This is a genomic window from Aquamicrobium sp. YD-1-mutant5, assembly GCF_059509755.1.
The window spans coordinates 1-113659 of the sequence record NZ_JCAKKP010000008.1; the positions used below are offsets into that span (position 1 = coordinate 1).

Sequence of the window (113659 nt, forward strand, 5' to 3'; positions counted from 1 at the left end):
GAGAACCTGTTCGCCAAGCTCAAGGACTGGCGCCGCATCGCCACACGCTACGACCGATGCGCTCACACCTTCTTCTCAGCGATATGCATCGCCGCAGCCGTCATCTTCTGGATCTGACCAATGAGTCCTGAGCCTAGAGCCATTTTCTCCATTTGAAGTAACCGAACAAAGCGATAGCCACGGCAATCATGAACAGCAATGCCGCCGGATAGCCGTAATAGGCGCGCAGCTCCGGCATGTTCCATGGCGACACGTCCGGATCGAAGTTCATGCCCCACACACCGACGAGAAAGGTCAGGGGAATGAAGATCGTGGACACGATGGTGAGCAGCGAGATGACGTCGTTGGTGCGCGCCTGGCTGAGCGACAGATGCATCTCGATCAGCCCGCTCAGCGTATCACGCTGGCTTTCCACCAGTTCGATAAGGCGCATGGCATGGTCGAGCGTGTCGTTGAGGAAAACCTTGGTCTCGCGCGTCACGAAAGGATCGTCGTTGCGGATCAGGGCCGCAAGCGCATCGCGCAGCGGCCACAATACGCCCTTCAGCACCAGCATCTCCCGGCGCAACGCATGCAATTCCTGCATCTGCCCCTTCTGCGGGCCGCCCAGCATGCTTTCCTCGACCCGCTCGATCTCGTCGCTGATCACCTCCATCGGGGCGAAATAGCTGTCCACGACAGCATCGATCAGCGCATAGGCCAGATAATCGGCCTGCCGGGCGCGCAGGCGGTTTGGGCCTTCGCTGGCGATCCGCCGGCGGACCGGATCGAAGGGATCGCCTTCGCGCTCCTGAAAGGTGATGACGAATTTTTCGCCGAAGAAAACGGAAATCTGCTCATAGCGATGCAGCGCGGCATCATCGACCATCCGCAGCGCGACGAAGGCGTGATCATCGAAGAAATCCACCTTCGGCCGCTGATCGGCATTGACCACATCTTCCATCGACAAAGGATGCAGGCCGAAGGTGCGGCCGATTTCGCCGATGAGGGTGACGTCCGCCAGCCCGACGCAATCGACCCAGATGACGGGCCATTCACCGCGATTGGCGACGATATCGGTAATGCCGGCATTCGCGATGGTGCGGAACTTGTCCGGAGCAATCAGGGTGAGACTGAGCTTCGTGGGGCTTGCGCCGGGGTCGGCAACCAGCGTGCCGGGCGCAGCACCTACCGGGGTGCGCCGCTTGCGTCGACGATGCTTTGTCGCCTTGCCTGCCCTCGACATGGAAGCTCCCGGTTGCCGCTGGAAATGCGGCAACCTTAGAGCATCGAACCGAAAAGTGGAGTCCGGTTTTCGGTGATTCCGATGCTCTATCAATAATTTAGATCGCCCTGCGTCCAAATGGAAGCACGGCGATCTACCCGCTTGCGCGGTCAGTTCAAGAAAGCTTCAGCAGGTGAAGACGCGCTTGGGCTTGAACATGCCCTGCTCGATCGCGCCGATTGCAACCAGCCGGCCGCGCGCGGTGATGCAGGCCTCGTCAGCCTCCACAGGAGCATCCCGGCCGCGCACGACGACCGGATTGCCGAGCCTGATCCGGTTGGCGGCGTCGTCTCCGACCGGCACCTGCGGCAGGCTTTCCAGAGCCGACAACGTATCCACCAGAAGATCATCAAGGGCTGCAAACCGTGCGCCTGCCGGACGCTCCTCGCCCTCCTGCGGCGGTGGCGGAACGGCAGCCTCAAGCTCTTCAAACGTCACGAAATCATCCGCCGTGAAGGGATAGACCTCGGTGCGGCGCAAATCTGCGATATGGCCGAAACAGCCGAGATCGCGGCCCATGTCACGAGCCAGAGAACGCACATAGGTGCCCTTGCCGCACTCGACCTCAAAGATGGTCCTGTCGGCTTCATGGGCCACGATATCGAGGCGCGCAATTTCCACCTCGCGGGGCGGAATTTCCACCGCGGTGCCTTCGCGGGCGATGTCATAGGCCCGTTCGCCGGCAATCTTGATGGCCGAGAACTGCGGCGGAACCTGCAGGATCACGCCAGTGTAATTTGGCAGCAGGGCGCGCACCTCGTCTTCGGCCGGGCGCTTGTCGGAGGTTTTCGTGACCGGCCCTTCCAGATCGTCGGTGGAACGCTCCTCGCCCCAGGCAACGGTAAAGCGATAGATCTTGGCCCCGTCCTGAACATAGGGAACGGTCTTGGTCGCCTCGCCCAGTGCAATCGGCAGCATGCCGGAAGCCAGCGGGTCGAGCGTGCCGGCATGGCCCGCCTTTTCAGCCTGAAACAGCCATTTGATCTTCGAAACCGCCTCGGTCGAGCCCAGGCCCACCGGCTTGTCGAGCACCACCCAGCCGGAAACCGGCCGGCCCTTCTTCTTGCCTCGGCGCGCCACTATTCCTTGTCCTCATCATCATGACCGAGATCGCGCGCCACCTCCGGGGAATGGAGGAGATCGTTGATCTTCTGGAAATTGTCGTAACTGGTATCCAGCCGGAAGCGGAATTCCGGCATGTATTTCATCTGCCTCAGCGCCGGCGACATGCGGCCACGAATGAAGCGGGCATGGCGGTTCAGCGCGGCGATGACAGCGTCATCATCCTTCGCGCCAAGAGGAGCGACATAGGCATTGGCGATTTTCAGATCGGGCGACATGCGTACCTCGGAAACCGAAATCACCGTGGTCTCGATCAGATCGTCACGGATTTCACCGCGCTGGAGCATTTCCGCCAGCGCATGGCGCACCTGTTCGCCGACACGCAGCATGCGCTGCGAAGGGCCTTTTCCTGCATTGGACATATTCTTTTATCCTGAACACGCGAGCGCGGAATTGGACCGCGTCCCGCACGAAACATAAAAAGAATGGCGGCCGGGCGGGCCGCCATTCACTCCGTCGACTGCCGGCGGATTACAGCTTGCGCGCAACCATCTCGACGCGGAAGCACTCGATGACATCGCCGGCTTGGATGTTCTCGTAGTTCTGGAACGCCATACCGCATTCCTGACCAACCGGAACTTCCGAGACCTCGTCCTTGAAGCGCTTGAGCGTCTTCAGCGTGCCTTCGTGGATGACGACGTCGTCGCGGATCAGGCGTACGCCCGCACCACGCTCCACGCGACCCTCGGTCACACGACAGCCGGCGATCTTGCCGACCTTGGTGATGTTGAAGACCTCGAGGATCTCGGCATTGCCGAGGAACGTCTCGCGGCGCTCCGGCGACAGCATGCCGGACATCGCGTCCTTGATGTCGTCGATCAGGCTGTAGATCACGTTGTAGTAACGGATCTCGATGCCGGCAGCCTCAGCCGCAGCACGCGCCTGAACGTTGGCACGGACGTTGAAGCCGATGATCACCGCACCGGACGTCTCGGCCAGCGAAACGTCGGTCTCGGTGATGCCGCCTGCCCCCGAATGAACGATGCGCACGCGCACTTCGTCGGTGCCGAGTTCTTCCAGAGCGACGTTGATCGCCTCGATCGAGCCGGACACGTCGCCCTTGATGACCAGCGGGAACTCCTTGAGATTGCTGGTCTGGAGCTGCGACATCATCTGCTCCAGCGAGCCACGCTGACCGGCATGCTTGGCAGCAGCCTTGTCGCGCGCCTTGCGCTGGCGGTACTCGGTGATTTCGCGGGCGCGCGCTTCGTTGTTCACGACGGCAAAGCGATCACCGGCGCGCGGCGTGCCCTGCATGCCCAGAATTTCGACCGGCATGGACGGGCCGGCCTCTTCCACATGCTCGCCCCGGTCGTTGACCAGCGCGCGAACGCGGCCCCACTCGTTGCCGGCAACCAGAATGTCACCGGGCATGAGCGTGCCGGTCTGCACCAGAACGGTAGCAACCGGACCGCGGCCCTTGTCGAGCTGCGCCTCGATGACCACGCCTTCCGAGGTACGGTCGGGGTTGGACTTCAGGTCGAGGATTTCAGCCTGCAGCAGGATCGCCTCAAGCAGCTTGTCGATGCCGGTTCCCGCCTTGGCCGAAACCTCGACGTCGAGCACCTCACCACCCATGGATTCGACGAACACCTCATGCTGAAGAAGCTGTGTGCGCACCTTCTGCGGATCCGCAGACGGCTTGTCGACCTTGTTGATGGCCACGATGATCGGAACGCCGGCAGCCTTGGCATGGCTGATCGACTCGATGGTCTGCGGCATTACGCTGTCGTCGGCCGCCACCACCAGAATGGCGATGTCGGTCGCCTGCGCGCCACGGGCACGCATGGCGGTGAAAGCCGCGTGGCCGGGAGTGTCGATGAAGGTGATCTTCTGACCATCCTTCTCCACCTGATAGGCACCGATATGCTGGGTAATGCCGCCGGCTTCGCCCGACTGCACCTTGGCATGACGGATGGCGTCGAGCAGCGAGGTCTTGCCGTGGTCGACGTGGCCCATGATGGTGACGACAGGCGGACGCGACACCAGATCGTCGGGATTGTCCGCGATGTTGAACAGGCCTTCCTCGATGTCGGAATCCGCCACGCGCTTGACGGTGTGACCGAATTCGGTCGCCACCAGCTCGGCCGTATCGGCGTCGAGAACGTCGCCGGGCTTCATCATCTGGCCCTGCTTCATGAAGAACTTCACGACATCCACGGCCCGCTCGGACATACGCTGAGCCAGTTCCTGGATGGTGATCGTCTCCGGCAATGTCACTTCGCGCATAACTTTCTCGCGGGGCTCCTGATACATGGCCCGCTTGAATTTCTCCTGACGCCGGCGCATCGCCGAAAGCGAGCGGGCGCGGGCATCGCCATCTTCCGACGAGAGAGCGCTGGTCAGCGTCAGCTTGCCGCGACGGCGATCTTCCTCGCCCTTGGCCTTGGCCGGACGCGCCACTTCAGGCGTCACGATACGGCGGGGCGGCACGCTCGGGCTGCTCGGTGCGCCTGCGCGCTTGACCGGCTTCGCCTCATCCTCATCGTCAGCAGCTGCCTGAGGCGCACGACGACGCGCTTCTTCCTCGGCCCGGCGACGGGCTTCGGCTTCAGCCTGAAGGCGGGCCTCTTCTTCGGCCTGCCGACGAGCGGATTCTTCCCGCTCGCGCTTGCGGCGCTCATCTTCCTCGGCACGGCGGCGGGCGTCTTCGGCCGCACGGGCGCGATCCTCGGCCTCGCGCGACTGGGCTCCCTCAAGCGCACGACGACGCGCTTCCATCTCCTCGCGGGACAGAGCGTTCAGGACCATGCGCTCGGCCGGCGCCGGCGCGCGGGCAGGCTGCTGCGGCCTCGGCGCGACCTTCGGCGCCTGCTGCTGAACGACGGGAGCGGCTTGCTTTTCAACGGGTTCCGGGGCGGGTGCTGCTACCACTTCAGGCGCTGCCGGCGGTACGGGGGCAGGCTGCGGCTTCGGCGCAAACACGGACGGCTCCGGCTTTTCGCCAGGAATGTTGAACTTGCGCTTCTTGGTCTCGACGACGACAGCCTTCGTGCGTCCATGCGAGAAGTTCTGGCGCACGGTTCCCTGCTCCAGGCCCGGCCGCTTCAGCGTCAGGGTCTTCTTCGGCGTAACGCTCAAAGTCTTGTCATCGCCCGATTTCGTATCGCTCATTCCCAATCCTCTGCGGCATCATCTTCGCCAGCGACGGCCGCAAGCATCGCCAGATCGTCCGGGGATCCGCCCCGGTAACGGTCGAGCGCAACCATGCGCTTCTGCACCGCCGTTCCCGCGTCCGACGCGAGAACGGCTGCATGTATCACATTTGTGCCCCCCAATGCCAAACCCAATTCAGCTTCGGGGAAAAGTTTGTAGGCACGGATAGCGGGTCCGCCCAGATGCACGGTGGCACGGCGGGCCTGGCTGATCTTTCTCACGCCGTCCTCAGCGGCTTCTTCGGCATGAAGAACAAGCAGCGCTTCACCGCTGCGCACCGCTGCCTCAACCTTGGTGGCGCCGAATATGACCGCTCCCGCCTTGCGGGCAAGGCCGAGCATGCCAAGGGCAGACCGGGCCAGCAACCCGTCGACCAGAGCGCCGAGTTCAGCAGGCACGTCCACCTTGGTCTTGAAGGCGCGTGAAAACAGGTTTTTCGCCGCCGCCTTGTCTACATGTAGGCGATCGGCACTCACCCAGCAACCACGGCCGGGCAGATTTCGCTTCAGATCGGGGACGACGGCCGAATCCGGGCCGACAACGAAACGGATCAGTTCATCCGTTTCGGCTGTCTTCCTCGTGACGATGCAGGTGCGATCGTTCATATCCGACAAAGGGTGCCCCGGTCTCCATCACGTCACGCGTCGGCGTCAGCTTCGGCCTCTTCGGCCTCAGCTTCGTCGGCGGTGATCCAGCCAGCCTTCAGGCGGGCGGCTACAATCATCTGTTCTGCATCCGTATGCGAAATGCCGTGGCTTGCCAGAACGCCGGGGAAAACCTTGGTTTCCCCATCCTTGCGCTCCTTCCAGCCGGCGAGATCGTCGGCCGCATATCCGGCGAAATCCTCTACGGTCTTCACGCCGTCCTCGCCAAGCGTCACCATCATCGCAGTGGTCACACCGGGGATTTCGCGCAGCTCGTCCTCGACGCCAAGCTCCCGGCGCTTCGCATCATGCTCAGCCTCGATGCGCTCCAGATATTCGCGGGCGCGGGTCTGGATTTCAACGGCGGTGTCGTCATCGAAACCGTCGATGGACGAAATCTCGTCAGCATCGACATAGGCCACTTCCTCGACGCTGGTGAAGCCTTCCGAGGCAAGAACCTGGCCGACCATCTCATCCACGTCGAGCGCATCCATGAACAGGTTGGAGCGTTCCACGAATTCCTTCTGGCGGCGCTCGCTCTCTTCCTGCTCGGTCAGAATGTCGATGTCCCAGCCTGTGAGCTGCGAGGCAAGGCGCACGTTCTGACCGCGGCGGCCGATGGCCAGCGAAAGCTGATCGTCGGGCACCACCACCTCGATGCGCTCGGCATCCTCGTCGAGCACGACCTTGGCGACCTCGGCGGGCTGAAGGGCGTTGACGATGAAGGAAGCGGCCGAAGGCGACCACGGAATGATGTCGATCTTTTCGCCCTGAAGCTCGCCGACAACGGCCTGAACGCGCGAACCGCGCATGCCGACGCAGGCGCCGACGGGATCGATGGAGGAATCGCGGGAGATGACGGCGATCTTGGCGCGCGAACCCGGATCACGGGCAACCGACTTGATCTCGATGATGCCGTCGTAGATTTCCGGCACTTCCATGGTGAACAGCTTCGCCATGAACTGCGGATGGGTGCGCGACAGGAAGATCTGCGGTCCGCGCTGCTCGCGGCGCACGTCGTAGACATAGGCGCGCACGCGGTCGCCGTATTTGTAGATTTCACGCGGAATCAGCTCGTCGCGGCGGATGATGCCTTCGCCACGACCGAGATCGACGATGACATTGCCATATTCCACGCGCTTGACCGTACCGTTGACGATTTCGCCGATGCGATCCTTGTACTCGTCATACTGGCGGTCGCGCTCGGCCTCGCGCACCTTCTGGACTATGACCTGCTTTGCCGACTGGGCGGCGATGCGGCCGAAATCCATCGGCGGAAGCTGCTCTGCGATGAAATCGCCGAGCTGCGCGTCGGGATTGCGCTCACGCGCCGTGACCAGCGCGATCTGCGTGGCGTAATCCTCCACGGTATCGACGACCTCCATCAGCCGCTGGAGCTTCATCTCGCCCGTCTGCGGATTGATGTCGGCGCGAATGTTGGTTTCCAGACCGTAGCGCGAGCGCGCTGCCTTCTGGATGGCGTCGGCCATGGCGTCGATGACGATCTGCTTGTCGATCGACTTCTCGCGCGCGACCGCATCGGCAATCTGCAGCAGTTCAAGCCTGTTTGCGCTTACAACCATGTCTATCTCCCTGAACCGGGCCGCTTCCTCGCGACGGTTCAATTCGCTTCGTGTTCGTTTCCGTCTTCGGCGTCGTCTTCATCAAACGCCTCGTCGGTTTCGTCCTGATTCTTCTTCGCTTCCTTGCGGGCGCGATTGTCCTTCGACAACGCATCGCGGATGAGGTCATCGGTCAGAATCAGGCGCGCTTCGGCGATTGTATCGAAAGGCACCTGCACCGAAGGCTCCTCGCCATAGGCGGGCACATCGCGCAGCACCAGAATGCCTTCGTCGTTCACCTCGGTGATCCGACCCCTGAAGCGCTTGCGCTCGGCAACCAGGGTCGAGGTCTCCATCTTCACCAGATGGCCGAGCCAGGTGGCGAAATCGCCCTTGCGGACCAGCGGCCGGTCGATACCCGGCGACGACACTTCAAGATGATACGCCTTTTCGATGGGATCTTCCACATCGAGCGCCGGCGAGACGGCGCGGCTCAGCTCCTCGCAGTCCTCCACGGTCATGGTGCCGTCTTCACGCTCGGCCATGATCTGAAGGGTGAGGCCATTCTGGCCCGACAGTCGCACGCGTACCAGCCGGAAGCCGATGCCGCGCATCACCGGCAGAATGATCGCCGCAATGCGCGCATCAATGCCGCTCTCACGGATGATGCGATCATCACCGTTGTCGCGGTCGGGGCGGTCGTCGCCGGAAACTTCGCTTGCCGTCATATGATTCCTGATCCGAAGGCCGGCAGGTAACAAAAAAGAGCGGGACCGGATGGACCCACTCTTCGTCATACCGACCAAGAATTTGCACGCTATATAACCGAATTCAGCACCGGGTTCAATAGCGGGCGCCAGCCACCACCAATTTGCACAGACGTGCGGCAGACGCAGGCCACGCATGCGCGACATGCCATGGAAGTGCCCGGATTCGCCTCCTATATGTATGCTGCATCGCACAACAAGATAATGCGATGCAGCAAAGGATGAAGAGATGAACCGTTACAAGCCGTTCAACCGGCTCGGCACCTTCCTCGGCATGATGGGAAGCGCGGTTGCCGCAGCCAGTGCCGTCGAGCGCGGCGTTGCCCCGGAAGCACGTCACCTGCGCAAGCTGGGCATCGACCCGAAGCAGTTCGGTCAGATCCGTCTCAGCTGACGGCTGAACAGCAACTCTGTTCGGGATGGGCCGACAAGACGAAGGGCGCCCCTGCGGACGCCCTTTTTTGCTCTCCGCTTCCTGCTTTGCTCAATCCTCGTCGGTCGCAAACTGGGCAAGCATCTTGCCCTTGCCTTTGGCGCGCAGGTAAAGCGGCAGCGCCACCGCGAGGATCGCCAGAACCCACAGCAATATGGCGATCCATGAGCGGAACAGGATCGCAGGATCGCCCTGGCTTATCTGCAACGCCTGACGCAGGCTCTTCTCCGCCATCGGCCCCAGAATGAGGCCCACCACAACCGGCGCGATCGGGTAGCCGAAGCGGCGCAGCCCGTAGCCAAGAATGCCGAACAGCATCAGAAGCAGAAGGCCGAAGGACACCGGCACCGGCCCGATGAAGAAGGTCGAGCCATCGGCGCCGATGGTGCCGAGCGTGGCGAACACGAGAATCCCCGCATAGAGCCACGGCTTGGGTATGGAAAGCAGCTTCACCCACAGGCCGATCAGCGGCAGGTTGAGCACCAGCAGCATGAAATTGGCCACCAGCAGGCTGGCGATCAGCCCCCAGACCAGAGGGGCGTTTGTGGCGAACAGCAACGGGCCGGGCTGCAAGCCGAACTGCTGGAAGCCGGCCAGCATGATGGCCGCGGTGGCTGTCGTTGGCAGGCCAAGCGTCAGAAGCGGCACAAGCGTGCCGGCGGCCGATGCGTTGTTGGCGGCCTCAGGACCGGCAACCCCCTCGATCGCCCCCTTCCCGAACTCTTCGGGATGCCGGGCGAAATTCTTTTCAGCCGAGTAAGAAAGGAAGCTGGAGACATCCGCACCGCCCGCCGGCATGGCCCCGATCGGGAAGCCGATGGCGGTGCCGCGCAGCCATGGTATCCAGGAGCGGCGCCAGTCCTCGCGGCTCATCCACACCGAGCCCTTGACCGTTTCCACCTTTTCCTCACCCATGTTGCGCTGGGCAACGACCGTGAAGGTCTCGCCGATGGCGAACAGCGCGACCGCCAGCGTGGTGACGGAAATGCCGTCGAACAGGTTGGGCATGCTGAAAGTGAGCCGCGCCTGCCCGGTCAGCTGGTCGATACCGATCAGGCCAAGTGCAAGACCGATGAACAGCGCGGTCAGGCCACGCAGGGTCGATTCGCCAAAAGCGGCCGAAACGGTCATGAAGGCCAGCAGCATCAGCGCGAAATATTCCGCAGGCCCGAAGGAAAGCGCGAATTTCACAACGGAAGGTGCGATGAAGGCGAGGCCCAGCGTGGCGAGAAGCCCGGCCACGAAAGAGCCGATGGCCGCCGTGGCAAGTGCTGGCCCCGCCCTGCCCGACTTGGCCATCTTATTGCCTTCCAGCGCCGTGACGATCGAAGCGCTTTCGCCCGGCGTGTTGAGCAGGATCGAGGTGGTCGACCCGCCATACATGCCGCCATAATAAATACCGGCGAACATGATGAGAGATCCGGCAGGGTCGAGCTTGTAGGTCACCGGAAGCAGCAGCGCCACGGTGAGCGCCGGGCCGATGCCCGGAAGGACGCCGACCGCGGTTCCAAGCGTGACGCCGATCAGCGCATAGAGCAGGTTGGCAGGATCCATGGCCACCATGAGGCCCTGACCCAGCAGGCTGAATGTATCCATGTCGCTCTCCGCTCAGAAAAGGCGTTCGAGAGGACCGGCCGGCAAGGTCAGTTGCAGCCCCTTGGCGAACATCAGCCACACCAGCAGCGCGAAAACCACGCCGACGGGAAAGGTGATCCACATCTGTCCCTTGCCGAAGGCGCGGGCGGTAGCGGCAAACAGAAAGCCGGTGGCGATCGAAAAGCCTATCGTCTTCATGGTCAGCATCTGCGCCACCAGACCGCCGAGAACCCAAAGCATGGGCGGGAAGTTTTGCGGTTCGCGCTCCGGAAAATGCCCCCGCATGGCCTCTATGGCGGTGAACACCGAGAGGATGAACAGGCCGCCTGCGATTATGTAGGGAAAGGTTTTGGGGCCGACCGGCGAGTAACCCGCAACTGCGCTCGACAGCGATGTGCTCCACGCGATCACTATCGCCACGGCGGCAAGGACGGCGGCTATGCCCAGCGCCGCCTTGTCGGGGCGGCGCTGGAGGTTACGCGAACCCATGTCGCTCATTTGACGAGACCGATGTCTTTAAGAATGGCCGTGGTGTCGTCGGTGTCCTTCTTCAACTGCTCGACGAAGGCATCGCCGGCCAGATAGGTGTCGGCCCAGCCCTTGTCCTTCAGGGTCTTCTGCCAGCTCTCGGATTTGGCCATTTTCTCGATGTCGGACTGGATAGCGGATTTCTGCTCGTCGGTGATGCCGGGAGCTGCCGCCACCATGCGCCAGTTCTGGATCGACACGTCGACGCCGCCTTCCCTGAAGGTCGGCGCATCGATGCCCTCGACGCGCTCGTCGCTGGAAATGCCGATGATGCGCAGCGTGCCGGCTTCGATCTGGGAAGCGAACTCGCCATAGCCCGAAATGCCGACGGTGACCTGATTTCCGAGAATGGCGGCAAGCGCCTCGCCACCACCGGCAAAAGCGATGTAGTTGACCTTGGTGGGATCAACGCCCACAGCCTTTGCGATCAGGCCGGCCGTGATGTGATCGGTGCCGCCTGCCGAGCCGCCCGCCCACGAAACGCTGCCCGGATCGGCCTTCAGCTTCTCGGCCAGCCCGGCCATGTCCTTGATCTCGGATGCGGCAGGAACGACGATTGCCTCATATTCTCCCGTCAGCCGCGCGATCGGAGTCACCTGATCGAGCGTGACCGGCGATCCGTTGGTCAGGATCGCGCCGACCATGACATAGCCACCCACGATGAGCTGTGAGGGGTCGCCGGATGACTGGTTGACGAACTGGGCCAGGCCGATGGTGCCACCGGCACCCGGCACGTTCAGCACCTGAACGCTGCCGGAGATTTTCTCGTCCTGAAGCGCAGCCTGCATGGAGCGCGCTGTCTGATCCCAGCCGCCCCCGGGTGCGGCCGGAGCCATGATCTTGTAATCCTCGGCCATCGCCGGCATGGCCATGGCGCCGGCAATGATGGATGCCCACACGAACTGCTTCACTGGATTTCCTCCCTTGGAGCCTGCCTCATGGCAGGCTGACATCTGCCGGCTCCCGTGCCGGCCGGCTCATCGCTGAGCCTCGACCGACAAGTTGGCATCAGATGCAGAAGGGCGCAAGCGCCCTCATCCTAAGGTCCAAGATGCTGGCGGACGGAAAGGATTTCAGGCGCGCAGAAACGTCAGATAGGCGGGCGTTCGGCCCTCACGCAGGGCCTTCGCCTCATAGCGGGTGCCCGGCCAGCCCTCGTAGGGCGTGTGCCAGTCAGCCGCTTCGCTGGCCTTCCACTCAAAAGCGGAATGCGCATGGCAATGCTGCAGCGTCCAGTTCACATAGGTATCGATGTCGGAAGCGAAGCGGAAACGTCCGCCCGGCTTCAGCACCCGTGCGAAGCGATCGAGATTGGCGGCATTGACGAAACGACGCTTCCAGTGTCGCTTCTTCGGCCAGGGATCGGGATAGAAAAGATCTATGCCGTCGAGAGACTCCGCAGGCAGCCAGTCGAGCAGCAGCGTGGCGTCCTCGTTGAACAGCCTGATATTGTCCAGCGGCTGGCGCTCCAGCGCCGCCGTCATCTTGGCCATGCCGTTGACGAACGGCTCCACCCCGATGAAGCCGGCATCGGGGTGGGTCGCCGTCTCATGCAGGAGATGCTCGCCGCCGCCGAAGCCGATTTCAAGCCGCACATGCTCCACCTGCGCGGTGAAAAGCTGGCGCAGGTCCTCAGGCGCGGGGCGGGACAAATCCAGCCCCATCGTTTCGAGGCCGGAGGCGAGCGCATCCGTCTGGCCGGAGCGCAGGGGCTTGCCCTTGCGCCGGCCGAAGAACGCCTCGCTTGTGCGGCTGGGTCTGGTCGCTTCAGCAGACACGGCTTCGACTATCCCTTTCAGGCGGAAACCGCGTCCCGGAGTGCCTTCACCAGATCGGTCTTTTCCCAGGAGAACGACCCGTCGCGGCCGGCCTTACGGCCGAAATGGCCATAGGCCGAGGTCCTGGCGTAGATCGGCTTGTTGAGGTCGAGATGACGACGGATGCCGCTCGGCGACAGGTCCATGACCTTGCGCAGCGCCTCTTCCAGAACCGATTCCTCGACCTTCCCGGTACCGTGCAGGTCGACATAGACCGATAGCGGCTGGGCAACGCCGATGGCGTAGGAAAGCTGGATGGTGCAGCGCTCGGCAAGCTTGGCGGCAACGACGTTCTTGGCAAGGTAGCGCGCGGCATAGGCAGCCGAACGGTCGACCTTGGTTGTGTCCTTGCCGGAGAATGCGCCGCCGCCATGGGGCGCGGCACCACCATAGGTGTCCACGATAATCTTGCGGCCGGTGAGGCCGGCATCGCCGTCAGGCCCGCCAATGACGAACTTGCCGGTCGGGTTGATGTACCAGTTGCAGTCGGCGGCGATCTTCAGGTCGCCCAGCGCCTCGCGGATATAGGGTTCCACGACCTGCCGAACCTTCTTCGAATCCCAGCTTTCGTCGAGATGCTGGGTCGAAAGCACGATCTGGGTGACTTCCGTAGCCTTGCCGTTCTCATAGCGGACGGTCACCTGGCTCTTGGCGTCGGGGCCAAGCTTGCCGACATCGCCCTCGCCCTTGTGGCGGGCGGCGGCCAGCAGTTCGAGGATCTTGTGGCTGTAGTAGATCGGCGCCGGCATCAGGTCCGGCGTCTCACGGCAGGCATAACCGAACATGATGCCCTGATCGCCAGCACCTTCCTCGCCCTGACGGTCGGCGGCATTGTCGACGCCCTGTCCGATATCCGGCGACTGGCCATGCAGCAGCACGTCGATCTTCGCCGTCTTCCAGTGAAAGCCGTCCTGCTCGTAGCCGATCGCCCTGATCGCCTTGCGGGCGGCAGCGCGGATCTTCGAAGGGTTGATCACGGCGTGACCCGAAGCGTCCTCGAGGATCCTGCCGTCCTTGTCCTTCTTCAGCAGCGTTTCAGGCACGCGCACTTCGCCTGCGATCACCACGCGGTTCGTGGTGGCCAGCGTCTCGCACGCCACGCGCACTTTCCAGGGGTCCATGCCGCTTTTCTTCGCCTCGCGATAAACGAGATCGACGATTTCATCGGAAATGCGGTCACAGACTTTGTCGGGATGGCCTTCGGACACGGATTCCGAAGTGAAGAGATAGTTCTGACGGCTCACGGGATGTCCCCTCTGGAAATGCCGAAGCTCCGTGCCCGGCGTTGCGTCGATATGGCGCGCAACGTGTTAGCGGGGTGGCGCGCGAGTCGTCAAGCTATGGGAATGCCCTCGGGGAAGGACTTTCCCTCAGGCCGCGAACGGCAGCACTTATTTGTCGGCATCGTCGGGAGAAAGGGATTTCACCAGTTCCACGATCCTGCGGCGAACCTTGGGATCGTTAATACGGGCGAATGCCCGATTGAGCTGAATACCCTCGGCGCTGGAACAGAAATCCATTACGGATGTCATGGAGGCGTCTTCCGCGAAACCGCCTCCCGATGTCGACTCATCGGTCGGCGCGTTCTCGAAAAAAAACGCCGGCGGCACTTCCATGATCGACGCGATCGCCTGCAGGCGGCTTGCGCCTACACGGTTGGTGCCTTTCTCGTATTTCTGAATCTGCTGAAAGGTAATCCCCAGGCTCTCGCCAAGCTTCTCCTGGCTCATGCCCAGCATGTTACGGCGCATTCGTATGCGGGCGCCTACATGCGCATCGATCGGGTTAGGCTTCTTTTTGCTCTGATCCGCCATTCGTTCCTCGCCGAATTCCTCCGGCATCTCGTTATTTAAACGCCTTACTTTTTCGGCCCGCACATGGCTCGAATGGGTCCGTGAACCTAGCACAAGAAAGCAGTCTCAATAGAATATGAAATTCTAATATATGACGAGTCAATTCGTTCGTAGGCTCTGCCTTACATTCACGACAAAGGCACCGATCACAAGAAGCATCACCAGAATTATGCCATTTATGCGACGCTGGCGCTCAGTTATGGTTTCCGCAAGGTAAATGGGAATGCGAGAATCGATTATTCCCTGAGTGCCGATCGCCAGCCCGTCGATGACGATGCCGCGTTGTCCGACAACTCCGGAAATGCCTGTATTGGCGGCCCGCAACAGCGGCCGTCCGGTCTCGACGGCACGCAGCTGAGCCTGCCGGAAATGCTGATAAGGGCCCGGCGTGTTGCCGAACCACGCGTCGTTGGTGACATTGATCATGATGTCCGCGGAAGCAGAATCGGCGGCCACCAGTCCGGGGAAAATCACCTCGTAGCAGATGAAGGGCGAGGCTTTGACGCCACCCGGCAGGGAAATATCCAGGCGCTGGTTGCCGGCATCAAAGTTCATCGGCCCGGCGACAAGCTGCTCGATGCCGATCGAAGCGAAGAGATCGGCGAAGGGGATGTACTCGCCGAACGGAACCAGATGCACCTTGTCGACCGCATCGACGATTTCGCCCCTGTCGTCGATCGCCACGACAGAATTGTAATAGCGGGTGCGGGTTCCCGGCCCCGACGCCGCTTCTTCGCGCACGATGCCGGCCACCAGCAATTGTCCCTCCTGCAAGACCTCACCCAGCGCTGTCAGAGCGTCGGGACGGTCGGTGAACAGGAAGGGCACGGCCGTCTCAGGCCAGATGATAAGCTGCGGCCGCGCCTGCCCTTGTGCCGGCGGGCGCGCCGACAATTCGATCAGCGACGCGAAGATGCGGTCCCTGACTTCCTTGTCCCATTTTTCAGAAAGGTCGACATTCGGCTGGACGATGCGCACCTGAAGATATTCGGACTCTTCGGCAGCCGGCTTGGTAAGCCGATAATAACCGAACCCCGCATGCGAGATCAGCAGAAGCGCGAACAGCGCCGCCCCCAGGCGCCGGCCTGATTTGTCCACCAGAAGCGCCGGCAGCCCGAAGACGAATACGGCCAGCGCGTTCATGCCGTCCATGCCGATCACCGAAACGCTCTGCATCAGCATCGGCACCGGCATGGCGGCATAGCCGATGGCGTTCCACGGAAAGCCGGTGAAGAGAAAACCGCGAAGCCACTCCGCTATCGCAAAGCCTGCGGCAAGGGCGGCGATGCGGCCGATGCCGCTGCCCCACATGGCACGGGCGATTGCCGCCCCCAGCCCGTAGAAGAAGGCAAGCAGCAACGGAATGCCGATCATGGCGAAGGGAAGCGCCCAGGCAAAGCTCTCAGCTTCGACCAGCAGGGCCGTGCCGATCCACCACAAGCCGCCGAGGAAGTAGCCGAAGCCGAACCACCAGCCCACCGCAAAGGCAGGTTTCAGACGCCCGATGCGACTGACGGTGGCGTCGCCGGTGGTGCCATCAAGCAGCCAGACCAGAATGGGAAAGGAGATGAAGCAGGCTGCCGGAAAATCATAGGGGGCCTGCCCCAGAACGGCAAACATCCCGGCGAGGAAGGCGATCAGCGCCCGCCGCCATCCCCAAAGCAGCACTATCTGGCCGGCAAGGCGTTGCATGAGACCTTCCGATCAACGCGAATCACAGATCAACCTAGCAGGCGCGAGTCCGCAGGCCAAACGCTACAGTTGTACAGAAACCCGCTACAGCCCGCCCGATCAGGCCTGCTCCGCCCGTATTACGCGCTTGCGGCGCTCGCCCTTGGACAGTTGCACGATCCGCACGCGCTTGATGCGGCGCGGATCGGCGTCCAGCACATGGAACTCGAAGCCGGGAACGGCCTGAACCACCTCGCCACGCGCTGGCACCCGGCCAAGCGTGTTGAAGATCATGCCGCCGATCGTATCGACGGATTCGCCATGCTCGCCGGGCGCGAAATCCTCGCCGATCATGGCCTGCACGTCCTCGATCTCGGCCTTGCCGTCGACAATGAAGACGCCGTCGCCCGCCTTGGTGATCAGCGCTTCCTCGTCATCGTGCTCGTCCTCGATGTCGCCGACGACCATCTCGACGATGTCTTCCAGCGAGGCCAGACCGTCGGTGCCGCCATATTCGTCGATGACCAGCGCCATCTGGATGCGCGCTGCCTGCATGCGGCCCATCAGGTCGGAGGCCAGCATGGACGGTGGCACGAACAGCACCGGGCGCATGAGGTTGAGTTCACCGATGGTGCGGGAAAGATCGACCTGAGAGAGGTCGAGCTGAGCACCGGTCGGGGTGGTCTTGCGGGTCGCGCGGCGCTTCTTGCCTCGGGCAAGGCGCGTGATGTGGCCGAGCAGATCGCGGATGTGGACCATGCCGCGCGGATCGTCCAGCGTCTCGCAATAGACAGGCATGCGCGAGTGGCCGGACTGCTCGAACACGGTCATCAGATCCGCCAGCGTGGTGCCAAGCTCGACCGCCTCGATGTCGGCGCGCGGCACCATGACGTCCTCGACGCGGACTTCGCGCAGCCGCAATATGTTGTTGAGCATCGCCCTTTCGCCGGGCGAAAACGCCTCGCCATCGGCACCGGTCTCGGCAAGAGCGTCGACGATCTCTTCGCGCAGGTTGGTGCCGTTGCGCGGCCTGAACAGGGCCTTGAACTTCTGGACAAGCCCGGGTCCGGCAGGCGTGGCCTCATGCGGCTGGCTGCCGGTTACGGTACTCGGACTGGGGTCCTCGTCCGGATTCTCGGGCAGGTCCCGAGCGCTGCCTGCATCATTGTGCCGGGCAGTATTTGGCGTGTCGTTCATCGTCGTCCGGTCAGTTTCTCAAAAACGTAATTACGCATAGGGATCGGGAATGGCAAGCCTTGCCAGAACCCGTCGCTCCAGAGCTTCCATTTCCTCGGCCTCTTCATCGCTCTCGTGATCGTATCCGAGAAGATGCAGAAATCCATGCACAAGAAGATGACTGATATGGTTGGCGAGCGGCTTGTTTTCCAGTTCCGCTTCGCGAAGGACCGTCTCGGCCGCCATCACGATATCGCCAAGCATCGGCGGCTGAATATCTTCTTCCAGCTCAAATGCGGGAAATGACAGCACGTTGGTCGGCTTGTCCTTGCCCCGCCATTGGGCATTGAGCTCCTGAATGCGGGCATCGTCACAGAAGACGACACTGAGTTCGCTCTGCCCAGTCCAGCCCGGCTGCAATTCATCGAGAACAGCGCCGACGGAACGTTCCACGAGCCCCATAAGCTCGCTCTCTGGCGGCCAGTCGCCTGCCTCCAGCAACAGGTCTATATCCACGGGAAGCGGCGCGGACGCCGCCGGATCGCGATCCTGGATGGACATGCGGCGCGTCAGCCTTCCACGCCCAGACCGCGCGAAACCTTGCCGTCTCGGTCATAGGCCCTGACGATTTCGGCCACCAGCGGATGGCGAACCACGTCCACATCGTTGAAGCGCACGGTGACGACACCCGAAACGCCATCCAGCACGCGCAGCGCCTCCACAAGGCCCGATTTCGTATTGGGCGGCAGGTCGATCTGCGTCGGATCGCCGGTGACGATCATGCGCGAATTCTCGCCAAGACGCGTCAGGAACATCTTCATCTGCATGGAGGTGGTGTTCTGCGCCTCATCGAGGATGACGGCTGCATGCGAGAGCGTGCGCCCGCGCATGAAGGCCAGCGGCGCGATCTCGATGACGCCTGCACCAATCGCCCGCTCCACCTTGTCGCCCGGCATCATGTCGTAGAGCGCATCGTAGAGGGGCCGCAGATAGGGATCGACCTTCTCCTTCATGTCGCCCGGCAGGAAGCCAAGCCGCTCGCCCGCCTCCACCGCAGGCCGCGACAGGATGATGCGCTCGACCATGCCGCGCTCGAGCAGCATGGCGGCATGCGCGACGGCCAGATAGGTCTTGCCCGTGCCGGCAGGCCCGACGCCGAAGACCAGCTCCGAGCGCTCCAGCGCGCGCATATAGGCATCCTGATTGAGCGAGCGGGCATAGATGGTCTTCTTGCGGGTGGAAATCTGCGCGGCCGACATCTTGCCCTTGCGCTCCATGGTGGGCAGCACCAGCTGGTCGTCGGCCGCAACGGCCATGCGCACGGCGCCATCGACATCGGACTGGCCGATATCGGCGCCCTTCTGGAGAATCTCGTAGAGGCTGTCGAGCGCCCGGCGCGCCTGCTCGGACGCCACCGCAGAACCACGAATGCTCAGCTGGTTGCCGCGCGAGCGGATATCGACACCGAGCTTCTGCTCCAGCCGCGCCAGATTTTCGTCAAACTGGCCATACAGGGCGCCGGCCAGCTTGTTGTTGTCGAAGGTGAGTACGATGTGGGCCATATCTGAAGCCCCTGACGGGGCGCTGGAAGATGGGCCGTTACCGGACGTGGCATCGGGGCTCGTATTCGTCAGGTCGGTTGCGCTCAACCGTCTCTCCAGATCTGCCGGGGCCGGATCATACGGGTTATCCGCGATCAGACCGGGTCGGCGAACAGGCTGTTGAAGCCAGTCTTCGTGATTCGCACGTCAATAATGTCACCGATTTCGGCGACCTTTTCATCAACAATAACGGGCTGCAGCCAGGGCGAGCGACCCACCTTCTGTCCCGGCTGGCGGCCGGGCTTCTCGATCAGCGTGGACATGGTGCGGCCGATCATCGAAGTGGTGAACGCCTGCTGCTGTTCATTGAGCAGCGCCTGAAGCCGCCGCAAGCGCTCGTCCTTGACCGGCTCGTCGACATGGCCACCCATCTCCGCGCCCGGCGTGCCGGGGCGCGGAGAATATTTGAACGAGAAGGCCGAGGCATAGGAAACCTCGCGCACCATTTTCAGCGTGTCCTCGAAATCGGCTTCCGTCTCGCCGGGGAACCCGACGATGAAATCGCCCGACATGGCGATGTCGGAACGGGCCGAACGAATGCGCTCGATCAGGCGCAGGTAGTCGGCACCCGTATGGCGGCGGTTCATCGCCTTGAGGATGCGGTCCGAACCGGACTGCACCGGCAGGTGCAGATAGGGCATCAGCGCGCCGAGATCGCGGTGGGCCGCGATCAGGTCGTCGTCCATGTCCCGCGGATGGCTGGTTGTGTAGCGAAGGCGCGCAAGGCCCGGAATTTCCGCCAGCCGGAACAGCAGGCGGCCAAGACCCCATTCGGAACCATCCGGCCCTTCGCCATGCCATGCGTTGACGTTCTGCCCGAGCAGCGTCACCTCGCGAACGCCGGCATCGGCCAGCCGCTCGGCTTCCGCCACGATCTGGGAAACCGGGCGCGAGACTTCCGAGCCGCGCGTATAGGGCACCACGCAGAAGGTGCAGAACTTGTCGCAGCCTTCCTGCACGGTGAGGAAGGCGGTAACGCCACGCTTTGCCACTGCCGCGCGCTGCAGCTTCGGCAGATGCGCGAACTTGTCCTCGATCGCGTATTCCGTCTCGACGACCTTCTCGCCGTTGCGAACCTTTGCCAGCACATCAGGCAGGCGATGATAGGTCTGCGGGCCCACCACCAGATCGACGGCCGGCGAGCGGCGCAAAATTTCGCTGCCTTCGGCCTGCGCCACGCAGCCGGTGATGCCGATGACCAGTTCGCCGCCATTGATCTCGCGCTCGGCCTTCATTTCGCGAATGCGGCCGAGTTCGGAATAGACCTTCTCCGCCGCCTTCTCGCGAATATGGCAGGTGTTGAGCAGCACCAGATCGGCGTCCTCGATCACTTCGGTCGCCACATAGCCATCGGCGGCCAGCGCATCGGTCATGCGTTGGGAATCGTAGACATTCATCTGGCAGCCATAGGTCTTGACGAAGACCTTCTTCGGCGTGCCCTTTTCGGTCGGGAGCGTTGTCGTCTGTTCCATCGGCGGGCTTCTACCAGCAAAACCCGGCTGAATCTATGGCTTTGGGCGCGACCCTTCCGGCGCGCGCAGGGCTGCGGCAAACTGCTCGCGCACCCTCTCCTCCACGATGCGCGCCGCCTGCTTGCGGTTGTCGCCGGCGGCGAAGATCACCGGCTCGCCAAAACGCACTTCCACATCCATCGCGCCGCTGGCTATGAGGTCGCGGGCATGCGAGGCGAGATCCTGATCGCCGATCCAGCTTGCCAGAGGCCGGAAGCGGCGGCCGAGCGGCATGCCGTGCAGACGCGTATAGGCAATGGCCACCGGCTGGATGGCGACTTCCTTTGCTGCACCTTCGGCAACCGCCATGGTGGCCGCGCCAAACAATGTGCTCTTGAAGGGCAGCATCATGTTGCCGTCGCTGGTGGTGCCTTCGGCGAACAGAACCATGGCCTCGCCATTGACCAGCCGAAGCGCGATCTCGCCGGCCTGATCTCCGGATTTGCGCCGTCTTTCGCGCTCGATATAGACGGTGCGTTGCAGGCTCGACAGAAAACCGACCAGCGGCCATGTCTGCATATCGGCCTTGGCGATGAAGCGAACATCCGCAATCGCACCCAGAACCGGAATGTCGGTCCATGAAATGTGATTGGCGACGATGAGCAGCGGGCGCTGCGCTGCCGGCTGGCCGGTCACATGCACCCGTATTCCCAGTCCGCGCAGGACGACGCGATGCCACACCCTCAGGATGACGGTTTCCCGCCACAGCCCCGTCTTCATGGCAACCAGTTGCAAGGGCGCCAGAATCAGCGTCGCGATCCCGACAAAGACAAGCGCGAGCGCGATCCTGATCCGTGCGATCATGTGAACGGCACCGGTTTCATCGGCGCAGATCGCGGCGCATGACGAGCGCGCTGGTCGGTGCCTGACCGGGCGTCTGGTAATAGTTTGGCCGCTTGCCGATCTCCACAAAGCCGAGACGGCGATAGAGCCCGACGGCGGCAGGATTGGTCTCGTCTACCTCGAGGAACAGCGCTTCGGCGCGGCGGGCGTGAAGCTCGCGCAGCACGGCGTCCATGAGCTGCCAGCCGAGGCCATAGCGGCGGTGCGCGCGCGCCACCACGATGGTCAGGATCTCGGCCTCGCCTGCGGCAAGCCGGGCCAGCACGAAGCCGACCGGATCGCCCCTGCCCCTTCCCACGGCGCGCGCGGCAAACCCGAACACGGTGTCCTGTCCCAGAAGCGAGATGAATTCCTCATCCGTCCACGGACGGCTGAAACCTTCGCGGTGAAGAGCGGCTGCAGCTCCGCTTTCTTCCGGCGACAGGGGCTGCAACGCATATTCCCGGCGCAGCGATGACAGAAAGGGTATGCGCATGCGAAAGTTTCTCCTCCCGGCCCCCCAGCCGTCATAAACCGTTGCGCGGCAGCACGAAGCCGGCCTGCGGCCTGGCATCGGCGTCGCGCAGATAAAGCGGGCGCGGCTTTTCGCCCGCCCCCTTGTTCGCGGCAAGCCGCGCATAAACAGCAATGTCGGCGGTGCGCTCCGGCACTGCGCTGTCGAAGACCTGATCCGCCGCATCGGAGAGCTGTGCCGCTGCGGCTCCGGCCAGAACGGCGTTGGCCTGTCCGCCAAGACGCGCAGCCGCCTCCGCCGACATCACCGCCGGGCCTGACAGGGGCTGCAACCGGGAATCGTAGAGCGCTGCATGAATTTCGCCGCGACCGCCATCAAGAGCGGCAAGCACTGCCCGCCCGGGAAACTGCCGCGCGGCTTCCGCCGCCAGCGCCTCCAGCGTGGTTACGCCGATTGCAGGAATGCCGAGGGCCAGCGCCAGGCCGCGTGCGGTCGACACGCCGACGCGTATGCCGGTGAAGGAGCCGGGACCGATGGACACGGCAACGGCATCGAGATCAGCAAAAGTTCGGCCGGCCCTTTCGAGCGCGACATCGATCACGGCCATCAGGTGTTCGGCGTGGCCTTTGCCCAGATCACGGACCTCGCGTCCCAGCTCCGTACCCGAACCGGTATCGCAGACGCAGGAGGCGCATAGGCCGGCGGAGCAGTCGATGGCAAGAACGATCATGATGTGCAGGGGCTAGCGCATTTCCGCTTTTCTCCGAAGCGTGGAAATGCGCCAACCCTTTGTTTTGACGCAATTCCCGACGCAAAAAGCGCTTCGCACTTTTACTGCAATTGCTCTAGCGCAAGACGAGCCCCGCCACAAGCCGTGGCTCAGGCGTCATTCCCCAGCTTCGCCTTCAGTTCGAGTCGACGCTTGTGCAGCAGAGGCTCGGTGTAGCCGCTCGGCTGCTCGCGCCCTCTGAAGACCAGATCGCACGCCGCCTTGAAGGCGATGGAGGCTTCGAAGTCCGGTGCCATCGGGAGGTAGAGCGGATCGCCTTCGTTCTGGCGATCGACGATCGCCGCCATGCGCTTCAGCGTTTCCATCACCTGTTCCTCGCTGCACACGCCATGGTGCAGCCAGTTGGCGATGTGCTGCGAGGAAATGCGCAGCGTCGCACGGTCTTCCATCAGGCCGACATCGTTGATGTCCGGCACCTTGGAGCAGCCGACGCCCTGATCGATCCAGCGCACCACATAGCCGAGGATGCCCTGTGCGTTGTTGTCCAGTTCGAGCTGAATGTCTTCCGGCGTCCAGTTCGGACGAACGGCAACCGGAACCGTCAGCAGATCGTCCAGCTTCGCCTTCGGACGGCTGCGGATCGTATCCTGCACGGCATGAACGTCGACCTGATGATAATGGGTGGCGTGCAGCGTGGCGGCGGTCGGCGACGGCACCCATGCTGTGTTGGCGCCCGCCTTCGGGTGGGCGATCTTCTGCTCCAGCATCGCCGCCATCATGTCGGGCATCGCCCACATGCCCTTGCCGATCTGCGCATGGCCGGACAGGCCGCACTGCAGGCCGGTGTCGACGTTCCATGCCTCGTAGGCGCCGATCCACGCCGCCTGCTTCATGTCGCCCTTGCGGATCATCGGGCCGGCTTCCATGGAGGTGTGGATCTCGTCGCCGGTGCGGTCGAGGAAGCCGGTGTTGATGAAGGCCACGCGCGCGGAGGCGGCGCGGATGCACTCCCTGAGGTTCACGGTGGTGCGCCGTTCCTCGTCCATGATGCCCATCTTGATGGTGTTGCGGGCCATGCCCACAAGGTCCTCGACGCGGTCGAAGATCTCGACGGCGAAGGCCACTTCTTCCGGCCCGTGCATCTTGGGCTTGACCACATACATGGAGCCGGTGCGGCTGTTGGCGCGGCGGCCCTTCGGCCCGACATCGTTGAGCGCGATCAGGGCAGTGATCGCCGCATCCATGATGCCTTCCGGAATTTCCGAGCCGTCGCGCAGCAGGATGGCCGGGTTGGTCATCAGATGGCCGACATTGCGAACCAGCATCAGCGACCGGCCCGGCAGTACCAGTTCGCCGCCATCGGGCGCGGTGTAGGTGCGGTCGCCGTTCAGACGGCGGGTGAAGGTGCGGCCATCCTTGACGATTTCCTCGGCGAGGTTGCCGTTCATCAGGCCAAGCCAGTTGCGATAGACGACGACCTTGTCCTCGGCGTCGACGGCGGCGACCGAATCCTCGCAGTCCTGAATGGTGGTGAGCGCGGCTTCGATCACCAGATCGGAAATGCCGGCCTTGTCGTCCTTGCCGATCACGCTGTCGCGGTCGATGACGATTTCGACATGGAGCCCGTTCCTGCGGAGCAGAACCGCCGAAGGCGCGGATGCCTCGCCGCGATAGCCGGCGAACTGGGCCGGATCGGCAAGGGCGGTCTCGCCGACCACCAGCTGGCCGTCCTTCACAGAGAGGGCACCAGCATCAGCCCACGAGCCGGTCTTCAGCGGCGCGCTTACGTTGAGGAAATTGCGGCCCCATGCGATGACCTTCGCACCACGCTTCGGATTGTAGCCCTTGCCCTTTTCCGCGCCATCGGCGTCGGAAATCGCATCGGTGCCGTAAAGCGCATCATAGAGCGAACCCCAGCGCGCATTGGCGGCGTTGAGCGCATAGCGCGCGTTCATGACCGGAACGACGAGCTGCGGGCCGGCCACCTCGGCGATCTCGGGATCGACATTGGCGGTGGTGACTTCGAACGCCGGGCCTTCCGGCACCAGATAACCGATCTCGCTCAGATAAGCTTTGTAGGCCTCCAGATCGTTCGGCGCGCCGTTTTCACGGTACCACTGGTCGAGCTTTGCCTGAAGGTCTTCGCGCTTCTGCAGCAGCTCGCGGTTCTTGGGGGCCAGATAGTGAGCGATCGCCGATACGCCGGTCCAGAATTTCTCAGCATCGATCCCGCTGCCAGCCAGTGCTTCGTCAGCTACGAAGTCGTGCAGTACGCGCGCGATGCGCAGCCCGGCGATCTCGATGCGATCCGACATTCCCAAACCTCCACATAAGGGCCCGTTGCGGCAGTGCAACATAATCGGGCCCGGCTTTGACACGAAAGGGCGCGAAGGGTCAATGACGGGGTTGGCTCAGAAGGGCGATTGATTTGGCTCAGATGCCGGTTTTGCGGGAAAATTGCTGTCAGCGCTCGCTGTCCAGCCAGATCGTCACCGGGCCGTCATTGACCAGCGCGACCTTCATGTCCGCGCCAAAAACGCCATTGGCGACAGGCACGCCATGTGCCGCAACGGCAGCCGAAAAATGCTCGTAGAGCCGTTTGCCGTCGTCGGGGGCAGCAGCGGTTGAGAAGCCCGGCCGGTTGCCTCTGGTCTCGGCCGCCAGCGTAAACTGGCTGACGATGAGCGCACTGCCGCCCACATCCGGAAGCGAGCGGTTCATGCGGTCCTGTTCGTCACGGAAGATGCGCAGATTGACGACCTTGCGCGCCAGCCATTCAGACTGCGCCTCCGTATCGCCCTGCATGGCGCAGACCAGCACCAGCAGGCCCGCACCGATTTCTCCGACCTTTTCGCCATCCACCGTGACGCTGGCTTCACTGACCCGCTGGACGAGTGCGCGCATGACGAAGCGTCAGTCGCCCATCTTGAGCGCCTGGATGAAGGCTTCCTGCGGAATGTCGACCTTGCCGAACTGCCGCATGCGCTTCTTGCCTTCCTTCTGCTTTTCCAGAAGCTTGCGCTTGCGGGTGGCGTCGCCGCCATAACACTTGGCGGTCACGTCCTTGCGCAGGGCCGAAATGGTCTCGCGCGCCACGATCCTGCCGCCTATTGCCGCCTGGATCGGAATCTTGAACATGTGCTGCGGGATCAGTTCCTTCAGCTTCTCGCACATCACGCGGCCGCGCTTTTCCGCTGCCGTACGGTGAACGAGCATGGACAGCGCATCGACCGGTTCGTCATTGACGAGGATCGACATCTTGACCAGATCGCCCTCGCGATAGTCCGTCAGATGGTAGTCGAAAGAAGCATAGCCCTTGGAAATCGACTTCAGGCGATCGTAGAAATCGAACACCACTTCGTTGAGCGGCAATTCGTAGACCAGCATGGCGCGCTTGCCGACATAGGAGAGATCGGCCTGAACGCCGCGGCGGTCCTGACAGAGCTTGAGGATCGAGCCGAGATAATCGTCCGGCGTCAGGATGGTGGCGCGGATCCACGGCTCCTCGATATGCGCGATCTTCACCACGTCCGGCATGTCGGCCGGGTTGTGCAGTTCCTTCACTTCGCCGTTGTTCATCACCATGCGGTAGACGACGCTTGGCGCGGTGGCGATCAGGTCGAGGTCGAACTCGCGTTCCAGCCGCTCCTGAATGATCTCCAGATGAAGCAGGCCGAGGAAGCCGCAGCGGAAGCCGAAGCCCAGCGCGGCAGATGTTTCCATTTCATAGGAGAAGGACGCATCGTTGAGGCGCAGCTTGCCGACGGCGGAACGCAGATCCTCGAAATCGTCGGCATCTACCGGGAACAGGCCGCAGAACACCACCGGCTGCGCCGGCTTGAAGCCCGGCAGCGGAGTCGTCGTCGGGCCACGATCCTCGGTGATGGTGTCACCGACGCGGGTGTCGGCCACTTCCTTGATGGAAGCGGTGATGAACCCGAATTCACCCGGGCCGATCTCGTCGACATTCAGCATCTTCGGCGTGAACACGCCGGTGCGTTCAACCGGATATTTCGCGCCGGTGCCCATCATACGGATAGTCTGGCCCTTTTTCAGCACGCCATCGATGACGCGCACCAGAACGATGACGCCCAGATAGGAATCGTACCATGAATCGACCAGCATCGCCTTGAGCGGCGCGGTGCGATCGCCTTCCCGCGGCGGCGGCAGCTTGTTGACGATGGCTTCCAGAACGTCCTCGATGCCGATGCCGGTCTTGGCCGAGATCATCACCGCCTCGGAAGCGTCGAGACCGATCACGTCCTCGACCTGTTCCTTGATGCGCTCGGGCTCGGCGGCCGGCAGATCGATCTTGTTCAGCACCACGACGATCTCGTGGTTGTTGTCGATGGCCTGATAGACGTTTGCGAGGGTCTGGGCTTCGACGCCCTGCGAAGCATCCACCACCAAAAGCGAGCCTTCGCAGGCCGAAAGGCTGCGCGACACCTCATAGGCGAAGTCGACGTGGCCGGGCGTGTCGATCAGGTTGAGGATGTAGTCCTCACCATTCTTCGCACGATAATTCAGGCGCACGGTCTGCGCCTTGATGGTGATGCCGCGCTCCTTCTCGATGTCCATATTATCGAGAACCTGCTGCTGGCCGGCCATCTCACGCGCGTCCATGCCGCCTGTCATCTGGATCAGGCGGTCAGCTAGCGTGGACTTGCCATGGTCGATATGGGCGACGATGGAGAAGTTGCGAATGTGATCGAGGGGTGTGGTCATAGTCGCGGCCTTTATCAGGCGGACCATCCCTCGGCAAGCAGGAGCGCGCAGCTCCCGCCCGCATCAGGCCGGGATCAGGCGATATCCGGCTTTATTTCGGCTCGCCTGTCACCGGATCGAAGCGGATTTCGACCTTGGCCTTGTCGGTCGTGTAATAGGTCACCTCATAAAGACCCCGCTCCCACTCGATCTCGTCGATGTAGCGGAACCCGTCGCGCTGCTCGACCTTGGCGATGATCTCGGAAAGCTTCAGCGCATTCTGCGGCGGGGCCCTGTCGTTGTCCTGCGCATAGGCGGGGGCGAAGCCTGCTCCGGCCACAAATGCAGCTGCAAGCAGTGTCGGGACGATCTTTCGTGTCATTCGCTCGGACTCCGTTTTCTCTGTGCCGGTCATCAACAAAATGGTCATCAACCAGGTGGGCATCAACTAAGTGTGCATTGGCATGGGAAAGACAACCCCCGCGTTTCGCCACAGCCTCCTGTCGGGAAATGTCAGCAGGCACATTGACTTTGCCGGCAGCGCACCGACATTCGGGCATCCAGAAAAAATTTCCAATCCGAAGCGATCTTCATGCAGCCAGCCATCTCCATATCCGGCGTGTCGAAAACCTATGCCAGCGGCTTCAGCGCCCTGAAGCATATCGATCTCGACATCAGGCACGGCGAAATCTTCGCGCTTCTCGGCCCCAACGGCGCCGGCAAGACGACGCTGATCTCGATCGTGTGCGGCATCGTCAACCGCAGCTCCGGCACTGTGACAGTAGAAGGAGCCGACATAGACCGCGACTATCGCACAGCCCGTTCGCTGATCGGACTGGTGCCGCAGGAGCTGACCGTGGAGTCGTTTGAGACCGTGCGCTCCGCCCTCACCTTCAGCCGCGGGCTGTTCGGCAAGCCGCCGAACCCGGCGCTGATCGAGAATATCCTCAGGGATCTTTCGCTGTGGGACAAGCGCGACGCCAAGATCATCACGCTTTCCGGAGGCATGAAGCGGCGCGTGATGATCGGCAAGGCGCTGGCGCACGAGCCGCGCATCCTGTTTCTCGACGAGCCGACCGCCGGTGTCGATGTGGAGTTGCGGCAGGACATGTGGGCGATGGTGCGCCGTTTGCGCGAAAGCGGTGTCACCATCATCCTGACCACGCATTATATCGAGGAGGCCGAGGAGATGGCCGACCGCGTCGGCGTCATCAACCACGGCGAGATCGTGCTGGTCGAGGACAAGGCGGAGCTGATGCGCAAGCTCGGCCGCAAGCAATTGCGGCTTGAGCTTCGCCAGCCGCTCGATGCTGTGCCCGAGGCGCTGGCCGGCTATGGGCTCGAACTGTCGGCCGATGGCAGTGCGATCACCTACACCTACGACAACCAGAGCGAACGGCCCGGCGTCGCCTCGCTGCTGCGCGACCTCGAAATTGCCGGCATCGCTTTCCGCGATCTCGACACGGTCAACAGCTCGCTTGAAGAAATCTTCGTCAATCTGGTCAGGAAGGCGTCATGAACCATCACGCAATCTGGGCCATCTACCGCGTGGAGATGGCGCGCACCGTGCGCACCCTCATGCAGAGCGTCATTTCTCCGGTCATCTCGACCTCGCTCTATTTCGTCGTCTTCGGCGCGGCTATCGGCTCGCGCATCGACCAGATCGACGGCGTCAGCTACGGCGCCTTCATCGTGCCGGGGCTGATCATGCTGTCGCTGCTCACCCAGTCGATCTCCAACGCATCCTTCGGCATCTATTTCCCGAAATTCGTCGGCACCATCTACGAACTGTTGTCGGCGCCGGTCTCCTATCTGGAAATCGTCATTGCCTATGTCGGGGCGGCGGCGACCAAATCGGCGGCCATCGGCCTGATCATACTGGCGACATCGTCGCTGTTCGTACCGCTGCATATAGAGCATCCGTTCTGGATGCTCGCCTTCCTCATCCTCACGGCCGTGACGTTCTCGCTGTTCGGCTTCATCATCGGCATCTGGGCGGGTACGTTCGAGCAGTTGCAGCTCGTGCCGCTGCTGATCGTCACGCCGCTCACCTTCCTCGGCGGCTCCTTCTATTCGATCGACATGCTGCCCGGCATCTGGCGCACCATCACGCTGTTCAATCCGGTGGTCTATCTGGTGAGCGGCTTCCGCTGGGCCTTTTTCGGCAAGGCCGACGTGTCGCTGGGCTTAAGCCTCGGCATGACGCTGGTGTTCCTGTTCGCCTGCGTGGCCGTTGTCGCATGGATCTTCCGGACAGGCTATCGCCTGAGGACATAGAGCATTTCCGGTGGTTCACCTCCAATGCTCTATCTCTTTGTTTTGACGCAGTTCCGGACGCAAAATCACTTCGCGCTTTTGCTGGAACTGCTCCAGCGGACAATTCTTGTCCCCGACCCTTGACCGCCGGCACCACTTTCGGAAACAAACCGGCAAAGAAAATGCACAGGGAAAAGTCAGGATGAAGCCGATCACCGCCCTCATCGGACGGATCGAACTGCCAATGCTGCTGGCCGGCGTCATCGTCGCGGGTGGCTTGTGGGGTTTCCTGGAACTGATGGAGATCGCCACGGACCGGGCACCGCATGCCCTGGACAGCGAAATCCTGCTGTGGTTCCGCGTCGAGGGGCACCCCGACGTGCCGGTCGGCCCCGCATGGCTGCCCAAGATGGTGCGCGACATCACCGCCCTCGGCAGCGCCGCGGTGCTGACGCTTATCACAGCCGCGACCGCGCTCTACTTCTTCGTGGTGCGCCGGCCGGCGAGCGGACTGTTCGTCATCGCCGCCGTGGCAAGCGGGCAGATCGTGGCCACCCTGCTGAAGACCGGCATCGACCGCCCCCGCCCCGATGTGGTGCCGCATCTGATGCAGGAAAGCTCGCTGTCCTTCCCCAGCGGACATGCGATGATCTCGGCGCTCGTCTATCTGACGCTCGGCGCACTGGCCAGCCAGACCGCACACAATCAGGCGACGCGCATCTACATCCTGTCGCTGGCGGTGTTCGTATCGCTGCTGGTCGGCATTTCGCGCCTCTATCTCGGCGTTCACTGGCCTTCGGATGTGATGGCCGGCTGGTGCGCCGGTTTCGCATGGGCCATGCTGTGGTGGATGGCGGCGCGGCTGATACAGCCGAACGGAGGCTCGGACGCGAATTCCAGCAATAAGGTTTCAAACATTCATAATGATGTTTGACACATCACAATGAAAGTATCATATATTCATATTGCAGATCCAGACGGGAGACTGTGCCGGTGATCACAGCAGCGCAGATGCGCGCCGCGCGAGCACTCGCCGGCATCGACCAGAAGACGCTTGCAGAACGGGCCGGGGTTTCGCTTCCGACCATCCAGCGGATGGAAGCCAGCGATGGCGTGGTCCGGGGCGTGGTGGACACGCTGATGAAGGTGATTCAGGCGCTCGAAGAGGCCGGGGTCGAACTCATCGGCGAGAACCAGCCCAGCGAGCGCGGCGGACGGGGCGTGCGCCTGCGGACCCGCTAGGAGCGTTCAGCGTTTCACGGAACCGCTGAACGGCTTCAGGTCTTGTTCTGGCGCGTTTGCGAACCGGAAAAGTGTTTCCACTTTTCCCGGAAACGCTCTTGCCGCAGCCTTCCTGCGGATCGGCAAACAGGTCGCGACGGCGGCCGGCGATCATTCCGATGCCGACAGTGCCGCCACGCAACGGTGTGAGCGAAGGCCGAGACATGAAACAGCGCCGCAGATCGAGGCAGCGTCCCCAATCCAGCAATCCCTCCTTCCGGGAGCTTTTCACGCCGAAACTGATAACCGTGCTGCGGGAAGGCTATCACTTTCCCCAGTTCAAGGCCGACGCCATCGCGGGCCTGACCGTCGCCATCGTGGCGCTGCCTCTGTCGATGGCGATCGCCATCGCTTCCGGCGTCGGGCCGGAAAAGGGCCTGTTTACGGCCATCGTCGGCGGCTTCCTCGTCTCGCTGCTCGGGGGCAGCCGATTCCAGATCGGCGGCCCGGCCGGCGCCTTCATCGTCCTGGTGGCGTCCACGGTCGATCGCCACGGCGTCGACGGCCTCGTGCTGGCAACGCTGATATCGGGCGTGCTGCTGGCGGCGGCCGGATGGCTCAGGCTCGGCACCTATATCAAGTTCATTCCCTATCCCGTCACCGTCGGCTTCACCGCCGGCATTGCCGTCATCATCTTCGCCAGCCAGCTGACCGACCTGTTCGGGCTCACGCTCACCGAAAAGGAGCCGGGCGACCTGATCCCCAAGCTGATGGCGCTTTTCAATGCCGCGCCGACCGTCAATGCCGGCGCGGTGGCGATCGCGGCGCTGACGATCGCCGTGATCGTCGGCCTGAAACGCTGGCGTCCGTCATGGCCGGGCATGCTGATTGCCGTCGCGCTCGCTTCGTTGGTCGCGGCCGGCCTCGATGTCGAGACCATCGGCACCCGCTTCGGCGGCATCCCTTCGATGCTGCCGAGCCCCACCCTGCCGGCGATGAGCGTGGAAAAGGTGCTGGCCGTGCTGCCCGATGCGGTCGCTTTCACCCTGCTGGGCGCCATCGAATCGCTGCTTTCTGCCGTGGTGGCGGACGGCATGACCGGGCGGCGCCACCGCTCCAACTGCGAGCTTGTGGCGCAGGGCGCCGCCAATATCGGCTCGGCCCTGTTCGGCGGCATCTGCGTGACGGGCACCATCGCCCGCACCGCCACAAATGTGCGCGCCGGCGCGCATGGCCCGGTCTCGGGCATGCTGCACGCGGTGTTCCTGCTGGCCTTCATGCTGCTGGCGGCCCCGCTCGCCAGCTACATTCCGCTGGCGGCATTGGCCGGCGTTCTGGCTGTGGTGGCGTGGAACATGATCGAGCGGCCCGCCTTCCGCGCGCTGATCCGTTCCTCGCGAGGCGATGCGGCGGTGCTGCTCATCACGTTCGGGCTGGTGATCTTCCGCGACCTGACCACCGGTATCGTCGTCGGCTTCTCGCTCGGCGCGCTCATGTTCATCGACCGCATGGCCAAGTCGGTCGAGGTCGAGGCGGAAGCGCCCTTCATGGCGGAAGACCTTGCCGACACCGCCAATGGCGAGCGCGATGCCTATGATGCGGCAGCCGCCAGCGATCCCGATATCGTCGTCTACCGCATCTCGGGCGCATTCTTCTTCGGCGCGGCCTCGACGGTCGGCAGCGTGCTCGACCGGATCGCCGACCAGCCGAAAACCTTCATCCTCGACTGTTCCGGCATTCCGCTGGTGGATTCCACCGGCGCCAACGTGCTGGAAGGCGTCGCGCACAAGGCGGCCAGACAGGGCGTCCTGTTCTACATCGCCGGCGCGTCGCCACAGATGCGCAAGCTGCTCACCGCCCACGGCGTCAAGCCGCCACTGGTGCACTATCGCGCCACCGTCGCCTCGGCGAAGGCGCATGCCCGCGCACAGGTCCGCCAGTCGCAGCCGGAGGCCGAGCCTGCCTGACGAACGGCGGGAAAGCCGCGTTCAGGGTGCCTCGTGCGGAAAACCGTTCAGCGCCAGCGAGGCGTTGGAATAGCGGATCTCACGGGTGATGTCGGGCCCCAGCCAGTCCGGCAATGCGTCATCCTGCACCCTGTCCGGCGTCTCAAGCTCGGCCATGACAAGGCCGTCCAGATCGCCTGAAAAGACGTCAACCTCATAGAGATAGCCGGCGTGGCGCACATGATGGCGGATCTTGGTGATGACCTTACCGAGGGCGAAGGCCTGCATTTCCCGCGCCTCGTCCAGCGGGATATCATACTCGAACTCGTCGCGCACGTTCAGGTCGCTGCCGAATTTGAGCGTCAGCCGGGCCTTGTCCCCGTTCGAGATGCGCACGCGGATCGAGCGCTCGGCGGTGACGGCCAGATAGAACTGGACGATGGCGATGCTGGCCTCGGACCTTGCCAGCCACACCTGGTTCTTCACCAGGAACTTTCGTTCGATTTCCTTGGCCATGCCCATCAGGTAGGCCATCGGGAAGACAAACGCATCTGTTTTTTCCGTCGCTTTCCGGCGCCCTGCGACAGGACGGCACCCGGCAGGCCGTTGACTTCACCAGCCTCGATACTTAATTTAGAATAATTCTAAAGTAGATCGAGATCATCATGCTTTCCCGTGTTTTCGGCTTCGGCCGCCGCTCCTTCGAGTCCCTGTCCGAGCAGGAAATCCTGGCACTTGCCATCTCGTCGGAGGAGGACGACGCGCGCATCTACCGGGCCTATGCCGACGGGCTTGAAGAGGACTTTCCGCATTCGGCAAAGATATTCGAGGCCATTGCCGAGGAGGAAGACCGGCACCGCGCCGCTCTGATCGATCTGCACCGCAAGCGCTTCGGCGAGCGCATACCGCTGATCCGGCGCGAACATGTGAAAGGATACTATGAGCGGAGGCCCGACTGGCTGGTACGGCCGCTGGGCATCGACAAGGTGCGCGCCCGTGCCGAAGACATGGAGCGGCAGGCCTTCGCCTTCTATACCGAAGCCATGAAGCGCACCACCGATGCCTCGACGCGCAAGCTGCTCGGCGACCTTGCCGCGGCGGAACAGAGCCACGAAGCGCTGGCGCAGCGGCTTGAAGAGCAGCATGTTCCGGGCGGCGTCCGCAACGAGGAGGCTGAGACCGAGCGGCGGCGGTTCATCCTCACCTATGTGCAGCCGGGCCTTGCCGGACTGATGGACGGCTCGGTTTCGACGCTCGCCCCGATCTTCGCCGCGGCCTTTGCCACGCATGATACGTGGCAGACGTTCCTCGTCGGCCTCGCAGCCTCGCTGGGCGCCGGCATTTCGATGGGCTTCACCGAAGCGGCCTCGGATGACGGCAGGCTTTCGGGCCGCGGCTCGCCGGTGAAGCGCGGCTTCGCCTCGGGCCTCATGACAGCGCTGGGCGGCCTTGGCCATGCCCTGCCCTATCTGATCCCGGATTTCCGGACGGCAACCACAGTTGCGATCGTCATCGTCTTCTTCGAGCTGTGGGCGATTGCATACATTCAGAAACGCTACATGGAAACACCGTTCCTGCGCGCAGCATTTCAGGTCGTGCTTGGCGGAGGGCTGGTGTTTGCAACCGGCGTTCTCATCGGCAACGCCTGAGCCTTAACCAAGACGGCTTTTCGTCGGGGTCGGGCGAAACCGCCGCAGCGACGGGCTTGCCGCTTGCGGCCGGAAAGCAACAGTCGGCGGAGATCGGCATGAGGGCAAGAAAACACCGCCAAACAGCCGCAATCCGGTCATGAAGCAGCGCGTTTTACGGGAAAAGTTAAGATCGCGTTCACCACCTATTCATGCTCGGTCGGTATGGTGTCCGCACTTCGGAAAAACCGTCCGAAACGGAACAAAGACATGACGCTCGTGAACCTTATGCGCCGCCTTTTCGCAGCCATGCGCGAGATGATCGCGCCTTCATACAAACCCGAACGCCACTATATGCGCGGGCCCGGCCCCGCCACGTCCCGCCGCATGGGAAACAGGACATGACGGCCGGCACCATGACCGACAGAAGGTTTCCCGGCACAGCCGTCCGCAAGGGCGTGGACATGGCAGGGCGCGCAGCCCGCGCCACCACCTATCACGCGCCGCGCGCTGCGGATCTGCGCCGCCGCTGAGTTTCCGCATGTCGAAATGAAGGAACGGCCCGCGCCTTCACGGTACGGGCCGTTTTCGTTCGCTCAGCCGCCAAGGCCCTCAAACAGCACCGTCGACAGATAGCGCTCGGCGAAGGACGGGATGACGACCACAAGGGTCTTGCCTGCATTCTCCGGGCGCGAGCCGACCACGGTTGCCGCCTGAAGGGCAGCACCCGAGGAAATGCCGACCGGAACGCCTTCCAGCCGCGCCACCAGACGGGCGTTGGCGATGGCGTCTTCGTTGGAGACGGTGACGATCTCGTCATATACGGCGGTATCAAGCACCTTCGGGGCAAAACCCGCGCCGATGCCCTGAATCTTGTGCGGACCCGGCGCGCCGCCGGAGAGAACCGGGGAAGCCTCAGGCTCGACGGCAATCACCTGCACGGAAGGCTTGTGCTGCTTGAGAACCTGCCCGACGCCGGTGATGGTGCCGCCGGTGCCGATGCCGGAAACGAAAATGTCGACCTCGCCATGGGTGTCGTTCCAGATTTCCTCGGCGGTGGTATGGCGATGGATTTCGGGGTTGGCGGGGTTCTCGAACTGCTGGGGAATAACCGAATCGGGGATCGTGGCCGCCAGCTCGTCAGCCTTGGCGATGGCGCCCTTCATGCCCTTGGCGCCTTCGGTCAGCACGAGTTCGGCGCCGAGCAGGCTGAGCATCTTGCGGCGCTCGATCGACATGGTTTCCGGCATGGTCAGGATCAGGCGGTAGCCCTTGGCGGCAGCCGTGAAGGCAAGCGCGATGCCCGTGTTGCCGGAAGTCGGCTCGATCAGCGTGGTCTTGTCCGGCGCGATCCTGCCCTCAGCTTCCAGCGCCTCGATCATGGCCACACCGATACGGTCCTTGACGGAAGCGATCGGATTGAAAAACTCCAGCTTGGCGACGAGACGTGCCACGATGCCCTTCTCAGCCGCGAACCGGTCAAGGCGCACCAGCGGCGTGTCGCCGATGGTCTGGGTGATGGAATCATAGATGCGGCCGCGGCCGGGAGCTTTGATGGAGGTTTCTGGCTTGGTCATGGAACTCGCTTTCGCACGGAATTGAGCTTTCTTGGCGGCTACCGCAACAGATAGGGTGCCATGCGCCAATATCCGAGCGGTTTTATTGCTCAGATAATCAAACCAAGGGAAACTTGTTCCGAATTTTAAGTCAAACAGAGTATAAAAATCCAAACCCGCAAGATCGCGACATGCCCTTAGTGTCGGGCGGCGATCGCGGCCGCAGCGCCGACCATGAAGGTCGCGGCGGTGCGGTTGAGCATCTTGAGCGCGCGCGGCGACGACAGGAACCAGCGCGCCCGCGAGGCCAGAACCAAATAGGGCATCAGCGAAATCGTCAGGACGACAGCCGTGATCACCACAAGGATCGCGTAGTCGGATGGTGTAATGCTTTTCAGGTCGATGACCGTCGGCGTGATCGCCAGATAGAACACCATCGTCTTGGGGTTGCCGAGTGTCAGCGTCAGGCCTCCGAGAAAACTCGAAAACAGCCCGCCGCGCGCCTTGCCGGCCTCGACATTTTCCGGCGTGATGCCTTCGCGCCAGAAGCGCCAGCCGAGCCAGGCGAGATAAAGGACGCCGAACCACTTGATCGCCGTAAACACCATGCCGAACTGCTGGGCGACGAAAGCCAGCCCCAGAACGGCCGCCGTCAGATAGAACAGGTCGCCAATGAGCAGGCCGAGCAGCATCGCGAAGGAGGAGCGAAAGCCGGAGCCGAGCGCCCTTGCGACAAGGGCGGTTACACCGGGCCCGGGGATGACCGCAGCAATGCCGAGAGCCGCACTGTAGGCAAGGAAAGCTGCGGGCGTCATGGAAATGTCCGTGAATATCTCAAAAGTGGATGGTCGCTTCTTGCACGTCGCCGCTGCGGGCGAAAATACCTGTACAGGCCTTTAATTGCGCCAGCCAGAGAAAGATTGGCTGCTCAGGCGGTGCGGCAACAGCACCATTGCCCTGAGGCGCTCTTTTCGCTATGTGCGCTTGAGATGATTTAGGAGGGGTATTTCCTATGGCTGAACACTTGCCCGCGGGTCCTGTCGAACTCGGCGCTCAGATGGATTATTCCGAGCACGAAAAAACCTACAGGATGTTCACTGCCCTGACCAAGTACTGCACCCTCGCCTGCGTTGCCATTCTGGTGGCCATGGCGTTCGGCTTCTTTGCAGGCGGCGCCGTCTCAGGTCTCATTGTTTTCATTCTGACCTTTGTGGTCGGCGCCTACCTGCTGCGCTGATTGCCTGTGCGGACCCTCGGAGCGCGATGCACGAGGGTCATCGCCGATGCCGATGAGGGCTGCCTGAGGCCAAAAGGATTTTCACCCTACGCAGGGTGAAAAATGCCCGATCAAGCCTGATTTCGGCGCTATCGCCCGATCCGGTGCGGAACCGGTTTCCATATCGCCGCCAGCGCGTTTGATGAAGCCCTTCGGGATCAGCTATCCCACCCGGCGAGAACAGCATCAACACATTCGCTGCCCCTAAAAAGCGGGGGAGCACCTGATGTCTGGTTTGCAAATTATCCCCGATCAGATTTTAGTGCTGTGATGCGTCCTATGGTGCAGGATCTCAGCTTTTCCGCAGCGGCATGCAATGTAGCGTGGACGCTTCCCGGAACGGTTGGCGACCTGCGTGTTCCGTAGCGCTTTCTTCGCGCCGGCGACTTTCACCGGCACTGTATAGCTTGGCCGGCAATGCCATCACTCTGGTGATCGTGGGCCGCGCATGGCTTGCCGCCATCACCGGGTTCGGCGATTTCCCCGCCATCCAGTCTGTAGTGGTGGGGCTCAGGAAAAAGGATGGACGATGAGACCTCTTGTAAAACTGCTCCTGCCTGTTGTTGCAGCCATTTCCATCCTCAGTTCCGCTGCTTTTTCCACGCCGGCAGAAGCCCGTCCGCTCACCGATGCGGAAAAGGACAAGCTGCACCAGACCGTCGAGACCTTCGACAAGGCCATGCGCGACGAGGATTATGAGCAAGTTGCCAACACCATTCCGCCGCGCGTGATGGAATTCATCGCAAAGCAGGCCGGCCTCGAGGTCGATGCGCTGCGCACCGTGGTCATCCAGCAGATGGAGGCCGCACTTGCCGCCGTCACGCTGGAAGATTTCGGCATGGATATGAAGGCGCTGAAAGAAGCCGAGCTTGCCAATGGCGACCCCTATGCGTTGATTCCGACCGAAACCGTCATGACTTCGGAATCCACCGGAACAATGCGGGTTCAGTCGGAAACGCTGGCGTTGCTGGACGAAGGCCAGTGGTATCTCGTGCGCGTCAACGACCTTCAGCAGGTTGCCATTCTGCGTCAGGTCTATCCGGAGTTTTCGGCGGTCGAGTTCTCCGGCGGCAAGGTGGAAGCCTCGGAGTAGAAGTCCGCCGCCCGGAAACGTTTGCCTGCTGCACCACCGGCATTCCCTTCAGTCCGCATCCGCGGTGGCGGCGCGGATCGTGAATATTTGCGCCAACCTGATCCATCAGGCAAACAGCCCGGAGGCGATACCGGACCGCTTCGCGAAAGTCGTTGGGATCAACCCCAGCGTCCGGCCACCGGCGTCCAGATCACGTCTTCGATGCGGGCGGCTCCTGCCGCAAGCATCACCAGACGGTCGAAGCCCAATGCTATGCCGCTGGCATCCGGCATGATCGCAAGGGCGGCCAGAAATTCCTCGTCGATCGGATAGCGCTCGCCGTAAATGCGCTCCTTCTCGTCCATGTCCGCCTCGAAACGCTTGCGCTGTTCGACCGGATCGGTGAGCTCGCCGAAGCCGTTGGCAAGCTCCACCCCGCAGCAATAAAGCTCGAAACGCTCCGCCACGCGCGGATCGTGCGCAGCGGGACGGGCAAGTGCTGCCTCGACGATCGGATATTCGCACAGCACGGTTGCGCGTCCCTGCCCCAGTTGCGGTTCCACGCACTCCACCATGACGCGGCTGTAGAGGTCGGACCATGTGTCGTCGGGCGCGGTGCGCAGGCCGGCCCTGACCAGTGCCGCATGGAGCCCTTCGCGATCCGTGCCGCCATCCGCCGCTACGGTCGCCAGAAGATCGATCCCGGCATGACGCTGGAAGGCTTCGGCAACGGTGACACGCTCGGGCTCGGCATAAGGGTCGGCCTCGCGGTTTCGGAAGGCAAATTTCCGCACGCCCGCCTGGTCGGCGGCCAGCGCCAGCAGCCGCGCGCAATCGCCCATCAGGCTCTCATAGGCCTCGCTCACCCGATACCATTCGAGCATGGTGAATTCAGGATGATGGAGCGCCGAGCGCTCGCGATTGCGATAGACCGGACCCATGGAAAAAATGCGCTGCTCTCCGGCGGCCAGCAGCTTCTTGCAGGCGAATTCCGGCGAGGTATGCAGATAAAATGGCTGCACGCTACCGTCCGGCCGGATTTCGGCAGTGGCGAAAGCCGAAAGATGCGTTTCGTTGCCGGGCGAGATCTGCAGGGCCGCCGCGTCGACCTCGACGAAGTCCTGCGATGCGAAGAAACCGCGGATCGCTGTGGCAATGCGGTTGCGCAAAAGGAGGCGTGTCCGGCGGTCGGCATGGACATGCGGGGTCCACCAGGGAGAGGCTTCTACTGTCATTTTCGGATCGTCTTTAAGCTGATGGTTTTGAACCGGCTGGCGATTTGCGCACTTATAGTTTAAAGCGCGCACTATGGCTGCCACAGCCGTTTGGCCGCAACACGATTTTCAGGAAGAACACTAGTGAAGGTAATTGCCAGTTCCCTCCGTAAAGGCAACGTCGTCGACAAGGACGGCAAGCTCTACGTGATCCTGTCCGCCGAGAACATCCATCCCGGCAAGGGCACGCCCGTCACCCAGCTCGACATGCGCCGCATTTCCGACGGCGTGAAGGTGTCCGAGCGTTACCGCACCACCGAGCAGGTCGAGCGCGCCCATGTCGAGGACCGCGAGCACACCTTCCTTTATCAGGATGGCGAAGGCTTCCACTTCATGAACCCGGAAAGCTACGACCAGATCGCCGTGTCGGCGGACGTGGTCGGCGACTCCGCCCCCTATCTGCAGGAAGGCATGTCGGTCACGCTTTCCGTGCATGAGGGCGTCGGCATTGCACTGGAACTGCCGCAGCGCGCCGTTTACGAAGTGGTCGAGACCGAGCCGGTCACCAAGGGTCAGACCGCATCTTCCTCCTACAAGCCGGCGATCCTTTCGAACGGCGTGAAGTCGGCCGTGCCGCCGCACATCACCGTCGGCACCCGCATCGTCGTCATGACCGCCGACGGTTCCTACGTGGAACGCGCCAAGGACTGAGCGTTCGCCCCAACCATACGGGACGCAATCATGAAAACCGCGCTTGTCGCCGCAATCGCCCTCCTGCTGGCAGGAGGCGCGGCGCGCGCGGACGACCCTCCGTTGCGGATGGGCGTTGAGGGTGCCTACGCACCCTTCAACGCGGTCGGACCGGACGGCAGGGTGCATGGCTTCGACATCGATTTCGGCGAAGAGCTGTGCAATCGCCTGCACCGGCGCTGCGAATGGGTGGTGGTGCAGTGGGACGGGCTGATCCCGGCCCTTCAGGCGGGCAAATTCGACGTGCTGATGTCATCGGTGACCATGACGCCGGAACGCCACCAGCAGGTACGCTTTTCAAAGCCCTACTATTTCTCCTATGGGCTGATGATAGCCCGCAAGGATCAGCAAGACCTGCAGTTTAGCCGTGAGGGCCTGGACGGACGCGCCATCGGCGTGCAGGCATCGACCACGCATGAGCACTGGCTGCGCGAGCGCTTCGGCACGGCCATCTCCATTCATGCCTATCCTTCCAGCGACGACATGTTTCTCGACTTCCAGAACGGTCGGCTGGATGCGGTGTTTGCCGAGTCTGTCGCCATGTTTCCGTGGATGGAGCGCAATGGCGGGATCGACGCCTATAAGCAGATCGGCCCCGATATCACCGACCCTGCGCTGGGCACGGAAATGGGCATCGCAGTCGCAAATGGCAACGATGCGCTCGGAAGCGAAATCGACAGGCTGATCGATGATATCGTCGCCGACGGAACCTTCCGGAAGATCGAACGCAAATATTTCGAGACGTTGCGCCTCAGACCCTGAAGACGCCGGCTTCGGGCCGTAAACAAAAAAAGCCGTGCCGGAAAAACAATCCGGCGCGGCTTTTTCTATAAAGTTCGGCCCGATCAGATGTCGAGATTGGCGACGCTCAGCGCGTTGTCCTGAATGAACTCGCGGCGCGGCTCCACCTCGTCGCCCATCAGGCGGGCGAACAACTCGTCGGCGCCCGACGCATCGTTGACCTTGACCTGCAGAAGCGAGCGGACATTCGGGTCCAGCGTGGTTTCCCAAAGCTGCTCGGCGTTCATTTCGCCCAGTCCCTTGTAGCGCTGCATGGTAAGTCCGCGACGGCCGATCGCAAAGACGGCGTCGAGAAGCGCCAGCGGCCCGGAGATCGTCTGGCTGCCTTCCTTGCGACGCAGCACCGGCTGCTGGCTGTAAATCTCGCTCAGACGTGGTGCGAAACGGTCGAGCTGGCGCGCGTCGGCAGAATTGATCAGCCCCATGTCGAGATGCACGACCTCGCGCACGCCGCGCACCGTGCGCTCGAACGAATAACCGCCCGGGCCCTCGTTGGAGCGAGAGGTGGTGCCTTTCCAGCCACGTTCCGTATCTTCCGAAATCATGTCGAGCCGCTCGGCGATGGCTTCGGCCATGGCGGTCGCCTGACCGAGATCGTTGAACAGCTCCGGATTAAGCCCGCCGGCGATCGCCGCCTGCTCCACAACCGAGTGGCTGTAGCGGGTGTGCAGACCATTGAGCAGCTGGCGCACGGCCAGAGCATCCTCGACGGCCGCCCGAAGATCCTGTCCGGTGCGCACTTCGCCGGAGCCCAGCGTGAGCGATGCATCCTCAAGACCGGTGCTGATGAGGTAATCCTCGAAAGCCGCCTCGTCCTTCAGATATTGCGAGCTCTTGCCGCGCGTCACCTTATAGAGCGGCGGCTGGGCGATATAGAGGTGGCCGCGCTCGATCAGTTCCGGCATCTGGCGGAAGAAGAAGGTGAGCAGCAGCGTGCGGATATGAGCGCCGTCGACGTCGGCGTCGGTCATGATGATGATCTTGTGATAGCGCAGCTTGTCGGGGTTGAACTCGTCCTTGCCGATGGACGTGCCCAACGCCGTGATCAGAGTGCCGATCATGTCGGACGACAGCATGCGGTCGAAGCGCGCACGCTCGACGTTGAGGATCTTGCCACGCAGCGGCAGGATCGCCTGGTTCTTGCGATCGCGTCCGCCCTTGGCGGAGCCACCTGCCGAGTCACCCTCGACGATGAACAGTTCGGACTTGGCGGGATCGCGCTCCTGACAGTCTGCCAGCTTGCCCGGCAGGGAGGTGATGTCGAGAACGCCCTTGCGGCGGGTCAGCTCGCGCGCCTTGCGGGCGGCTTCACGCGCAGCAGCGGCTTCCACCACCTTGCCGATCAGCACCTTGGCCTCGGCCGGATGTTCTTCCAGCCACGTGCCAAGCGCCTCGTTGACGAGGCTTTCCACCACCGGGCGAACCTCGGAGGAAACCAGCTTGTCCTTGGTCTGCGAGGAGAACTTCGGATCAGGCACTTTCACCGAAAGCACCGCCGTCAGGCCTTCGCGGCAGTCGTCACCGGTCAGCGAGACCTTCTCCTTCTTGGAGATGCCGGAATTATCGGCATAGCCGGTCACCTGACGGGTCAGGGCGCCACGGAAGCCGGCCAGATGGGTGCCGCCATCGCGCTGGGGGATGTTGTTGGTGAAGCACAGCACATTTTCGTGGTAGCTCTCGTTCCACCACATCGCCACCTCGACGGTGATGCCATCGCGCTCCGAACGGATGGCGATCGGCTTGTCGATCAGCGGCTTCTTGGCGCGGTCTAGATATTTGACGAACTCTTCCAGCCCGCCATCATAATGCAGTTCCTGACGCTTCACGTCGGCATGACGGTTGTCGGTCAGGATGATGCGCACGCCGGAATTGAGGAAGGCCAGCTCACGCAGCCGGTGCTCCAGCGTGCCGTAATCGAAATCGATGACCCCCTTGAAGGTGTCCGGCGACGGCAGAAAGCTGACGGCGGTTCCGCTGCGGCCTTCATAGGTGCCGGGCTCGTTGGTGACTTCGTACTCACCCACCACAGCCAGCGGCGCATCCGCCACGCCATGCGAGAAGCTTACCTCATGAATCTTGCCGTTGCGGCGGATGCTGAGTTTCAGCCAGACCGACAGCGCGTTGACCACCGACACGCCGACGCCATGCAGACCACCGGAGACCTTGTAGGAATTCTGGTCGAACTTTCCGCCGGCGTGAAGCTGGGTCATGATGACCTCGGCAGCCGAAACGCCCTCGGTCGGATGCAGATCGGTGGGAATGCCGCGACCATTGTCGGCCACCGTGCAGGAACCATCCGGATTGAGCGTGACCGAAACCAGATCGGCGTGGCCGGCCAGGGCCTCGTCGATGGCGTTGTCGACAGCCTCGTAGACCATGTGGTGCAGGCCCGAGCCGTCGTCGGTGTCGCCGATATACATGCCCGGCCGCTTGCGAACGGCATCCAACCCCTTCAAAACCTTGATGGAATCGGCACCGTACTCAGCCGGCGCGGCGGCCTGATTTTCGGTCGTATCGCTCATGAAATACTTTCGTCTCTCTGTCGCGGAGGCGGGTGCCCGAAAACGTCGCGAATCGAATGCCCGCCGATCCGCCAGATATAGGCGTTCCGGGCCTTTTTTCCAAGTTTTCCAAGGAGTTTGCCACTGAAAAACGACCCCGCCGGAGCATCTCCGGCGGGGTCGTCAGGGTAATGATGGATTCAGACGTGCCTGCGGATCAGGCCGCGGCCGCGGCCTTCACCTGCGAACGAAGCGCCTTGAGCGCGCCCGCCCAGCGGTCGAGCTCGTCCAGCATGGTGGTTGCGCCGTTGGTGATCAGTTCGTTCGGCCTGAATTCACCGTCGGCAAGGAACTGCGGATAGCCCGGAACCGGCACGCCTTCGGGGATCGGCACGACCTTGAGTGCTGCCAGCAGCGGCTTGGCCGATTCCACGGCGCGCAGGCCGCCGGAAACGCCGCCGTAGGAGAGGAAGCCGGCAGGCTTGTAGTTCCATTCGATGGACAGATAGGTGATAGCGTTGAGCAGTGGCGCGGGAATGATCGAATTGTATTCCGGCGTCACGAACACATAGGCGTCGCCTTCGGCGATGGTCTGCGACCAGCGCTTTGTATGGGCGTTTTCGTACTGGCCGAGGCGCGGATGCTTCGGCTCGTCGAACAAGGGCAGATTGAACTCGGCGATGTCGACCAGAACCGGGTCGAACTTACCGTGCTGGCGGGCGAATTCAACGAACCAGTTCGCGAAGAGCGGCCCCACGCGGCCCGGCCGCGTGCTGCCGACGATGATGTTGAGCTTGTGCGTCAATGTAGGAATCCCTGTGATCCGGAGCATTTCCAGTCGAAGCGAGGTCGCTTCGGCGTCGGACAATGCGATAAAAACAAGAAACCCGCACATTTCCGCTAAGTCTCCGGCTCAGCGGAAATGTGCGGGGTCACCAAAAGTGACCAGCGCCAGATGGGCCTTTTATGCGCCTGCGGCAAGAGATGATTTTTCCCGAACCGTTGATTTTCGAGGGTGACGGTGCGTTCACGATTCATGCACGATGGAGAATTGCAGTGGACGCAAGCGGGCGGCGAACCTAGATATCGGGCATGGCCACCTTGACGGAAGCAGTCCCTTTCCCCTTTGTGCCCCCGGCTCCGAAGCCGCGCACCAGCCCGCCTTCGACGCTGGAAATGATGCGGATCGTCTACCGCAATCCGCTCGAATTGTGGGGCGAGCCTTCCTACAACGAGCCGTGGATTTCGATCAGCGGCATTGGCGGGCCGCTGGTCATCGCCAACGATCCCGGTCTTATCCGCCACGTGCTGGTCGACAATGCGAAGAACTACAGGATGGCCACCGTGCGCCAGATGGTTCTGCGGCCGATCCTGCGCGACGGGCTGCTGACCGCCGAGGGCGCGGTGTGGAAGCGGTCACGCAAGGCGATGGCGCCGGTGTTTACGCCGCGCCACATATTCGGCTTTGCAGCTCCCATGCTTGCCTGCACCAACACCTTCGTGGAGCGCTACGAGCAGGGCGGCACGTTCGACATCGCCCACGACATGACGATGCTGACCTACGAGATCCTGGCCGAGACGCTGTTTTCCGGCGAGATCGCCGGCGAACCGGGCAGCTTCGCCCGGCAGATCGACCGCCTGTTCGAGACCATGGGCCGGGTCGATCCGCTCGACCTCTTGCGTGCGCCGGACTGGCTGCCGCGCATCACCCGCATCCGCGGCCGCCGCACCATGGCCTATTTCCGCCAGATCGTGGCTGACACCATGGCCTTGCGGCGCGCGCGCATGGAGCGCGATGGGGACAGGGTTCCCAACGATTTCCTCACCCTTCTGCTGCGCGCCGAAGGGCCGGACGGGCTGACCCGCGCCGAGATCGAGGACAACATCATCACCTTCATCGGTGCCGGCCACGAGACCACGGCGCGGGCGCTGGGCTGGACGCTCTACTGCCTTGCCGAAGCGCCATGGGAGCGCGAGCGGATCGAGCAGGAGATCGACACGGTTCTGGCGCGCGAGCCCGATCCGGTAAAATGGCTGGACGCCATGCCGCTGACGCGCGCCGCCTTCGAGGAGGCGCTGCGGCTCTATCCTCCCGCGCCGTCCATCAACCGCGAGCCGATCGAGACCGACCACTACAAGGACCTCGAACTGCGCAAGGGCGCGCAGGTTCTGGTGATGCCGTGGACCGTGCACCGCCACCGCAAGCTCTGGGAAGCGCCGGATGCCTTCATGCCCGAGCGCTTCCACCCTGAAAACCGCGACCGCATCGACCGCTACCAGTATCTGCCGTTCGGAGCCGGGCCGCGCGTGTGCATCGGGGCGAGCTTCGCCATGCAGGAGGCGATCATCGCGCTGGCGGTCATGCTGTCGCGTTTTCGGTTCGAGACGGTTCCCGAAACGCGCCCATGGCCGGTGCAGAAGCTGACCACCCAGCCGCAGGGGGGCCTGCCGATGCGGGTGAGCCGGCGGTGAGCGCCCGCACGGTGACGGTGCGTGTCCGGGGCCGCGTGCAGGGCGTCGGCTTCCGCTACTGGACGCAGGAAGAGGCCGAACGGCTCGGCCTTGTCGGCTGGGTTCGCAATGAAGCGGACGGCTCCGTCAAGGCGCTGTTCAGCGGGGCGGACGAGGCCGTTGCCGAAATGCTGGAGCGACTGCGCCAGGGTCCTCGCGGTGCCGTGGTCAGCGATGTGGAGATTCTGCCGCCGGGTGTGCAGGATGTGCCGGCCGATTTTCGCATCCTGCGCTGACGACCCCAATCCGACCGCTTCGCGCCCCTTCTCCCGCAAGGGAAGAAGTTGGCCCGCATCAGCTGTACCGCCAACCACACCCCCGGCTATTTGCACAGACGACCATGCAGCACTTTCCTTCTCCCCTTGCGGGAGAAGATGGAGTGGCACGGACTGCCGGAACGGATGAGGGGTATTCAGGCAGGCACTGCCTTCGGCTACCGCCCGTAAAACACATTCTCCACATGCACCGGCCAGCGCCATGGCAGGACGGCGACCATGTCGAAGCGCAGGGAAAAGCCGCCATAGTCCGGCTGGCGCGAGAGCCAGATGTCGGCGGCGGCTTCGATGCGGCGTTCGGACTGGCGCGCGATCGCCTCCATTGCATCGACCAGCGAGCGCCGCGCCTTGACCTCGACGATGAGCACCAGATCTCCGCGCCGCGCGATCAGGTCGATTTCGCCAAGCCGCGTACGGTAACGGCGTTCCAGAATGCGATAACCCTTCACCATCAGCGCCAGCGCAGCCAGCCATTCGCTGTAGTGACCGCGCCGATAGGCGGCCTTGCGGCGATTGTCCTTGTGTCGGTTGTCGTTGGGTGGGGGGGCAGGAGCCTCAGCCACCGCTGCCCTCCTTAAGGACCAGCAGGCGACGATAAAGCTCCTGCTTGGGCTGGCCGGTCATGCGAGCCGCTTCAGCGGCTGCCTTCGAAGCCGGCATTTCAGCCGCAAGGCCGATGAGAAGCGCATCCACATCGGCGGGCGCCGCATCCTCATCCGCAGCGGGACCGACGCAAATGACGACCTCCCCCTTCGGCGTGTCGGCGGCGGCATAATGAGCCGCGAGTTCGCCAAGGGTTCCGTGGCGGGCTTCCTCGAAAGTCTTGGTCAGTTCCCGGCATACCGCTGCCCGTCGTTCCGCCCCCAGCACCTGCGCCATCGCATCGAGCGTATCCGCCACGCGGCGCGGCGATTCGAAGAAGATCAGCGTCGCCGGCACCGCCTGCCACTGCTCCAGCCGCGTGCGCTTCTGGCCTGCCTTGACCGGCAAAAAACCCGCGAAAAGGAAGGCATCCGAAGGCAGGCCGGAGACTGTGAGGGCCGCGAGCGCCGCCGACGGTCCCGGTATGGGCACGACGCGCAGGCCGCGCTCCAATGCCTCGCCGACCAGCCGGTAGCCCGGATCGGAGACCAGCGGCGTGCCGGCATCGGAAATCAGCGCGACACTTTTGCCTTCCTCCAGCGCCGCCATCAGCCGGGGGCCGGCATCAGCCGCGTTGTGCTCGTGATAGGCTGTCGTGCGGCGGCGGATGCCGTAGCGCTCCAGCAAAACGCGCGACACGCGCGTGTCCTCGCAGGCAAGCACATCGGCAGCCGCCAGCGTTTCCAGCGCGCGGATGGTGATGTCGCTCAAATTGCCGATCGGCGTCGCCACCAGATAGAGCGCCGGCTCCAGCGGCCGGGCCGGAAATTCGGCCTGCCCGATCAGAAAGGAGCGTCTCGAAGTCCCGGAATTCATGCCATGTCCTTTTTCAGAAGGACGGTTTGGCATGGCTTGCGCGCCTTGCAAAGCCCGTGCCACAAGCCGCCACAACCAAAGCCCGCGGAAAGACCTTCATGACAGCCTCGCTCCCCGCGATTTCCAATCTGCGCGATCAGCCGGAGTTTGCCGAAACCATCGGCGATCGCGTCTGGCAGGCATGGTGGCGCGAACAGGGCGTCGCCCTCTCCGAGATCGAGGCCATGGTGCACGAATGCATGGATGGACAGGACATCCCGCTTTCACTGGTTGCCCATGATGGGACGGATTTCTACGGCTGCGCGCATCTCATCGCCAGCGATCTCGATGAGCGCCCACACTACACGCCATGGGTTGCCGCCGTCTGGGTTGAGCCAAAGGCGCGCAAGACCGGGCTCGGCACGAGGCTCGTGCTCGCAGCCGTCGAGGAGGGATTTTCGCGAGGTTTCGACACGGTCTATCTCTGTGCCGAACCGCATCTGGCGCCCTTCTACGAAAAGATGGGGTGGCGCTGCATCGAGGAAGGTGTCGCCGGCCTCAGCGTTTTCTCGATCTCGCGCTGAGCGGCTTTTTCCTAACGATAGGCGACCAGAACGGCACCGGCAGCGATGAGCATGACACCGAGCCAGTTGGCGAGCGACAGGCGCTCGCCCAGAAAGATCACGCCGAACACGGCCACCAGAACGACGCTCAGCTTGTCGATGGGCGCGACCTGCGCCGCCTGCCCGAGCTTCAGGGCACGGAAATAGCACAGCCACGAGGCGCCCGTCGCCAGACCCGACAGCGCGAGAAATATGTAGGTTCTGCCCGAAATGGAGCCGAGCGGCTGCGCCTGCCCGGTCGCCATGACGATCGCGGCGATGACCAGCAGGATGACCGCCGTGCGGATCAGCGTGGCAAAGTCGGAATTGACGTTTTCCACGCCGACTTTGGCGAAGATGGCGGTGAGGGCCGCGAAACCGGCCGAAAGCAGCGCCCAGAACTGCCACGAGGAAAAGGAAAGGTTCATGCGATGCACCGCCGGATTGTGGGCCGCCATACTGGATCGGCGGCCAGCGAAAGGAAAGTCTTCCGAGCATCTGACCGAAAAGTGGCGTCCGGTTTCGGTCCGATACTCTATCGATAATTCAGATCGTCCTTTGTGCTTCCGTATGGGCGCCCGACGATCTGGAGCAGCGGGCGTTCTGACGAACGCTGCTCCAGCTTGTTTTCGTTGACCGCATTTTTGCGACGTCAGACGATTCCGTCTGACTACGAAATGCTCTACCGTGCCAGTTCCGCCACCAGCGAATTCAGCACGATCATGCCGGAGGGCGTGGCGCGCAGGCCTGAATTGCCGACCGGGGCGACAAGTCCCTCCTCCTGCAAAATGGACAGCTGGCGGCGCGGCAGCGTGCGTCCGGACAGGGTCTCGAAACGTGCAAGATCGATGCCCTCGACTAGACGCAACCCCATCATCAGGAATTCGTCGGCCTCTTCCTCGCGGGTCAGCCGCTCGCCATCGACGGTGCCGTGGCCCTGCCGCTCCACCAGTTCCGCCCAAGTCTCGGGATGCCTTTCGGCGATGGTGACGATGCGCGTGCCGTCTTCCACGAAGCGGCCGTGCGCGCCGGGACCAATGCCGACATATTCGCCATAGCGCCAATAAACGAGGTTGTGCCGGCTTTCCGCACCGGGGCGCGCGTGGTTCGACACCTCATAGGCCGGCAGGCCGCGCGCGGCGGTGACTTCCTGCGTGAGCTGGTAGAGATCAGCGGCAAGATCAGGCACCGGCATCTCGAATTTGCGGGCCGCATAGAGCTTGTGGAAGGCGGTACCTTCCTCGATGGTGAGCTGATAAAGCGACAGATGATCGGCGGCATGGCCGATCGCCTCGTTCAGTTCCGCCTCCCACGCCTCCGGCGTCTGGCCGGGCCGCGCATAGATGAGATCGAAGGACAGGCGCGGAAAGATCTCGCGCGCCAGCCTGATCGCATGGAGCGCCTCGGAAACGTCATGCAAACGGCCGAGGAACCGCAGGTCGGCGTCATTGAGCGCCTGCACGCCCAGCGAGACGCGGTTGACGCCGGCGGCACGATAGCCGCGAAAACGCTCCGCCTCGACCGAGGACGGATTGGCCTCCAGCGTTACCTCTATGCCGGCGGGAACCGTCCAGTTGCGGGCCACTTCCTCCAATATCGCGTCCACGGTTGCAGGCTCCATCAGCGAGGGCGTGCCGCCGCCGATGAAGATCGACGTCACCTCGCGAGGGCCGGTGCGTGCCCGCATCGATGCCATTTCGGTGGCGAAGGCGCGCACGAAGCGCTGCTGATCGACCTTCTGATGGCGCACATGGCTGTTGAAGTCGCAATAAGGGCACTTGGCCGCGCAGAACGGCCAGTGGAGATAAACCCCGAAACCGGGAGAGCGATCCAGCGTCACGCCACTCCCAATCGTGCTCGGGCGAACTTCTGGAAGGCGCGGGCGCGGTGCGACAGCGCGTCGGGCGCACCGGGCTTCCAGCCGTGCTTCTGCTCGGCACTCATCTCGCCGAAGGTCCTTTCATACCCATCCGGCAGAAAGACCGGATCATAGCCGAACCCCAGTTCGCCGCGCGGCGGCCACACCAGATGGCCTTCCACCTCGCCGCGATAATATTCCGCCTCGCCATCGGGAAAGGCAAGGCAGATCACAGCAACGAAACGGCCTGTGCGCTGCTGCGGCTCCACCGCGCCCGCCTTCTGCATGGCGGCCTCGGCCTTTTCCATGGCCATGCCGAAATCGCGCTTGCCATCCGGCTTTTCGGCCCAGTTGGCGGTGTAGACGCCCGGATCGCCGTCCAGCGCATCGATGCACAGGCCGGAATCGTCGGAAAGGGCCGGCAGGCCGGTGGCCTTTGCCGCCGCGAAAGCCTTGATATAGGCGTTTTCCTCGAAGGTGGTGCCCGTTTCATCCGGCTCGGGCAGACCAAATTCGCGCGCCGACTTCGCCTCGAAGCCGAAAGGCGCCATCAGGTCGGCAAATTCGCGCAACTTGCCTTCATTGTGGCTGGCGACGACGATCTTCTTGTCCAAAGGATGCATTACAGGCCCCAGATACGCGGTTCGGCGAATTCCAGCGAATTGCCGGAAGGGTCGCGGATATAGATGGAACGGCCACCTTGAGGCCACTCGAAATCGGCTTCGATGGCAATGCCCGCAGCTTCCAGCCGGCTCTTCCACGCGTCGATCTCATCGGCGCTGGCGGCAAAGCACAGATGTCCCTGCCCTGTCGTGCCGTGCGGCGGCACCAGCAGCCGCGCATCGGGCGCGGGGGGCACTATCGTCGCTTCGGCATTGAACAACAGCACCACACCCTGCCCGCAGCGGAAGAACACATGCCGCCCCTCCACCTTCGTCATCCGTTCCAGACCCAGCACGTCGCCATAGAAAGTCTCGGCGGCGGCAAGATCGGTCACGTAGAGCGCGGATTCAAGGACGGCAGCAGGCTTCATGGCATCAGAGCTTTCAGGCGACGGCCAGCTTTTGCAACTCGACCAGCCGGGCGATGCCGTTGCGGGCAAGCCCCATCAGCTCGGCGAACTGCGCATCGGTGAAGGGCTCGCCCTCGGCGGTGCCCTGGATCTCGACGATGCCGCCCTTGCCGGTCATGACGAAATTGGCATCGGTGCCGGCGGCGGAATCCTCCAGATAATCGAGGTCGATGACCGGCTGGCCATCATGGATGCCGCAGGAGATGGCGGCGACGTGATCCTTCAGGACCCGCTGCACATTCACCATCTGGCGCGCTTCCATCCAGCGCAGGCAATCGTGCAGGGCGATCCATGCGCCGGTGATCGAGGCCGTGCGCGTGCCGCCATCGGCCTGAAGCACATCGCAGTCGATGGTGATCTGCTGTTCGCCCAGCGCCTGCATGTCGACGACGGCGCGCAGCGAACGGCCGATAAGACGCTGGATTTCCTGCGTGCGCCCACCCTGCTTGCCGGCAGAAGCCTCGCGGCGCATGCGCTCGCCGGTCGAACGCGGCAGCATGCCATATTCGGCCGTCACCCAGCCCTTGCCGGAATTGCGCATCCAGCCTGGCACCCGCTCTTCGAGGCTTGCCGTGCACAGCACATGGGTATCGCCGAATTTCACGAGGCACGAACCTTCGGCGTGCTTTGAAAAGCTGCGCTCGAAGGAGATGGCGCGCATTTCGTCTGGCTGGCGTTTGGAGGGGCGCATGTCGTGTCTTTCCAATCTTGTGATTTTGCGGGCTTGTAGCCCTCCACGGCTGCTTGCGCAAAGGAAAACGGCTCGCTTGCACTGGCGCCCGCCGCGTCTATATCCTTTGTATAGAGGTACGACATGACAAAGCACAGTTCAGCCCCGACACCGCCGGTTCCCCCATCGCAGTGGCAGTCGCTGGATACGCGCTCGCGCGAGATCTTCCGGCGTCTCGTCGATTCTTACCTGAAGGACGGCGAGCCGGTGGGTTCGCGCAGCCTGTCGCGAATCCTGCCCTCGACATTGTCGCCGGCGACGATCCGCAACGTGATGAGCGATCTGGAGCATCTGGGGCTGGTCTACGCGCCGCATGTCTCGGCGGGGCGCCTGCCGACGCAGGCGGGCCTGCGTTTCTTCGTCGATGCCTTCATGGAAATCGGCGATCTCGGCGATGAGGAGCGGCGCAGCATCGAGGCGCAGATCAGGGCTTCCGGTAACGACACTTCTCTCGAACACATGCTGACGGAGGCGAGCCAGCTGTTGTCAGGCATGTCACGGGGCGCAGGTGTCGTTCTGGCCGCCAAGAGCGAGGCAGCGCTCAAGCACATCGAGTTCATCCAGCTTGAGCCGACAAAGGCTCTGACGGTGCTGGTCTCGCAGAACGGCGATGTGGAAAACCGCATCATCGACCTGCCGGCGGGCGTCACCGTCTCGCAACTGCACGAGGCCTCCAACTTCCTCAACGCCCACATCCGCGGCCGCACGCTGGCTGAGGCGCGCACGGAAATCTCGCGCATCAAGGAAGAAACGCGCGCGGCCCTCGATTCGCTGTCGCAGGCGCTGGTGGAAAAGGGGCTGGCGGTGTGGGCGGGAACCGAAAGCGACCTGCCGGCGCGGCTGATCGTGCGCGGCCGGGCGAATCTTCTGGAAAACATCACCGCGCAGGCGGACATGGAACTGCTCAAGAACCTGTTCGATGACCTGGAGACGCAGGACGGGCTGCTGCAATTGCTCAACCTCGCCGAAGAGGGACCCGGCGTGCGCATCTTCATCGGCTCGGAGAACAAGCTGTTCTCGCTGTCGGGATCGTCGCTGGTGGTGGCGCCCTATCGCGACGCGGAGGCGCGCGTTGTCGGCGCGCTCGGCGTCATCGGCCCGACGCGGCTCAACTATGCCCGCATCGTGCCGATGGTCGACTACACCGCACAGCTCGTCTCGCGCATGCTGCGCTGAAAAAGGCGCGCCACATCACGCCCTCGTGTGATGCATCGCCGCGCCCGCTTTCCTAAAGTGCCGCCTGACGGGTCGACAGGGGAAGGAGGACGGCATGATCCACCTCATGAAACGGGTCGCGGCGGCTTCGGTCCTGCTGGCGGGCACTGCCGCTATGGCGCAGGAAACCGACGTGCCATTGACCGGCGAATCGGCGTTCGGCGGCTGGCGGGACGACAGGCCGGGCGTTCGGCGGCATTTCACGCCGCAGGACCTTCCCGCTCCCTTCGCGACAGAGTCCACCTCCAACAGCGCCCGGCGGGTCAGCCCGCCGGAAGATGTCAGCCCACAACTGCCACAAGGCTTTTCCGCACACATGATCGCTTCCGGCCTCGGCGGGCCGCGTATCGTGCGCGTGGCCCCGAATGGTGACATATTCGTCGCCGAATCCGGCGCCGATCAGGTGTCGGTCTACCGCCTTGAAGACGGCAGCGCGAAGCCTGCGCAGAACTCCGTCTTTGCCGGCGGGCTGAACCAGCCCTACGGCATCGCCTTCCATCCCGCCGAAGATCCGCAATGGGTCTATGTCGCCAACACCGACAGCGTCGTTCGCTTCCCTTACAAAAGCGGCGACCTAGAAGCCTCTTCCGAACCCGAAGTCATCGTTGCCGAGCTTCCTTCCGGAGGCCACTGGACCCGCGACCTCGCCTTCTCCGCGGATGGCAAAACGCTCTACGTCTCGGTCGGCTCGCAGTCGAATGTCGCCTCCGGCATGGGCGAGGCGCCCGGAGGGCTGGAAGCATGGCAGGGCGCGCAGCCGACCGGCGCAGGCTGGGGTTCCGAAACCGACCGCGCAGATGTGCTCGCCTTCGACGCGGATGGCACAAACCGGCGGATCGCTGCGACGGGACTGCGCAATTGTTCGGGACTGGCATTGCAGCCTGCCACAAACGCATTGTGGTGCGCCGTCAACGAGCGCGACGGCCTGGGCGACAACCTGCCCTTCGACTATGCGACAAGCGTAAGCGAAGGCGCATTCTACGGCTGGCCGTGGTACTATATCGGCGGTCACGAGGACCCGCGCCATGCCGGCTCAAGGCCCGATCTCGCCGACAAGGTGACGGTGCCGGACGTGCTGATCCAGGCGCATTCCGCGCCGCTCGGCATCACCTTCTACGAGGGCGACCAGTTCCCTGCCGACTATCGCGGAGATGCGTTTGTTGCCCTGCACGGCTCATGGAACCGGGGCCTGATAACGGGCTACAAGGTGGTGCGCCTGCTGTTCGACAATGGCCGGCCGACGGGCGCCTACGAGGATTTCATGACGGGCTTCGTCCTTTCCGACGGCTCCGTATGGGGGCGGCCGGTTGGCGTGGCGATGGCCAGCGACGGCGCTCTGATCGTCAGCGAGGACGGCAGCGGCACGCTGTGGCGCATTGCCCATCAGGGGAGCCGGTAAACGGCTGTGCCTCCGGACGACCTGCTTCAGGTCAGACGACCCGGCATCAGGCGGCCCCGGGGATCACGCAGCGTGGTGCAGATAGCGGGCGCTGGGCAGGATGGTCAGCGGCTGCAACTCCCCTGCCCCCACCTTGCCGAACAGCAGGCGACGCTCGGTTTCGGTCGAACGGAAGAAGGGGAAGCGCGCATAGTAGCGCTCGCGGTTCTCGATGGCGTTTGTGCGGAACAACACCACCTTATTGAACACGCCCGGATAGCCGCGCGGCTCGCTGATCTGTTCCGAATTGTAGATGCGCCGGTAGAAGCCGGCATGGTCTTCCCGCACGGTGGAAAGCCCGTATGGCGCGTTGAAATAGATGCACGCCATGCCCGCCAGCCGCAGCGTCACGTAGATCAGATGCGGATATGCGCGCGCCAGTTCCGGATCGGAGGCAAAACGGCTCATGCACACAAAGGTGTCGCCGGCTTCCAGCATGGGACGCACGATATCCCCGAAGGCCTGAACAGAGGGCGATATCGGCGTTTCCAGCGTGACGTGGTGGATGCGCATGGTGGAAACCAGATTCTGGTCCACATAGACGCCGAAACGATAGACGTTCGGAGCATCGTCCAGTTCATCGATGATCGTGCGCCGATCCGCGTCCGGAACCATGTCGTTGAAGCGGTAGGCCTTGTAGCGCAGCCGGTATATGTCTTCCAGATCCTCGCCCTTGTCGCAGCGGCGATATTCGGATCGGTCGAGCAGTTCGAATACCTTGTTGGCGAAGGCCGAGCCGGATAAGCCCGGCTTTAGCTGTTCCGCGTCCGCATCCAGCTTCAACTGCCGGGTCACCATCGGCTTACCCTCTGTCATGCCGCTCTCAAAGCACGGTAAGGGTTGGAACACATCAGTAAAGTTTTAATTAAAGAAATCCCGTTTTACCCGGAATTAACCTTAATAAAACGACATCGCAGTGTCAGGGAAGCAGCCGGTGGCTGCGCCGGGCCAAGGCGGGTCTGCTATTTGCGGGTTGCGCCCGAAGCCACCAGTTCATCGTGCGCGAAGGGCCAGCGCGCCGTCGACATGGTTTCGATGCCGGATGCGCTGAGCGCCGCACCGAACAGGAACCCCTGCACCAGTTCAGGTTCGACCTGTCGCGACAGAATGCGCAACTGCTCGAAGGTTTCGACGCCTTCAATGGTCACGGCAAGCCCCAGCGATCGCGACAGGGCCACGATGCCCTTGAGCAGTTCGAGCGATCGCGGATTCTGCGTCACGTCGGACAGAAAGGAGCGGTCGATCTTGACCTTGTCCAGCGGCAGCTTGTGCAGGTAGCTGAGGCTGGAATACCCGGTGCCGAAATCGTCCAGAGCAATCCTTACGCCCAGCGATTTCAGTTCCTGCAGAAGCTGGCGCGTCTCGGACTTGTCGTCCAGAAGCGCCGTTTCCGTCACCTCGACTTCAAGCCGGTGCGGCGGCAGGCCGGAAGCCTCCAGCGCATTGCGCACCTTCTGAATGACGTCGCTGTTGCGGAAGTCCTTGGCGGAGAGGTTGACCGAGACATTGGTATGCTCGGGCCATTTCATGCATTCCGCACAGGCGGCATTCAGCATGAAGGTGCTGATCTGGGAGATGATGCCCATTTCCTCAGCCAGCGGAATGAAGACGCCCGGCGATACCGGCCCAAGCGCCGGATGGTCCCACCGGCACAGAGCCTCGCAGCCGGAAATGCGCATGGTCGCCATGGTGACGATCGGCTGATAGACGACGCGCAACGTGCCCGCCTCGACGGCCGCGCGCAGATCCGCCTTCATTCTCTGGCGGTCGCGGAACGCCGCATCCATCGACGACTCGAACAGCTGCCAGCCATTCTTGCCCAGCTCCTTGGCCTTGTAGAGCGCGAGGTCAGCCTTGACGATCATTTCGTCAACCTCGCTGAACTCAACACGCGACAGCACGGCACCGGCGCTCACCTGAATGCGCAGCACATGGCCGGCGACATCGACCTCGCCTTTCAGTCCGGCAAAAATCTCGTCCATCATGCGGGTGAACTGGCTTTCGCTCTCCACCCTGTCGAAGAACAGAATGAACTCGTCGCCACCGAAACGGCTTATCTGGATACCCGGTGCGGCAAACTCCGCAAGCCGCTCCGCCACGGCATAGATGAGACCGTCACCCACGGGGTGGCCAACGGTATCATTGACGCTCTTGAAATCGTCCAGATCGATGGTGGCAATGGCGCAGTAGCGTTTCTGATCGCCCGTGCTGAGGCTTTCCTCGACCAGTTCATGAAAATAGGCCCGGTTCACCAGCCCGGTCAGGCTGTCGTAACGGGCCATGAAGCGAATGCGCTCCTCCGCCTCGACGCGGGCGGTCACGTCCTCGAATGTGATGACGCCGAGTTCCTGGCTGCCTTCGCGGGCCGAGAACTCATAGTGCTGGCCATTTGCAAAACCCACCAGAACCTTGCGATCGCGGCCCTCCCGCAGCGCCTTTGTCAGCTGCGTTTCGACAAGCTGGCAGTCCTTGCGGGTCAGCATGCCGCTGACCACGCCACGCATCAGAAGCGAATGGACCGAACGTCCCAGCAGATCGTCAGGCGAATGGATCGAGAGCAAACGGGCCGCCTCGGCGTTCGCCACCACAACCTTTCCGTCCGGGTCCAGCATGATGAGCCCGTGCGGCATGGTGTTGAGCGCCCGGTTGAAACGCTGAGCCAGCCGGTTGGCGAGCTTTTCAGCCGAGATCGCCGTGAACAGCACGTCCCGCACCGTATCTGCATAGCGATGGATCGCCAGCAGGAAGGGCGCGGAGAGCAGCCCCAGCGCAACATGGTAGAAGTCACCACGCAGGATGAAGCCCAGAGCCATCGGGCAGGCCAGCGTCAGGATCAGGATGTTGACCATCCTCGGCGATCCGTAGTTCCGGCCGGCAATGCCTGTCGCCGTGGCCAGCACGATACAGACCGCGGCAATCTCGGCGAACTCATCCTGTGCGGTATAGATCGCGGTAAGGCAGAAAGTGCCGAGAACGAGACCATGCATGGCCCCGTAGATGATGTAGCGGGTTTCGCGGCGATATGCTTCCTGACGCGTCTCGATGGGCGGCAGGGCCGAGAAGCGGCGCATGTTCATGACACGCACGATACCGACAAGCACCAGAACAGCAGCCAGAACCAGATAGGAGGGATTTCCGGTTTTCGCGCCCACGATGCACATGAGGGCCGTCTGTGCGGAAATGCCTATAGCAAGCGTGAAGCCGTCGCGGAAAAGCGTCTCCACGAACGGAATGTAGACGTCGTCAGGCAGCTCTTTTCGCTTGATCGCGGTCACATTCGGCACTCACCCCATGCGAAGATGATGACACATTCGCATTAAAAAAACTTTTAGAAACGGGGAGGTGGCGGACTTATCCGACGTCGCTCTCATATCCCCGGTTCAAATCATTTCAAGACAGGATGCATCTATCCCCACCCAAGGCGCAATAGCATCCGGACCTGACGTCAACCTTGTCTCCTTCACAGCGGCATGAAGTTCATGATAAATCCTGCCCGAAGCAGAGATCCTGAAACTCATCGGATTCACACATAATGACGCAGCCGCTCGTTGCCGTCTCCACGGACGTCAGGCAGTTTGAGAATTACACCTGGCATGCCGCACCCCAGCAATATCTGGAAGCGGTGATCGCCGGCGCCGGCGCCCTGCCCGTGCTGGTCCCCTCTTTCGGCGATCGGCTCGATCTGGATGCACTGCTGTCGCGCGTCGATGGCGTCATGCTGACGGGCTCGAAATCGAACGTTCATCCCTCGCTCTATGGCGGTGATGCCAGCGAGGAAAACGGCCCCTACGATACAGCGCGCGACTCAACCACCCTTCCCCTTATCCGCAAAGCCATCGCGCGCGGCGTGCCGCTGCTCGCCATCTGTCGCGGCATACAGGAGCTGAATGTGGCGCTTGGCGGCACTCTCGCCAGCGAGATTCAGGAACGCGAGGGCTCGCTCGATCACCGTGCGCCGGCGAGCGACGATCAGGACCAGCGCTTCGCCATCCGCCAGAAGGTCAGCATCCGGCCGGGAACCTGCCTTGCCGGTGTTTTTGGAGCCGGCGACATCGAAGTGAATTCCGTTCACCGGCAGGCAGCCGACCGTCTGGGCAACAACCTTCAGGTCGAGGCCGTGGCCGAAGATGGAACGGTCGAGGCCGTCTCCGTGAAAGGCGCCCGCGCCTTCGCGGTCGGCGTGCAGTGGCATCCCGAATATTGGGTGAGGTCCGACAGCGTTTCGCAGAAAATCTTCCGGGCCTTCGGCGATGCGGTGCGCCTCCACGCGGCGGCGAGACCGGAAGCGCGCGCCGCGGCCGAGTAAACCGGCCGCCTGGCGCTACTTCGCCTGCACATGCGCCGTTTCAGGCACCGGTGTCAGCGCCTTGCGCGCTCCAAACCACGACACGAGGTTGTCGACGCACAGATCGGCCATGGCCCTGCGCGTCGGAACCGAAGCCGAGGCGACATGCGGCAGGAGAACGGTGTGCGGCGCATCGAGAAGCGCCTGCGGCACGTCCGGTTCATGCGCGAACACATCCAGCCCGGCGGCGGCGATGGTGCCGTCTGAAAGTGCGCCCGCCAATGCATCCTCATCGACCGTCGTTCCACGGCCTGTATTGATGAGCACGCCATCGGGACCGAGCGCTTTCAGGATTTCGGCGTTGATCGCCTTTTCGGTCGCAGCCCCTCCGGGTGCGATGCAGATCAGCGTATCGACAGCTTCGGCAAGGTCCTTCAGCGTAGCATGATAGGCATAGTCCACGCCATCGACCGGCCGGCGATTGTGATAGGCGACCGTGACGCCGAAGGCTTCCAGACGTTTGGCCACCGCAAGCCCGATCCGGCCGAGGCCGAAAATGCCGATGCTGCGGCTGCGCAAACTGAGTGGGCTCAGCCGGTAGAAGCCTTCTTTTGCCCACCTGCCCTGCCGCAGCCATGCCTCTGCCCTGGGCAGTTCACGCAAGGTGGACAACAGGAGACCAACGGTCAGATCCGCAACCTCTTCCGTCAGAACATCGGGCGTATTGGTGACCATGACCCCTTTCGCACCGGCATGAACGGCATCCACGGAATCATAACCGACGCCGAAATTGGCGATGATCTCAAGATTGGGGAACGCATCGATGAAATCCGCATCGATGCCCCCGAAGGCAGAGATAGCACGCACCGCAGCAATATCCTGCGGCGACAGAAGCGACGGGTCGCCGCGCTCGATGTGCACGAGCCGGAACGCCTCGCCGATGCGTTTTACGGCATGGCCATGCAGATTGCCGCAAACGAGGACAGTGGCCGGTCCGGACGAAATCGACATGAATTCAGCGCTCCACGGGGCGGCCGGTAGACTGGCGAACATGCAGCTCCGGTCTTATCAATTCCTGGGTCTGGCCCACCGTCTGGCCATTGAGCTTGTCGAGCAGCGCGCTGGCCGCACGGCGGCCCACCTCGCGCTGGCCGTTCCACACTGTGGTCAGGGCCGGTGTCGCGATCGCGGCCTCTTCCAGATCGTCATAGCCGGTAACCGAAATATCCACGCCCGGCGTGAGCCCGGCCCGGGAAATGCCGTTCATGAGGCCGATGGCGACGAGATCGTTCCAGCAGCAGGCGGCGGTGGGCTTGTCCTTCAGAGCGAGCAACTGGTTCGCAGCTTCAAACCCGCCCTGCTTGGTGCGCGGGCCGGCTATGCGCCATGTCGGCTGCACTTCGAGCCCTGCTGCCTGCATGGCATTGAGATAGCCCTGATAGCGGTCGCGCCCGGTCGAAGTCTGGTCGTTGCCGCCGACCATGGCAATGCGCTTGTGGCCAAGCGAGATCAGGTGATTGGTGGCAAGTGCGGTGCCATAGGCATCGTCGCCACGGAAAACCGGCACATGCGCGCCCTCGACGTCGCGCGCAATCAGGACGGCAGGCAGGCCATTTTCCTCCGCCATGCGAATGTCGGCAGCCGGTGTGTCGATGGCCGGCGACATGATCACGCCATCGGCGCCCAGCTGCAGGAGAGTGTCGATAAAGGTGCGCTGCTTGTCGAGCTTGTCATAGTGGTTGGAGAGCAGGAAAGTCTGGCGTGAGCGGTCCAGCTCATGTTCGATGGAACGCAGTATCTCGGCATAGAACGGGTTCATGATGTCATGCACCACGACACCGACAATGCCCGAGCGCGAGGTGCGCAGGGACGCAGCGCGACGGTTATAGATATAACCGATCTCGCGCGCATGTTCCTTGATGCGTTCGCGCGTGGATCCCGCCACCAGCGGGCTGTCCCGCAGGGCAAGAGATACCGTTGCCGTCGATACGCCCAGCGCATCGGCAATGGTGGAAAGCTTGACTTTCTGAGCCAGCGTTGATGCTCCCCCGCTAAACAATTTAAATTTTTTTAAAAGCGTTTAGGCCATCGTTGCGGGTCGAGTCAAAGCTTTTTCGCCACCTCCGCCACATCGGCATCCGCAACGGCGCGGTTGAGAACACGCAGTCGATGCTCCCGGTGCACGATGTACAAGCCGCTCGCCATGATGATGCCGGCGCCGGCAAGCGTCCATACATCCGGAAACTGGCCGAACACCAGCAGTCCCGCAGCGATCACCCACACCATCTGCTGATAGGAATAGGGCGCGAGCGCTGTCGCGGTAGCGCGCCGGTAGGCCTGAATGAGACACCAGTGGCCGAGCCCGCCGAACAGCCCGAGCAGCAACAGCAAGCCCCATTGCAGCAGGCCGACCGACGGCCACTGTGTGAGCCAGAGCGTGGGCGTCAGCAGGATCATCGGTGCCAGTGCCGAATAGAAGATAAGGCTTTCGGCGGTTTCCGTGGCCGACATGCTGCGTGTCATGATGATGTAGACCGAGTTCGACAGCATCGAGCACAGCGCAAACACATGGCCGATGCCGAACACGCCGACGCCCGGGCGCGTGATGACCAGAACGCCGATGAAGCCGAAGACAATCGCCACCCATCGCCGCCAGCCCGCCCATTCACCGAGAAGCGGTCCGGCAAGCGCAGTTATCACCATGGGGCCGAAGAAATAGATGGATGTGGTTTCCGCCAGTTGCAGATAGCGCAGCGCCAATATGTTGAAGATGGTGGAGCCCGCCAGAAGCGCACCTCTTATGAGGTGCGCGAATGGCTTGGAAGTGCGGAAACGGTCCGTTCCCTGCCAGCCTCTGAACAGCGCCGCGACCAGCACGACGTGGCTGGAAAAGCGTATCCAGGCGATAAAAAGAGGCGTCACCCCGGCAAGCGCCAGAAATTTGATCGACGTGTCGAGAAACGTGAACAGCACATAGGCCGCAGCCATATAAACAATGGCCGCAGTTGGGGCTGCGCTGTCTTTTGAATGACTGGAACTGTTCACGTCAAAGCCGGACGAGTAATCTCGACATCCAGCTTTGGGCCAGTCGCCCTGTGCCCGCAAGCCTCAAAGCGCCTGGCCTGAAATCTAAGCGCTGCTGGCCTCAGGCTTCGACCTTGGTGCGGTTGCCGGGTCGGCATCGGTTCCGGCTGCATTCTTTGCATCCGGTTTCGTCTCGGCCTCGGTTTCGGGCTCATCGTCGATGAACACGATTTCCTCATTTGTGAGGTTGGCCTCGATGCGGGCCAGAAGCTTGGCCAGCGTCTTCTGCTCTTTCTTGTCGAGCCCTTTGAGAGCCTGCTTCTCCGTCTTCTTGACCGATTTCTCGATCGATACGATGAGATCACGGCCAGCCTCAGTCAGAAAAATGTGAGCCTGACGGGCATCGAAGATGGAGTTGCGCTTTTCCAGAAAACCCTGCGCCTGCAAGCGGTTGATCGTCTTGGTGATGGTTGGCGGACGCACGCCCAGCCGATCCGCAAGAGTGCCCGGCGTCTGGCCGTCCTCACGGTCCAGAGCCAGCATGATCTGGTCCTGCCCCGCGTAGAAACCGTGCTCCAGAAGTCGTGCAGCAAGCGCCGTGCGGGCAAGCCGCGCAGCCGAATGCAGCCGGCTCATCGTTGCAGTTCTGTCAGCTTTGGCCATGGTTTCCCTCTCGACCGCATCAGCATCGCAAACATGGCCCGGCAGGTCACGGTTTGCAATTGCGCTTTCAAATTCCACACCCGAAACAGCTTTGCCGGCAAGTTTCGCAGCATGTATGACGGCTAATGGCAGATGTTTATTTCAGTTAGATGACAAACAATCCGTCCGGAGGATTTGTCCGACAGAGCCTCTGTTTTTGCCCCGTGCAATCGCAGCCGCGACGTCCTATATGGGTCACATATCCATTTCGAGGTTCCCATGAGCGACACCCAGACGCGCGACACCCAAGTGAATGAAGCCGGGGTCAACGAAACCGGGACGCAAATCCCGGTGACCGTGCTGACCGGCTATCTCGGTTCCGGCAAGACCACGCTGCTCAACCGCATCCTGTCGGAGAACCACGGCAAGCGCTATGCGGTCATCGTCAATGAATTCGGCGAGATCGGCATCGACAACGACCTCATCGTGGAATCCGATGAGGAAATCTACGAGATGAACAATGGCTGCGTGTGCTGCACGGTGCGCGGCGACCTGATCCGCGTCGTCGAGGGCCTGATGCGCCGTCCCGGCCGCTTCGACGCCATCGTGGTCGAGACGACCGGCCTCGCCGACCCCGCACCCGTAGCGCAGACCTTCTTCATGGACGACGACGTTCGCTCAAAGACGAAGCTCGATGCAGTCGTGGCGCTGGTCGACGCCAGACACCTGCCCCTTCGCCTGAAGGATTCGAAGGAAGCCGAAGACCAGATCGCCTTCGCCGACGTCATCGTCCTCAACAAGACGGATCTCGTGACCGAGGACGAGCTGCGCGCGGTCGAAGCCACGGTGCGCGCCATCAATCCGGCAGCGAAAATCCACCGCACCCAGCGTTCCGGCGTCGATCTCGCAGAAGTTCTCGATCGTGGCGCCTTCGACCTGAAACGCGCGCTGGAGAACGATCCGCACTTCCTCGAAACGCATGATCACGATCACGACCATGTCTGCGGCCCCGATTGCGACCACGACCATCATCACCACGATCATGACGGGCATGATCATCACGGACATGAGCACCATCATCACGGCCATGACCACGTCTCGCCGATCCATGACGTGACGGTGCAGTCCGTATCGCTGCGCGGCGGCGAGATGGACCCGAAGAAGTTCTTTCCGTGGATCGAGAAGGTCACCCAGCTCGAAGGCCCGAACATCCTGCGCCTCAAGGGCATCATCGCCTTCAGGGACGATCCGGACCGCTACGTCATACAAGGCGTCCACATGATCATCGAAGGCGACCACCAGCGCGCGTGGAAGGACGGCGAGAAGCACGAAAGCCGGCTGGTGTTCATCGGCCGCGAACTCGATGCGGAGCGCCTGAAGAAGAGCTTCGAGGCGTGTCAGGCGGCCTGATCGTTCACCTGAACGGCTGGCCGGGCGTCGGCAAGCTCACGATCGGCCGCGTTCTGGCAAACAGGCTCGGCGCGCGGCTGGTCGATAACCATCTTCTCCATGACGTTGCCATAGGCTGCACCGGGCTTGCCGATCCCGGCAGATGGCCTCTCTATGAACAGGTGCGGCACGCCGCCTACGAAGCGTTGAAGGACAGGCCGGGCGTAGAAACCTTTGTGATGACGAATGCGCTTTGCGCCAACGATCCACGCGAACGGCAGGCGTGGGATCATGTCGTCGATCTGGCCATGGCACGCAATGCAGCGCTGGTGCCCGTCGTGCTCGAAGCCGGTTTCGGGGAAAATTCCCGAAGGCTGCGCAGCCCGGAGCGGGTGGGCCGCAAGCTGGCCGATCCCGCTGTCCTCGCCTCTTTCATGACAGAGGACAGCATCCAGAAGCCCGACGTGCCGGATCTGTTGGTGCTTGACGTGACGCGGCTTTCCGCCGATCAAGCTGCCGACGCGATTTGCCGCCATCTGCGGTCCGGGGCCGGCGAGCGGTTCCAGCCCGCGACGGACAGGCACCGCAATCTCCAGCCATGAAGCAGGCAAGCAGATATACTATGCCCACAGTCGCCCCGCTTGATCTCGAAGGCCATTGCGTGGCCGCCGTCTTTCTCGGAAATGTGCCGCATTTCGCGCTTGCCGACGGCTCCATTCACCGTCTCGACGACGGCCACAAGACCGCGCAGGCCAATGACGGGCTGCTGTGCGCCTTTCACGACGCCGCCAGCGACCGGCTGATCACCGGAGGCGAAGACGGCAAGGTGTTCGCCGTGAAGGCGGGCGGCGTGATCGAGGAATTGGCGGAGGCCGGGCGCAAGTGGATCACCAGCGTTGCGGCAGGCCCGCAAGGCGCGATCGCCTATGCGTCCGGGCGCAACGCCTTCGTGCGCTTCGCCGATGGCAAGGTGAGGGAATTTTCGCATCCGCGCTCGGTCGAGGGCATCGCCTTCGCGCCGAAGGGCATGCGCATCGGCGTTGCCCGCTACAATGGCGCGACGCTGCATTTCCCCGCCGCCGAAGGCAAGCCGACAGAACTGGAATGGGCGGGAGCCCACACGGGCATCACCTTCTCGCCGGACGGGAATTTCCTCGTCACCACCATGCAGGAGAACGCCCTGCACGGCTGGAAGCTGGCCGACGGCAAGCACATGCGCATGAGCGGCTATCCGGCCAAGGTCAAGAGCCTGTCATGGTCGCCCAAGGGGCGCTGGCTGGCCAGTTCCGGTGCGCCGGCGGCCATCGTCTGGCCTTTCCAGGGCAAGGACGGGCCGATGGGCAAGGCGCCGCTCGAGCTCGGCACGCGCGGCAATTCGACGGTCACGTCCGTGAGCTGCCACCCCGGTCAGGAAGTCGCCGCCATCGGCTATGACGACGGCATGATCCTTGCCGCCCGTTTCGCCGACGGCAAGGAAGTGCTTCTGCGGCGCGGCGGCAAGGGCGCGATCACCTCCATGGCCTGGGACGGCGACGAGCGCCGGATCGCCTTCGCCAGCGCTGCCGGAGACTGCGGCATCATCGACATCGCCAGCTGAAGGGCCGGCTTCCCCTACTCAACAGAACAGATGATTTCGCCTTCGAAGCGCGCGGTCCTGCCCTCGCCTGAAGTTGTGCCGGTCATGTCGAACATTTCAAGCCGGTAGCTGCCGGCGAAGGCTCCGTCCTCCTGCGCGGTGGTTGTAACGATGAGTTCGGCATAGCCGTGGGGCTTGCCGCCGTCGCGTTCACGGTAGAGCACCAGCCGCAATTGCGAACCATCCAGCCAGTATTGCGCAAGGTGGGTTCGCTCAAATCTTGTGTCGCGCAGGTCCCCGGCCACTTCGCCGCCGCGAATTTCGATCTCGCCCGAAGGCTGAACACCGGGCTGCCCATGCCGCGGGTGACGCCGCCATGCAGGCTGATCGATGCAGATTCGTCCTCCGCACGGCACGAAAATCCGCCCGAAGCCGCAGCAGGCCCTGTCATGAAAAGTGTCGCCAGGAACAAGATGGCTGCACGCATTTCACTACGCTCCCGAAACGCCGCATGATCGGCATGGCGGCCAGCGCGGCAAGCTCATGCCCCTCCAATGGAGAAACCCCGCCCGGCCGGTTGCCGTGCGCAAACGCCTCCTTATAGTGGTGGTAGTTTTGGACCGTGGGCGAAAAATGGCGGGCAACAGCTTTGTAACGGCGGGCATCGGGCAGGATCGCATAGAAGAGCTGCGTGAGAGCGAGGCGGAGGCGTTTCGCAAGGCCCGGCCGAAGACCGCCGCCAAACTCGGAAACGGCATCGCCGGCTTCCTCGATGGCGTGCCCATGCACTGGATGAAGGACTGGCCGACGCCATTTCCCATACTCGTCGGTCAGGCGCGCGGCGCCACCATCACCGATATCGACGGCAACCAGCTGGACGATTTCTGCCTCGGCGACACGGGATCCATGTTCGGCCATTCGCCGCCGCCGGTGACGCGCGCCATTCGCCGGCAGGCGGGGCGTGGCCTCACCTACATGCTGCCCTCGGAAGACGCGCTGGCCATCGGCCCGCTGCTGCAGGAGAAATTCGGCCTGCCCTTCTCGCAGATCGCCACCACCGCCACCGACGCCAACCGCTTCGCGCTGCGCATCGCGCGGGCGGTGACGGGTCGCGAAAAGATCCTCGTCTTCAACGGCTGCTATCATGGCTCCGTGGACGAGACCATGGTGCGGCTAAGCAACGGAAAGCCGATCAATCGACCGGGGCTGGCCGGCGAATTCCGCGACCTGACGCGCACCACGAAGATCGTGGAGTTCAACGACATTCCAGCCCTTGAGGCAGCCCTTGCCGACAGGGATGTGGCCTGCGTCATCACCGAGCCGGTGCTGACCAATTCCTGCATGGTGCTGCCCGATCCCGGCTTTCACGACGCGCTGCGCCGCCTGACCCGCGCCACAGGCACCCTGCTTCTGATCGACGAGACGCACACCATATCTACCGGCCCGGGCGGCTACACGCGCGCCTTCGGGCTCGAGCCGGACCTGTTCGTGCTCGGCAAGCCGGTGGCCGGCGGCGTGCCGGCCAGCATATGGGGGATGAGCGAGGACGTCGCCTCGCGCTATGCCGACTACCGGCGCACCCATGAACCGGGCTACTCCGGCATGGGCACCACGCTTTCGGCCAACCCGCTGCAGTTCGCCGCCATGCGCGTCACGCTGGAAGAGGTGATGACGGCGGAAAACTACGCGCATATGGAGCATCTGGCCCGCCGCCTCGACGCCGGGCTCACCGCCGTCATCGACCGCTACCGCCTGCCATGGCATGTGGCGCGGGTCGGCGCCCGGGTCGAGTTCATCTGCGCGCCCGGACCGCTGAGGAATGGCGGCGAGGCGGAAGCAGCCCATGCGCCGGAACTGGAAGCCGCAGTCCATGTCGCGCTCGTCAACCGCGGCGTGCTGATCGCGCCCTTCCACAACATGATGCTGGTTTCGCCGGCAACGCGCCCCGCACAGGTGAACCGGCTGATAAGCGCTTTCAGCGATGTCGTTAAACGGCTCACCGATTGATCATATTCGCTCTGTCGGCTACCCCATGCGGTGAAGCCGCATTCCTCCCGGAGACCACCCATCATGACCTCCCCATCGGGCTCGACGCCCGGCGAAGCCCAGGCCTTTCTCGACGCTCACCCGGAGATTGAGGCCTTCGACATCCTGCTGACTGATGCCAATGGCGTGGGGCGGGGCAAGATCATCCGCCGCCATGAACTGATGGGTCTTTATAAAAGCGGGCGGCACATGCCGATTTCGATCCTCGGCCTCGACATCACCGGCGAGGATGTTCACGAAACCGGGCTGATCTGGGATTCGGGCGACGGCGACCTGCGCGCCTGGCCGATCCCCGGCACGCTGGTTCCACTCTACGGAACCAGCCCCGCGCGCGGACAGGTGCTGATGGCCATGTACCATCTCGACGGCGCGCCGATGAGCTCCGACCCGCGCCACGCGCTGGAACGGCAGGTGAGCAAGCTCGCGGAAAAAGGCCTGCACCCGGCCGGCGCCTTCGAGCTGGAATTCTTCCTGCTCGCCAATGAGCGCGACGGCGATGGCAAGGTGCAGCCGGCAGGCGCGGTTCTGGATGGCCGGCGCTCGGCCAAGACGGAGGTCTACTCCGTCGACCATCTCCACGGCATGGAGCCCTTGTTCTCCGACATCTATGCGGCGGCAAAAGAACAGGGCATTCCGGCCGAGACAGTGATCTCGGAATATGCGCCTGGTCAGTACGAGCTTACGCTTAACTACCGCAAGGATGTGCTGCGCGCCGCCGACGATCTCATCATGCTGAAGCGCATCGTGCGCGCGCAGGCGCGCCGCCATGGCGTGACCGCCTGCTTCATGGCGAAGCCGATCGAGGAATATGCAGGCTCGGGCATGCATTTCCACGTGTCGCTGCTGGACAGTGAAGAACGCAATGCCCTTACCGAGCGAGAAGGCGAGACATGGTCGCCGCTGCTGCTTCAGGCACTGGGTGGACTGGTCGCAACCATGGCCGAATCCATGCTGGTGTTCGCGCCTCACGCCAATTCATGGCGGCGCTTCGTGGCGCAATCCTATGCGCCGGTCGCGCCGACATGGGGGGTGAACAACCGATCCGTAGCGCTGCGGGTTCCGGCGGGCGACGCAAAGAACCGGCGCATCGAGCACCGTCCTTCCGGCGTCGACGCCAATCCCTATCTGGTTGCCTCCACCATTCTGGCCGGCATCATCAAGGGCATCGAGGAACAGCTCGATCCCGGCCCTGAAACCACTGGCAACGGCTATGAGACCGACACTGGCGACAGCACCATGCCGGCCGACTGGCGCGCGGCAATCGAGGCGGCAAAGGCTTCCTCGTTCCTGCGCGAGGCGCTGGGCGCGGATCTTCACAACACCTTCACCGCCATCAAGCAGGCCGAGTATTTCAGGGTGGCGCGCACGGTGGCGGAGCTGGATTACCACCTGTACCTGCATGAGGTGTAGGCAGCAAAAGTAAGTTTCTACTTACGGAAAGATTCAGCGCACCAAGATGGCGCGCAAATCGTTGACATTGGTGCCGGTCGGTCCCGGCACGAACAGGTCGTCCACGGCATCGAATGCGGTCCACGCATTATTGGCGGCCAGCAGGGCGCGTGCGTCGATGCCGGCGCCGCGCATGCGGCGCACAGTCTCACCATCGCAGAAGGCACCGGCATTGTCTTCGGAACCGTCGATGCCATCGGTGTCGGCGGCCAGCGCGTGAATGCCCGCAAAGCCGTCGATACCCAGCGCGAAGGAAAGCAGGAATTCGCTGTTGCGGCCGCCCTTGCCTTTGGCGCGCAGCGTCACCGTGGTCTCCCCGCCCGACAGAAGCAGAACAGGCTTTGAGAAGGGCCGGTTGCGCGTGGCGATCTCGCGGGCGATGGCCGCATGGACCGAACCCACCTCGCGCGCCTCTCCCTCGATGGAATCGGAGAGGATGAGGGCCTCGATGCCCTGCCTTTTCGCCTCCGCTGCGGCGGCCTCCAGCGACACGGCGGCCGAGGCGATCAGCTTCACCTCGTTGCGGGCAAAGCGCTCGTCGTCGGGATGCGGCGCATCCGCCTCGGGCGAGTTGAGATGTTCCATCACGGCCTTCGGCAGGTCGATGCCGTAGGTCTTGATGGCTTTCAGCGCATCGGCACGGCTGGCGGCATCGGGAACCGTTGGGCCTGAAGCCACCAGTGCGGGATTATCACCCGGAATATCGGAAACGATCAGCGAAACGACGCGCGCCGGATGCGCCCGCGCTGCCAGCCTGCCGCCCTTGATGGCGGAGACATGCTTGCGGATGGCGTTCATGACCGAGATCGGCGCGCCCGAAGCAAGCAGCGCCTCGTTGACGGCGATTTCGTCTTCCAGCGTGAGCGAACCGACCGGTGCCGGCAGCAGGGCCGAGCCGCCGCCGCAGACCAGCGCCACGACCAGATCGTCCGCGCTCAGGCCTTCCACCTGGCGCAGAAGGCGCTGCCCGGCCTCAAGGCCGGCCTTGTCGGGCACGGGATGCGCGGCCTCGATCACCTCGATGCGTTGTGTCGGCGCACCGTAGCCGTAGCGGGTCACCACCACCCCCTCCAGCGGACCTTCCCAGACCTTCTCGAAGGCTGCAGCCATCTGCGCCGCGCCCTTGCCGGCCCCGATGACGATGGTGCGCCCTTTCGGCGGCTGAGGCAGGTGCTCACGAATGGTGCGCTCAGGATCGGCCGCAGCGACAGCCGCCTCGAAGATCGACGTCAGAAAAGGCTTCGGGTCCACCACTACCGGCTCCTCCTAATGGCTCCGGCTTTCTGTACGCACTGGCCGGTATCGTCAAGCCGTCCCTTCCCTTGCGAGAGGCTTAACCGGCGAGAATGCTCTTCGCCGGCCTGCCCGAGACATAGACCTCGCGCACGGCACGGTCGTCGCCCAGCGTCTGCAACAGGAAAAGCTCCTCGGCCAGCGAGGTCACCGTTTCCATGCGCAGTTCCATGACCGAAGTGGCGCGGCTGTCCAGCACGATGATGTCGGCATCGCTGCCTTCATCCAGCGTACCGACGCGATCAGCAACCGAAAGCGCTTCGGCATTGCCGCGCGTGATCTGCCAGAAGGACTGGAAGGGGTTCAGTTTCTCGCCCTGAATGGCGATGACCTTGTAGCCCTCATCCATGGTGCGCAGCATCGAATAGTTCGTCCCCCCGCCAACGTCGGTGGCCGCCGCGATGCGCAGCGGTTTTTCGCGGCGACGGAAGCGCTGATAGTCGAACAGGCCCGAGCCGAGGAACAGGTTGGACGTCGGGCAGAATACCGCGACCGATCCGGCATCCGAGATCACATCCGCCTCGCGCTCGGAGAGGTGGATGGAATGGCCAAGCAGCGTGCGCGAGCCCAAAAGGCCGTAATGGGCATAGACGTCCGTATAGTCCTTCGCCTGTGGGTAGAGGTCGCATGTATAGGCGATCTCGTCATGGTTTTCCGACAGATGGGTCTGGATATGCATGCCGGGAAACTCCTTCGCCAGCGCGCCGGCCATTTCCATCTGCTCAGGCGTCGAGGTGATGGCGAAGCGCGGCGTGATGGCATAGTGCTGACGGCCCTTGCCGTGCCATTCGGCGATCAGCGCCTTCGTATCGTCATAGCCTGACTGCGGCGTGTCGGTGAGGCCCTCCGGCGCGTTGCGGTCCATCATCACCTTGCCGGCAATGTTGAGCATGTCGCGATCATGGGACTCGGCAAAGAAGGCTTCCGCCGATTCCCTGTGCACCGAGCAATAGGCGGCCACAGTCGTGGTGCCGTGGCGAATCATCTCGTCAAGGAACAGGCGCGCGATGCGGCGGCCATGCTGCGCATTGAGAAACTTCGTCTCTTCGGGAAAAGTATATGTGTTGAGCCATTCCAGCAGTTCAGCGCCATAGGATGCGATGACCTGCATCTGCGGGAAATGCGCGTGCGCATCGATGAATCCGGGCACCAGCAGATGCGGACGATGGTCGATCACCTTTGCGCCCTCCCCGGCTTTCGCGGCGACATCGGCGTAAGCGCCTGTGGCGACGATCCGGCCATCCCTGAGCAGCAGGCCGCCATCCTCCTCGTAGCGCCACGCGCCATGATCGTCGATCGCTTGCGGCCAGCGCAGGAAAGTGAGCGTACGGCCGCGCAGAAGGGTTTCGGTCATGACAGGTTCCCTGGCTTTTTCGGCTGAGGATGGTCCGGCGTATCAGCCCGCCGGAAGGCTTACATCATTCGCGCCCGTCTTCGAACCATGCAATGAGCAACTGGCGTTCCCGGTCGGTCATCTGGGTAACGTTGGCGGGCGGCATGGCATGGCTGCGGCCTGCCTGAAGATAGATTTCGCGGGCATGGGAGGCGATCGCCTCGTCGCTGTCCAGAACCACGCCCTTGGGCGCATGATAGATGCCGTCATAGAAAGGCTCGGATGCATGGCACATGGCGCAGCGCCCCATCACCGTGTTGCGCACGGCGGGAAAATGCGTCGAGGCGATATAGACTTCACCCGTTGCCGTAGCTGCTGCCTTCGGCTCGCCGGTCAGCACCTTCGGCACGGTCGACAGCCAGATGATGATGACGAACAGGATGGCCGCCGCCAGCCAGGTCCAGGTCGGGTTGCCCTTGCGGGCATGGCCGGTGTTGAAATAATGGCGGATCAGCACGCCGATCAGGAACACCAGCGAGGCGATCACCCAGTTGTACTGCGTGCCGAACGCCAGCGGGTAGTGGTTCGACAGCATCAGGAACAGCACCGGCAGCGTCAGGTAGTTGTTGTGTACCGAGCGCTGCTTGGCGATCTTGCCGTATTTCGGGTCCGGCTTGCGGCCGGCGATGAGGTCAGCGACCACGATCTTCTGGTTGGGAATGATGACCATGAAGACGTTGGCCGACATGATGGTCGCCGTGATGGCGCCCAGATGCAGGAAGGCGGCGCGGCCGGTGAACAGATGCGTCAGCCCCCAGGCGATGAACACCAGAATGCAGTAGAGGAAGATCATCAGGCCGGTGTCGCTCTTGCCGAGGAAGAGCTTGCACAGATTGTCGTAGGCCAGCCAGCCGACGCCGATGGTGGCCAGCGAAATGCCGATGCCGACGGGAACCGACACGTCGAGCACGTTGGGATCGATCAGGAAGAGGTCCGCGCTGGCATAGTAGACCACGCACAAAAGCGCGAAGCCGGACAGCCAGGTGGCGTAGCTCTCCCATTTGAACCATGTCAGGTGTTCGGGCATGGCCGCCGGCGCGACCAGATATTTCTGGATGTGATAGAAGCCGCCGCCGTGGACCTGCCACTCCTCGCCGAACGCGCCTTCAGGCAGGCCGGCACGCTGGCGCAGGCCGAGATCGAGGGCGACGAAGTAGAAGGACGAGCCGATCCACGCAATGGCGGTGATGACGTGCAGCCAGCGCACGGCAAACGACAACCAGTCCCAGAAAATAGCGAAATCCAGCATGCTCCACCCCTTGTCGGCAGACGACAACTTTACGGACTGTCCTGCGAACGAAAAGAGCCCATTGGCCCGATGACTTTCAAAAAAAAATGGAAAATACTATTGTCGTTCCACGCAGCCGCATGAAAGCCACGAAACCCGCATGGCCTATCTCGACAATATCGCCGTTTTCGTCCGTGTCGTCGAACTGGGAAACCTGTCGGCGGCAGGGCGGGATATGCGCATTTCGCCGGCCGTCGCGTCGAACCGTATCAAGGAGCTGGAAAAGCACCTCGGAGTGCGGCTTTTCAACCGCACCACGCGCCAGTTGATGCCGACCGAGCAGGGCAATGTTTTTTACACCGGCGCGAAGCAGATCCTCGATGCAGTCGCCGAGGCCGAGGCGGCGGTGACGGCTCTGTCCGGCCAGCCGCGCGGCACCATCCGTGTCACCGCGCCGCTGGGGCTTGGCCGGCGCCTGATCGCCTCGGGCATTCCGGAGTTCCACGACAAATATCCCGACATAGAGGTGCGCCTGCGGCTCTCCGACCACAATGTCGATATTCTGAAAGAGGGCATCGACGTCGCGTTCCGGCTGGGGGTGATCGAGGATTCTTCGCTGCGCCTGCGCGGTATTCTGGAATGCGAGCGGGTGCTGGTTGCCTCGCCGGACTATCTGGAACGGCGTGGCGAGCCGGCCGACATCAACGAACTGATCCAGAACAAGCACGATTGCCTGATGCTGCGCTTTCCGGGATCGCGCGAGTTCTACTGGATCCTGCAAACGCCGAACGGGCCGCAGAAATTCGAGTTTCGCGGGCCCTACGACAGTGACGACGGCGACGTGCTGACGGAATGGGCGCTTGGCGGGCGTGGCATCGTCAACAAACCGCGTTTCGAGGTGGAGCCCTATCTGCGACAGGGACGCCTGCGCGTCATTCTTCAGCAGACCCCGCCAACTCCGGTGCAGCTTGCCGCCGTCTATCCGCACAAGAAGCTGCAGGACCCGAAAGTGCGTCTGCTGCTCGATTTCATGGCGGAACGCTGCCAGAGGCTCATTCGCGACGCATTGGAACCGCGATCCCCGGACGAGCCGGCCGATACAGCTGCCAAAAAGCCGCAGCACGCTTGAGGAACCGATTGCGGAAGCGCACATTGTTGTGTGAGGGGGCGGGGTTTTTGCCGCGCCCCGTCGAACAGCAACTGAATGGAGCTTCCCAATGGCAACGATCCAGACACATAACGACCTGAAATCCAACACGCGCGCGTCCTCAATCGAGGTACTGAACGCGCGGCTGGCGGATGCCATCGATCTTGCGCTGATCACCAAGCAGGCACACTGGAACGTGAAGGGTCCCCAGTTCATCGCCATTCACGAGATGCTCGATACATTCCGGACTGAACTGGACGAGCATGTCGACACCATAGCCGAACGCGCCGTGCAGCTCGGCGGCACCGCTTATGGAACGTCGCAGGTGGTTGCGAAGGAAACCACCCTCAAGCCATACCCGACCGAAATCCACAAGACCAAGGACCATCTGGCGGCTCTCATCGAGGCCTATGCGGCTGCTGCCAAGGGCGCGCGTGATGCCATCAGTGAGACGGACGAAGCCGGTGACGCCGATACAGCCGACATCTTCACGGCCTATTCGCGCTCGCTCGACAAGTTCCTGTGGTTCCTGGAAGCCCATACCCAGGAAAAGGAATAACGGCCCTACGATCCGGACCGGGCGGCGTTGCTTTTTCCTGCCTCAGACATGGCAGACAGGCTGCGCTGCCCGACAACGTAGAACGCCAGCGACGACATGATCTCGGCGGCGGCAAGTGCTGCGATCACCGCGGGCCGCTTGTCGCGCACCGCCTCGCCGCCAATCGGCGAAATCAGCCGCGCGAACTGCATTTCCGTGCCGCCCGCGGTCTTGAGAAACCAGCTTCGGAAGGTGGCCTTCTTGGTTTTCGAGCCGATCATCCCGACATAGGCGGCGTCGCTGCGCTTCAGGGCTTCGGCAACGATCAGGAAATCCAGCGCGTGGTCGTGGGTCAGGATGGCGAAGGCCGATCCGGCAGGCGCCGCTCGCACCGCCTCTTCCGGCATCGGCGTCAGCATCGTTTCCACGCCGGACGAAATACCTTCCAGTTCGTTAGCCCGGGTTTCGACGACGATCGCGCGCACGGGCAGAAGCGCCACAGCCGCCGCGATCGCCTTGCCGACATGGCCGCCGCCGAAGATATAGAAGTGAGGCAAGCCCGCCTCCTCCTGCTCCGCCTCGCGGATCAGCGCGGATGCCAGCTCGTCGTCGCCAAGCCGGATTTCAACCTCGACGCGTCCTCCGCAGCACTGGCCGATTTCCGGACCCAGCGGTACATCGAGCATGGTGGACGCATCGTCGGGTCTGCCGAGAACCTGCCGGGCCTTGTCGATCGCCATATATTCGAGCTGGCCGCCGCCGATGGTGCCGTATGTGGTCAGCATCGACACCAGCATCCATGTGCCGGCCTCACGCGGCGTGGAGCCTTTGGTTCCCGCGACCCTGACCTGCGCGAACCTGCCCGCACCGGCAAGGAAGGACTTCAGATTGCGAACGGTCGAGGCCACTTCATGCCTCCGCACATGTCCCGGCTTTGCAAACAGACAAATCTCTCATGCCCTTAAGATAGGCTCCCAACACGCACAGCGCTACTTTGCAAGCTGCGCCTTCAGCCGCTCCACGGCCATCAGCACCCGTTCCGGCGTGGCCGGTGCGTCAAGGCGCGGACAGATCCGGTGATCGGCAACGCTGGCGACGGCATCCGACAATGCATGCAGCACCGCAAGCCCCAGCGGCAGCGGCGGCTCGCCCACGGCCTTGGAACGATGGATGGTCGGCTCATAGGCTTCCGACCAGTCGGTCAGCGCCACGTTGAAGATCTTCGGCCGATCGGATGCCAGCGGTATCTTGTAGGTAGAAGGCGCATGGGTGCGCAGGCGGCCCTTGTCGTCCCACCACAATTCCTCGGTGGTCAGCCAGCCCATGCCCTGAATGAAGCCGCCCTCGACCTGCCCGATGTCGATGGCCTTGTTCAGCGAACGGCCGGTGTCATGCAGGATATCGGTGCGTTCCACGACATACTCGCCGGTCAGCGTATCGACCGAGACTTCCGAACAGGCGGCGCCATAGGCATAGTAGTAGAAAGCGTGGCCACGCCCTTTGGCGCGGTCCCAGTGGATTTTCGGCGTCTTGTAGAAACCCGCAGCCGAGAGCTGGATGCGGTTCATGTAGGCCTGCCTGACCAGCTCGTTGAAGGCGATCTCCTCGTTGCCGACGCGCACCCGGTTGGGCAGGAACACCACCTGATCACGCGGAATCTGGTGCTTTTCGGCGGCAAAGTCGATCAGGCGGTCCTTGATCTGCCGCGCTGCGTCCTGTGCGGCCATGCCGTTGAGGTCCGCGCCCGATGAGGCCGCCGTCGGCGAGGTGTTGGGCACCTTGGCCGTGGTGGTGGCGGTGATCTTCACACGGTCGAGATCGATCTGGAATTCTTCCGCGACAACCTGCGCGACCTTCAGATGCAGGCCCTGTCCCATCTCGGTGCCGCCGTGGTTCATGTGAACCGAACCGTCGGTGTAGACATGCACCAGCGCGCCGGCCTGGTTGGACTCGGTCTTGGTGAAGGAGATGCCGAATTTCACCGGCGTCAGCGCCAGCCCCCGCTTGACCACCGGACTTCCGGCATTGAACTCGGCAATCGCCTTGCGCCGCCCGGCATAGTCGGCGCTCTCTTCCAGCTCGGCCACGATGCGCTGGATGATGCAGTCCTCGACCTTCTGGTGATAGGGCGTGAGATTGCGTGTCCCCTCCACGCCCATCGCGTCGTAGAAATTCAGCTTGCGGATTTCCAGCGGGTCCTTGCCGACCGCGAAGGCCACCTCGTCGATGACGCGCTCCGCGCCCACCATGCCCTGCGGCCCGCCGAAGCCACGGAAGGCCGTGTTCGACACGGTGTTGGTGTAGAGCGGCGCTGATTTCGCAAGCACATGCGGGAAGAAATAGGCGTTGTCGCAATGGAACAGGGCACGGTCGCCCACCGGACCTGAGAGGTCCGCCGAAAAACCGGCGCGCAGCGCAAAGGTGTATTCGATACCGAGAATGCGGCCCTCATCGTCGAAGCCGACATCGTAGTCGATGGCGAAATCGTGCCGCTTGCCGGTCGCGGTCATGTCCTCGTCGCGGTCGAGACGCAGCTTGACGGCGCGCTTCAGCTTCTTGGCGGCGATGGCCGCCAGCGCCGCGCACTGGTTGGCCTGCGTTTCCTTGCCGCCGAAGCCGCCGCCCATGCGGCGCACCTCGATGGCGACTGAATGGCTCGGAACCCCCAGCGCATGGGCGACCATGTGCTGGGTTTCGCTCGGTCCCTGCGTCGAGCAGTAGACGAGGACGTCCTCGTCCTCGCCCGGAATGGCCAGCGACACCTGCCCCTCAAGATAGAAATGGTCCTGCCCGCCAAGGCGCATGCGGCCCTTGACCCGACGCGGCGCGCTGGCAAGGGCGGCGGCGGAATCGCCGCGCTTCAGCGTCAGCGGCGTCGTTACCTGCCTGTGGGTTTCGACATCGACATCCCAGATATCGATGACCGCCGGCAGTTCCTCATATTCGATCTTCGCCAGCCGCGCGGCGCGGCGCGCCTGCTCACGCGTCTCGGCGATCACGCAGAAGATCGGCTGGCCGTGGAACTCCACCTTGCCGTCGGCCAGTACCGGATCGTCATTCATGCCGCTGGGCGAAATCTCGTTGACGCCGGGAACGTCGCTGGCCGTCAGCACATCGACCACGCCGGGAGCCGCCCGCACCGCGGACAGATCCATCGAGCGGATGGTGCCATGGGCGACATTGGCGAGACCGAGGCCCGCATGAAGCGTGCCGAAAGGCTCCACGATATCGTCGATATAGACTGCCGTGCCGGTCACGTGCTTGTGCGCGGAATCATGGCGCGGCGATGCGTGGACGCCGCCGACGATCTTCTCGGCCTTGAGATTGCTTGTGTGCTTCGTCATCGATCCTGCCTCCCCGGTGCCTAAGCACCTCGCGGCCACTCAGGCCGCAACGGTATATCTCGATACGCGCGCCGGGACCTTCGACCCGGATGTTTCCAGATGGAAGCGGCGCAACAGGTTCTTCGCCGCCAGCATGCGATATTCCGCCGTGGCGCGCATATCGGTCAGCGGTGCGAAATCCTGCTCATAAGCAGGGATGGCCGCTTCGATCGTCGCTTCCGTCCACGGTTTTCCGGTCAGCGCGGCCTCAACCGCGCTTGCCCGTTTCGGTGTCGCCGCCATGCCGCCATAGGCAATGCGGATTTCCTTCACCGTGCCATCGCCGGCAAGTTCGAGAAAAAACGCGCCCAGCGTTGCGGTGATGTCTTCCTCGCGCCGCTTGGAAATCTTGTGCACGGCATAGTGGATGCCTTCGCCCGGCACCGGCACATGAACGGCCTCGACGAACTCGCCCGGCTGACGATCCTGCTTGCCATAGGCGATGAAGAACTCTTCCAGCGGGATGGTACGCCTTTCGCTGCCCTTGCGCAGGGTGAGCCTGCTGCCAAGCGCGATCAGCGGCGGCGGCGTATCGCCGATCGGCGAGCCATTGGCGATGTTGCCGCCGATGGTTCCCATGTTGCGGACCTGCTCGCCGCCGATGCGGGCCACCAAAGCACCAAGTGCCGGAATACGCTGCGACAGGAAGCCGAAGGCTTCGTTGTAGGTGACGCCGGCGCCGATGGTGATGACGCCGTTCTCCTCGCTCATGGAGCGCAGTTCCCGCACGCCGCCGATGAAAACGGCCGGCGAAATGTTGCGCATCATCTTGGTAACCCAGAGCCCGACATCGGTAGAGCCCGCTACGACAGTCGCCTTCGGCTCCGCCTCCAGCACCGCGGCAAGATCATCGACATTGGCCGGCACGATCAGGCGCGCACTGCCCTCGCCGACCTCGACGCGGGTGCCATCGTCCATCCGCACCAGCCGCGCGAGGATCGAGGCGCGCTCATTGGCCAGCGGGTCCTCACTCACCCTGCCATAGGTGGAGATGGCGCGCGCGGAGCGGATGATCGCCTCATAGCCGGTGCAGCGGCACAGATTGCCCTGCAGCGCCTTCTCGATCTCGAAATCGGAGGGATTTGGCGAACGCATCCACAACCCGTAGAGCGACATGACGAAGCCCGGCGTGCAGAACCCGCATTGCGAGCCGTGGAAATCGACCATCGCCTGCTGCACCGGATGCAGCCTGCCCTCGTTCGGCGCCAGATGCTCGACCGTCACGACATGACAGCAATCGAGCGATCCCATGAAGCGGATGCAGGCGTTGACGCCTTCATAGACGAGTTCATCGCCCACCCGCTTGCCGACCAGAACCGTGCAGGCCCCGCAGTCGCCCTCGGCGCAGCCTTCCTTGGTGCCGCGCAGGTTTTGCGACAGGCGCAGCCAGTCGAGCAGCGTCATGTCCGGAGCTGCGGAGGTCAGCACCACATCACGGTCGTTCAGAATGAAGCGTAGCTCGTTGCGTATTGCTGCGGCCATCGCTTTAGCTCCCCCGATAGGTGGAGTATCCGTAGGGCGATATCAGTAAAGGCACATGATAGTGCTTCGGTTCCGCCATGCCAAACCGGATCGGCACGATGTCGAGGAAGGCAGGCTCCGGAAGCGCATTGCCCTGCCCCCGCAGATAGTCGCCCGCAGCGAACACCAGTTCATATTCGCCGGTCCTGAATTCATCACCGGCCAGAAGCGGCGCGTCACAGCGGCCATCGGAATTGGTGACAACGGTCTTCACGGAGGTGCGGCGATCGCCCTCGATGTGAAACAGTTCGATGGACAGCCCTGCTGCGGGCCGGCCCGATGCCGTATCAAGCACATGCGTTGTCAGACGGCCACCCGCCGCCTCTGCCGTTGCTCCCACCTGTTCGCCTCCCGTTCAAGGTACGCCGAATATGCAGCATATGTCATAATTGCAGCATTTGATTGTGCGCCATTTAGCAGCGCCATATAAGAGCCGCCGCCTGACTGGAGCCCAAAAACACTTTCAAATTTTTTGAGGGGAATGCAGCCCCTTCCCTTTGGGTACTCTGTCGACCGTAATTGCCAGCCCGGAGTTTTCAAACATGCGTTATCTGCGTGACATGCGCGGCTATGGGGCCAATCCACCGGATGCGGCATGGCCGGGCGGCGCGCATGTCGCGGTGCAATTCGTGGTCAATTACGAGGAAGGCGGCGAAAACTGCATTCTGCATGGCGACAAGGCCTCGGAAGCCTTCCTTTCGGAGGTGACGGGTGCCGTGCCATGGCCGGGCAAACGCCACTGGAACATGGAATCCATTTACGAGTACGGCGCCCGCGCCGGCTTCTGGCGGCTGCACCGGCTGTTCACCGAAGCCAAGGTGCCGGTCACGGTCTATGGCGTGGCCTCCGCGCTTGCCCGCTCCCCCGATCAGGTCGCCGCCATGCAGGCTGCGGACTGGGAAATCGCCTCCCATGGCCTGCGCTGGATCGACTATCGCGACCACGAGGAAGACGCCGAGCGCGCCGACCTCATCGAGGCGATCCGCCTGCACACGGAGGTGACCGGCGAACGGCCGCAGGGCATGTATCTTGGCCGCACATCCGTGTGGTCGGTCCGGCTGGCGGCTGCCGAAGGCGGCTTCGACTATATCTCCGACACCTATGACGACGACCTGCCCTACTGGCTCGACCATGACGGCCACGGCAACGCCATTGCTCCGCAACTGGTCATTCCCTACACGCTCGATGCCAACGACATGCGCTTTGCCATTCAGGCCGGCTTTACCGAAGGCGAGCAGTTCTTCACCTATCTGAAGGACGCTTTCGACACGCTTTATGCGGAAGGCAGGGGTGGCAAGGCGAAGATGATGTCGGTCGGCCTGCATTGCCGGCTGATCGGGCGTCCGGGCCGCGTGGCGGCGCTGAAGCGCTTCATCGACTATGTCAAAAGCCACGACAAGGTCTGGCTGCCGCGCCGCATCGACATTGCCCGCCACTGGCAGGAGCATCATCCCTACAAGGCTCCGGCGCTGCGACCCTCGCGCATGGACGAGTCGAGTTTCGTCAAGGCCTTCGGCGGCATCTTCGAGCATTCGCCATGGATCGCCGAGCGCGCGTGGCAGCTGGAACTGGGCCCCGCCCATGACAGCGCCGGCGGGTTGCACAATGCGCTCTGCCGCGCTTTCCGCTCGGCCAGCGAAACCGAGCGTCTGGGTGTGCTGACCGCCCACCCCGACCTTGCCGGCAAGCTGGCGCAGGCCAGACGCCTGACGCCCGAATCGACCGCCGAACAGGCTTCCGCCGGGCTGGACGCGCTGACCGACGCGGAGCGCGAGACCTTCACCCGGCTCAATTCCGCCTATGTGGAGAAGTTCGGCTTCCCCTTCATCATCGCGGTCAAGGACAACACAAAGGCGAGCATTCTCGCCGCGTTCCAAACCCGCATCGATAACGACCGCGACACGGAGTTCGCAACGGCCTGCCGGCAAGTCGAGCGCATCGCCCTGCACCGCCTCAGAGATCTCCTTCCCCTGTAGGAACCCAATCATGGACATGACCGCCATGCCAAAACGCACCTATTATGCCCCGCAAGGCGGTCTGCCGCCCCAGAGCGACCTGATCACCGACCGCGCCGTCTTCACGGATGCCTATGCAGTGATCCCGCGCCGGGAGTTCAGCGACATCGTCGCCTCCTACCTGCCCTTCTGGGACAAGACGCGCCTGTGGGTCATCGCCCGTCCGCTCTCCGGCTTCGCCGAAACCTTCTCGCAATACATCATGGAAGTGCAGCCGGGCGGCGGCAGCGACCGGCCTGAGCCAGATGCCAACGCCGAAGCCGTGCTGTTCGTGGTCGAAGGCGAAATCACGGTGACGCTCGACGGCAAGCCGCACCGCCTCACGCCGGGCGGCTATGCCTTCCTGCCGCCGGCCAGCGGCTGGACGCTGCGCAACGAGGGCGCGCAGACGGCCCGTTTCCACTGGATCCGCAAGGCCTACGAATTCGTCGACGGCATCGACGTGCCCGATCCGATCTTCACCAATGAGAACGACATCGAGCCCGTCGCCATGCCCGATACCGACGGAAAATGGGCGACCACCCGTTTCGTCGACCCGGTGGATGTGCGCCACGACATGCATGTCACCATCGTCACCTTCAAGCCGGGCGGCATCATTCCCTTCCCCGAAACCCACGTCATGGAGCACGGGCTCTATGTGCTGGAAGGCAAGGCTGTGTACCGGCTCAATCAGGACTGGGTCGAGGTGGAGGCCGGCGATTACATGTGGCTGCGCGCCTTCTGCCCGCAGGCGTGCTATGCGGGCGGTCCAAGCAATTTCCGCTACCTGCTCTACAAGGACGTGAATCGCCACGCGACGCTCGGTGGATTCGGGAGACAGGAATGACCACAACGATCGTCGCACGGCCGCTGACACGCGACAGCTTCGCAGCCTTCGGCGATGTCATCGACACCGATTGCGACACGCATTACCCGATCAATGCGGGCAAATGCGAGCGCTATCACGATCTTGCAAAGGTCGAGGTCACGGGACCCAATTGCCGGGTCCTGGTCTCGATTTTCTGCGGCACGCCCTATGCGTTTCCGCTCCAGCTTTCCATGGTGGAGCGCCACCCTTTCGGCAGTCAGGCCTTCATGCCACTGTCACCGCGCCCGTTTCTGGTCGTGGTCTGCCCCGACGAGCCCGATGGTCCCGGCGTGCCGCAAGCTTTCGTCACCGCGCCCGGACAGGGCGTGAACTATCATCGCAATGTCTGGCACGGCGTGCTGACGCCGATTGGCGAGCCGCAGAATTTCGTCGTGGTCGACCGCGGCGGTGACGGCTCCAATCTGGAAGAATTCTACTTCTCCCACCCTTATGAAATCCAGCTTCCGGAAGGTTTTGCCGCATGAGCGACGTTTCCCTGATCGACCGCCTGCTCGACGTGATCGAAAGCGACATCGTGCCGAAGACGGCGGCCAGCGTGGAACAGGGAAACAAGCTTTTCGGCGCCGCTCTTCTGCGAAAATCCGACCGCTCGCTGATTCTGGCCGAAACCAACAACGAGACCGAAAACCCGCTCTGGCATGGTGAAATGCACTGCCTGAAGCGGTTCTACGAAATGCCGAAGGCCGAACGGGTCGATACGAAGGAGGCGATTTTCGTCTCCACGCACGAACCCTGCTCGCTGTGCCTGTCGGCCATCACATGGGCCGGTTTCGATAATTTCTACTATCTGTTCAGCCATGAGGATTCACGCGACAGCTTCGCCATTCCCCATGACCTGAAGATCCTCAAGGAGGTCTTCACGCTGGAACCGGGCGGCTACAATGCCGAAAACGCCTACTGGAAGAGCTTTTCCATTCGCAGGCTTGCCCGCGAGGCACCGGAGCCGGAGCGGACGCGGCTGGCAAAGCGCATAGAAGATATCGCTGCGCGCTATGACGAATTGTCGGCGGTCTATCAGTCCGGAAAGCAGGATAACGACATACCGCTCAACTGACGGAACCGTCTTTTTCGCGACATTTGGAAGCGCCGCCGCCCGACCGGGCGGCGGCTTTATCATTTTCAAAAAATTTGCGTTCCGGCGCTGCCGTTACGCCGCAAACCCGCTAAAAACGGCGTTTCTTGTCTATTTACGACGTATCCGTTACGGTGCGCTGGGCAGTTTATTGCTCCAGATGCGACATACAAATTACGCCAGAGCGTGTCGCATTCCGTCCGGTGCGGGGTTGACCCAGGTCCCATTATTCCCCGTAATCAGAAGAATAAGAACGGCCGCAAGGTCCAGACAAAGAGATAAGGGAGCTCTGAATATGTCAGCGGAACTCGATTTTTTAAGCCGTGCAGTTGCCACGGGCAGGCTCAGCCGCCGCGATTTTCTCGGCCGGGCCGCTGCACTGGGCGTGAGTGCCGCGCTGGCAAACACGATGCTCTCGGGCGCGGCGCAGGCCCAGACACCCCAGAAAGGCGGCGCGCTGAAAATGGGGCTGGTTGGGGGTGAATCCACCAACAGCCTCGACCCGGCCCAGTTTCTGACGCAGGTGCCGCAGAATTTCGGCTGCACATGGGGTGAGACCCTGGCCATCCAGTCGCCGGCAGACGGCAGCGCCCAGCCGGTGCTTGCTGAATCCTGGGACGCTTCGCCCGATGCGACCGAATGGTCGTTCAAGATCCGCAAGGGCGTGACCTTCCATAACGGCAAGGAACTCTCTCCCGAAGACGTTGCCCAGACCATACGCCGCCATTCCGATGCCGAGACCAAGTCGGCCGCCGTTGGCATTCTCGGTGACATCAACGAAGTCGTGGTCGACGGCGACAATGTCGTCTTCAAGCTCAAGCGCGGCAATGCCGACCTGCCGCTGCTGCTGACCGACTACCACCTGATCATTCAGCCGAATGGCGGCTTCGACGATCCGACCGCCGGCATCGGCACCGGCCCCTACAAGGTCGAGGTCAACGAGCCCGGCGTGCGCCACATGTCGGTGAAGTATGACGGCTACTGGAACGACGATGTCGGCCATGTCGATTCGGTCGAGGTGATCGTCATGAACGACACCACGGCCCGCATGGCCGCGCTGCAATCGGGTCAGGTGCACATCATCAATCGCGTCGAGCCGAAGACGGTTGCCCTGCTCAAGCGCGCGCCCGGCGTGGTGATCGTCAACGTGCCCTCCAAGGGGCACTACATCTTCCCGATGTTCTGCAACACGGCGCCCTTCGACAATGCGGACCTGCGGCTGGCGCTGAAGCTTGCCATCGACCGCGAGCAGATGATCCAGCAGATCATGCAGGGCTACGCCTCGGTCGGCAACGACTTCCCCATCTCGAAGAGCTATGCGCTGTATCCCGAAGGCATCGAGCAGCGCAGCTTCGATCCCGACAAGGCGAAATTCCACTACGAGAAATCCGGCCACAGCGGGCCCATCCTGCTGCGCACCTCCGATGTCGCCTTTCCCGGTGCCGTCGATGCCGCACAGCTTTTCCAGCAAAGTGCGGCAAAGGCGGGCATCCAGATCCAGGTGCAGCGCGAGCCGGGTGACGGCTACTGGACGGAAGTGTGGAACAAGCAGCCCTTCTGCGCTTCCTACTGGGGCGGACGGCCGACGCAGGATTCCATGTATTCGACCGCCTATATCACCGGCGCCGACTGGAACGACACGCGCTTCTTCAATGAGAAGTTCGACAAAATCATTCTCGAAGCGCGCGCCGAACTGGACACTGCCAGGCGCACCGACCTCTACCGCGAGGCGGCCACCATCGTGCGCGATGACGGCGGCCTCATCCTGCCGATGTTCAACGACTTCATCGACGCCCATCGCGAGGAAGTGCAGGGCTGGGTCCTCGATCCCAACCATGAGACCTCGAACCTGAAGGCGGCAATCCGCGTCTGGCTGAAGCAGGGCTGAGACGCGCACGGATGGGAAGTGCCCATATTCTGCGGCTGATCGCCCAGCGTCTCGTGCTGGGCGGTCTGCTCCTCCTCGCCGTGTCCGTGCTCATCTTCGCAGGCACACAGATCCTTCCCGGTGATGTCGCCCAGTCCATTCTGGGACAGTCGGCCACGCCGCAGGCGCTCGAAAACCTGCGCCGGGAGCTAGGCCTCAACGATCCGGCCTATATCCGCTATTTTCGCTGGCTGGGCGGCGTGCTGACGGGCGATTTCGGCACCGCCCTTTCCAACGGGCGCGACATTGCCGACGCGCTGGGCGGGCGGCTGAAGAACACACTGTTCCTCGCCACCAGCGCGGCGGTGATCTCGGTGCCACTGGCCATCCTGCTCGGGCTTCTGGCGGTGCGCTACCGCAACGGGGTCATCGACAAGACGATCTCGGGCTTCGCGCTTGCCTCTACCTCGCTGCCGGAATTCTTCATCGGTTACCTGTTCATTCTGTTCTTCGCCGTCAAACTGCAATGGTTCCCGGCCAGCTCGACCGTTTTCGACACCATGTCGTTCGGCGCGCGCCTGCAGGCCATCGCGCTTCCGGCCCTGACGCTGACGCTGGTGGTGCTGGCGCACATGATGCGCATGACCCGCGCCGCCATCCTCAACGTCATGCAGTCGGCCTATATCGAGACGGCGGAACTGAAGGGGCTGTCGGCGTTCGAGGTCATCCGCAGGCACGCCATGCCCAATGCGGTGGCGCCCATCGTCAACGTGGTGATGCTGAACCTGGCCTATCTGGTCGTCGGCGTCGTCGTGGTCGAGGTGATCTTCGTCTATCCGGGCATGGGCCAGTATCTGGTCGATCACGTTTCCAAGCGCGACGTGCCGGTGGTACAGGCCGTGGGCCTGATCTTCGCCGCCGTCTATATCGGCCTCAACATCATCGCCGACATTGTTGCGATTCTGACCAATCCTCGTCTCCGGCATCCGAAGTGAGGGCGGCCCTTGTTTGACATCAGACATATTCCGCCAAGCGCCCTTGTCGGCCTTCTGCTGACCGCGCTGTTCCTGTTCGCGGCTCTTTTCGCGCCGTGGATCGCGCCCTACGGCAATGGCGAGATCGTCGGCGAGGTATGGGGGCCGATGTCGGCCGCGCATCCGCTCGGCACCGACAATCTCGGCCGCGACCTGCTCTCACGCATGATCTACGGGGCGCGCATCACCATCTTCATCGCGGTGACGGCGACCGCCCTCTCCTTCATCCTCGGCTCGGTCCTCGGCTTCACCGCGGCGGTGGTCGGCGGCTGGATCGACCAGACCCTTTCGCGCTTCGTCGATCTTCTGATGTCGATCCCGACGCTGATCTTCGCGCTGGTGGTGCTGTCGGTGCTGCCTTCCACGCTGGTGACGCTTATCCTCGTCATGGGCATTCTCGACGCCACCCGCGTCTACCGCCTCGCGCGCGCCGTGGCGGCGGACATCAATGTCATGGATTTCGTGGAAGCCGCCAGGCTGCGCGGCGAAGGCCGTTCATGGATCATATTCCGCGAAATCCTGCCCAATGCGCTGTCGCCGCTGGTGGCGGAGCTTGGCCTGCGCTTCATTTTCGCGGTGCTTTTCCTGTCGGCGCTCTCCTTTCTCGGCCTCGGCGTGCAGCCGCCCGATGCGGACTGGGGCGGCATGGTCAAGGAGAACAAGGACGGCATCGTGTTCGGCATTCCCGCCGCGCTCATTCCGGCAGGTGCGATCGCGCTTCTGGCAATCTCGGTCAATCTGGTTGCCGACTGGGTGCTGAACCGCACCTCCGACCTGAAGGGAGGCCGTGGCGATGGCTGAACAGAAACGGGCAGACAGGCAGGCCGCCCCGCAAGACGATGTGCTCGACATCCGTAACCTGCGCATCGAGGCGACCGTCTACCCTCCGGGGGAAGACCCGAAAACCATCGTCATCGTGGACGACGTATCGCTCAGGGTCGGGCGCGGCAGGGTTCTGGGGCTGATCGGCGAATCCGGTGCGGGCAAATCGACCATCGGCCTGTCCTCGATGGGCTACGGGCGCGGCGGCGTGCGCATCACCGGGGGCGAAGTGATCCTCAACGGCCGCGACATTCTCGGCAACGCGCGGGGATTGCGCAGGATACGCGGCAAGGAGGTCTGCTATGTCGCCCAGTCGGCGGCGGCTGCATTCAATCCTGCTCGCAAGCTCATGCAGCAGGTGATCGAGGCCACGCTCGAACATGGCGTCTCCAGCCGCGATGAGGCGCAAAAGCGCGCCGTCGACCTGTTTCGCCAGCTCAGCCTGCCGGATCCGGAAAATATCGGCGACCGCTATCCGCATCAGGTATCGGGCGGACAGCTGCAGCGCGTCATGACGGCCATGGCGCTGTGCTCCAGGCCCGACCTCATCGTTTTCGACGAGCCGACCACGGCGCTCGACGTCACCACCCAGATCGATGTTCTGGCGGCGATCAAGAACGCCATCCGGGAAACGGGCGTGGCGGCGCTCTACATCACCCACGATCTCGCCGTCGTGGCACAGGTTGCCGACGACATCATGGTGCTTCGCCATGGCAAGACGGTGGAATGGGGGGATACGCGCCAGATCATCGAGGCGCCGAAGCAGGACTACACAAAAGCGCTGGTTTCGGTGCATGCGATCAGCCATGAGGAGCAGGCGCCCTCGCCGGCTCCCATTCTCACCGTCGACAAGGTCACCGCTTCCTATGGCGGCGGCCAGGTGAAGGTCCTGCGCGACATCTGCGTCGACATTCATGCCGGCCAGACGCTTGCGGTGGTGGGTGAATCAGGCTCCGGCAAATCGACGCTGGCGCGCGCCATCACCGGCCTTTTGCCGCCGGAACAGGGCAGCATCACCTTCGACGGGCGCACCCTCGCCAACCGGCTGGCCGACCGGCCAAAAGAAGATCTGCGCCAGCTCCAGATGATCTACCAGATGGCGGATGTGGCGATGAACCCCCGCCAGACGGTGGGCACCATCATCGGCAGGCCGCTGGAGTTCTATTTCGGCATGCGCGGCGGGGAGCGCGATGCGCGCGTGGCCGAACTGCTCGACAAGATCGAGATGGGCAAGGGTTTCGCCGACCGCTACCCGGCCGAGCTTTCAGGCGGCCAGAAGCAGCGTGTGTGCATAGCGCGCGCACTGGCCGCCCGGCCAAAGCTCATCATCTGCGATGAGGTGACCTCCGCGCTCGACCCGCTGGTGGCGCATGGCATCCTCGAACTGCTGCTGGAATTGCAGGCAGAGGAAGACGTGGCCTATCTGTTCATCACCCACGACCTCGCAACAGTGAAAGCCATCGCCGATTCCATTGCGGTGATGTATCGCGGCGAGATCGTGCGGTACGGCCCGGCAAGCGAAGTTCTGACCCCGCCTTTCGATGCCTATACCGACCTGCTGCTCTCTTCCGTTCCGGAAATGAAAGTCGGCTGGCTGGAAACGGCAATCGAAAACAGACGGATGGACGCTGGCGGAAACTGATCCCTGCCTTCTGGCCCGGGTTACCGGTTTCTGAAGGCAGCCCTACCGATCACCGGATTGGAGAATTTCGCGTTTTTCCGAATCACGAAAATCCTCCAGTTCTTTCTTTGACGCAATTGCGCTCAGCGCTTTTGCTGGATCTGCCTGGAAATGTCAGGCCGCGCTGCGGCCGGGCTCATCCTGTTCGAGCAGGGCGCGCATCTGCCTTGCCAGATGGACCTGAAGGCGGCCGGCCACGGCGCGGTCCCATTCGCCACAAGCTTCATTGGCGGCCGGACGCGGCAGCGCCATCAGCCGGTCGATGATGGAGTCAGTGCCCCCGTTCGACAGGAGGGCGTCGATTTCGCGATCTTCTTGCATATCGGTTCGCCTCGTTGAGCTTGTTTGCGAGGCTAGTTATACGACGCCCGTGACGGCTGCATGAAGGCAGCAAGGCGGCATTGTGGCGGCAAAAGCGGATCGCTTTTTCACATTTCCCGCAAACCGACGAAAAAGCCGGCAGCGCGGGATTGGCGGCCTACAGGCGCTTTTCAAACAGGACGGTGGTGAGCCCGCTCTTCCATTCCTCGTCCGGATATCGCCCCATTTCGACATATCCGAGGGACTTGTAGAAGCTCTGGCTCTGCTCGTTGAAGGTGTCGGTTTCGAGCCGTGCCTGCCGGAATCCCCGGGCCGACATGTCCTGCTCGGCTCGTTCCATGAGGCGGCGTCCCACGCTCCTGCGCTGAAAAGCGGAACCGACGTGCAGGGCATAGACGAAATCGTCGACGCAATGGATCAGCCCCGCAATCTCGCCGCCGATTTCGGCCACCAGCATATCGGCGCCGGCCCGCTCCACGAAGCGGCCGCCAATATCGGTGTCGAGATAGTTGCGGATGGAGGCCTCGGTGATCTGCGGCCTCCATGTGCTCTCGAACGTATCGCGCAAAATGGCCTTCATGGCCGGAAAGTCCTGCGGGCGCGCCGGACGCACAATGATCCCACCCGTCATTTCAGCCCGCACACTCGCACTTACACATAACGATTGACCACATTCTCCAGATATTCCTGACGGCCGGAGCGCGGCTGCGGCTCGATGCCATCCTTCACCACGCGTTCGGCAACCTGCTCAAGCGTACGCCTGCCGGCAAGCATGGCGTTCGCCTCCTCGCCGTTCCAGCCGGCATAGCGTTCTTCGAGCGGTCTGATAAGGGCCTTGTCGTCGATCATGCGGGCGGCAGCCTTCAGGCCCCGCGCGCAGCAGTCCATCGCACCTATATGCGCGATCAGCAGATCCTGCGGATCGAGCGACTGGCGGCGCAGCTTGGCGTCGAAATTGGTGCCGCCGGTGGTGAAGCCGCCGGCAAGCAGCACCTGATAATAGGCCAGCGCCATTTCCGGCACATTGTTGGGAAACTGGTCGGTGTCCCAGCCAGACTGGTAATCGTTGCGGTTCATGTCGATGGAACCGAAGATGCCCAATGCAGCGGCCAGCGCCAGCTCGTGCTCGAAGGAGTGGCCGGCGAGGATGGCGTGGCCCTGCTCGATATTGACCTTCACCTCGTTTTCCAGACCGAAATCCCTGAGGAAGCCGTAGACGGTGGCGACATCATAATCATACTGGTGCTTGGTCGGCTCCTGCGGCTTCGGCTCGATCAGGATCGTGCCCCTGAAGCCGATGCTGTGCTTGTAGTCGACCACCATCGACAGGAAGCGGCCGGCCTGCTCGCGCTCGCGCTTCATGTCGGTGTTGAGCAGCGTCTCGTAGCCCTCGCGACCGCCCCACAGCACATAGTTCTCGCCTTCCAGCCGTTTGGTCACGTCGATGCAGGACTTCACCGTGGCGGCCGCATAGGCGAACACCTCCGGATCGGGATTGGTGGCGGCACCCGCCATATAGCGGCGGTGGGAAAACAGATTGGCCGTGCCCCACAGGAGCTTCACCCCGCTCTCGGCCTGCTTCTTCTCGAAGATGCCGGCGATCTCGTCGAGGCGCGCGGCGCTCTCGGCGAAGTTCTTTCCTTCCGGGCGCACATCGGCATCGTGGAAGCAGTAATAGGGAACGCCGAGCAGCGAGAACATCTCGAAGGCCACATCCGCCTTGAGGCGGGCCTTGCCCATGTCATCGCCGAACCATGGCCGCTCGAAGGTCTGGCCGCCGAAGGGATCGCCGCCCGGCCAGGCGAAGGAATGCCAGTAGGCGACGGCAAAGCGCAGATGCTCCTCCAGCCGCTTGCCCTGCACGATCTCGTCGGGATCGTAGAAGCGATAGGCGAGCGGATTGGTGCTTTCCGGGCCTTCATAACGGATGGGCTCGATATCGCCGAAGAAGCCGGTGCTCATGCTGAAACTCCCTTGATGGCTGGATAGAGGGCGCGGTAGCGCCGACGGGCCTCTTCATACGCCTGCGTCAGCCCCGCATCCGGCTCGATGGTGCGGCTGGTGGCGGGCGGCGTGCACACGCTGAGCGAATCGGCTCCGGTGGCGGCGATGAAACCGAGACGGGCCGCGCCGAAGGCAGCGCCGAAATCGCCGTCGGCCGGTACGTCGACGGGAATGCCAAGCGCGGTGGCGATGGCTTTCAGCCAATAGAGCGAGCGCGAGCCGCCGCCGATCGCCGTCACCCTCTCCAGCCGCGTGCCGGCGCTGGCCAGCGCGTCGAGACTGTCGCGGAAGGCGAAGGCAACGCCTTCCAGCACCGCCTGCGTCAGCGCCGCACGGCCGCTTTCGTGGGCAAGGCCGGCAAAGGCGCCGCGAATGGCTGCGTCATTATAAGGCGTTCGCTCGCCCGACAAGTATGGCAGGAAGGTGACGCCCGACGGCGTCCTGAGATCGTCACCCAGTTCGGCCGTGAGATCACCTGCCTCGCGACCGGCGATGCCGGCCAGCCAGTTCAGCGAGTCCGTCGCCGAGAGGATGACGCCCATCTGGTGCCATGTCTGCGGCAGCGCATGGCAGAAGGTATGCACGGCACTGGCCGGGTTGGGCAGATAGGCAGCGTTGGCGGCAAACAGAACGCCCGAAGTGCCGAGCGAAACGAAGGCATGGCCCTCGCCCACCGTGCCCATGCCGCAGGCGGAAGCCGCATTGTCGCCAGCCCCGCCGGCGATCGGAATACCGGCCTGCATGCCCCATTTCGAGGCCAGTTCCGCGCGCAGCGCCCCGGCCGGCTGCGTGCCCTCCACCAGCGTCGGCATATGGCTCTCGTCCAGCCCCGTCGCCGCCAGCAATTCGCCCGCCCAGCGCCGCTTGCCGACATCCAGCCACGAGGTGCCGGCCGAATCCGACATTTCGGAAATGTGCTCGCCGGAAAGCCACAGGCGCAGATAATCCTTCGGCAGCAGCACTTTCGCCACGCGGGCGAAGATGTCCGGCTCGTTCGCCTTCACCCAGACGAGCTTCGGCGCGGTAAAGCCCGGAAAGACGATATTGCCCGTAAGCTCGCGAAAGCGCGGGTCTGCATCGAGCATGGCGGCCTCGGCGTGGCTGCGCGTGTCGTTCCACAGGATGCAGGGCCGCAGCACATGGTCGTCTCGGTCGAGCAATGTGGCGCCATGCATCTGGCCGGAGAGGCCGATACCCCTGACGGCGGCCAGTTCGTTCGGATGCGACGCTTTCAGTTCGCCGATGGCACGCTCGCACGCCTCCAGCCAATGGGCCGGGTCCTGCTCCGACCAGCCCGGATGCGGACGCGAAACATCGAGCGGGCCATAGCCGGATGCGACCGGCTGCTGGTCGCCGTCGATCAGAAGCGCCTTGACGCCCGAGGTGCCCAGATCGAGCCCCAGATACATGAAGTCCTCCCGTTCCGCGACCTCAGCGGAAAACAGGAAACGCAAAACGACACTTTTCGTTCGGCTCCCTGATTTATTTCGACTATCGTAAAAATTACCGCCCCGCCAGCCAAATGTGCCGCAAAAGGGGGCTGGACCAGGGGCGGAGACAAATTTTCCCCAGCTCCGGTGATTTGCCATCTTGTCGTCACGAATGACAATGTAATAACATCACATCAATCGATATCGAAACGGACGCACATTCGCCTTATGGCTGCTCCCTGCATAACATTCAGCGACCTGACGCTGGGCTACAACAGCCATCCGGCTGTTCATCACCTCTCCGGTGTGGTGCGCAAAGGCTCGCTGACGGCCGTGGTCGGCGCCAACGGCTCCGGCAAATCCACGCTGATGAAGGGTGTCGTCGGCATGCTGAAGCCGATGGTCGGCTCCGTCACCGTCACGCCCGGCACGCGGGTCGCCTACCTGCCGCAGCAGTCCGAACTCGACCGCACCTTTCCCGCGCGGGTGGTCGACCTCGTTTCGCTTGGCCTGTGGCCGAAGCGCGGCCTGCTTGGCCGCCGCACGGCGCAGGACCGCGCTGCTGTCTCCGAGGCGCTGATGGCTGTGGGGCTGGAAGGGTTCGAGCAGCGCCCCATCGACACGCTTTCGGGCGGACAGCTTCAGCGTGCCCTGTTTGCACGTGTGCTGGTGCAGGATGCGGAACTCATCCTGCTCGATGAGCCGTTCAACGCCATCGATGCCCGCACCATGACCGACCTGATCGCGCTTATCAAACGCTGGCATGGCGAGAACCGCACCGTCATGGTCGTCGTGCATGACCTTGATCTGGTGCGCACCCATTTCCCGGAGGCGCTGCTTCTGGCGCGCGCGCCGATTGCGTGGGGCGAGGCGAAATCCGCGCTGGCGACCGAAAATCTGCTGCGGGCGCGCCAGTTCCATGAAGCATGGGACGAGACGGCGCCCTGGTGCGCCTCCCATGACGACCACGATCATGGGCATGGGAACGGGCATGACCATCATGCCCACGGTGATGGTCACCATCACCACGCCCATGAAAGCGCAGAGCCCGTGGCGCGCAAGGGAGCCGCATGATGGAAGCGCTCCACCAGTTCCTGATCGCGCCATTCACCGAATTCGCCTTCATGCAGCGCGGGCTGCTGGGTGCGGTGCTGCTGTCGCTCAGCGCCTGCCCCATCGGCGTGTTCCTGATGTTGCGGCGCATGAGCCTGACCGGCGACGCCATGGCCCATGCCATCCTGCCGGGCGCGGCCGCCGGCTTCCTGCTCTACGGCTTGCAGATCGTGCCGATGACCATAGGCGGGCTGCTGGCCGGCGTCATCGTAGCACTTGGCGCGGGAGCCGTCTCGCGGCTGACCATCCAGAAGGAAGATGCCTCGATGGCCGCCTTCTACCTGATATCGCTGGCGCTCGGCGTCACCATGGTGTCGCTGCGCGGCTCCAGCGTCGACCTGATGCATGTGCTGTTCGGCACCGTGCTCGCCCTCAACAATGACGCGCTTTCGCTGATCGGCATCGTCGCGGTCGTCACGCTCGCATCGCTCGGCCTGTTCTGGCGCGCGCTGGTGGCGGAATGCCTAGACCCGCTGTTCCTGCGCTCGGTGTCGAAGCTCGGCTCACCGGTGCATTTCATCTTCCTCGGGCTGGTCGTGCTCAATCTGGTGGCCGGCTTCCAGGCACTGGGCACGCTGTTGTCGGTCGGCCTGATGGTGCTGCCGGCGGCTGCCGCCCGCTTCTGGACCCAACGCGTCGAGACCATGGCGATACTGGCCGTGGCCTTCGGCCTCGTCTCGTCGGTCAGCGGCCTGCTGCTCTCCTACCATGCGGCGCTGCCTTCCGGCCCCGCGATCATCCTTTCCACCGGCTGCCTCTATTTCGTGTCGGTGCTGTTCGGCCCGCGCGGCCTGCTGGCGACCCGCCGGCCGCGCCCCGCCCACCGGATCGCCTGAAAACAGGAACTGGAAACTTCGAGAATGACCCTCTTCCGCAAGCTCGCCTCAGCCCTGATTGTTATAACATTAAGCTCAACCCTGCCCGTCGCAGCGGCTGAAAAGCTCAACGTGATCGCCAGCTTCTCGATCCTCGGCGACTTCACAAGGCAAGTCGGCGGCGACCGCATCGAACTGCGCACCATCGTCGGCCCCGACAGCGACGCCCATGTGTACGAGCCGAAACCCGCCGATGCCATCGCCGTCGCCAGGGCAGACGTGGTGCTGGTGAACGGCCTCATGTTCGAGGGCTTCCTCCAGCGCCTGATCGAGGCGAGCGGCACTTCCGCCGCGGTGGTGGAAGCCACCAGGGGCGCCGAAATCCTCAACGACCCTGCGGGCGGGCACTATCACTATGTCGGCGGCAAGGCAGTGTTCCATGAAGCCCCGCTCGACCCGCATGCCTGGCAATCGGTCGCCAACGCGAAAGTCTACGTGAAGAACATCGCCGACGCGTTCTGCAAGGCGGACGCCGAGGGCTGTGCCACCTACGAGGCGAACGCTCAGGCCTATGACGGCAAGCTCGACGCGCTCGACAAGGAGATCCGCGAAACGGTCGCCGCGATCCCGCAGGACCGCCGGGTCTTCGTCGTTGCCCACAATGCCTTCCGCTACTTCGAGCATGCCTATGGCGTCACCTTCCTCGCCCCGCAGGGCGTCTCCACCGACGCGGAAGCCTCGGCGGCCGATGTCGCGGGCGTGGTGCGCGAAATCGCCGGCAAGCGTGCAGTGGCGGTGTTCGCGGAGAATATTTCCAATTCGCGGCTCGTGGAGCAGATCGCCTCGGAAGCCGGGCTGAAGCTCGGCGGCACGCTCTATTCCGACGCGCTGTCCAAAGAGGACGGTCCGGCCGCGACCTATGCGGAGATGATGCGCCGGAACCTCGCCACCATCAGGGATGCGGCCGGCCACTGACCCCGAAACCGCCCGCGCCCTCCTGGTCGGCCGGCGCTTGCCTGAGACGCCGGCCGGCCCTGCCCAAACTTCGCAGCGAGCGCGAACACACCCGGATTGCGTTCAGTTTCTGCAGATTTGTAATGTAATAACATCAAGGAGAGTGATATGAGAAAATTCTTCTACGCGGCCTCGGCGCTGGCGCTGGGAGCCTGCCTTTGGACCGGCCCCGTGCTCGCCGACGAGGACGACGTGACGGCGTGGCGGCTGTTCGTCTCCGACCATGACCAACCCGTGGTCAATGTCATCGACGCCCTCGACGGTGACAAGCTCAGCACCTTCCGGATCAAGGGACCGGCATCGCTCTATCGCACCGAAAGCGGCCAGACCGTGTTTGCCGTGCAGGGTGCGGCCGGTACGGTTTCGGCCATCTCCACCGGCATCGCCTTCCATGACCATGGCGACCATGGCGACATCGACGTGGACGACCCCGAACTGCTCGACACCACGCTGGAAGGCTCCAGGCCGGCCCACTTCGTCGAGCGCCAGGGCAATGTCGCGCAATGGTTCGACGGCGAGGACAAGGCTCGCTTCTTCACCGAGAAGGCAGCCCTCGAAGGCAAGCCTCAGCTGCGCGAGATCGGTGTCGTCGCCCCTCATCACGGCGTGGCGGTGCCATTCGACAAGCATGCTGTCGTGACCATCCCCAACCCCGAGGATGCCTCCAAGCGCCCGATCGGCGCGCGGCTCGTCGATCTCGACGGCAAACCGGTCGGTGAGGATGTCGCCTGCCCCGGACTGCACGGTTCGGCCGGATCGGGCAGCCTCTATGCGCTGGCCTGCGATACCGGACTGCTCTTGATCTCGCAGGACGGCGATGTGCCTGAAATCCGCCACCTGCCCTATTCCAACAAGCTGCCCGAGGGCAGTTCCTCGACGCTGATCGGCGGCAAGGGCCTGCAATATTTCGTCGGCAACTACGGCCCGGACCGCATCGTGCTGGTCGATCCGTCGGAACAGGACGCCTTCCGTCTGGTGCAGCTTCCCACGCGCCGCGTTCATTTCGCCGTCGACCCGATCCGGTCGAAATTCGTCTACGTCATCACCGAGGACGGCCAGCTTCATCAGGTGGACGTGCTGAAGGGCGAGATCGCCCATTCGCTCAAGCTCACCGAGCCCTATTCCATGGATGGTCACTGGAGCGATCCTCGTCCGCGCGTGACCGTTGCCTCCGACAAGGTGTTCGTCACCGATCCGCTGAACAGCAAGATCCACATCGTCGATGCAGGCTCCTTTGAAAAGGCCGGCGAGATCACCGTCGAGGGCAGGCCCTTCAACATCGTTGCCGTGGGCGGCACGGGCAAGTCGCATGATCACGAGGGCGAGGATGGCCACGACCACGCTCATGAACATGGGCATGACCATGGCGACGACCAGATCTACAAGGGCTACTTCAAGGACGATCAGGTCAAGGACCGCGCCCTGACGGACTGGGCGGGGGACTGGCAGTCGGTTTATCCCTACCTGAAGGACGGCACGCTCGATCCCGTGATGGCGCACAAGGCCGAAGAAGGCGACAAGAGCGCGGAGGAATACAAGGCCTATTACGACATCGGCTACCGCACCAATGTCGAGCGCATCACCATCGACGGCGATACCGTGACGTTCTTCGAGGACGGCAAGCCGCTCAAGGCCCGTTACGCAAGCGATGGTCATGAAATCCTGACCTACAAGGCCGGCAATCGCGGCGTACGCTTCATCTTCAAAAAGGTGGAAGGCGATGCGGCTGCGCCGGAATTCATGCAGTTCAGCGATCACAAGATCGCGCCGGATGCCTCCGATCACTACCACCTCTACTGGGGCAACGATCGCGCTGCCCTTTTGGAGGAAGTGACGAACTGGCCGACCTACTACCCCTCGTCGCTGGATGCAAAAGGCATCGTTCACGAGATGCTGGAGCACTGATTTCCAGCACGGACATCCTGTCTTTCGCGTCCGGCCGCTGCGGCCGGACGCTCCGTTTCGACAATCCTCAGGATCAGGAGGCCAGCCATGCCAGACATAGCCATGCCAGAAACAACCGGGCCAAACACAGCGGGGCAGAACCGCCGCCTGCCGGTGACGGTGCTCTCCGGCTTTCTCGGAGCCGGCAAGACCACGCTTCTCAACCACATTCTCAACAACCGCGAGGATCGCCGCGTGGCGGTCATCGTCAACGACATGAGCGAGGTCAACATCGACGCAGCACTTGTGCGTGACGGAGGTGCGAACCTGTCGCGCACCGACGAGCAGCTCGTGGAAATGACCAATGGCTGTATCTGCTGCACCCTGCGCGACGATCTTCTCAAGGAAGTGCGCCGCCTCTCGCAGGAAGGCCGCTTCGACTATCTGCTGATCGAGGGAACCGGTATCGCCGAGCCGCTGCCTGTCGCCGCCACCTTCGATTTCCGCGACGAGAACGGCGACAGCCTCTCCGACGTTGCCCGGCTGGACACCATGGTCACCGTGGTCGATGCGGCGAACCTTCTCATTGACTACGGCTCGCAGGATTTCCTGCGCGATCGCGGCGAGATCGCCGGCGACGCGGACGACCGCGCCATTGTCGATCTTCTGGTCGAGCAGATCGAGTTCGCCGATGTCGTCATCCTCAACAAGGTGTCCGACACACCGGCGCACAATCTCGAAATGGCCCGCAGGATCGTGCGCTCCCTGAACCCCGATGCCGAGCTGATCGAAACCGATTTCGGCAATGTGGCACTCGACAAGGTACTCGACACCGGCCGCTTCGATTTCGACAAGGCCGAGACCCATCCGCTCTGGTTCAAGGAGCTCAACGGCTTCGCCGACCATGTGCCGGAAACGGAAGAATACGGCATCCGCTCCTTCGTCTATCGCGAGCGCCGGCCGTTCGACCCGGTGAAGCTCAAGGCCTTCGTCAACCGCTCGTGGCCGGGCGTGGTGCGCGCCAAGGGCTTCTTCTGGCTGGCGACGCGTCCGCACTATGTCGGCGAACTCAGCCAGGCCGGCGCGCTGGTGCGCACGGGCAAGCGCGGGCTGTGGTGGGCTTCGGTGCCGAAACAGCGCTGGCCCGATCATCCCGAATGGCACGCGGCCATGCGGCCCTATCTCGATGACATGTGGGGCGACCGCAGGCAGGAGATCGTGTTCATCGGCTGCGACCCGATGGACGAGGCCGCGATCCGCACCGAGCTCGACGCCTGCCTCGTGCCCGAGCGGGATTTCATGCCCGGCCGCTGGCGCGACCTGCCCGATCCCTTCCCGAGCTGGGAGCCGCAGGCCGCCTGACAGGCAAACGGAAATGCAACCGTTCCGGGAAAGCTTCACGGTTTGTAAACCATGACTGCTGAAAATACCTGCGAGTGCCGGACCTTGGGGGCCCGGCCGGTATCGCAGGATCAAACACATGTCAGAGTTGCCGCGGAACCAGTCATCGCCGGCCGCAGGCGAGCCGGGTGCGCCGGTTCTTCCCCGCCGCCTGCTGCTGCAGGGCATCGGCGCAACCGCGCTGATGGCCGTCGGCGGCTGCAGCACAGCCTCATCGGGCTTTGATGCGCTGAACCTCGACTATGGTTCCACCGGCTCGATCAAGCCCATGCGCCCCTCGATCAGCGTCGACCGGCAGATCACCAGCCCGGATGTCATGTATGCGGCGGTGACGGACGGCGGCTTCTCCGTTCCGGAAGTGCCCTACCAGAAGATCAAGCCGCAGTTCCGCCGCCAGATCGTGGTCGACCCGACCGGCGAAGCGCCCGGAACGATCGTCGTTCATACCAAGGAATGCCTGCTCTATCTCGTGCAGCCGGGCGGCGAGGCGATCCGCTATGGCGTGGGCGTCGGCAAGGCCGGCTTTTCGTGGTCGGGCCGCGCCAATATCCAGTATGGCCGCGAATGGCCAACCTGGACGCCGCCGCGCGAGATGATCGGCCGCCGGCCGGAACTCGTCAAATGGCAGAACGGCCAGCCCGGCGGGCTCGACAATCCGCTCGGCGCGCGTGCCCTCTATATCTTCCAGAACGGTCAGGACACGCTCTACCGCATCCATGGTTCGCCAGAATGGTGGAGCATCGGCCAGTCCGTTTCGTCAGGCTGCGTGCGGCTGATCAATCAGGACATCATCGACCTCTACAACCGCGCCTCGAAGCGCAATCCGGTGGTCGTTATCTGACCCACGTCCCGAATCGGTTTGAATATGCGACTGCGCGTCGATACAAGACGCGCAGTCGTATATATTTCGAGCATTCGGGAGGTCAGCATGGCCAGAACTTTCGTCATCGCGCAAGGCGGCGGCCCCACCGCGGTCATCAACCAGACGCTGGCCGGCGCGGTTCTTGAGGTTCGCAAGCGCCATCCCGGTGCGCGCGTGCTCGGTTCCCTGCATGGCGTGCGCGGCATACGCGACAGCAATTATGCCGATCTCACCGACCTTCCCGAGGAACGGCTGCGCCTCATCGCCGGCACCCCCGGTTCGGCGCTGGGTTCCACCCGCGACAAGCCAGATGCCGCCTATTGCGACCTGATCCTGTCGGGCCTGAAGAAGGTCGATGCGGAAGCCTTCATCTATATCGGCGGCAACGACACCGCCGGCACCCAGCAGATTCTCAGCGATGCGGCCGGCGGTTCCATCGCCATGGTGCATGCGCCCAAGACCATCGACAACGATCTGGTGGAAAACGACCATACGCCGGGCTTTATCTCGGCAGCCGAGTTCGTCGCCGGAGCGTTCCTGTCGGTCGATCTCGATTTCCGCGCCCTGCCCGGCATCTATGTCGGCATCGTCATGGGCCGTCATGCCGGCTTCCTCACCGCCGCTTCCGCCGCATGGCAGCAGGACGAGATGAGCGGCCCGCACCTCATCTATGTGCCGGAACGCGCCTTCGACATTCCACGTTTCATCGATGATGTCCGCTCGACCTACGACCGCCACGGACGCTGCGTGGTCGCAGTGTCGGAAGGCGTCTCCACGGCCGATGGCAAAGCGCTTGTGGAAAGCCTCGTACCGCCGGAGCGGCTGGAACGCGACCAGCACGGCAATGTGAAACTTTCCGGCAGCGACCTGACCGCAGCGCTGGAACACGCGCTTGCCGAACATCTTCCCGGCAAGCGCGCGCGGGTAGATGCCTTCGGCTTCCTGCTGCGCGGCAATGTCGGCTCCATCAGCCAGACAGATGCCCGTGAAGCCTTCGAAGCCGGCGCCTTCGCGGTGCAGGTTGCGAGCGAAGGCAGCGGCTCGGTTGCGCTTCAGCATGACGGCAGCACGGTCCTCGCCAGAGTTCCGCTCGCCGATGTTGCCGGCAAGACGCGGCACATGCCGGACAGCTTCCTGCACCGGCAGGAAAACCGGCTTTCCGAAGAAGGCTATGCCTATCTGAAGCGGCTGGTGCCGGCGAAGCACAAGGTCGGGCAGCCCTTCGTGTAGCAACGACGGAGCCTGCGCCTCATGGCCTGACAGCTCAGCGCGCAACCGTCCTGCCAGATCGCCGTGCGTCAATTCGGACGCACAAAGGACGATCTGAATTACTGAGAGAGCATCGGAATCACCGAAAACCGGACTCCACTTTTCGGTCCGATGCTCTGGAGTAGAGCCCGTCGCGCTTCTTCTCCTTGCGGGCTGCCGGCAGGATCGCAGCCTTCAGGGTTTTCAGCGAGAGCCCTCTTGCGAGTGCTGCGGCACTATCTGCGTGCCGCGCGAGCACCACGGCCTGCCTGCGTGGCAAAAGCAGCCCCTGCGCCAGAGGCCCCGGCCGTGAAAGGATGCGCGCGAGGAAGGGTGCCCGGCTTGACCGGTCTCTCGAAAACCGCGCTGCCGTGCCGGAGCGGGCCGCGTGAACCGCCACTGCTTCCGTCCAGTCGCCGAGCAGGCGCGCGCCCGGTTCCACCAGCAGCAGCCAATCGCCTTTCGCCGTTTTGACGGCATCGGCGATGCCGCCTGTCGTCCACACGCAACCTGCATGCTCCGCGACCTGACGTGTTGAGTCGCCGGAGCCCAGATCGCAGACGACGACATCACGCACCAGCCCCTCCACCGCACCCGACACCAGCGAAGCGAGCGTCCGTGCCAGAGCTTCCTCGTCGTTGCAGGTCTCGATGATGACGCTGAGCATAAACGCCTGATAGCCCACAGGCTGGAACAGCGCCAGTTTCAAGTCGGACCGGCCCGGTTCGCATAACAAAGTTCTTGATTTGTTCTCATTTTGGGATAGGAATAATTTCATGAGAACAGAGATTCGACAGTCTCAGCCCACCTCTTGGGAGAAGGCCAGGATGGAACCAATCGTGCAGGCGGATGTTGCAGCTTTCGGAACGGGACGCAGCGAAATGGCCAATGCGATGATAGAGCAGAGCGGCCTGCGCCTGAGGCCCGACAGGGCTCGCGGGCGCGCCGCCGGCATCAATCCCTCCGGTCGCTACGAGCCGGTCAGCCGCCATGTGTTCGACGATGGCTGGGAAAGCCTCGAGGAATTGCCGCCGTTCAAGACGGAAGTTCAGGTGGAACGGCCGCGCACAATCATCACCCGCAACAGCTCCCCCGACATTTCCTTTGACCGTTCGGTGAACCCCTATCGCGGCTGCGAGCATGGCTGCGTCTACTGCTTCGCACGCCCTACCCATGCCTATATGGGCCTGTCGCCGGGGCTGGATTTCGAGGCCAGGCTGTTTGCCAAGCCGGATGCGGCGCGCCTGCTGGACAAGGAACTGTCGAAGGAAGGCTACACGCCGCGCACCATCGCCATCGGCACCAACACCGATCCGTACCAGCCAATCGAGAAGCAGTACCGGATCATGCGCGAGATACTGGAAGTGCTGGAGGCGCGCGGCCATCCGGTCGGCATCGTCACCAAGTCGGCGCTGGTCACCCGCGACATCGACATATTGGCACGCATGGCGGAGCGGGGCCTTGCCAAGGTGGCCCTGTCGGTCACAACCATGGACCGCAGGCTGGCCCGCACGATGGAACCGCGCGCGGCGACGCCGACCAAGCGACTGGAAACCATTCGGCAGCTTACAGATGCGGGCATCCCGACATCCGTTCTGGTGGCCCCGATCATCCCGGGACTCAACGATCAGGAACTGGAGCGCATCCTCGATTCGGCACGCGCCGCCGGAGCGCGCGAGGCCGGCTATGTGGTGCTGCGCCTGCCGCTGGAAGTGGCGCCCATCTTCAAGGACTGGCTGCTGCGCAACTATCCGGACCGCTACAGGCACGTCATGTCCCTTATCCGCTCCATGCGCGACGGCAAGGACTATGACGCGGAATGGGGCAAGCGCATGAAAGGCGCCGGCCCCTACGCATGGCAGATCGGCCGGCGTTTTGAGATTGCAGCCAAAAAACTTGGCCTCAATACACAGCGCCTCAGTCTGCGAACCGACCAGTTCGTAGCCGGGAAGCACAGCGAACAGCTGATGCTGCTCTGAAACCGGGGGCAGGTCGGGTTTGGAAGGCGAAGGCCGGCCTGATGTCTGCCCGGCCAGAAAGACGTCGAAGAAGCGGGAACCGGATCTTGTCCCCCGAAGCTTCGGAACAGATTGCAACGGCGCTGGCGCACACCCGGGAGAACGGCACCAGCGTATGTGTTTCCTGTAGCCATTCGAGCAAAATCGGGTCGGCTGGATCGGCAGCGGTTTGTGTTTGGAGTTGAGTGAGACAAGGGCTGAGAGGGTTTCTGTGGAGAGCAGGACTGCTCTTGAATGTTCGTCCTGACAAGCCGTCGTCCCGGCTTGTCTTCGGCCGGAAGGCGTTCCCCCCGCCTCCGGCTTCCCCTGCCCGCCGCTCCCCTCGGCGGCAGGGGCTTGCGGAGAATCGGGGCCAGTGCGAACTTCGCCGCATCATGGTTCGCTTACGCCCCGATTCTCCACTTCTCTTCGATATCGTCCAGCGCCCCGATTTCTCATTCGAGACATCGGCAAGAGCCGAAGGCCTGTGGCCTGTGGCAGGCATGGATGAGGCGGGGCGGGGTCCCCTCGCGGGTCCTGTTGTGGCGGCGGCGGTGGTGCTGGACCCAGACAATATTCCGCCGGGGCTGGACGATTCCAAACGCCTCAGCCATGCCCAGCGCGAAGCCCTGTTCGAAACGGTGCTGAGTGCGGCCCGCGCTGTCGGCATCTCTTCCGTCTGCGCCGAGAGCATCGATGCCGGCGATATCCGCAAGGCCAGCCTTGAAGCCATGCGCCGCGCCGTCTGCGCTCTTTCCGTTCAGCCGAAGCTTGCGCTCGCCGATGGCCGTGACGTACCACCCGGCCTGCCCTGCCTCGGCCGCGCACTGGTCAAAGGCGACCAGCGCTCGCAATCCATTGCCGCAGCCTCCATCGTCGCCAAGGTGATGCGCGACCGCATGATGGCCGACTGCGGGCGGATACATGCCCAATACGGGTTCGAGATTCACATGGGTTACGCAACGGCCCGCCATCGCACGGCCATCAAGGCTCACGGTCCGGTAAAGCGGCTGCACCGGATTTCCTTCGCCCCTTTCCGCAAAGCGGAAGGCGAAGAGTAAAAGCAGCTTCTCATTCTCCTGAGTTTCGAAACCGCTCAGCCTGCGCTCATGATGCTCCGCTGCGTACGGCTCAGAAAGCACGCTGCAAGCCTTTTCCAACTTCACTTCAGGTTGGAATCACGCCCGCGAGGACAACGGCAGCGTCAAAACTCGTTGATCGGGAAGACGGGTCGTCTCATCCTCTCCAGCAGAAACTTCTGACCCCTTCACCTCGCCCACTTTTTGAAAAGAAAAAAGCCGCCGGGTTACCCCAGCGGCTTTTGATTATTCCGAAACCGGCCTCGCTCAGTTGAGGCGGGCCTTCACTTCTGCAACCGAAGTCTTGAACAGATCGGCGTCAACCTTTGCATCGGTCTTGTCAGCCAGCACCTTGCGGGCGGCTTCGACGGCAAGCTCGACGGCGCTGGCGCGCACTTCGCTCACGGCATCGCGCTCAGCCTGAGCGATCTTCTGCTCGGCCATGGCGGTGCGGCGTGCAACATAATCTTCCGTCTTGCGCCTGGCATCCTCAGCAAGAGCGGCGGCCTCGCGTTTCGCGACGTCGACGATCTCGGAGGCTTCCAGCTCGGCGGCCTTGCGCTTGGCCTGATATTCGGCGAGCAGGGCCTGTGCTTCCTCGCGCAGGCGCCTGGCTTCTTCAAGCTCGTTGCGGATGCGCTCGGCGCGCTGATCGAGCGCCTTGGAAACCATACCCGGGACTTTGAGATAGATGCACAGCGCGATGAAAATCACCAGTGCGACGGTAGCCCAGACTGTGGCGAGAGATGTTGCGTCCATAGTCTGTGCCCTCAACCGGCGACGGATTTGATGGCGGCAGCCACACCGGCCTTGTCGGCCTTGCCGACGAGCTGCTCGATGATGGCGGAAGCCGTGGATTCAGCGATGGAGCCGACATCCTTCATGGCGCTGGACTTGATCGAAGAGATGTGAGCCTCCGATTCCGCCAGCTTCTTGTCGAGCTCGGCTTCAACCTTCTTGCGGGCGGCATCGGCTTCAGCCTCCGCCGCATCGCGGGCCTGCTGGCCGATGGCCATCGCGCCGGCGCGGGCCTCGGCCAATTCCTGTTCGTAGGCGGCCACCGCAGCGTCCGCCTCTTCCTGCATTTTCGCGGCCTGATCGAGATCGCTGGCAATCTTGCCGGAGCGTGTCTCGACGATGCCGGCAAGACGCGGCATCGCAACCCGCTTCAGGAACAGGTAGAAAAGACCGAAGGTGATGGCCAGCCAGACAATCTGCGAGGCGAAGCTCTCAGGATTGAAGGGCGGAAACAGACCTTCCTCGACAGCTTCGTGCGGAACTTCCGTCCCGATCACAATGCCTGTCTCGGTCGCGCCCTGATCCGCAGGCGCCGTTTCTTGCCCGTAGGCTGGTGTCACGAACATCTTTCGTCCCTGTCATTCGGGCCGGCCGGTTTGCGGCGCGGCCCCATTCAAAGGCAAATCAGCCGAACAGCGCCAGAAGGGCGATGAGCAGCGAGAAGATGCCCAGAGCTTCCGTCACGGCGAAGCCGAACACCAGGCGGCCGAACTGACCGTCAGCGGCGGACGGGTTGCGCAGCGCGCCGCCCAGATAGCTCGAGAAGATGTTGCCGAGGCCAATGGCCGCGCCGCCCATGCCAAGGCACGCGATACCGGCACCGATGTACTTTGCTGCTTCAGCTTCCATTTCTTCAACTCCTTGTGGAATGGCTTTTCAGGTTTCGTCGACGCAGACCGTCTGCGAGCGATTTCGTCAATGCCCCGGATGCAGGGCGTCGTTGAGATACATGCAGGTCAGGATCGCAAACACATAGGCCTGCAGACATGCAACCAGCACTTCGAGACCGGTGATCGCAACGGTCATGATCAGCGGCAGAACCGCACCGGCAACGCCGACGCCACCAAGAGCGCTCAGCGATACGATAAAGCCCGCGAACACCTTCAGCGTGATGTGGCCGGCCAGCATGTTGGCGAACAGACGCACGGAGAGGCTGACGGGGCGCGACAGGAACGACACGACCTCGATGATCGCAACCAGCGGGATCAGGATTGCGGGAACGCCGCTCGGCGCGAACAGCTTGAAGAAGCCGAAACCGTGCTTTGCGAGACCGTAGACCAGCACCACGCCGATCACCAGAACCGACAGAGCGAAGGTGACGATGATGTGGCTGGTGACGGTGAAGAAATAGGGGAAAAGCCCGAGCAGGTTCGCCACCAGAATGAACATAAACAGCGAGAACACGAACGGGAAGAAGCGCATGCCCTGGGTTCCGGCGGAATCCTTAAGCATGTTGGCGATGAATTCGTAGGTCAGCTCGGCGGAAGACTGCCAGCGCGTCGGCACCAGATGGCGACCGGAAGTGGCGAGATAGAGGAATGCCGACGCCACCAGAACCGTCACCACCATGAACAGCGACGAATTGGTGAACGAAAGATCATATCCGCCGATCTCGATCGGAACGATCTTGTTGATATGGAACTGGTGGATCGGGTCGACCTTGTCAGCAGCTGCCACGTTCAGTCCTCATACGGCCGTTTCCGGCCTTTCTCATTGCCTTCGCGCCCGAAGCGCGCTTACTTTAAATTTTCGGGTCCGGACCCGGACTTCGTCTGTCCGAAACCTGCCACCATGCCGGCCGAACGCAGAACGTTCAGAACGCCAGCCGCAAAACCGACAAGCAGGAAAACAATCAGCCCCCAAGGCGATGTCCCGGCAAGATGGTCAACCATCCAGCCAATCGCTATACCCACCACCACACCGGCGATGAACTCGCTGGACAGCTTGAACGCCTGGCCGTAACCAGTCGAACCGCCCGCTTGCGCGTTGTCTTCCCCCTCGATCGCCTTCGGATGCCGTGCTGCCAGAGATGCCCCAAGCTCACGCCGACGGCGTTCAAGTTCGTCGTCGCGGATGTCGCCTTTGCGGTCATTCCGGGGGCCGGTCTCTCCGGTTCCGTCTGGCCCATTGTTGCCGGCCATCGTAACCTCCCTGCCCGGCCGAAAGTCCGCCGTCGGTCTGCATCCAGTTGGCGCGCAACATAGTTAGAGCCCTCCCGCCCGTCAAGCCACGTGGGAGTTTTCAAAAGCAAAGTATTATGCCTGTAAAATCAGCATCTTACCCAGATGCGACATCGTGCCCGCCAGCTCGCGCCCACAAGGAAGGGAGAATCTCCCCCTTCCCGCCGCCACTGCGCGAGGTATCAGCTCCAGCCACCGCCATAAGTGCGATAGAAGATATGAAGGCCGATCTTGGTCATCTTCTTCATGCTTCTGGCCCAGCCGGGGCTGACATAGCTGGCGTAGTAATGGGTGGACGATCCCACCTCAGGCAGGAAGATCTTGCCCGCCGTAACCGCAAGGGCGATTTCCTCGGCCACCTTGTAGTGACGCGGCTCGGTCACGCGCTTCTTGCGGCCATCGCAGGCAAAGGAAAACTGACAGCGGTTGAGCCAGTGATCGTTCTGATAGACGACGCCGCAAATCGAGGCCGGATAGGTCGGATTGCGGACCCGGTTGAGAACGACCTGCGCCACGGCGGCCTGCCCGCGCACGGATTCGCTGCGCGCCTCAAAATAGATGGCGTTGGCGAGGCACTTCTGCTCCGCCTTGGAAAACACGGTGGCCGGCAGGGGATTGCGCATCCAGGCATGATCCCCTTTGCTCATCGGCGGGATAAAGCGCCCGCCGCCGGGCTCCTCTTCCTGCAAAAGCGCCTTGAACGGCGAGGACTTGGCGTAATCGGCAGTGGCCGGCGCATAGGCGGTTGCCAGAATGTCCGGCTTGTCGTTGTTGACGAGGCTGGCCAGCATGCTCGAGACGCCCGGCATTGCCTTCGGCTCCTCGCGCAGATGGAAAGCGGAAGCGATCTGGACTTCCTTGCCTTTGATCTTCGGCTTGGCAAAAGCCATCTTCATGCCGCCATCAAGGCTCTTGCGCAGCATCAGCGACGACGTGCGCTCGAAGATGGACCCTGCGTTGAAGTTTTTAGGCGGAGCTACCGGCGCGATCTTGACCAGACGGCTGCCTTTGCCCTGACGCACCACGCGATCCTCATCCGGGACTTCCTCGATGATGCCGTTCTTGGAGCGGAAAGCCACTTTGCCGACACCCGGCAGCGCCACCCCGGACCCCGCAAGGGAGGCTGCGGAGACCGCCGAAGCGGCGGAAGCCTGGAAAGGCATTTCCGCTGCCTGCGTCGAGCCGACGACAGACTTCTCTATATAAGCGTTCCAGCGCGCATTGGCGTCGAGACCGGAAACGAGGCTGGTCATATCCTGAAAAGCGGTAACGGTCGGGAATCCAACCCAGATACCCAGTCCGACGAGCAGGGGAGCGATGAACGAACCTTGCCTGCCACCGGCGGCGGCCAGCGGCCGCTTCACGACACGTCGATGCACGGAAACTCTCCAGAACGCTACAGAACTCACTGGAATCGAAAATGATGCATTAACCTTGATGGGCGGTTAACGAAGCAGGATTTCATGTCACAAATCCAACCTGACAAGCCGACACGAATCGGCTTCAGTCCGGGCAGTCATTTCAGCGCGAGGACAGTCGATTGACCATCACCATGTATGGCATCCCCAATTGCGACACGATCAAAAAGGCGCGAAACTGGCTGGAAGGCCAAGGGATAGCTTATACCTTCCATGATTTCCGCGCCGATGGGCTGGACAAGGGCACGCTGGAAGGCTGGATCGGCAAGGTCGGCTGGCCGGTCTTGCTCAACAAGGCCAGCACGACGTTTCGCGCCCTTTCTGATGCCGACAAGCAGGATCTGAGCGAAGACAAGGTCAAGGCGCTGCTGCTTGATCATCCAACCATGATCAAGCGCCCGGTGCTGGACATGGGCAAGAAAGTTCTGGTCGGCTTCAAGCCCGATATTTACGCGGCAGAGGTGAAGGCATAGGCGGATAACGCCCGACAGCCTTTGCAGGCGAGGTTCCGACCGGATTCCCGGAACCTCCGAGGAAAGCTTCAGGTTTCCCTGAGATATGCCGCCAGCGCAACGGCGTTGTTGTGCTCCTCGTCATGGGCGGCGAACAGGAGCGTGACCTTGCCTTTGGCCATCAGGGCACGCAACTCGGCAAGGGCATCCGCCTTGCCGCCCAGTTCGGCCCTGTAGCGCTTCTGAAATTCCGCCCAGCGTTCAGGATCATGGCCGAACCAGTGGCGCAACTCGTCGCTCGGCGCGATATCCTTCAGCCACAGGTCGAGATGCGCCTTCTCCTTGCTCAGGCCTCGCGGCCAGAGCCGGTCGACCAGAACGCGCTGCCCGTCGCTTTCAGCGACGGGTTCGTACACGCGTTTGACGGCCAGCTCAGGCATGTCGATTTCAGGCCCACTCGCCGGCGCGCATCACCGGCACCCTGCGACCATCTTCATGAACGCCATCGATGTCGACCTTGTCGGAGCCGATCATCCAGTCGATATGAATGAGGCTCTTGTTGCCGCCCTTTGCCGCAACTTCGTCTGGCGTGAGCTTGTCACCGCCGACAAAGCACTTGGAGTAGCACTGGCCAAGCGCGATGTGGCAGGAGGCATTCTCGTCGAACAGCGTATTATAGAAGAGAATGCCGCTCTTCGAGATCGGGGAGGAATGCGGCACCAGCGCCACCTCGCCCAGCCGGCGCGCGCCCTCGTCCGTATCCAGAACCTTGTTGAGAACGTCCGCCCCCTTCGATGCGGTCGCCTCGACGATGCGCCCTTCCTCGAAGCGCACCGAAATATCGTCGATCAGCGTGCCCTGATAGGACAGAGGCTTGGTCGAGGAAACATGGCCGGAAACGCGCAGGCGGTGCGGCGTGGTGAACACTTCCTCGGTCGGGATATTGGGATTGCAGGTGACGCCGTTCTTCGCGGTAGAGGCACCGCCCATCCATTCATGCCCGTCGGCAAGACCAAGCGTCAGATCGGTGCCGGGCCCAGTGAAATGCAGCGAATGGAAGCGGTGGCCGTTCAGCCACTCGGTGCGCTTTGCCAGCGCCGCGTTGTGCTCGCGCCATGCTGCGACCGGATCGTCATTGTCCACGCGGCTCGCCGCGAAGATGGCCTCGGCCAGCTTGCCGACCGCCACCGCGTCGGATACGCCCGGAAACACCTGCCGCGCCCATTCCACTTCCGGATAGGCAAGGATGGTCCAGTTGATGTCGAAGCCGGTTATCTTTTCCAGCGCCGGCTGGTAGGCGGTGGAGTTGGCCTTGTTGGCGCGGGCCACCTTGGCCGGGTCCTGGCCCGACAGCAGGGAGGGATTGTCGCCGCGCACCGCAAGGCGGGCAGCATTCTGCGAATAGGCCCTGGCCATGCCCTCGTGCAGCCAGCCGGCGGCGCGGTCGAAGCTGGCGTCCGAGCCATAGCGGAAGCGGGCCAGCGTGATCTCGTCATCGGAGAAGATCGGCGTCACCAGACCGGCGCCGGCCTTGTAGGCCTGCTCAACGATGCGGCGCGTCAGCGGCAGGGCGGCAATCGAGGAGGTCAGCACCAGATCCTGCCCCGGCTGAAGCTGAAGGCCCACTTTGATCGCCACCTCGGCCAGCCGGTCGAGCTTCACCGGATCGATGACACCTGAAAAATCGCCGGCGGCCGAAAGCGAGGGGGCATGTGCTGTCATGGGTGGAAAATCCTGAAGATCAGTTGCGTCGAAATCTATAGATAGACCCGTAGCCAATGGCTTTCCAGCCTTATGCCCGGCCAGGTGCAGGCATGGTGCGCGCCGCATCTGGCCCAACGAAAGCCGGATTGTATCGCCGGCACGCGCAAATATTGTGGGCGCCATGAACGCCGCATCCGCCTCCCCCGTCCGATTCGCCCTTGCCGGAGCGATTGCGCTTGCCGTTGCCATGGGCATCGGCCGCTTCGTCTACACGCCGATCCTGCCCGGCATGATGGACGGGCTCGGCCTGTCGGCATCCGATGCGGGCCTGATCGCCTCCGCCAACTATGTCGGCTATCTGGTCGGGGCGCTGGTGGCTGCGGGCGGCTGGGCGCAGGGACGCGAGCGCGCTGTCGCACTGGCAAGCCTTGCGCTCAACGCGCTGCTTGCAGCGGCAATGGGGCTGGTCACCGGAATAGGTTCTTTCATCATCATCCGCTTTCTGGCCGGCGCCGTCAGCGCCATGACCATGGTGTTCATGGCCAGCATCGTCTTCAGCCATCTGGCGAGGAGTGGCCGCAACGAGCTGCAATCCCTGCATTTCAGTGGCGTGGGGACCGGCATCGCCATTTCGTCGCTGCTGATGGTGGCGCTGGCGACGACACAGACGGACTGGACGGCGGGCTGGTACTGGTCCGGCGCGGTTTCTTTTGCCGGTCTGGTTCTCGTTGCCTTCCTCGCGAATGAAGGCCCGGCCGGCAGCGGCAGTTCCGGCCGCGAGCCGCCACTCCCCCGGGATGCGGCCCTTTACAAGATCATCCTTTCCTACGGGTTGTTCGGCTTCGGCTATGTGGTCACCGCCACGTTTCTCGTCGCCATCGTGCGCCAGAACGGCGAAACGCGCGTGTTCGAAGCACTGGTGTGGCTGGCAACCGGCGTTGCCGCCGTTCCTTCGCTCTTCCTGTGGCAGACATTCGCCAGGCGCTCTTCCATCTATAAGGCCTATGCCCTTTCCTGCATCGTGGAAGCGATCGGCGTGGCGGCGAGCGTCATGATCTCCGGGCGGATGGGGCCGCTTGCCGGCGGCATATTGCTGGGTGCTACCTTCATGGCCCAGACGGCGCTCGGCCTGCAGGCAGCGCGCCAGCTTGCGCCGCAGGCCCCCCGGCGCGTCTTTGCCATCATGACCGCCTCCTTCGGGCTCGGCCAGATCATCGGACCGCTGGTTTCGGGACTGCTGGTCGAGTGGTCGGGAAACTATGTGTCCGCCTCCCTGCTGGCGGCTGCGGTGCTTGTCGTCGCGGCGGTTATCGCGTGGTCGGCGGCTCCCCGGTTGAACAAGGCCCCATAAACCTGCCTTCATTTTTCCGTCTTATCGCCGGCAGGTCCCGTCCATAAAAAGCAGCGGTCCGGCCGGGGCGCGGAGCGAATTTGAGGCTTGCCCCTTCCATGCCGGGGAATTTCAGCTAAAACGCAGGCGAACGCACCGCCATGGCGGCAAGAAACGGTTTTGAGTGAATGGCCGACGACAGCTTTATCCGCGAAGTCAATGAAGAGATCCGCAAGGAACAGGCGAAGGCGGTCTGGGACCGGTTCGGCCCGATCCTGATCGCCATCGCCATTCTGGTCGTTCTCGCAACCTCAGCCTTCGTCGGCTACCGCCACTGGGATGAAAGCCGCGCCAACCGTTCGGGCGATGCCTTCTCGCAGGCGCTCACCCTTGCCAATGAAGGCAAGCAGGATGAAGCGCTGGCCGCGCTCTCGGAAATCCAGAAAGACGGCTACGGGGCCTATCCGGTTCTGGCGCGTCTGCGGGCCGCCACCTTCAAGGCCGACAGCGGCGATGTAGGGGCCGCCGTCACCGAACTCGATGCGGTTTCAGCCGACAGCGCCATTCCGCAGGGTCTGCGCGACATGGCGAAGCTGCGTGCGGCTCTCCTTCTGGTCGACACCGGCTCCTATGCCGACGTATCCGCCCGTGTCGAGGCGCTCGCCGTGGATGGCAATGCGCTGCGCCATTCCGCTCGCGAGGCGCTCGGCCTTGCTGCCTGGAAGGAAGGCAAGTCCGCCGACGCGCTCAAGCTGTTCGACCAGATCGTCGACGACGAGCAGGCTCCGCAGAACATTCGCCAGCGCGCTACCCTGATGTCCGAACTGATCCGCGGTTCGGGCAATGCGTCGTGAGACATGAGCTTCAAAGCCGCAATCATCGGCCGGCCTAATGTCGGCAAATCCACGCTCTTCAATCGACTGGTCGGGCGCAGGCTGGCGCTCGTCGACGACACGCCGGGCGTAACCCGCGATCGCCGCACCCATGCCGCCAAGCTCTACGACCTTGCCTTCGAGGTGATCGACACGGCCGGCTTCGAGGATGCCCCGGCAGCCACCCTGCCCGGCCGCATGCGCGCCCAGACCGAGATCGCCATCGACGAGGCCGATGTCATCTTCTTCGTGGTCGATGCCAAGGCAGGGCTGATGCCCGACGACCGCACTTTCGCCGATGTGGTGCGCCGCTCCGGCAAGCCGGTGGTGCTGGTTGCCAACAAGGCCGAAGCGCGCGGCGCTCAGGGCGGATTGCTGGAGGCGTGGGAACTCGGCCTCGGCGAACCCGTGCCGATCTCGGCCGAGCACGGTGTCGGCATGCCGGACCTGCGCGATGCCGTGGTCGAGGCGCTGGGCAAGGAACGCGCCTTCGGCAAGGACGAAGACGAGGACGACGAGATACCTGCCGCCAGCGAAGTGCTGATCGGCGAGGACATCGCCGATCCCGAAGCCGATGCGCCTGCCTATGATGAAAGCAAGCCGCTGCGCATCGCGGTCGTTGGCCGTCCCAATGCGGGCAAGTCGACGCTCATCAACGCGCTGATCGGCGAGG

Annotated in this window: 110 protein-coding genes and 3 pseudogenes (1 of these 113 cut by a window edge); 48 read left to right on the forward strand and 65 right to left on the reverse strand. The window is 62.9% G+C overall.

Going from position 1 to position 113659, the window contains the following annotated elements; genetic code table 11:
* A pseudogene (locus AC5XE7_RS12675) lies at positions 1-117 on the forward strand (IS5/IS1182 family transposase); the annotation flags it as partial.
* A gap of 16 nt (positions 118-133) precedes the next feature.
* Here AC5XE7_RS12675 and corA read toward each other — a convergent pair.
* The 7 genes from corA to rimP all read right to left on the reverse strand — a co-directional run bounded on the left by corA (position 134) and on the right by rimP (position 8476).
* On the reverse strand, positions 134-1225 hold the full coding sequence (gene corA / locus AC5XE7_RS12680; RefSeq protein WP_495366408.1) for a magnesium/cobalt transporter CorA: 1092 nt from the start codon (positions 1223-1225) through the stop codon (positions 134-136).
* Between the two features lie 165 nt (positions 1226-1390).
* On the reverse strand, positions 1391-2344 hold the full coding sequence (gene truB, locus AC5XE7_RS12685; RefSeq protein WP_495366407.1) for a tRNA pseudouridine(55) synthase TruB: 954 nt from the start codon (positions 2342-2344) through the stop codon (positions 1391-1393).
* Positions 2344-2748 (reverse strand): 30S ribosome-binding factor RbfA, encoded by a 405-nt coding sequence (rbfA, locus tag AC5XE7_RS12690; RefSeq protein ID WP_183827994.1) that lies wholly within the window; start codon positions 2746-2748, stop codon positions 2344-2346. The genes truB and rbfA overlap by 1 nt, the downstream gene beginning before the upstream one ends.
* A 109-nt stretch (positions 2749-2857) precedes the next feature.
* On the reverse strand, positions 2858-5500 hold the full coding sequence (infB, locus tag AC5XE7_RS12695; protein WP_495366406.1) for a translation initiation factor IF-2: 2643 nt from the start codon (positions 5498-5500) through the stop codon (positions 2858-2860).
* Positions 5497-6147 carry an RNA-binding protein gene (locus AC5XE7_RS12700; protein ID WP_183827989.1) on the reverse strand — a complete coding sequence of 217 codons (651 nt, stop codon included), beginning with the start codon at positions 6145-6147 and terminating at the stop codon, positions 5497-5499. Before AC5XE7_RS12700 ends, infB begins: the two co-directional genes overlap by 4 nt.
* A gap of 32 nt (positions 6148-6179) precedes the next feature.
* Positions 6180-7769, reverse strand: a complete 1590-nt coding sequence (gene nusA / locus AC5XE7_RS12705) for a transcription termination factor NusA (protein WP_239800786.1) — start codon at positions 7767-7769, stop codon at positions 6180-6182.
* A gap of 38 nt (positions 7770-7807) precedes the next feature.
* A complete protein-coding gene (rimP, locus tag AC5XE7_RS12710) occupies positions 7808-8476 on the reverse strand; it encodes a ribosome maturation factor RimP (protein ID WP_495366405.1) in 669 nt (222 codons plus the stop codon).
* 268 nt (positions 8477-8744) lie between these two features.
* Here rimP and AC5XE7_RS12715 point away from each other — a divergent pair, with 268 nt between their 5' ends.
* Positions 8745-8909, forward strand: coding sequence for a hypothetical protein (locus tag AC5XE7_RS12715; protein ID WP_495366404.1), 165 nt, complete (start codon positions 8745-8747; stop codon positions 8907-8909).
* 90 nt (positions 8910-8999) lie between these two features.
* On the opposite strand, the gene AC5XE7_RS12720 is transcribed toward AC5XE7_RS12715, so the two are convergent.
* The 18 genes from AC5XE7_RS12720 to AC5XE7_RS12805 form a co-directional block, all read right to left on the reverse strand.
* Positions 9000-10544 carry a tripartite tricarboxylate transporter permease gene (locus tag AC5XE7_RS12720; protein WP_495366403.1) on the reverse strand — a complete coding sequence of 515 codons (1545 nt, stop codon included), beginning with the start codon at positions 10542-10544 and terminating at the stop codon, positions 9000-9002.
* A 12-nt stretch (positions 10545-10556) separates the two neighbouring features.
* Positions 10557-11042, reverse strand: a complete 486-nt coding sequence (locus AC5XE7_RS12725; RefSeq protein ID WP_495366402.1) for a tripartite tricarboxylate transporter TctB family protein — start codon at positions 11040-11042, stop codon at positions 10557-10559.
* A complete protein-coding gene (locus AC5XE7_RS12730) occupies positions 11039-11944 on the reverse strand; it encodes a Bug family tripartite tricarboxylate transporter substrate binding protein (protein ID WP_425488658.1) in 906 nt (301 codons plus the stop codon). The genes AC5XE7_RS12725 and AC5XE7_RS12730 overlap by 4 nt, the downstream gene beginning before the upstream one ends.
* 201 nt (positions 11945-12145) lie before the next feature.
* Positions 12146-12850, reverse strand: coding sequence for a tRNA (guanosine(46)-N7)-methyltransferase TrmB (gene trmB / locus AC5XE7_RS12735; protein WP_495366401.1), 705 nt, complete (start codon positions 12848-12850; stop codon positions 12146-12148).
* Positions 12851-12867: 17 nt separating this feature from the next.
* Entirely contained in the window at positions 12868-14133 is a 1266-nt protein-coding gene (gene metK, locus AC5XE7_RS12740) for a methionine adenosyltransferase (RefSeq protein ID WP_495366400.1), read from the reverse strand.
* Between the two features lie 147 nt (positions 14134-14280).
* A complete protein-coding gene (locus AC5XE7_RS12745) occupies positions 14281-14703 on the reverse strand; it encodes a helix-turn-helix domain-containing protein (RefSeq protein ID WP_495366399.1) in 423 nt (140 codons plus the stop codon).
* A gap of 138 nt (positions 14704-14841) precedes the next feature.
* Positions 14842-16434: an apolipoprotein N-acyltransferase gene (gene lnt, locus AC5XE7_RS12750; protein WP_495366398.1), complete on the reverse strand. Its 1593-nt coding sequence runs from the start codon at positions 16432-16434 to the stop codon at positions 14842-14844.
* A 99-nt stretch (positions 16435-16533) separates the two neighbouring features.
* Positions 16534-17610, reverse strand: coding sequence for a hemolysin family protein (locus tag AC5XE7_RS12755; protein WP_495366397.1), 1077 nt, complete (start codon positions 17608-17610; stop codon positions 16534-16536).
* Between the two features lie 30 nt (positions 17611-17640).
* Positions 17641-18150 (reverse strand): rRNA maturation RNase YbeY, encoded by a 510-nt coding sequence (ybeY, locus tag AC5XE7_RS12760; RefSeq protein ID WP_495366396.1) that lies wholly within the window; start codon positions 18148-18150, stop codon positions 17641-17643.
* An 8-nt stretch (positions 18151-18158) separates the two neighbouring features.
* Entirely contained in the window at positions 18159-19151 is a 993-nt protein-coding gene (locus AC5XE7_RS12765; RefSeq protein ID WP_495366395.1) for a PhoH family protein, read from the reverse strand.
* Between the two features lie 134 nt (positions 19152-19285).
* The gene (gene miaB, locus AC5XE7_RS12770) at positions 19286-20662 is read right to left on the reverse strand and encodes a tRNA (N6-isopentenyl adenosine(37)-C2)-methylthiotransferase MiaB (protein WP_495366394.1); all 1377 of its coding nucleotides are present in this window, start codon (positions 20660-20662) and stop codon (positions 19286-19288) included.
* Between the two features lie 33 nt (positions 20663-20695).
* Positions 20696-21505 carry a lyso-ornithine lipid O-acyltransferase gene (gene olsA, locus AC5XE7_RS12775; protein ID WP_287942858.1) on the reverse strand — a complete coding sequence of 270 codons (810 nt, stop codon included), beginning with the start codon at positions 21503-21505 and terminating at the stop codon, positions 20696-20698.
* Positions 21506-21521: 16 nt separating this feature from the next.
* Positions 21522-22019, reverse strand: a complete 498-nt coding sequence (locus tag AC5XE7_RS12780; protein ID WP_495366393.1) for a GNAT family N-acetyltransferase — start codon at positions 22017-22019, stop codon at positions 21522-21524.
* Between the two features lie 31 nt (positions 22020-22050).
* On the reverse strand, positions 22051-22728 hold the full coding sequence (gene tsaB / locus AC5XE7_RS12785; protein ID WP_495366392.1) for a tRNA (adenosine(37)-N6)-threonylcarbamoyltransferase complex dimerization subunit type 1 TsaB: 678 nt from the start codon (positions 22726-22728) through the stop codon (positions 22051-22053).
* Between the two features lie 149 nt (positions 22729-22877).
* Positions 22878-25043 (reverse strand): malate synthase G, encoded by a 2166-nt coding sequence (locus AC5XE7_RS12790; RefSeq protein ID WP_495366391.1) that lies wholly within the window; start codon positions 25041-25043, stop codon positions 22878-22880.
* Positions 25044-25191: 148 nt separating this feature from the next.
* On the reverse strand, positions 25192-25632 hold the full coding sequence (gene dtd / locus AC5XE7_RS12795) for a D-aminoacyl-tRNA deacylase (RefSeq protein ID WP_495366390.1): 441 nt from the start codon (positions 25630-25632) through the stop codon (positions 25192-25194).
* 9 nt (positions 25633-25641) lie between these two features.
* The gene (lepA, locus tag AC5XE7_RS12800; RefSeq protein ID WP_495366389.1) at positions 25642-27453 is read right to left on the reverse strand and encodes a translation elongation factor 4; all 1812 of its coding nucleotides are present in this window, start codon (positions 27451-27453) and stop codon (positions 25642-25644) included.
* A gap of 91 nt (positions 27454-27544) precedes the next feature.
* A complete protein-coding gene (locus tag AC5XE7_RS12805) occupies positions 27545-27814 on the reverse strand; it encodes a PepSY domain-containing protein (RefSeq protein ID WP_495366388.1) in 270 nt (89 codons plus the stop codon).
* 210 nt (positions 27815-28024) lie between these two features.
* On the opposite strand from AC5XE7_RS12805, the gene AC5XE7_RS12810 reads away from it, so the two are divergent.
* The 5 genes from AC5XE7_RS12810 to AC5XE7_RS12830 all read left to right on the forward strand — a co-directional run bounded on the left by AC5XE7_RS12810 (position 28025) and on the right by AC5XE7_RS12830 (position 32876).
* Positions 28025-28951 carry an ABC transporter ATP-binding protein gene (locus AC5XE7_RS12810; RefSeq protein ID WP_495366387.1) on the forward strand — a complete coding sequence of 309 codons (927 nt, stop codon included), beginning with the start codon at positions 28025-28027 and terminating at the stop codon, positions 28949-28951.
* Positions 28948-29709, forward strand: a complete 762-nt coding sequence (locus tag AC5XE7_RS12815; RefSeq protein WP_495366386.1) for an ABC transporter permease — start codon at positions 28948-28950, stop codon at positions 29707-29709. The genes AC5XE7_RS12810 and AC5XE7_RS12815 overlap by 4 nt, the downstream gene beginning before the upstream one ends.
* A 181-nt stretch (positions 29710-29890) precedes the next feature.
* Positions 29891-30622 (forward strand): phosphatase PAP2 family protein, encoded by a 732-nt coding sequence (locus tag AC5XE7_RS12820; RefSeq protein ID WP_495366385.1) that lies wholly within the window; start codon positions 29891-29893, stop codon positions 30620-30622.
* 59 nt (positions 30623-30681) lie between these two features.
* Entirely contained in the window at positions 30682-30930 is a 249-nt protein-coding gene (locus AC5XE7_RS12825) for a helix-turn-helix domain-containing protein (RefSeq protein ID WP_183827914.1), read from the forward strand.
* Between the two features lie 203 nt (positions 30931-31133).
* Positions 31134-32876, forward strand: coding sequence for a SulP family inorganic anion transporter (locus AC5XE7_RS12830; RefSeq protein ID WP_495366384.1), 1743 nt, complete (start codon positions 31134-31136; stop codon positions 32874-32876).
* 21 nt (positions 32877-32897) lie between these two features.
* On the opposite strand, the gene AC5XE7_RS12835 is transcribed toward AC5XE7_RS12830, so the two are convergent.
* On the reverse strand, positions 32898-33371 hold the full coding sequence (locus tag AC5XE7_RS12835; RefSeq protein ID WP_495366412.1) for a CYTH domain-containing protein: 474 nt from the start codon (positions 33369-33371) through the stop codon (positions 32898-32900).
* 149 nt (positions 33372-33520) lie between these two features.
* On the opposite strand from AC5XE7_RS12835, the gene mbfA reads away from it, so the two are divergent.
* Entirely contained in the window at positions 33521-34504 is a 984-nt protein-coding gene (mbfA, locus tag AC5XE7_RS12840; RefSeq protein WP_495366383.1) for an iron exporter MbfA, read from the forward strand.
* 380 nt (positions 34505-34884) lie between these two features.
* The gene (locus tag AC5XE7_RS12845; RefSeq protein WP_281379405.1) at positions 34885-35016 is read left to right on the forward strand and encodes a hypothetical protein; all 132 of its coding nucleotides are present in this window, start codon (positions 34885-34887) and stop codon (positions 35014-35016) included.
* A 63-nt stretch (positions 35017-35079) separates the two neighbouring features.
* Here AC5XE7_RS12845 and cysK read toward each other — a convergent pair whose 3' ends face one another.
* Positions 35080-36060, reverse strand: a complete 981-nt coding sequence (cysK, locus tag AC5XE7_RS12850; protein WP_495366382.1) for a cysteine synthase A — start codon at positions 36058-36060, stop codon at positions 35080-35082.
* A 176-nt stretch (positions 36061-36236) separates the two neighbouring features.
* Positions 36237-36854: a LysE family translocator gene (locus AC5XE7_RS12855; RefSeq protein ID WP_495366381.1), complete on the reverse strand. Its 618-nt coding sequence runs from the start codon at positions 36852-36854 to the stop codon at positions 36237-36239.
* A gap of 197 nt (positions 36855-37051) precedes the next feature.
* On the opposite strand from AC5XE7_RS12855, the gene AC5XE7_RS12860 reads away from it, so the two are divergent.
* On the forward strand, positions 37052-37276 hold the full coding sequence (locus AC5XE7_RS12860) for an aa3-type cytochrome c oxidase subunit IV (RefSeq protein WP_183827899.1): 225 nt from the start codon (positions 37052-37054) through the stop codon (positions 37274-37276).
* A 568-nt stretch (positions 37277-37844) separates the two neighbouring features.
* Entirely contained in the window at positions 37845-38408 is a 564-nt protein-coding gene (locus tag AC5XE7_RS12865; RefSeq protein ID WP_495366380.1) for a hypothetical protein, read from the forward strand.
* Positions 38409-38566: 158 nt separating this feature from the next.
* Here AC5XE7_RS12865 and epmA read toward each other — a convergent pair whose 3' ends face one another.
* Entirely contained in the window at positions 38567-39622 is a 1056-nt protein-coding gene (gene epmA, locus AC5XE7_RS12870) for an EF-P lysine aminoacylase EpmA (RefSeq protein ID WP_495366379.1), read from the reverse strand.
* A 123-nt stretch (positions 39623-39745) separates the two neighbouring features.
* On the opposite strand from epmA, the gene efp reads away from it, so the two are divergent.
* Both efp and AC5XE7_RS12880 read left to right on the forward strand, forming a co-directional pair.
* A complete protein-coding gene (efp, locus tag AC5XE7_RS12875) occupies positions 39746-40312 on the forward strand; it encodes an elongation factor P (RefSeq protein WP_239800759.1) in 567 nt (188 codons plus the stop codon).
* A gap of 30 nt (positions 40313-40342) precedes the next feature.
* Positions 40343-41113: a transporter substrate-binding domain-containing protein gene (locus AC5XE7_RS12880; protein ID WP_495366378.1), complete on the forward strand. Its 771-nt coding sequence runs from the start codon at positions 40343-40345 to the stop codon at positions 41111-41113.
* Positions 41114-41196: 83 nt separating this feature from the next.
* Here the strand turns inward: AC5XE7_RS12880 and gyrB are convergent, their stop codons facing one another.
* Together gyrB and AC5XE7_RS12890 are read right to left on the reverse strand one after the other, a co-directional pair.
* On the reverse strand, positions 41197-43674 hold the full coding sequence (gyrB, locus tag AC5XE7_RS12885; RefSeq protein ID WP_239800757.1) for a DNA topoisomerase (ATP-hydrolyzing) subunit B: 2478 nt from the start codon (positions 43672-43674) through the stop codon (positions 41197-41199).
* A 196-nt stretch (positions 43675-43870) separates the two neighbouring features.
* Positions 43871-44458: an NADPH-dependent FMN reductase gene (locus AC5XE7_RS12890; RefSeq protein WP_495366377.1), complete on the reverse strand. Its 588-nt coding sequence runs from the start codon at positions 44456-44458 to the stop codon at positions 43871-43873.
* A 287-nt stretch (positions 44459-44745) separates the two neighbouring features.
* Between AC5XE7_RS12890 and AC5XE7_RS12895 the strand changes: the two genes are divergently transcribed.
* Complete coding sequence (locus AC5XE7_RS12895) at positions 44746-46125, forward strand: cytochrome P450 (RefSeq protein WP_495366376.1); 1380 nt, start codon at positions 44746-44748, stop codon at positions 46123-46125.
* Entirely contained in the window at positions 46122-46400 is a 279-nt protein-coding gene (locus AC5XE7_RS12900) for an acylphosphatase (RefSeq protein ID WP_495366375.1), read from the forward strand. The genes AC5XE7_RS12895 and AC5XE7_RS12900 overlap by 4 nt, the downstream gene beginning before the upstream one ends.
* 197 nt (positions 46401-46597) lie before the next feature.
* Here AC5XE7_RS12900 and AC5XE7_RS12905 read toward each other — a convergent pair whose 3' ends face one another.
* Both AC5XE7_RS12905 and rsmI read right to left on the reverse strand, forming a co-directional pair.
* Positions 46598-47002: a YraN family protein gene (locus tag AC5XE7_RS12905; RefSeq protein ID WP_495366374.1), complete on the reverse strand. Its 405-nt coding sequence runs from the start codon at positions 47000-47002 to the stop codon at positions 46598-46600.
* Entirely contained in the window at positions 46995-47897 is a 903-nt protein-coding gene (rsmI, locus tag AC5XE7_RS12910; RefSeq protein WP_495366373.1) for a 16S rRNA (cytidine(1402)-2'-O)-methyltransferase, read from the reverse strand. The genes AC5XE7_RS12905 and rsmI overlap by 8 nt, the downstream gene beginning before the upstream one ends.
* A 98-nt stretch (positions 47898-47995) precedes the next feature.
* Here rsmI and AC5XE7_RS12915 point away from each other — a divergent pair, with 98 nt between their 5' ends.
* Positions 47996-48460, forward strand: a complete 465-nt coding sequence (locus tag AC5XE7_RS12915) for a GNAT family N-acetyltransferase (RefSeq protein ID WP_495366372.1) — start codon at positions 47996-47998, stop codon at positions 48458-48460.
* Positions 48461-48471: 11 nt separating this feature from the next.
* Here AC5XE7_RS12915 and AC5XE7_RS12920 read toward each other — a convergent pair whose 3' ends face one another.
* The 5 genes from AC5XE7_RS12920 to rph all read right to left on the reverse strand — a co-directional run bounded on the left by AC5XE7_RS12920 (position 48472) and on the right by rph (position 52099).
* Positions 48472-48906 (reverse strand): EamA family transporter, encoded by a 435-nt coding sequence (locus AC5XE7_RS12920; RefSeq protein ID WP_183827863.1) that lies wholly within the window; start codon positions 48904-48906, stop codon positions 48472-48474.
* Between the two features lie 254 nt (positions 48907-49160).
* Entirely contained in the window at positions 49161-50318 is a 1158-nt protein-coding gene (gene hemW, locus AC5XE7_RS12925; protein ID WP_495366371.1) for a radical SAM family heme chaperone HemW, read from the reverse strand.
* Positions 50315-50959 (reverse strand): RdgB/HAM1 family non-canonical purine NTP pyrophosphatase, encoded by a 645-nt coding sequence (gene rdgB / locus AC5XE7_RS12930; RefSeq protein WP_495366370.1) that lies wholly within the window; start codon positions 50957-50959, stop codon positions 50315-50317. The genes hemW and rdgB overlap by 4 nt, the downstream gene beginning before the upstream one ends.
* Positions 50959-51369 (reverse strand): VOC family protein, encoded by a 411-nt coding sequence (locus AC5XE7_RS12935; RefSeq protein WP_495366369.1) that lies wholly within the window; start codon positions 51367-51369, stop codon positions 50959-50961. The genes rdgB and AC5XE7_RS12935 overlap by 1 nt, the downstream gene beginning before the upstream one ends.
* Positions 51370-51382: 13 nt before the next feature.
* A complete protein-coding gene (rph, locus tag AC5XE7_RS12940; protein WP_495366368.1) occupies positions 51383-52099 on the reverse strand; it encodes a ribonuclease PH in 717 nt (238 codons plus the stop codon).
* Positions 52100-52222: 123 nt separating this feature from the next.
* Between rph and hrcA the strand changes: the two genes are divergently transcribed.
* The gene (hrcA, locus tag AC5XE7_RS12945; protein ID WP_495366367.1) at positions 52223-53314 is read left to right on the forward strand and encodes a heat-inducible transcriptional repressor HrcA; all 1092 of its coding nucleotides are present in this window, start codon (positions 52223-52225) and stop codon (positions 53312-53314) included.
* Positions 53315-53408: 94 nt separating this feature from the next.
* Positions 53409-54752, forward strand: coding sequence for a PQQ-dependent sugar dehydrogenase (locus tag AC5XE7_RS12950; protein WP_495366366.1), 1344 nt, complete (start codon positions 53409-53411; stop codon positions 54750-54752).
* A gap of 63 nt (positions 54753-54815) precedes the next feature.
* On the opposite strand, the gene AC5XE7_RS12955 is transcribed toward AC5XE7_RS12950, so the two are convergent.
* Positions 54816-55607, reverse strand: coding sequence for an N-acyl amino acid synthase FeeM domain-containing protein (locus tag AC5XE7_RS12955; protein WP_239800747.1), 792 nt, complete (start codon positions 55605-55607; stop codon positions 54816-54818).
* Positions 55608-55753: 146 nt separating this feature from the next.
* On the reverse strand, positions 55754-58066 hold the full coding sequence (locus AC5XE7_RS12960; RefSeq protein WP_183827844.1) for a putative bifunctional diguanylate cyclase/phosphodiesterase: 2313 nt from the start codon (positions 58064-58066) through the stop codon (positions 55754-55756).
* A gap of 257 nt (positions 58067-58323) precedes the next feature.
* On the opposite strand from AC5XE7_RS12960, the gene AC5XE7_RS12965 reads away from it, so the two are divergent.
* Positions 58324-59097: a gamma-glutamyl-gamma-aminobutyrate hydrolase family protein gene (locus AC5XE7_RS12965; RefSeq protein WP_495366365.1), complete on the forward strand. Its 774-nt coding sequence runs from the start codon at positions 58324-58326 to the stop codon at positions 59095-59097.
* Positions 59098-59112: 15 nt separating this feature from the next.
* Here AC5XE7_RS12965 and AC5XE7_RS12970 read toward each other — a convergent pair whose 3' ends face one another.
* The 4 genes and pseudogenes from AC5XE7_RS12970 to AC5XE7_RS12985 all read right to left on the reverse strand — a co-directional run.
* The gene (locus tag AC5XE7_RS12970; RefSeq protein WP_495366364.1) at positions 59113-60087 is read right to left on the reverse strand and encodes a 2-hydroxyacid dehydrogenase; all 975 of its coding nucleotides are present in this window, start codon (positions 60085-60087) and stop codon (positions 59113-59115) included.
* 4 nt (positions 60088-60091) lie between these two features.
* Positions 60092-61111: a LacI family DNA-binding transcriptional regulator gene (locus AC5XE7_RS12975; protein WP_183831415.1), complete on the reverse strand. Its 1020-nt coding sequence runs from the start codon at positions 61109-61111 to the stop codon at positions 60092-60094.
* A gap of 68 nt (positions 61112-61179) precedes the next feature.
* Positions 61180-62064 (reverse strand): DMT family transporter, encoded by an 885-nt coding sequence (locus AC5XE7_RS12980; RefSeq protein WP_495366363.1) that lies wholly within the window; start codon positions 62062-62064, stop codon positions 61180-61182.
* Positions 62065-62298: 234 nt separating this feature from the next.
* Positions 62299-62763 (reverse strand): annotated as a pseudogene (locus AC5XE7_RS12985) (MarR family winged helix-turn-helix transcriptional regulator); the annotation flags it as partial.
* Between the two features lie 258 nt (positions 62764-63021).
* Here AC5XE7_RS12985 and AC5XE7_RS12990 point away from each other — a divergent pair.
* Genes AC5XE7_RS12990 through AC5XE7_RS13000 form a run of 3 tightly spaced genes read left to right on the forward strand, consistent with a single transcriptional unit; the run spans position 63022 to position 65728 of the window.
* Positions 63022-64152 carry a CobW family GTP-binding protein gene (locus tag AC5XE7_RS12990; protein ID WP_495366362.1) on the forward strand — a complete coding sequence of 377 codons (1131 nt, stop codon included), beginning with the start codon at positions 63022-63024 and terminating at the stop codon, positions 64150-64152.
* Complete coding sequence (locus AC5XE7_RS12995) at positions 64137-64733, forward strand: AAA family ATPase (RefSeq protein WP_495366361.1); 597 nt, start codon at positions 64137-64139, stop codon at positions 64731-64733. The genes AC5XE7_RS12990 and AC5XE7_RS12995 overlap by 16 nt, the downstream gene beginning before the upstream one ends.
* A 20-nt stretch (positions 64734-64753) precedes the next feature.
* Entirely contained in the window at positions 64754-65728 is a 975-nt protein-coding gene (locus tag AC5XE7_RS13000; RefSeq protein ID WP_495366360.1) for a WD40 repeat domain-containing protein, read from the forward strand.
* Between the two features lie 14 nt (positions 65729-65742).
* Here the strand turns inward: AC5XE7_RS13000 and AC5XE7_RS13005 are convergent, their stop codons facing one another.
* On the reverse strand, positions 65743-66123 hold the full coding sequence (locus tag AC5XE7_RS13005; RefSeq protein WP_495366359.1) for a hypothetical protein: 381 nt from the start codon (positions 66121-66123) through the stop codon (positions 65743-65745).
* Between the two features lie 217 nt (positions 66124-66340).
* Between AC5XE7_RS13005 and AC5XE7_RS13010 the strand changes: the two genes are divergently transcribed.
* Together AC5XE7_RS13010 and AC5XE7_RS13015 are read left to right on the forward strand one after the other, a co-directional pair.
* Positions 66341-67714 carry an aspartate aminotransferase family protein gene (locus tag AC5XE7_RS13010; RefSeq protein ID WP_495366358.1) on the forward strand — a complete coding sequence of 458 codons (1374 nt, stop codon included), beginning with the start codon at positions 66341-66343 and terminating at the stop codon, positions 67712-67714.
* Positions 67715-67777: 63 nt separating this feature from the next.
* Entirely contained in the window at positions 67778-69163 is a 1386-nt protein-coding gene (locus AC5XE7_RS13015; protein WP_495366357.1) for a glutamine synthetase family protein, read from the forward strand.
* 33 nt (positions 69164-69196) lie between these two features.
* Here AC5XE7_RS13015 and AC5XE7_RS13020 read toward each other — a convergent pair whose 3' ends face one another.
* The 3 genes from AC5XE7_RS13020 to AC5XE7_RS13030 form a co-directional block, all read right to left on the reverse strand.
* Positions 69197-70456: a glycerate kinase type-2 family protein gene (locus AC5XE7_RS13020; protein ID WP_495366356.1), complete on the reverse strand. Its 1260-nt coding sequence runs from the start codon at positions 70454-70456 to the stop codon at positions 69197-69199.
* A gap of 79 nt (positions 70457-70535) precedes the next feature.
* The gene (gene guaD / locus AC5XE7_RS13025; RefSeq protein ID WP_495366355.1) at positions 70536-71849 is read right to left on the reverse strand and encodes a guanine deaminase; all 1314 of its coding nucleotides are present in this window, start codon (positions 71847-71849) and stop codon (positions 70536-70538) included.
* Between the two features lie 64 nt (positions 71850-71913).
* Positions 71914-73137 (reverse strand): urate hydroxylase PuuD, encoded by a 1224-nt coding sequence (locus AC5XE7_RS13030; RefSeq protein ID WP_495366354.1) that lies wholly within the window; start codon positions 73135-73137, stop codon positions 71914-71916.
* Positions 73138-73276: 139 nt separating this feature from the next.
* On the opposite strand from AC5XE7_RS13030, the gene AC5XE7_RS13035 reads away from it, so the two are divergent.
* Together AC5XE7_RS13035 and dps are read left to right on the forward strand one after the other, a co-directional pair.
* A complete protein-coding gene (locus AC5XE7_RS13035) occupies positions 73277-74245 on the forward strand; it encodes a LysR family transcriptional regulator (RefSeq protein ID WP_495366353.1) in 969 nt (322 codons plus the stop codon).
* An 88-nt stretch (positions 74246-74333) separates the two neighbouring features.
* Complete coding sequence (dps, locus tag AC5XE7_RS13040) at positions 74334-74822, forward strand: DNA starvation/stationary phase protection protein Dps (protein ID WP_280199784.1); 489 nt, start codon at positions 74334-74336, stop codon at positions 74820-74822.
* Positions 74823-74827: 5 nt separating this feature from the next.
* Here the strand turns inward: dps and xdhC are convergent, their stop codons facing one another.
* From xdhC to uraH, 4 genes are all read right to left on the reverse strand, one after another.
* Positions 74828-75709: a xanthine dehydrogenase accessory protein XdhC gene (gene xdhC, locus AC5XE7_RS13045; protein ID WP_495366352.1), complete on the reverse strand. Its 882-nt coding sequence runs from the start codon at positions 75707-75709 to the stop codon at positions 74828-74830.
* 81 nt (positions 75710-75790) lie between these two features.
* Positions 75791-78145, reverse strand: coding sequence for a xanthine dehydrogenase molybdopterin binding subunit (gene xdhB / locus AC5XE7_RS13050; RefSeq protein WP_495366351.1), 2355 nt, complete (start codon positions 78143-78145; stop codon positions 75791-75793).
* A 39-nt stretch (positions 78146-78184) separates the two neighbouring features.
* Positions 78185-79666: a xanthine dehydrogenase small subunit gene (xdhA, locus tag AC5XE7_RS13055; protein ID WP_495366350.1), complete on the reverse strand. Its 1482-nt coding sequence runs from the start codon at positions 79664-79666 to the stop codon at positions 78185-78187.
* A 4-nt stretch (positions 79667-79670) separates the two neighbouring features.
* A complete protein-coding gene (gene uraH / locus AC5XE7_RS13060) occupies positions 79671-80045 on the reverse strand; it encodes a hydroxyisourate hydrolase (protein WP_495366349.1) in 375 nt (124 codons plus the stop codon).
* Positions 80046-80247: 202 nt separating this feature from the next.
* On the opposite strand from uraH, the gene puuE reads away from it, so the two are divergent.
* From puuE to AC5XE7_RS13100, 8 genes are all read left to right on the forward strand, one after another.
* Positions 80248-81681, forward strand: coding sequence for an allantoinase PuuE (puuE, locus tag AC5XE7_RS13065; protein ID WP_495366348.1), 1434 nt, complete (start codon positions 80248-80250; stop codon positions 81679-81681).
* 25 nt (positions 81682-81706) lie between these two features.
* Positions 81707-82546, forward strand: a complete 840-nt coding sequence (locus tag AC5XE7_RS13070; protein WP_495366411.1) for a bifunctional allantoicase/(S)-ureidoglycine aminohydrolase — start codon at positions 81707-81709, stop codon at positions 82544-82546.
* The gene (locus tag AC5XE7_RS13075; protein ID WP_495366347.1) at positions 82543-83052 is read left to right on the forward strand and encodes an ureidoglycolate lyase; all 510 of its coding nucleotides are present in this window, start codon (positions 82543-82545) and stop codon (positions 83050-83052) included. Before AC5XE7_RS13070 ends, AC5XE7_RS13075 begins: the two co-directional genes overlap by 4 nt.
* Positions 83049-83642 carry a nucleoside deaminase gene (locus AC5XE7_RS13080; protein ID WP_495366346.1) on the forward strand — a complete coding sequence of 198 codons (594 nt, stop codon included), beginning with the start codon at positions 83049-83051 and terminating at the stop codon, positions 83640-83642. The genes AC5XE7_RS13075 and AC5XE7_RS13080 overlap by 4 nt, the downstream gene beginning before the upstream one ends.
* 313 nt (positions 83643-83955) lie before the next feature.
* A complete protein-coding gene (locus AC5XE7_RS13085) occupies positions 83956-85548 on the forward strand; it encodes an ABC transporter substrate-binding protein (protein WP_495366345.1) in 1593 nt (530 codons plus the stop codon).
* Positions 85549-85559: 11 nt separating this feature from the next.
* Positions 85560-86522, forward strand: coding sequence for an ABC transporter permease (locus AC5XE7_RS13090; RefSeq protein ID WP_495366344.1), 963 nt, complete (start codon positions 85560-85562; stop codon positions 86520-86522).
* Between the two features lie 9 nt (positions 86523-86531).
* On the forward strand, positions 86532-87362 hold the full coding sequence (locus tag AC5XE7_RS13095) for an ABC transporter permease (protein WP_239800721.1): 831 nt from the start codon (positions 86532-86534) through the stop codon (positions 87360-87362).
* On the forward strand, positions 87355-89025 hold the full coding sequence (locus AC5XE7_RS13100; RefSeq protein ID WP_495366343.1) for an ABC transporter ATP-binding protein: 1671 nt from the start codon (positions 87355-87357) through the stop codon (positions 89023-89025). Before AC5XE7_RS13095 ends, AC5XE7_RS13100 begins: the two co-directional genes overlap by 8 nt.
* 153 nt (positions 89026-89178) lie before the next feature.
* Here the strand turns inward: AC5XE7_RS13100 and AC5XE7_RS13105 are convergent, their stop codons facing one another.
* From AC5XE7_RS13105 to xylB, 4 genes are all read right to left on the reverse strand, one after another.
* A complete protein-coding gene (locus tag AC5XE7_RS13105; protein ID WP_239800719.1) occupies positions 89179-89385 on the reverse strand; it encodes a hypothetical protein in 207 nt (68 codons plus the stop codon).
* A gap of 157 nt (positions 89386-89542) precedes the next feature.
* Entirely contained in the window at positions 89543-89965 is a 423-nt protein-coding gene (locus AC5XE7_RS13110; protein ID WP_495366342.1) for a GNAT family N-acetyltransferase, read from the reverse strand.
* Positions 89966-90036: 71 nt separating this feature from the next.
* Entirely contained in the window at positions 90037-91347 is a 1311-nt protein-coding gene (xylA, locus tag AC5XE7_RS13115) for a xylose isomerase (protein WP_495366341.1), read from the reverse strand.
* Complete coding sequence (gene xylB / locus AC5XE7_RS13120; RefSeq protein WP_495366340.1) at positions 91344-92798, reverse strand: xylulokinase; 1455 nt, start codon at positions 92796-92798, stop codon at positions 91344-91346. Before xylB ends, xylA begins: the two co-directional genes overlap by 4 nt.
* 249 nt (positions 92799-93047) lie before the next feature.
* Here xylB and aztA point away from each other — a divergent pair, with 249 nt between their 5' ends.
* The 8 genes and pseudogenes from aztA (at position 93048) to AC5XE7_RS13160 (ending at position 101138) form a co-directional block, all read left to right on the forward strand.
* Entirely contained in the window at positions 93048-93893 is an 846-nt protein-coding gene (gene aztA, locus AC5XE7_RS13125) for a zinc ABC transporter ATP-binding protein AztA (protein ID WP_495366339.1), read from the forward strand.
* Positions 93893-94768, forward strand: coding sequence for a zinc ABC transporter permease AztB (gene aztB, locus AC5XE7_RS13130; RefSeq protein ID WP_495366410.1), 876 nt, complete (start codon positions 93893-93895; stop codon positions 94766-94768). Before aztA ends, aztB begins: the two co-directional genes overlap by 1 nt.
* A gap of 24 nt (positions 94769-94792) precedes the next feature.
* Positions 94793-95722 (forward strand): zinc ABC transporter substrate-binding protein AztC, encoded by a 930-nt coding sequence (gene aztC / locus AC5XE7_RS13135; RefSeq protein ID WP_495366338.1) that lies wholly within the window; start codon positions 94793-94795, stop codon positions 95720-95722.
* 147 nt (positions 95723-95869) lie between these two features.
* Positions 95870-97045, forward strand: a pseudogene (aztD, locus tag AC5XE7_RS13140) (zinc metallochaperone AztD); the annotation flags it as partial.
* Positions 97040-97666 carry a ZinT family metal-binding protein gene (locus tag AC5XE7_RS13145; RefSeq protein ID WP_495366409.1) on the forward strand — a complete coding sequence of 209 codons (627 nt, stop codon included), beginning with the start codon at positions 97040-97042 and terminating at the stop codon, positions 97664-97666. The pseudogene aztD and the gene AC5XE7_RS13145, both read left to right, overlap by 6 nt.
* An 87-nt stretch (positions 97667-97753) precedes the next feature.
* A complete protein-coding gene (gene zigA, locus AC5XE7_RS13150) occupies positions 97754-99007 on the forward strand; it encodes a zinc metallochaperone GTPase ZigA (RefSeq protein WP_495366337.1) in 1254 nt (417 codons plus the stop codon).
* A 118-nt stretch (positions 99008-99125) separates the two neighbouring features.
* Positions 99126-99887 carry a L,D-transpeptidase gene (locus AC5XE7_RS13155; RefSeq protein ID WP_495366336.1) on the forward strand — a complete coding sequence of 254 codons (762 nt, stop codon included), beginning with the start codon at positions 99126-99128 and terminating at the stop codon, positions 99885-99887.
* An 87-nt stretch (positions 99888-99974) separates the two neighbouring features.
* The gene (locus AC5XE7_RS13160; protein WP_495366335.1) at positions 99975-101138 is read left to right on the forward strand and encodes a diphosphate--fructose-6-phosphate 1-phosphotransferase; all 1164 of its coding nucleotides are present in this window, start codon (positions 99975-99977) and stop codon (positions 101136-101138) included.
* 118 nt (positions 101139-101256) lie between these two features.
* On the opposite strand, the gene AC5XE7_RS13165 is transcribed toward AC5XE7_RS13160, so the two are convergent.
* Positions 101257-101865 carry a glycosyltransferase family protein gene (locus AC5XE7_RS13165; RefSeq protein ID WP_495366334.1) on the reverse strand — a complete coding sequence of 203 codons (609 nt, stop codon included), beginning with the start codon at positions 101863-101865 and terminating at the stop codon, positions 101257-101259.
* 118 nt (positions 101866-101983) lie between these two features.
* Here AC5XE7_RS13165 and AC5XE7_RS13170 point away from each other — a divergent pair, with 118 nt between their 5' ends.
* Both AC5XE7_RS13170 and rnhB read left to right on the forward strand, forming a co-directional pair.
* On the forward strand, positions 101984-103135 hold the full coding sequence (locus tag AC5XE7_RS13170; protein ID WP_495366333.1) for a PA0069 family radical SAM protein: 1152 nt from the start codon (positions 101984-101986) through the stop codon (positions 103133-103135).
* A gap of 413 nt (positions 103136-103548) precedes the next feature.
* Complete coding sequence (gene rnhB, locus AC5XE7_RS13175; RefSeq protein ID WP_495366332.1) at positions 103549-104214, forward strand: ribonuclease HII; 666 nt, start codon at positions 103549-103551, stop codon at positions 104212-104214.
* A 285-nt stretch (positions 104215-104499) separates the two neighbouring features.
* Here rnhB and AC5XE7_RS13180 read toward each other — a convergent pair whose 3' ends face one another.
* The 6 genes from AC5XE7_RS13180 to AC5XE7_RS13205 all read right to left on the reverse strand — a co-directional run bounded on the left by AC5XE7_RS13180 (position 104500) and on the right by AC5XE7_RS13205 (position 108589).
* Entirely contained in the window at positions 104500-104991 is a 492-nt protein-coding gene (locus AC5XE7_RS13180) for a F0F1 ATP synthase subunit B (protein WP_495366331.1), read from the reverse strand.
* A gap of 11 nt (positions 104992-105002) precedes the next feature.
* On the reverse strand, positions 105003-105596 hold the full coding sequence (locus AC5XE7_RS13185) for a F0F1 ATP synthase subunit B (protein WP_495366330.1): 594 nt from the start codon (positions 105594-105596) through the stop codon (positions 105003-105005).
* A 58-nt stretch (positions 105597-105654) separates the two neighbouring features.
* A complete protein-coding gene (locus AC5XE7_RS13190; RefSeq protein WP_035024691.1) occupies positions 105655-105879 on the reverse strand; it encodes a F0F1 ATP synthase subunit C in 225 nt (74 codons plus the stop codon).
* A gap of 66 nt (positions 105880-105945) precedes the next feature.
* Positions 105946-106707 carry a F0F1 ATP synthase subunit A gene (locus AC5XE7_RS13195; protein WP_495366329.1) on the reverse strand — a complete coding sequence of 254 codons (762 nt, stop codon included), beginning with the start codon at positions 106705-106707 and terminating at the stop codon, positions 105946-105948.
* A gap of 59 nt (positions 106708-106766) precedes the next feature.
* A complete protein-coding gene (locus AC5XE7_RS13200) occupies positions 106767-107171 on the reverse strand; it encodes an AtpZ/AtpI family protein (protein ID WP_495366328.1) in 405 nt (134 codons plus the stop codon).
* 221 nt (positions 107172-107392) lie between these two features.
* Positions 107393-108589, reverse strand: coding sequence for a cell wall hydrolase (locus tag AC5XE7_RS13205; RefSeq protein WP_495366327.1), 1197 nt, complete (start codon positions 108587-108589; stop codon positions 107393-107395).
* A 161-nt stretch (positions 108590-108750) separates the two neighbouring features.
* Between AC5XE7_RS13205 and AC5XE7_RS13210 the strand changes: the two genes are divergently transcribed.
* The gene (locus tag AC5XE7_RS13210; protein ID WP_495366326.1) at positions 108751-109101 is read left to right on the forward strand and encodes an ArsC family reductase; all 351 of its coding nucleotides are present in this window, start codon (positions 108751-108753) and stop codon (positions 109099-109101) included.
* A 68-nt stretch (positions 109102-109169) separates the two neighbouring features.
* Here the strand turns inward: AC5XE7_RS13210 and AC5XE7_RS13215 are convergent, their stop codons facing one another.
* Entirely contained in the window at positions 109170-109520 is a 351-nt protein-coding gene (locus AC5XE7_RS13215) for a DUF488 domain-containing protein (protein ID WP_495366325.1), read from the reverse strand.
* 7 nt (positions 109521-109527) lie between these two features.
* A complete protein-coding gene (locus AC5XE7_RS13220; RefSeq protein WP_495366324.1) occupies positions 109528-110802 on the reverse strand; it encodes an aminopeptidase in 1275 nt (424 codons plus the stop codon).
* 163 nt (positions 110803-110965) lie between these two features.
* On the opposite strand from AC5XE7_RS13220, the gene AC5XE7_RS13225 reads away from it, so the two are divergent.
* The 3 genes from AC5XE7_RS13225 to der form a co-directional block, all read left to right on the forward strand.
* The gene (locus AC5XE7_RS13225) at positions 110966-112135 is read left to right on the forward strand and encodes a YbfB/YjiJ family MFS transporter (protein ID WP_495366323.1); all 1170 of its coding nucleotides are present in this window, start codon (positions 110966-110968) and stop codon (positions 112133-112135) included.
* 167 nt (positions 112136-112302) lie between these two features.
* Positions 112303-112968: a tetratricopeptide repeat protein gene (locus AC5XE7_RS13230; protein WP_495366322.1), complete on the forward strand. Its 666-nt coding sequence runs from the start codon at positions 112303-112305 to the stop codon at positions 112966-112968.
* A gap of 3 nt (positions 112969-112971) precedes the next feature.
* A protein-coding gene (gene der, locus AC5XE7_RS13235; protein WP_495366321.1) for a ribosome biogenesis GTPase Der crosses the window boundary here: on the forward strand, positions 112972-113659 show its 5' portion. It continues 749 nt past the right edge of the window; only the first 688 of its 1437 coding nucleotides appear in the window; the start codon lies at positions 112972-112974; the stop codon falls past the right edge of the window.

Bases quoted from the DNA above. Each gene is read 5' to 3' on its own strand.
- AC5XE7_RS12715 (WP_495366404.1), top strand. From the start codon at position 8,745: ATGAACCGTTACAAGCCGTTCAACCGGCTCGGCACCTTCCTCGGCATG.
- olsA (WP_287942858.1), bottom strand. From the start codon at position 21,505: ATGATCGCACGGATCAGGATCGCGCTCGCGCTTGTCTTTGTCGGGATC.
- aztB (WP_495366410.1), top strand. From the start codon at position 93,893: ATGGAAGCGCTCCACCAGTTCCTGATCGCGCCATTCACCGAATTCGCC.
- AC5XE7_RS13110 (WP_495366342.1), bottom strand. From the start codon at position 89,965: ATGAAGGCCATTTTGCGCGATACGTTCGAGAGCACATGGAGGCCGCAG.
- AC5XE7_RS13200 (WP_495366328.1), bottom strand. From the start codon at position 107,171: ATGGCCGGCAACAATGGGCCAGACGGAACCGGAGAGACCGGCCCCCGG.
- puuE (WP_495366348.1), top strand. From the start codon at position 80,248: ATGCGTTATCTGCGTGACATGCGCGGCTATGGGGCCAATCCACCGGAT.
- AC5XE7_RS12845 (WP_281379405.1), top strand. From the start codon at position 34,885: ATGACGGCCGGCACCATGACCGACAGAAGGTTTCCCGGCACAGCCGTC.
- AC5XE7_RS13170 (WP_495366333.1), top strand. From the start codon at position 101,984: ATGGAACCAATCGTGCAGGCGGATGTTGCAGCTTTCGGAACGGGACGC.
- AC5XE7_RS12755 (WP_495366397.1), bottom strand. From the start codon at position 17,610: ATGAACGACACGCCAAATACTGCCCGGCACAATGATGCAGGCAGCGCT.
- AC5XE7_RS12700 (WP_183827989.1), bottom strand. From the start codon at position 6,147: ATGAACGATCGCACCTGCATCGTCACGAGGAAGACAGCCGAAACGGAT.
- corA (WP_495366408.1), bottom strand. From the start codon at position 1,225: ATGTCGAGGGCAGGCAAGGCGACAAAGCATCGTCGACGCAAGCGGCGC.
- AC5XE7_RS12980 (WP_495366363.1), bottom strand. From the start codon at position 62,064: ATGGCTGCGGCCTATGTGCTGTTCACGTTTCTCGACACGTCGATCAAA.
- AC5XE7_RS13075 (WP_495366347.1), top strand. From the start codon at position 82,543: ATGACCACAACGATCGTCGCACGGCCGCTGACACGCGACAGCTTCGCA.
- AC5XE7_RS12720 (WP_495366403.1), bottom strand. From the start codon at position 10,544: ATGGATACATTCAGCCTGCTGGGTCAGGGCCTCATGGTGGCCATGGAT.
- AC5XE7_RS12830 (WP_495366384.1), top strand. From the start codon at position 31,134: ATGAAACAGCGCCGCAGATCGAGGCAGCGTCCCCAATCCAGCAATCCC.
- rdgB (WP_495366370.1), bottom strand. From the start codon at position 50,959: ATGCATCCTTTGGACAAGAAGATCGTCGTCGCCAGCCACAATGAAGGC.
- infB (WP_495366406.1), bottom strand. From the start codon at position 5,500: ATGAGCGATACGAAATCGGGCGATGACAAGACTTTGAGCGTTACGCCG.
- dtd (WP_495366390.1), bottom strand. From the start codon at position 25,632: ATGCGCGCACTCGTCCAGCGGGTCAGTGAAGCCAGCGTCACGGTGGAT.
- AC5XE7_RS13080 (WP_495366346.1), top strand. From the start codon at position 83,049: ATGAGCGACGTTTCCCTGATCGACCGCCTGCTCGACGTGATCGAAAGC.
- AC5XE7_RS13160 (WP_495366335.1), top strand. From the start codon at position 99,975: ATGGCCAGAACTTTCGTCATCGCGCAAGGCGGCGGCCCCACCGCGGTC.
- guaD (WP_495366355.1), bottom strand. From the start codon at position 71,849: ATGACCGAAACCCTTCTGCGCGGCCGTACGCTCACTTTCCTGCGCTGG.
- AC5XE7_RS13085 (WP_495366345.1), top strand. From the start codon at position 83,956: ATGTCAGCGGAACTCGATTTTTTAAGCCGTGCAGTTGCCACGGGCAGG.
- AC5XE7_RS12950 (WP_495366366.1), top strand. From the start codon at position 53,409: ATGATCCACCTCATGAAACGGGTCGCGGCGGCTTCGGTCCTGCTGGCG.
- AC5XE7_RS12990 (WP_495366362.1), top strand. From the start codon at position 63,022: ATGAGCGACACCCAGACGCGCGACACCCAAGTGAATGAAGCCGGGGTC.
- AC5XE7_RS13185 (WP_495366330.1), bottom strand. From the start codon at position 105,596: ATGTTCGTGACACCAGCCTACGGGCAAGAAACGGCGCCTGCGGATCAG.
- AC5XE7_RS13070 (WP_495366411.1), top strand. From the start codon at position 81,707: ATGCCAAAACGCACCTATTATGCCCCGCAAGGCGGTCTGCCGCCCCAG.
- aztA (WP_495366339.1), top strand. From the start codon at position 93,048: ATGGCTGCTCCCTGCATAACATTCAGCGACCTGACGCTGGGCTACAAC.
- aztC (WP_495366338.1), top strand. From the start codon at position 94,793: ATGACCCTCTTCCGCAAGCTCGCCTCAGCCCTGATTGTTATAACATTA.
- AC5XE7_RS13090 (WP_495366344.1), top strand. From the start codon at position 85,560: ATGGGAAGTGCCCATATTCTGCGGCTGATCGCCCAGCGTCTCGTGCTG.
- AC5XE7_RS13220 (WP_495366324.1), bottom strand. From the start codon at position 110,802: ATGACAGCACATGCCCCCTCGCTTTCGGCCGCCGGCGATTTTTCAGGT.
- AC5XE7_RS12815 (WP_495366386.1), top strand. From the start codon at position 28,948: ATGAACCATCACGCAATCTGGGCCATCTACCGCGTGGAGATGGCGCGC.
- AC5XE7_RS13015 (WP_495366357.1), top strand. From the start codon at position 67,778: ATGACCTCCCCATCGGGCTCGACGCCCGGCGAAGCCCAGGCCTTTCTC.
- lepA (WP_495366389.1), bottom strand. From the start codon at position 27,453: ATGACCACACCCCTCGATCACATTCGCAACTTCTCCATCGTCGCCCAT.
- xylA (WP_495366341.1), bottom strand. From the start codon at position 91,347: ATGAGCACCGGCTTCTTCGGCGATATCGAGCCCATCCGTTATGAAGGC.
- AC5XE7_RS13030 (WP_495366354.1), bottom strand. From the start codon at position 73,137: ATGCTGGATTTCGCTATTTTCTGGGACTGGTTGTCGTTTGCCGTGCGC.
- rimP (WP_495366405.1), bottom strand. From the start codon at position 8,476: ATGACGGCAAGCGAAGTTTCCGGCGACGACCGCCCCGACCGCGACAAC.
- AC5XE7_RS12810 (WP_495366387.1), top strand. From the start codon at position 28,025: ATGCAGCCAGCCATCTCCATATCCGGCGTGTCGAAAACCTATGCCAGC.
- ybeY (WP_495366396.1), bottom strand. From the start codon at position 18,150: ATGTCCATCCAGGATCGCGATCCGGCGGCGTCCGCGCCGCTTCCCGTG.
- AC5XE7_RS13100 (WP_495366343.1), top strand. From the start codon at position 87,355: ATGGCTGAACAGAAACGGGCAGACAGGCAGGCCGCCCCGCAAGACGAT.
- rbfA (WP_183827994.1), bottom strand. From the start codon at position 2,748: ATGTCCAATGCAGGAAAAGGCCCTTCGCAGCGCATGCTGCGTGTCGGC.
- AC5XE7_RS12965 (WP_495366365.1), top strand. From the start codon at position 58,324: ATGACGCAGCCGCTCGTTGCCGTCTCCACGGACGTCAGGCAGTTTGAG.
- xdhB (WP_495366351.1), bottom strand. From the start codon at position 78,145: ATGACGAAGCACACAAGCAATCTCAAGGCCGAGAAGATCGTCGGCGGC.
- AC5XE7_RS12860 (WP_183827899.1), top strand. From the start codon at position 37,052: ATGGCTGAACACTTGCCCGCGGGTCCTGTCGAACTCGGCGCTCAGATG.
- AC5XE7_RS12895 (WP_495366376.1), top strand. From the start codon at position 44,746: ATGGCCACCTTGACGGAAGCAGTCCCTTTCCCCTTTGTGCCCCCGGCT.
- AC5XE7_RS12820 (WP_495366385.1), top strand. From the start codon at position 29,891: ATGAAGCCGATCACCGCCCTCATCGGACGGATCGAACTGCCAATGCTG.
- AC5XE7_RS13215 (WP_495366325.1), bottom strand. From the start codon at position 109,520: ATGCCTGAGCTGGCCGTCAAACGCGTGTACGAACCCGTCGCTGAAAGC.
- AC5XE7_RS12865 (WP_495366380.1), top strand. From the start codon at position 37,845: ATGAGACCTCTTGTAAAACTGCTCCTGCCTGTTGTTGCAGCCATTTCC.
- xdhA (WP_495366350.1), bottom strand. From the start codon at position 79,666: ATGGCCGCAGCAATACGCAACGAGCTACGCTTCATTCTGAACGACCGT.
- zigA (WP_495366337.1), top strand. From the start codon at position 97,754: ATGCCAGACATAGCCATGCCAGAAACAACCGGGCCAAACACAGCGGGG.
- AC5XE7_RS12915 (WP_495366372.1), top strand. From the start codon at position 47,996: ATGACAGCCTCGCTCCCCGCGATTTCCAATCTGCGCGATCAGCCGGAG.
- AC5XE7_RS12790 (WP_495366391.1), bottom strand. From the start codon at position 25,043: ATGTCGGATCGCATCGAGATCGCCGGGCTGCGCATCGCGCGCGTACTG.
- AC5XE7_RS12970 (WP_495366364.1), bottom strand. From the start codon at position 60,087: ATGTCGATTTCGTCCGGACCGGCCACTGTCCTCGTTTGCGGCAATCTG.
- xylB (WP_495366340.1), bottom strand. From the start codon at position 92,798: ATGTATCTGGGGCTCGATCTGGGCACCTCGGGCGTCAAGGCGCTTCTG.
- rph (WP_495366368.1), bottom strand. From the start codon at position 52,099: ATGCGCCCCTCCAAACGCCAGCCAGACGAAATGCGCGCCATCTCCTTC.
- cysK (WP_495366382.1), bottom strand. From the start codon at position 36,060: ATGACCAAGCCAGAAACCTCCATCAAAGCTCCCGGCCGCGGCCGCATC.
- AC5XE7_RS13000 (WP_495366360.1), top strand. From the start codon at position 64,754: ATGCCCACAGTCGCCCCGCTTGATCTCGAAGGCCATTGCGTGGCCGCC.
- dps (WP_280199784.1), top strand. From the start codon at position 74,334: ATGGCAACGATCCAGACACATAACGACCTGAAATCCAACACGCGCGCG.
- AC5XE7_RS12855 (WP_495366381.1), bottom strand. From the start codon at position 36,854: ATGACGCCCGCAGCTTTCCTTGCCTACAGTGCGGCTCTCGGCATTGCT.
- AC5XE7_RS12745 (WP_495366399.1), bottom strand. From the start codon at position 14,703: ATGGCGGATCAGAGCAAAAAGAAGCCTAACCCGATCGATGCGCATGTA.
- AC5XE7_RS12780 (WP_495366393.1), bottom strand. From the start codon at position 22,019: ATGCGCATACCCTTTCTGTCATCGCTGCGCCGGGAATATGCGTTGCAG.
- hrcA (WP_495366367.1), top strand. From the start codon at position 52,223: ATGACAAAGCACAGTTCAGCCCCGACACCGCCGGTTCCCCCATCGCAG.
- nusA (WP_239800786.1), bottom strand. From the start codon at position 7,769: ATGGTTGTAAGCGCAAACAGGCTTGAACTGCTGCAGATTGCCGATGCG.
- AC5XE7_RS13225 (WP_495366323.1), top strand. From the start codon at position 110,966: ATGAACGCCGCATCCGCCTCCCCCGTCCGATTCGCCCTTGCCGGAGCG.
- AC5XE7_RS12725 (WP_495366402.1), bottom strand. From the start codon at position 11,042: ATGAGCGACATGGGTTCGCGTAACCTCCAGCGCCGCCCCGACAAGGCG.
- AC5XE7_RS12765 (WP_495366395.1), bottom strand. From the start codon at position 19,151: ATGGCCCACATCGTACTCACCTTCGACAACAACAAGCTGGCCGGCGCC.
- AC5XE7_RS13105 (WP_239800719.1), bottom strand. From the start codon at position 89,385: ATGCAAGAAGATCGCGAAATCGACGCCCTCCTGTCGAACGGGGGCACT.
- tsaB (WP_495366392.1), bottom strand. From the start codon at position 22,728: ATGATCGTTCTTGCCATCGACTGCTCCGCCGGCCTATGCGCCTCCTGC.
- rsmI (WP_495366373.1), bottom strand. From the start codon at position 47,897: ATGAATTCCGGGACTTCGAGACGCTCCTTTCTGATCGGGCAGGCCGAA.
- AC5XE7_RS12935 (WP_495366369.1), bottom strand. From the start codon at position 51,369: ATGAAGCCTGCTGCCGTCCTTGAATCCGCGCTCTACGTGACCGATCTT.
- rnhB (WP_495366332.1), top strand. From the start codon at position 103,549: ATGGTTCGCTTACGCCCCGATTCTCCACTTCTCTTCGATATCGTCCAG.
- AC5XE7_RS13230 (WP_495366322.1), top strand. From the start codon at position 112,303: ATGGCCGACGACAGCTTTATCCGCGAAGTCAATGAAGAGATCCGCAAG.
- mbfA (WP_495366383.1), top strand. From the start codon at position 33,521: ATGCTTTCCCGTGTTTTCGGCTTCGGCCGCCGCTCCTTCGAGTCCCTG.
- AC5XE7_RS13190 (WP_035024691.1), bottom strand. From the start codon at position 105,879: ATGGAAGCTGAAGCAGCAAAGTACATCGGTGCCGGTATCGCGTGCCTT.
- AC5XE7_RS12730 (WP_425488658.1), bottom strand. From the start codon at position 11,944: ATGGCCATGCCGGCGATGGCCGAGGATTACAAGATCATGGCTCCGGCC.
- gyrB (WP_239800757.1), bottom strand. From the start codon at position 43,674: ATGAGCGATACGACCGAAAATCAGGCCGCCGCGCCGGCTGAGTACGGT.
- epmA (WP_495366379.1), bottom strand. From the start codon at position 39,622: ATGACAGTAGAAGCCTCTCCCTGGTGGACCCCGCATGTCCATGCCGAC.
- AC5XE7_RS12955 (WP_239800747.1), bottom strand. From the start codon at position 55,607: ATGACAGAGGGTAAGCCGATGGTGACCCGGCAGTTGAAGCTGGATGCG.
- AC5XE7_RS13155 (WP_495366336.1), top strand. From the start codon at position 99,126: ATGTCAGAGTTGCCGCGGAACCAGTCATCGCCGGCCGCAGGCGAGCCG.
- AC5XE7_RS12835 (WP_495366412.1), bottom strand. From the start codon at position 33,371: ATGGCCAAGGAAATCGAACGAAAGTTCCTGGTGAAGAACCAGGTGTGG.
- AC5XE7_RS13010 (WP_495366358.1), top strand. From the start codon at position 66,341: ATGGCGGGCAACAGCTTTGTAACGGCGGGCATCGGGCAGGATCGCATA.
- miaB (WP_495366394.1), bottom strand. From the start codon at position 20,662: ATGGAACAGACGACAACGCTCCCGACCGAAAAGGGCACGCCGAAGAAG.
- AC5XE7_RS13035 (WP_495366353.1), top strand. From the start codon at position 73,277: ATGGCCTATCTCGACAATATCGCCGTTTTCGTCCGTGTCGTCGAACTG.
- AC5XE7_RS12805 (WP_495366388.1), bottom strand. From the start codon at position 27,814: ATGACACGAAAGATCGTCCCGACACTGCTTGCAGCTGCATTTGTGGCC.
- AC5XE7_RS12920 (WP_183827863.1), bottom strand. From the start codon at position 48,906: ATGAACCTTTCCTTTTCCTCGTGGCAGTTCTGGGCGCTGCTTTCGGCC.
- AC5XE7_RS13180 (WP_495366331.1), bottom strand. From the start codon at position 104,991: ATGGACGCAACATCTCTCGCCACAGTCTGGGCTACCGTCGCACTGGTG.
- lnt (WP_495366398.1), bottom strand. From the start codon at position 16,434: ATGCAACGCCTTGCCGGCCAGATAGTGCTGCTTTGGGGATGGCGGCGG.
- AC5XE7_RS12880 (WP_495366378.1), top strand. From the start codon at position 40,343: ATGAAAACCGCGCTTGTCGCCGCAATCGCCCTCCTGCTGGCAGGAGGC.